A 115343-nucleotide genomic window follows, 5' to 3' on the forward strand; every position below is an offset into this window, starting at 1 on the left:
GCTGGCAGGCGGCGATGGAGCGCTGCAGGCGATCGAGCAGCAGGCGGCGGTTGGGCAGGCCCGTCAAGGCGTCAAAGAAGGCCAGGCGTTCGATCTCTTGTTCTGCTCGCTTTCGGTCCGTGATGTCGCGGCACACGCCCAGCACACCTGTCACGCGGCCATGCAGGTCGCGGATGGGGGTCTTGATGGTTTCGAACTGGCCCTGGTAGCCGTCTTCGGCAAAAGTGAGCGCCTCCTCGTACACCAGAGGCTGCCAAGCCTGCATGGCGCGTTGATCGTATTTGCGAAAGCGTTCGGCCTCAGATGGTGCGACCAGATCAAAATCGTTGCAGCCCACAATCTGCCGCTCTGGCCGGCCCGCAAAACGCTCAAACACGGGGTTTACAGACAGGTAGACACCCTCGGCATCCTTGAGGAACACCATGTCGGGCATGGCATTGACCACGCGTGCAAGGTGCGCCTTCTGGTGGGCCAGTTCCTGCTCGATGCGCTTGAGGTCAGTGAGGTCATAGGCGAACAGCACCACCGCAGGCACGCCCTGGTCCGTCACGGATTCGGGTGCAATGGTGGTATGGCGGTATTGGGCGCCATCGGGTCCATCGATGCGGTTTTCAAACACGGCTTTCTCGCCCGCGAACGCCTTGTCGAAGTGGGGCTGCATCCGCAGCATCACTTCGGGCGCCAGCACCTCCCGAAGCAGCTGCCCCTGCAACTGCGCAGGTTCGCGGTGCAGCCAGCGGGCCTGCTGTTCATTGACATACAGCACCCGCAGATCTCGGTCCAGGCGCACGACCCCGCCGGGCACCTGCCTCAGCATATTGGCCATCAGGGCTTCGTGGGCGTGGGCCGCTTCTTCGGCCAGGCGGTGGGCAGTGATGTCGGTCTGCACGCCATCCCACAGCACGCGCCCATCTTCCAGCAGGCGTGGCGACGAGCTCAGGTGCATCCAGCGCACCTGGCCATCGGTACGGCGCACGCGAAAAACGGCCTCCAGGCTGGTCATGGTCAGATAGGACTGCCGCTCGGCCTCGCGCAGCCGATCGATGTCTTCGGCCAGCACCTGGCGATACAACACCCGGAAGTCGTCCATGACTTCTTGCACCGTCACTCCGTTGAGCCGCTCGATGGCATCGCCCATGTGCACGAAATGCGAGCGACCATCCAGCTCCCGCACCACCTGGAACAACACGCTGTAGGGCAGGTTGCGCCCCAGCATCGACAGGCGCCCCTCACTCTCGCGCAAGCGACGTTCGGCCTCCTGCACACGGGCGAACGGCATGCGGATGCCCGCATTGAACACCGCCTGGTACAGCAGCGCATACGCCACCACCCGCAGCGCGTGTGCCAAAGGCCCGCCCACAGGCGAATGCCCACCCAGCAGGCCCACCGTCAACTCGCCCCCCAGGAAGGCCCCCGCCGCCCATGCAAACAACCGCTCGCGCCGACCCGGGCTGCGGTAGAGCCAGACAGCGGCGACGCCCAGCGCCACCACCAGCACGAACGCCAGGTACTGCCGCAACGCGCCGCCAGTCGCCGTGGCAAACCAGCCAGGCAAGGGCCCCATGGCCGAGCCCACCAGCAGCAGCGCCAGCGCACCAGACGCCGCCAGCCAAACCTTGGCCGGGCCTGGCATCATCAGCTTCGCGGCCGTGAGCAACAAGGTCACGACTTCGGCCACGCGCGCCCAGCTGCTGAGCCACAGCGAGATGTGGGCCGTGCCCGGGGGCAGGTGCACCGGTGTGGAATGCGCCAGCATGCCGTGCAGGAAATTGAACGCCGCAGCCACACCAAAACCCGCCACCAGCACGTTGGCCCGCGCCTGCTCGGACATTTCGAGCGTATGCAGGGACACCGACACCACCAGCAACCCCAGCAGCACCGCCACCAGCTCCATGAAGGGCTCCAGTCCGTGCTGGGAACCTGCCCCTTCCCCCAGCATCTGGGCCAGTGGCACGATGACCAGCGCCAACGCAGCCACCACCAGCACCACCGTGACGGCGGGCGCATCCGCCAGCGACGAACGCGCAGGCGGGGAGCGGTGGGGAGAAGGCAGGGGCGGCATGGACTCAAAGAACAATGGACGGCGCAAGCGGGTGGGGACTATTTCTACCGAGTTCTACATAGCGTCACAAGTGTATCGACGAGTAAGGCGCACGTGTATGGCACGCGGACCGGGTCTCGGCCCGCCTTTGCCTGCCCACTGTTTCGGCATGCCAAGCCTTTCTGCCCACTTTTTTACATTCGTGCCCGGCACCTGTGCTGGCAGCCCCATGCAAAACGGGGCCGAAGCCCCGTTGCCAACGATGGCGGTGCCCTGCCTGTGCACCGCGGGCGGGGGCACCCTCAGCCCTGCAACAACTGGCGCAGCACAAACGGCAGGATGCCACCCGCCTGGTAGTAGTCCACCTCGATCGGCGTGTCGATGCGCAGTGTGACGGTGACTTCCTGGCGCGAGCCGTCCGCGCGGCGGATGACGAGTTGCGCATCGCTTTGTGGTGTGAGCGCAGGGTCGGGCACCACATCGATCACCTCGTTGCCCGTGAGGCCCAATGTCTCCCACGATTCGCCCGCCTTGAACTGCAGCGGCAGCACACCCATGCCCACCAGGTTGGAGCGGTGGATGCGCTCAAAGCTGCGCGCCACCACGGCCTTGATGCCCAAGAGCTGCGTGCCCTTGGCGGCCCAGTCGCGGCTGGAGCCGGTGCCGTATTCCTCACCCGCAAAGATCACCGTGGGCGTCTTTTGCGCCATGTACTGCATGGCGGCATCGAAGATGAACATCTTCTCGCCCTGCAGCGCGCCTTCGTTCTGGAACACGGTCACCCCCCCCTCTTCGCGCGAGCCATCGGCCGTAGGCGGGATCATGAGGTTCTTGATGCGAACGTTGGCAAAGGTGCCGCGCACCATCACGTCGTGGTTGCCCCGGCGCGCGCCGTAGCTGTTGAAGTCGGCCTTCATCACGCCATGCTGCCGCAGCCACTGGCCGGCGGGCGAGCTTTCCTTGATGGAGCCTGCGGGCGAGATGTGGTCGGTGGTGATCGAATCGCCAAACAGCGCCATGATGCGCGCGCCGAGCACCGATGGAAGTTTGGCATCATTTTGGCCTCCATCGCTTGATGGGTCTGCGCTAGCAGCTCCTTTTTCAAGAGCAAATTGGGCAAAAAACGGTGGCTCGGCAATATAGGTGCTGGCGGGCCAGGTGTAGGCCGTGCCGCTCACGCCCAAAATCTTCTCCCACAGCTTGCCGGGGTCGGTGGCAACCTTGGCGTAGTTCTCGCGGAAGGCCTTGCCGTTCATGGCGAACTTGAGCAGGGCGTGGACTTCGTCGCTGGTGGGCCAGATGTCGCCCAGGTAGATGTCCTTGCCGCCCTTGCCCTTGCCGACCGGCTCGGTCATCAGGTCCTTGAGCACCGTGCCCGCGATGGCATAGGCCACCACCAGCGGCGGGCTGGCCAGGAAGTTGGCCTTGAGGTTGGGGTGGATGCGCGCCTCGAAATTGCGGTTGCCCGACAGCACGGCCGCGCAGATCAGGTCGTTGCTGGTGATGGCCTCGTTCAGCTCGGGCGTGAGGTCGCCCGCATTGCCGATGCAGGTGGTGCAGCCGTAGCCCGCCAGTGCAAAGCCCAGCTTTTCCAGGTAGGGCAGCAGGCCCGTCTGCGTGAGGTATTCGGTGACGATGCGCGAGCCGGGCGCGAGCGATGTCTTGATGTGCGGCTGCACCTTGAGCCCGGCCTCCACCGCCTTCTTGGCCAGCAGGCCGGCGGCCAGCAGCACGCTGGGGTTGCTGGTGTTGGTGCAGCTGGTGATGGCGGCAATCAGCACGTCACCATTGCCCACCGTGGGGTCGGCACCTTTGGTGGGCATGACGGCCGTGGCGTCGGCGTGGGCTGTGGCCAAAGCGGGCTTGTTGCTCTCCATCTCGGCCAGGGAGCGCGGTGCACCGGCAGGAGCGGGCTTGTCCTTGGGCGCTGCGCGCTGCACCACGTCCTGGCCCCGGTGAATATGGTGGCGGGTGTGCAGCAGTTCGGCCGGGCGGTTGAAGCCATTTTGTGCATTGGGCTTGCTGAACAGGTCGGCAAACTGGCTGCTGACCTTGCCCAGCTCGATGCGGTCCTGCGGGCGCTTGGGGCCTGCCAGGCTGGGGGTGACGCTGCCGAGGTCGAGTTTGACGACCTGCGAATAGTCCACCTCGCCCGCCAGCGGCACGCCGAACAGGCCTTGGGCCTTGAAGTAGGCCTCAAACGCTTCGATCTCGCCCTTGGTGCGGCCCGTGCCCTGGAAGTAGTCGATGGTCTTCTCGTCCACCGGGAAGAAGCCCATGGTGGCGCCGTACTCGGGTGCCATGTTGCCAATGGTGGCCCGGTCGGGCAGCGCCAGGGTGCGGGTGCCCTCACCAAAAAACTCGACGAACTTGCCCACCACCTTGTGCTGGCGCAGCAGCTCGGTCACGGTGAGCACCAGGTCGGTGGCCGTCACGCCTTCGCGCAGCTGGCCGGTCATCTCAAAGCCCACCACATCGGGGGTGAGGAAGTACACCGGCTGGCCCAGCATGGCGGCCTCGGCCTCGATGCCGCCCACGCCCCAGCCCACCACGCCAATGCCGTTGATCATGGTGGTGTGGCTGTCGGTACCCACCAGGGTGTCGGGGTAGTAAACGTTGTCCTTGCGCTTGTGCACGCCACGCGCCAGGTATTCGAGGTTGACCTGGTGCACGATGCCGAAGCCCGGGGGCACCACGCCAAAGGTGTCAAAGGCCTGCATGCCCCACTTCATGAACTCGTAGCGCTCGCGGTTGCGCTGGAATTCAAGCTTCATGTTCAGGTCGAGCGAATTCTTCTTGCCGTAGTGGTCGACCATGATCGAGTGGTCCACCACCAGGTCCACGGGCACCAGCGGCTCGATCTTCTTGGCGTTCTTGCCCAGCTTCACGGCCACGCTGCGCATGGCGGCCAGGTCGGCCAGCAGCGGCACGCCGGTAAAGTCCTGCAGCACCACGCGCGAGACCACGAACGGGATCTCGTCCTTGCGGTCTGCATTGGGCGCCCAATGGGCCAACTCCTTGACATGCTCGGCCGTCACCTTGCGGCCATCGCAGTTGCGCAGCACCGATTCGAGCACGATGCGGATCGATACGGGCAAGCGGCGGATCTGGGGGAACTGTTTGGCCAACGCGGGCAGCGAGTAGAACTGGCCTTCTTTGCCAGACGCTGTCTTGAAACTCTTGAGGGTGTTGGCAAACGCGTGGCGGGCGGGCTTGGGCGACAACTTGCGTGATACGGCCATGGCGAACTCCTGTGAAAGGCAACAAGGCCTATTCTGGCAGTCCTGCATGACGGTGCAATCGTGGGGCTATGCGAGCCCGGCCCCAGGCCCCTGCGGCGTGGTCGGTCGGGGTGTCCGATCCACGCCGCTAGTGTCCGATATCTGCATCAAAAATGGCCCTGGCGCTTGATGAACAAGCGCATAAAGCTATTTTTTCAGGAGCAAAAGCGATACCTATCAAGCCACAGCCCACGTTGGCAGGCGGCGCACCCCCATCCACTGCAGTTCTGCCAGCATGGCCACCGACACCACATGCACCAACAGATAGGCCTGGCCCAGCAAGGTGGGCGTGAGCGTGGAGCCCAGCAGCAGCGCCAGGCTGGCCAGCGCCCAGGCAAAGTTGCCCACGATCAGCACCCACAGCCAGCCTCGGGGCATGGGCTCGGACCGCGCAATCGCAATGGCCAAGGCGGCGTAGCCCAGCAGCATGGCGCCCGTCACCTGCAGCAGCCCGGGCGGCAGGCCCAGCCACTCGGCCAGGGGCGCTGTCAGCAACAGGTGCAGGGCGCCGAGCAGAACCCCCGTGGAGGCATCGAACCAGACCACGGCACGCAGGAATCGGGGGGAGGACATCAGCTTGAACATGGAAAGCTCCTTGGTTGAGGAAGAAAGAAGGCTCCATCGTTCCCGCCCTGGCGCACCGCGTCGATGACCTGCCAGGTAATGGCCCGTGCGCAGTTTGCGCCTAGGATGGCAGCCATGACCTCCACCGCCCCTTCATCGCACCGCTCCCCGCGCCATCCCTTGCCGCACCGCGTGGCACCGGCGGGGCCCACCTCGTTTGGCGACCACCTGCGCACCTGGCGCCAGCAGCGGCACCTGAGCCAGCTGGAGCTGGCCGACGAGGCGGACATCTCCACGCGCCATGTGAGCTTCATGGAAACCGGCCGCACCAACCCCAGCCGCGACATGGTGCTGCGCCTGTGCGAACGCCTGGCCATCCCGCTGCGTGAGCGCAACGCCCTGCTGGTGGCCGCCGGCTACGCCCCCATGTACCGCGAACGCGCGCTGGACGACCCTGCGCTGGCCGCGGCGCGCCAAGCGGTGGAACTGGTGCTCAAGGGCCACGAACCCTGCCCCGCCATTGCCCTCGACCGCTGCTGGAACGTGGTGGCCACCAACCGCGCCGCGCTGGCCCTGCTGTCTGCCCACGTCAGTCCAGAACTGCTGGCGCCCCCCGTCAACGTGTTCCGGCTGAGCCTGCACCCCCAGGGGCTGGCGCCGCGCATCGCGAATCTGGCGCAGTGGCGGGCGCACCTGTTTGAACGCCTGCGCCAGCAGATACAGGCCACGGCCGACCCCGCACTGATCGCACTGCAGGCGGAACTGCAGCAATACCCCGCCCCGGCTGAATCCGATGCCCTGGTATTGGCGGGTGAAATGCTGGGTGTGGTAATGCCGTTCTGTTTTGAGAGCGTGCACGGAATGCTCTCGCTCATCAGCACCACCACGATATTCGGAACGCCGGTGGATGTGACCCTGCAGGAACTGGCCGTGGAGTCATTCTTTCCGGCCGACGATTTCACGGCGCAGGTATTGCGCAAGATCGCCCACGAAAACACTCAGAGTGCAGAAGGCTGAGCACAATCCCATGCGCTGCCGAAGTGCATGCATTGCCCACCGCGCAAAACCAAGGGTTGCACATGCCGGACAACGGATTCCTTAAAGCGCCCTACAGTACCGATAAATCCCGGGACTGCACATGAACCCACCGCGCAGGCCCTCGTCGCCCCCTTGCATGCAACCTGTGCAGCAAATGAGGCCGTTCGGCTTTCTATCTTTTCGTCTCGCCTCGCCCCAATAGCCAGGCAATAAAAAACCCGCAGAAGCGGGTTTTTTGAGGGTACGGGGCGAAAGCGCTTAAATCACAAATTTTTCGCGGTTTTCGTTTTGAATCCACTTGGGCGCCTTGCCACGGCCCGTCCAGGTTTCACCAGTGGCGGGATTGCGGTACTTGGGAGCCACCTTGGTGCCCGCCGTGGAACTGCGCCCCGTCTTGCCAGCCGCCTTACCAGCAGGGAACACGTCCTGGGCGGTCAGACCATATTCGGCCACCAGTGAGCGGACCTGAGACACAGCGTCCGACAGTTCCCGGCGCCGGGCTTCGCTGATTTGTTGCTCAAGGGCTTCGCGCTGCTTCAACAGTTCTTTGTAGCTGGTCATGGTGTCTGGATTTTAGATAAGGGTGAAAGACAGCCGAATTATAAGAATAATGTGCCGTTTTTGTGCAAGCGCTTTCAGCATTTCATTCAAAATTCTTTGCATTAACCCCAAGGCACCATATTGATGCAGGGTTTCTGTCTGGCTGGGTACCCGGGTATTGATGCTTGCTTCAGGCAGCAGGGGTTCCGCCTTCTGGCTGGGCCAATACCTTGTCGATGCGCTTGCCGTCCAGTGCCAGCACTTCAAATATCCAATCCGCGCACCCGATGCGCTCGCCCACTTCGGGCAAATGCCCCGTTTCAGCCATCAAAAGGCCCGCCAGCGTGTTATAGCGGCCCCGGTCCTCGCCGGGTAAATCGCGAATATCCAGGCGCGCCTTGAGTTCCGTCACCGGCATCAGGCCGTCCAGCAGCCAACCCCCGTCGTCACGCTGCAAGGCCCAGGCGTCGGCGTCAGCCCCGGGCTGCAATTCACCGGTAATGGCTTCCAGTAAATCGCGCGGGGTCATGATGCCCTGCACCACTCCATATTCATCCACCACAAACACCATGCGCCCGGAGCGCGCCCGAAACTGCTCCAGCAGCTCCATGCCACTGAGGGTCTCAGGCAGAAACGCGGCTGCCTGCGCATGCTGGTCCAGGGTGCCTTCTGCCTCGGCGCCCAGTTCCAGCAAGCGCGCCACGCTGAGGAGGCCCACCACATCATCCAGCGACCCGCGGCACACGGGGTACCAGGAATGCGCCCCGTGCACCCCGCCACTGCCCGCATTGCGCAGCCCCTCGGCCACCGAAAGACTGGCATCCAGCCAGCGAACGTCGGTGCGCGGCACCATGAGCGAGGTCAGGGGCCGGTCATCCAGGCGGAACACGTTTTTCACCATCTGGTGCTCATGGTGTTCGATCACCCCCGCATCGCGCCCTTCTTCCAGGCTGGCCACGATCTCCTCTTCCGTCACCGAACGCCCCGCCTGGTTGTCCACCCGCAGCAGGGTGAGTACGCCCTGGGTCGAGAGCGAGAGCAAGCGCACGAACGGCCTTGCCACCCTGGCCACCCACGTCATGGGGCGCGCCACCAACCGGGCCACGGGCTCGGGATAGAGCTGGCCAATGCGCTTGGGCACCAGTTCGCCAAACACGATGGTGACAAAGGTGATGAGGGTGACCACCAGCGCCGTCGCCGTGATGCTGGCGGCGCGGTCCGGCATGCCCATCAGCTGCAGCCAGAAACCCAGGTCATCGCTGAACGCGGCCTCGCCGATGATGCCGTTGAGCATACCGATGGACGTGATGCCCACCTGCACGGAGGAGAGGAACTGCGTGGGGTTGTCGAGCAGCGCCAGAGAAGCCTGCGCCCCTTTGTCCCCTGCCTCGGCCATGGTGACCAGGCGCGACTTGCGGCTCGACGCCAGGGCAAGCTCGGACATTGCAAACACGCCGTTGAGCAGGGTCAGCAGCGCGATCAGCAGAAAATCCATGCTTCACTCAATAAGATCACCATGGCACTTTACTGTATCGGCGACATCCAGGGCTGCGACGCCGCACTGGGCCGCCTGCTGGACACCATCGGCTTTTCTGCTAGCCGCGACACGGTCTACCTGCTGGGCGACCTCGTGAACCGGGGCCCCGACTCGGCCGCCGTGCTGCGCCGCTGCATGCGCCATGGCGACACCATCCGATGCCTGCTGGGCAACCACGACCTGCACCTGCTGGCCGCCGCACACGGCGCGCGCAAGCCCTCGCGGCGCGACACGCTGGGCACCGTGCTGGAGGCCCCCGACCGCGATGCCCTGCTCGGCTGGGTGCGACAGCAGACCCTGGCCCGCGCCCACACGCATGCCGGGCAGACGCTGCTCATGGTGCATGCGGGAGTGCTACCCGCCTGGTCTGCCGCAGATACCCTCGCGTATGCAGATGAAGTGCACGCGGTATTGCGCAGCCCCGGCCTACCCGATTTTCTGCAAGCGATGTACGGCAACACTCCCGACCACTGGAGCGACGACCTGACCGGCGTGGATCGCCTGCGGGTGATCGTGAACGCGCTCACCCGGCTGCGCTTTTGCTCGGCCGACGGCGTGATGGATTTTGAAAGCACCGAAAGCGCCAGCGCCGCGCCACCGGGCCTCCTGCCCTGGTTCGACGTGCCGGGGCGGAGCACAGCCGGCACGTTGATGGCCTTCGGTCACTGGTCCACGCTGGGCTGGCTCAACCGCAGCGATCTGCTGGGGCTGGACACGGGCTGCGTGTGGGGCGGCTGCCTGAGCGCCGTGCGCTTTGGCGCGACGCTTGCGGAACGGGAGCTGCTGCAGGTGCACTGCGAGCAGGCCCAGGCCCCGGGCTGACCTGCAGCAGACTCAAGACGGCACAGGCTCCAGCAGGGCCGACATGGCGGCGGACTGCCAGACTCCACCGTCCTGCCCCGCGATCAGCACCGCCAGCTCCGGCATGCGCTGCGCCAGTGCCCTGCCCGCCTGTGGGCCCTGCACCATCAGCGAGGCGCCCAGGCCGTTGACGGCCGCGACATCCCGCGCCACCAGGCTCACGCCATGCACGCCCGATGCCGGGCGGCCGGTGCGCGGATTGAGCACATGGTGCTGGCGCTGGCCTTCGTGGAAGAAATAACGCTCATAGTCGCCCGACGAAGCCACCACGCTGGCGCCCGCCACGGCCACCACACCCAGCAGACGCTCGGGAGACCGTGGGTCGCGCAGCCCCACACGCCAGGGTCGGCCTTGCCACAGACCTTGGGTCAGCACATCGCCACCGCCATTGATCATGGCGTTCTCGACACCCTCGGAGCGCAACATGTTCATGCCAGCTTCGAGGATCGGTAGTTTGGCGATGCCGCCCAGGTCCAGCGCCATGCCCTGGCGGGCCAGGAAGGCAGTGCCTGCTGCCACATCCAGCACCAGGCCGCGCGCATCCACCAGCGGCAGTTGCCGCGCGATCTCGCTGGCCCCGGGCACCACCTTTTCGCCAGGCCCAAAGTTCCAGGACTTGAAAGCCCCCACGGTCACATCAAAGGCCCCACGGCTTGTTGCCGACGCACGCTGCGCGCTCTGCAGCACCGCCATGACCTCGGCCGGAACCCTCACCGGCGTCACGCCCGCAGCCAGGTTGATGCGACTGACCACGCTGCGGGGCTGGTAGCGGCTCATGAGCGCTTCCAGCCTCTGCATCTCTGCATAGGCCCGGTCCATGGCGCGGCGCAGCTGCGGGCCGTCAACGCCCTCCGCCGCCATATCCACCTGCGTGCCCATCAGGGGACGCGAGCTGCGTTCAGACACCACCCGTGCGCCCGCTGACGCGCCAACACCCCAGACCGCACCACCCAGCAAGGGCAACGCCATCACCATGCGACGGCGCGACAGACCGTGGGGGGGCAGAGAAGCTTGCTGCATGGCGCCTCCGCTCAGAGCGACTTGTCGGCCATGTAATCCACGGCGGCCTTGACCTCGGCGTCGGTCAGGTTGGCAGAGCCCCCCTTGGCGGGCATCATGCCCTTGGCCCCGGTAAAGCCCTCGATCGCGTGCTTGTACATCGTGTCCTTGCCCTGGGCAATGCGCGGGCCCCAGTCGGCCTTGTCGCCCGGCTTGGGGGCACCGGCCACGCCAGCGGCATGGCACATGGCGCAGGTCTTGCCAAACACGCTCTTGCCCAGTTCATTTTCTGCGGCAGCCGGAGCGGCGGGGGCCGTTGCGGGCGCTGGGGCCGTCACCGCAGCGGGTGCAGCAGCCGGTGTGGGCTCCGACTTCTTGTCGCCACAACCGGCCAGCAGTGCGGCCAAGATCGCTACGGCGACCATCACGGTTTTCTTTTGCATCGCATACATCCTGTTCTTGGGGGTTAACAAATATCTGAGAGGGCCTGCGACTGCGCGCGAAATACGGAGAAATGCGTCCAGGACCTGGCCTGGAGAAACCCTAGGGGCACTGCACAGGCACTGCTTCAGACCGGTGCATTGACTGTAGGTGCAAGAGGCACTTTTGGGCAGATGCGGCCCCCTCCAAAGCATGATCCAGATCAAATTGATTCATATTACGTGAATCTATTATCCATGCCATGCAAAACCATCACACCCTGCGAACACTGCGCCTTTGGGTGCTGGCGTGGTTTGTGATGGCGCTGGGTGCAGCGGTGGCTTCGCCGCTGGTAGCGCCACGGGGCATGGAGCTGGTCTGCTCCGGCTCTGGCAACGGTGGTGTCCGGCTGGTGGTGAAGACCGCCGAAGGCCTGGTGGCGGCAGATGCCATCGGCCTCGATTGCCCTTTGTGCCTGGCAGCCGACACGCCACCCACCACCCCGCTCGCAGCAACCACCACTGCCGCAGCCCCCACCTTCCAGCCCCGTTTTCACACACCACTTTCAGCACGCACAGAGGTGGCGCTCAGCCCCCCTGCACGCGCACCACCCCTTTTCAACTGAGCGATCCCAAAGAGGAAAACCATGACCGAGAGAAAAGACAGTTCCCTTCCCACTGCTGGCCTGGGCCGACGCAGTTTCATCAACACGGCCGCCCTGGTCGGGCTGACCGCAGGCGTCGCCGCCTGCAACGAAAAGCCCAGCGCCGCCACACCAGCAGCCCCAGCACCGGCAGCCCCTGCGGCCGGCCATTCCGGCACGGGCGCCAACCCGCACCTCAAGCCCGGCGAGCTGGACACCTACTACGGCCTCTGGAGCGGTGGCCACACGGGCGACATGCGCGTGCTGGGCCTGCCGTCGGGCCGCGAGATCACACGCATCCCCTGCTTTGTGCCCGACGCACTGGTGGGCTGGGGCATCACCAACGAATCCAAGGCCATCATGGGCACCAAGCCCGATGGCAGCCTGAAGTACACGGTGGCCGACACCCACCACACCCATGCCTCGTACAAGGACGGCAACTACGACGGCCGCTACGCCTGGATCAACGACAAGATCAACAGCCGCATCGCGCGCATCCGCCTCGACTATTTCATCTGCGACAAGATCACCGAACTGCCCAACGTGCAGGGCTTCCACGGCATCTTCCCGGACAAGGCCGACCCGGTGGACCCCGCCATCAACTACACCACGCGCGTGTTCTGCGGCGGTGAATTCGCCATTCCCCTGCCCAACACGGGCACGGAAGACTCGGGCAAATACCGTTCGATGTTCAGCTGCGTCGATGCAGAAACGATGGAAGTGCGCTGGCAGGTGCTGATCGACGGCAACTGCGACCTGGTCGCCACGTCGTACGACGGCAAGCTGGCCGCCACCAACCAGTACAACGTGGAGATGGGCGCGAAGTACGAGGACATGATGTCCGCCGAACGCGATGCCTGCCTGTTCTTCAACGTGGGCCGCATCGAGGCCGCCGTGAAGGCTGGCAAGTTCAAGACCATCGGCACCAGCAAGGTGCCCGTGGTGGACGGCACGCACGAAGCCAACAAGGACCCCAAGACGGCCCTCACCGCCTATGTGTCGGTGCCCAAGAACCCGCACGGCGTGAACGCCAGCCCCGATGGCAAGTACTTCATCTGCGCCGGCAAGCTGTCGCCCACCGGCACGGTGATCGAGCTGGCCAAGGTGCTCGACTACTTCGACGGCAAGCTTGAAAAGCTGGACTCCGCCATCGTGGCCGAAGTGGAGCTGGGCCTGGGCCCGCTGCACACCGCGTTCGACGGCCGTGGTAACGCCTACACCACCCTCTTCCTGGACAGCCAGGTCGTGAAGTGGAACGTGGAGGCCGCCATCAAGTTCCACGCGGGCGACAAGACCGCCAAGTACGTGGTGGACCGCCTGGACGTGCAATACCAGCCGGGCCACTTGAACGCCTCGCAGTCCGAGACCAAGGCCGCCGACGGCAAGTTCCTGGCCGTGGGCTGCAAGTTCTCCAAGGACCGTTTCCTGCCCGTGGGCCCGCTGCACCCCGAGAACGAACAGCTCATCGACATCTCGGGCGAGAAGATGGTGCTGATGGCCGATCACCCCGTGCGCGGCGAGCCCCATGACTTCATCATCTTCAAGCGCGACCTGGTGCGCCCCAAGCAGGTCTACACGCTCGACGAGTTCCCGCTGGCGGTCAAGGACCCCAAGGAGTCCGGCGTGTTCCGCAGCGGCAAGAAGGTCACGGTGAAGATGACTTCGCAAGCCCCGGCTTTCAGCCTGCGCGAGTTCAAGCTCAAGAAGGGTGACGAGGTCACGCTGATCCTGACCAACCTGGACAAGATCGAAGACTTGACCCACGGCTTCGCGATCCCGAACTACAACGTGAACTTCATCGTGAACCCGCTGGAGACCAAGTCGGTGAGCTTCGTGGCCGACAAGCCCGGTGTGTTCTGGTGCTACTGCACGCACTTCTGCCATGCGCTGCATTTGGAAATGCGCACTCGGATGATCGTGGAGGGGTGATAGGGCGATCCCCCTGAGGCGCTGCGCGCCTTCCCCCTTCTCTCGGCTTCGCCGGGAAGGGGGACGATGCACTCGCTGCGGGGCGGCCCTTGCTCTGCATCCCTGGCCTGGGGCGCGCCAGTTGTCACGTTTGTGTCCCATTTCGAATCATATTGGCCGCTAGTGCTTGAAGAATATGCGCCGGCAGCTATCAAAAAGATAGTTCCATGATTTCCCTCCGTCGGCAGTTCGCCACGCTTCTTCTGGTCTTGTTGGCAGCACTTTGGCTGGCGCCGCGCGCGCATGCTGCGGCAGGCGCCTACGAGGCCGAACTGCCTGCGGAACTCTCTACCGCGCGCGACATGTGCGCGCTGGTGCCGTGCAAGGACGTGTTTCCCGGCGCCAGCCATTTCTCTGAACGCAAGGGCCAGCCGCCCTACGTAGAGGCTTACGACAACGACAGCGCGCAAAAGAAGCTGCTGGGCTACGTGATGCTCTCCACCGACATCACGGACACCCCTGCCTACTCGGGCAAGCCCGTGGTCACGCTGATCGGCATGGACACGCAGGGCCGCTTTGTCGGCGTGAAGGTGCTCAAGCATTCCGAGCCCATCCTGCTGCTGGGCATTCCCGAATCCGCGCTGCTGAAATTCAACGCCCAGTACCTGGGCAAGTCGGTGGCCGACAAGATCGAGGTGGGCCAGTCGCGCCCCGATGAAAACGTGCTGGGCCTCGACGCCATCTCGGGCGCGACCGTCACCGTCATCGCGCAGAACCAGGTCATGATGGCCTCAGGCTCGGCCGTGGCGCGGCAGGTGGGCATCCTCGCGCCCACGGTGCGTGAACCGGCCCGCTATGCCGAAACCGGCAAACGCCTGAGCTGGGCCGAACTGGTGCAACAAGGCACCGTACAGCGCCTGCGGGTGCTGCCCGAACAGGTGGGACTGGACAAAGGCCCCGACCCGTTCATCGAGCTGTGGTTTGGCGACCTGAACCACCCCGACATTGGCAAGAGCCTGCTGGGCGACAACGGCTGGAACAACCTGCGCCTACAGCTCAAGGAGGGCGAACACGCCTTCTTCATCGTCCGCACCGGCGGCAAGGAATCGTTCAAGGGCTCGGGCTTCGTGCGCGGCGGCATCTACGACCGCGTGCAGGTGCGCCAAGGCGCGGATTCGTTCACCTTCCGCGACCTGGACGCGCTCAACCTGTACGGCATCGAGGCCGCAGGCGCACCCAGCTACAACGAATCGGTCATCTTCATCATCCGATCAAGTGCGTTCTCGGCGGCCTATCCGTGGAAGCTGAGCTTTCTGGGCAACCGCGTGGACCGGGCCACGGGCACACGCAGCTTCACCAGCTTTGACACGCCCTACTGGCTGCCCGCCGCCATGCTGCAAGGCGGGCGCCCCACCATCAACGAGCCCGACGCCCCCTGGGTGCGCGTGTGGAAGTCGCGCGCGGTCGAGATCGCACTGTTCGCACTGCTGCTGGTCGCCGTGAGCGTGGTCTACGCCCTGCGCGAAAAGCTCACCCGCCTGTCCACCCACAAGAACAAGTGGCCCGTCAACGCCTTCAAGTACAGCTTCTGGACACTCAGCATCGGCTGGATCGGTTTTGGCGCCATGGCGCAGCCCTCCATCACGCAGGTGCTGACCTGGTTCCATTCGCTGCTGTTCCAGTGGACCTGGTCGCTGTTCCTGTCCGACCCGTTCATCTTCCTGTTCTGGATCTTCATCATCGTCACCGTCTTCCTGTTCGGGCGCGGGTTGTTCTGCGGCTGGATGTGCCCGTTTGGCTCGCTGCAGGAGGGCATCTACAAGATCGCGCGCGCGGTGGGCCTCAAGCGGTTCCAGACCCAGCTGCCGCAGAAGTGGCACGACCGGCTCAAGTGGGTCAAGTACGCGGTGTTCTTCGGGTTGCTGGTGGTTTCGATGTTCTCGATGGGACTGGCTGAGAAGCTGGCCGAGGTGGAGCCGTTCAAGACCACCTTCCTCGTCGGTGTGCTGAACCGCGCCTGGCCCTACAGCCTGTTTGTGGCGGCCATCCTGGGCGTTTCGATCTTCATCGAGCGGCCCTATTGCAAATACATCTGCCCACTGGGCGCCTCGCTGGCCATGCCCAGCACGTTCCGCTGGTTTGGCCTCAAGCGCAAGCAGGACTGCAACAGCTGCAAGGCCTGCGCCGTGGGCTGCGGTGCACAGGCCATCGACGCCGATGGCCGCATCGACCACCGCGAATGCCTGCACTGCCTGGACTGCATGATTCTCTACACCGACACCAAGGGCTGCCCGCCCCTGGCCAAGGAACGCAAGCGCCGCGAGAAAGATGGTCTGGAAATCACGCCCATCGGCAAGAACGGCTATTTCATCCCGATCCACCCTGCCACGGTGCAGGACCAGATCTCAGCCAAGGCCGCCCAGGGGCCCGACCCACGCATGCCCACAACGCCTGCACACCCCGCCCACAAGGCTGGAAGCCAAGGCCTGCGCTGGATCGGGCTGGAGCTGGTGGACCACCTGTGGCCCTGGAGCCGCGAAGGCTGGGCCTCGCGGCGCGCGCTGCAGATCGCGGGCTTCTCGCTCGCCGTGGCCGCCAGCGTGGCCTGGGTGATGACAGCCCTGGGCACGTTGTCTTCGGGCGCCATCATCGGCTGGTGGTTTGGCTGGAGCGTGTACGAGGTGCTGATCCGCCTGTCGGGCAAGCGCTATGTGAAGGACGGCCCGTGGTGGCGCGACCAGTACCGCCGGGCGGGCGTGATGGACATGCTGAGCTATGTGGGCTTCAAGAACCTGCTGATCGGCGCAGCACTCTTCCTGGCCATCAAGGCCGTGGTGGGACTGGCGTGATGAAGTCCCCCCTTGCACTCGCTGCGGTTGCCACGGCCCTGGCACTGTGGACCGCGCTTCCTGCCGCAGCTGCCACCGTGCAGGTTCGCCCGGGGCAGGACCTGCAGGCCGCCATCACGGCCGCCGCGCCGGGCGACACGGTGGAGGTGCAGCGGGGCTTTTACCGCGTGAACCTGCGCATCGACAAGGCCCTGACCCTGCGCGGCATCGACCGCCCCACGCTCAGCGGCAGCCAGGCGGGCGACACCATCCGCGTCACCGCGCCCGACGTGGTGATCGAAGGCCTGATCGTGCGCGACTCGGGCACCAGCCTCAAGGACCAGAACGCGGGCATCTACATCTTCCCTGGCGCGCACCGCGCCGTGGTCCGCCACAACGACCTCACCTATAACCTGTTCGGCCTGTGGATCGAGAAGGCCAACGACGTGCAGGTGCTGCACAACACCATCACCGGCCTGCGCGACGTGGGCTCGTCGCAGCGTGGCAACGGGGTGCAGCTGTACAACACCACGGGCGCGCGCATCGAGGGCAATCAGATCAGCTTTGTGCGCGACGCGCTGTATGTGGATGTATCGCACCACGCCGTGTTCCGGGGCAACCGACTGCACCACAGCCGCTACGGCACGCACTACATGAACTCCTACTACAACCTGTGGGAGGACAACGACACCTACTACAACCGGGGCGGCCTGGCACTGATGGAGGTGCGCGACCAGGTGGTGCGCAACAACCGCGCGTGGGGCAACAGCGACCACGGCATCATGCTGCGCACCATGCAGGACTCGGTGATCGAGAACAACGTGGTGGCCGAGAACAACCGGGGCTTCTTCATCTACGACGTGGAGTACGTCACCCTGCGCGGCAACCTCGTCACACGCAACACCGTGGGCGTGCACCTGTCCGCAGGCTCCACCCGCAACAAGGTTGAAGGCAACGACTTCATCGGCAACCGCGAGCAGGTGCGCTATGTGGGCGCCCGCGACGAGCGCTGGGGCACCGAAGGCGGCAACCACTGGAGCAACTACCTGGGCTGGGACCGCGACGGCAACGGCATGGGCGACGTGCCATACGAGGCCAACGACATGGTGGACCGCCTGACCTGGCGCCACCCCGCCATCAAGCTGCTGCTGGCCAGCCCTGCCGTGCAGGCACTGCGCCTGGTGGGCCAGCAGTTTCCGGTGCTGCGCGTGCCCACCGTGGTGGACCCCAAGCCCCGCATGCAACCGAACCAACCCCAACGGAATTTTCAGCGTGACACGCAACCCTCCCCCCATTGACCTGAGCGAGCCCCCCGCCATCGAGGTGCGGGGCGCGCACAAGCACTACGGCGCACTGCACGCCGTGGACGGCATCGACCTGCGCATCGCGCGCGGCGAGATCTTTGGCCTCATCGGCCACAACGGCGCGGGCAAGAGCACGCTGTTCAAGATGATCCTGGGCCTCACGCCCGCCACCTCGGGCGAGATCCGGGTGGGCGGCGCCACGGTGCAGGGCCGCGACTTTCGTGCCGCCCGCCGCCACCTGGGCTACCTGCCCGAGAACGTGGTGCTCTACGACAACCTGAACGGGCTGGAAACGCTGCGTTTCTTCGCCCGCCTCAAGGGTGCGCCCCTCACGCAATGCCCCGCGCTGCTGGAACGCGTGGGCCTGGCCCACGCGGGCAACCGCGCCGTGCGCGAATACTCCAAGGGCATGCGCCAGCGCCTGGGGTTTGCACAGGCCCTGCTGGGCGAGCCCCAGGTGCTGCTGCTCGACGAGCCCACCAACGGCCTGGACCCGCAGGCCATCCGCGACTTCTACGCCACGCTGCGCGAGCTGCAAGCGGGTGGCGTGACCATCGTCATCACCTCGCACATCCTGGCCGAACTGCAGGAGCGCGTGGACCGCTTGGCCATCCTGGCCTCCGGCAAGCTGCAGGCCCTGGGCAGCGTGCAGGCACTGCGCGAGCAGGCGCACATGCCGCTGACCATCCACCTCACGCTGGCTGCGGCCGACCGGCCTGCCGCGCTGGGGCTGCTCTCTGCAGTGCCCGGCGTCACCGGGACGGAAACGCCGGAAGGCCTGCATGTGGACTGCCCGCGCGGCAGCAAGATGGCCGTGCTGGGTGCGCTGGCACCGCTGGGCACCGCGCTGCAGGACCTGCAGATCCAGGAACCCTCGCTTGAGGATGTGTACTTCGACCTGCGCAAGGGCTAGCCATGGAATTCCAACAAATCTTCACCATCGCGGGCAAAGAGTTCCGCGACCGCATGCGCAACCGCTGGGTGCTGGCTGTGGCGCTCGTGTTCACCGTGTTCTCGCTGGCCATCGCCTACTTTGGCGGCGCACAGCAGGGCACGGTGGGTTTTCGCTCCATCGAATTCACCATCGCCAGCCTGGTCAGCCTGGTGATCTACCTGATCCCGCTGATCGCGCTGCTGCTGGGCTTTGACGCCATCGTGGGCGAGCGCGAGCGCGGCTCGCTCGATCTGCTGCTGTCATTGCCCATCACGCGGCTGGAGCTGCTGCTGGGCAAGTACCTGGGGCTGGCGGCGGCGCTTACGCTCTCGACGCTGGCGGGGTTCGGGCTGGTGGCAGTGCTGCTGGTCCGGCAGTTCAGCGGGGCTGCGCTGTTCCACTACGGCGGCTTCATGCTCAGCTCGGTGCTGCTGGGGCTGGCGTTCCTGAGCATGGCGGTGCTGCTCTCAGTGCTCACACACGAGCGCACACGCGCCTCGGGCCTGGCGATTGCCGCCTGGTTCTTTTTTGTGCTGGTGTTTGACCTGCTGCTGCTAGGCGCCCTGGTGGCCACGGGCGGCAGCTACGGCGGCGAGGCCATGGCCTACCTGCTGCTGCTCAACCCGGCCGACGTTTTCCGCATCCTCAACGTGTTCTCGCTCGACGACGTGCGTACCCTGTACGGCCTGACCAGCATCGTGCCCCCTGCCCTGGCCAAGCCATGGCTGATGGGCGCGGTGATGGCGGGCTGGATCGTGGTGCCCCTGGGCCTGGCGAGCTGGAGATTCAAGCCATGACGAAAAAATCCCACAACCAATACCAATGCGCCTGCGCCACACGGCGCCAACTGCTGGGCTGGGCGGCCCTCACATCGCTGGGCACGCTCACGGGCCTCACGGGCTTGACCGGCTGCAGCCAGGCGGACAACAGCGCGCAGTCCCTGAAACCCGTGGAGATCGACCGCACCACCAGCTGCGAACTCGACGGCATGCTACTGGCCGACTACCCCGGCCCCAAGGCGCAGGTGCATTTCGCGGGGCAGGACAAGCCCTCGTTCTTTTGCGACACGGTGGAACTGTTCAGCACCCTGCTGGCCGGCGAACAGGTCCGCGCCGTGCAGGCCGTGTACGTGCAGGACATGGGCCAGGCCGACTGGAATGCACCACAGGGCCACTGGATTGACGGCAAGACCGCCCTCTACGTGGTGGGCGGCAAGCGCCACGGCTCCATGGGCCCCACCATCGGCAGCTTTGCGCAAGAGGCCGACGCGAAGAAGTTCGCCGCCGAATACGGCGGCAAGGTGCTGCGCTTTGCCGAGATCACGCCCGCCATGGTGGACCTGAGCGGCGGGGCACTGCACGACACGCGGATGTAAGCCGCCCATGCCCGCACTGATGCCCCGCCCACACGCTACCACCCGGCGCACCGCGCTCGCAGCCCTGCTGCTGGGCTCGGCAGGCCTGGTGGCATGGCAATGGCCCCAGCACACCCCGCCCCGCCCCTCCGGCAACGCGGCCCTGGAGGGGATTGGCGACGATGTGTGTGTGGTGGCGCCACCCACGCCCTACGACCCTGCGCTGGGCCAGCCCCTGGCCGCTGCGCGCGAGGTGCCCGCCGACGCGCGCTGCCCGGTGTGTGGCATGTACCCGGCACGCGCACGGGCGTGGGCGGCGCAGGTCATTTTTGCGGACGGGGACGCCTACTTTTTCGACTCGCCGCTCAGCCTCATGCTGTACCTGGGCAACGTGGCTCACTACACGCGGGGCCGCACGGCCGAAGCCATCGTGGCCCGGTATGTGACCGATACCGGTACGGGTGGTTGGCTGAACGCGCAGGAGGCGGTGTATGTGACAGGGTCTTCGGCCATGGGGCCGATGCGGGCGGGCAACCTGCCCGCCTTTGCCGATGCGGAGGCTGCGCAGCGGTTTGCGCAGCAGCGTGGGGGCCGGTCCGTGCCCTTCGGCGCCATCGACGCCCCCTTGCTGCGCGGGCTGGCCCCGACCCTCCGGGCCGACCACCGTCGGCATTCAGGCTGAGGGTGATTCAATTGCTACCAAAAATATAGCTATCAGCGCTTATCCATCAAGCGCTACAGGCCTGAAAAGGCCTGATTTTGACTATTGCACCGAGGTTTCTGGCTGGGCGGCCTTGAACAGTGCGGCCACCTTGCGCTTGGGTTTGATGTTGGCGGAGATGCTGCTGCGTTGTGCAGACTTGGCAGCCTCCCAGGCAGGCGCTGCATCTGCAGCGGAGCTGGCCTCATACGGTTTCTCAAAGAAGGGATCGCGCGAGGCAACGGCCGGGCGGAAGCCACGGTGCTGTTCACGCGGCTCGCGGGATTCGCGGCCACCACGGTGTTCGCGTTCACGTTCGCGGCGCGGGGCCGCCGAGATGGCATCGCGTCCATCGCCCGTCTCGCCGGCTTCGCGCCAGGCGCGGCGGCCGTCGTTGATGCGGCCACGGGGCTGGTCTTCTTCGTATTCGATGGCTTCGAGTTCGATCTTCTTCTTGATCAGCTTCTCGATGTCGGCCACCAGGCGGGCATCGCTGCCCGACACCAGCGTGACCGCCAGGCCCGACGCGCCCGCACGGCCCGTGCGGCCGATGCGGTGCACGTAGTCTTCGGCGTTGAACGGCACGTCGAAGTTGAACACGGCCGGAACGTCCTTGATGTCGAGGCCACGCGCGGCCACATCGGTACACACCAGCAGATCGACCTCGCCGCTCTTGAAGGCCTCGAGCGCCTTCAGGCGCTCGTCCTGGCTCTTGTCGCCATGCAGCGCGGTGGTCTTGAGACCCTCACGCTCCAGGCTGCGCGCCAGGCGTGCACAACCGAGCTTGCTGTTCACGAAGATGAACGCCTGCTTCAGACCCCGGGTCTTGAGCACCTGGTGGATGGCACGGCGCTTGTCGTCATCGTTGGCGCTGTAGAAGCGCTGCTCCACCGTGGAGGCCGTTTCGTTCGGGCGGGCCACCTCGATGGTGATGGGGTTTTGCAGGTAGCTGCTGGCCAGGCGCTTGATCTCGGGCGAGAACGTGGCGCTGAACAGAAGCGTGGTGCGCTGCTTAGGCAGGTAGCTCAGGATGCGCTGCAGGTCCGGCAGGAAACCGATGTCTAGCATGCGGTCGGCCTCGTCGAGCACCACGTACTCGACCTGGTTGAGCACCGCGTTCTTGGCTTCGATGTGGTCCAGCAACCGGCCTGGTGTGGCCACCAGCACTTCAACGCCTTTTTTCAGCTCGATGGTCTGGGGCTTCATGTCCATGCCGCCAAACACCACGGTGCTGCGCAGCTTGGTGTACTTGGCGTACAGCGCGATCTGCTGGGCGACCTGGTCGGCCAGCTCCCGCGTGGGCAACAGCACCAGGGCACGCACGGGGTGGCGGGCCGGGGATGTGGAGCTGCTTTCGTGCTTGAGCAGGCGTTGCAGCAGAGGCAGCGAGAAAGCCGCCGTCTTGCCGGTGCCCGTCTGGGCTGCGCCCATCACGTCTTGCCCTGTGAGCACCACCGGAATGGCCTGCTCCTGGATGGGCGTCATGGACTCGTAGCCCATTTCGGCTACGGCGCGCGCGAGCGGTTCAGCCAGCGATAGATTGGAAAAGGAACTTGTCATTTAGCCCTCTATTGTCGCACCGGTGGCCCAAAAAGCGATTTTTTGCAGTTTGGGCGTGGTACATGGCGCGTCTTTTTGACCAACACACTTCCACCAGGAACTATTATTTTTATAGCTATCAGCGCTTACCCATCAATCTCCAGGGGCAATTTTTATGCAAAGCTTACTCCAGCACAGCCCGCAATTGACGTGTGGTCACGGCCAGGCGCCTCGCCCCGATCTGGGCGAGGTTATTCATCACCGTGAGCGCCGCCTCGGGGTATTGCCGGGCCCAGGCATCAAAGTGCGCCCGCGACAGGCGGACCAGGTGCGCAGACCCCCGTTCAGAACCCGCACAGGCGCTGCGCGCAGCGCCGTTGAGGAAGGCCATCTCGCCAAACGCCATGCCCGGCCCGACCGTGGCCAGGCGCAGCCCCTTGTCGGGCGGCCACTGGGTCACCAGCGTGACGTGGCCCGACTTCACCACCAGCAGGTCGTGGTCGGTGTCACCCGCCCGGAACACCACCCCGTGGGGCGGCACGGCCAGGGGTTCCAGCACGGCCATCAGGGCCTCGGCCGCCGCCCGGGGCACGCCCTCGCCAATCTCACCGAGCAGATCCCTTTCTGGCCGGGCGGGGCGTTGCTCAATGGGGCGCTGCGAGAGGATGCCGGCCTCGGCCCACTCCAAGGCACGGTCCAGGTCGGCAAAGGCGCGCACGTGGTCGCCCGCATGCTCGGCGGCCATCGGGTCGAGCGCCGCCACGGCAGCAGCAATGCCCTGCTGGCCCAGGTCGCGCACCAGCGCTCGCAACTGCGCCAATGCCGTGCTGTCCCAGGCGGGCACGCGGCCCGCATCCAGAATCACCCAGCGGTGGCGCGGCTGCAGCAGCAAACGCACCTGCTCGGCCAGATGGGCCGCCACGCCGAACGACATCACGCCCTGCAGCTCAAACACCGCCACCTGGTTCATGCGCGGCACCAGCCAGGTGTCCGACCCCGCCCGGCGCAGCCGGCGTGAGCGCAGTTCGCCATCCAGCCGCACATGGCGCAGCACCTTGGCGGCGGAGTCGTGCAGCAACACAAAGGTGGCCACCACCAGACCCGCCACCAGAGCCCCCACGCCGCCCATCACGGCAAACACCAGCGCCACCAGCCAGCTCTGCGCCCAGGTCACCCGCGAGCGTTGCGCGTAGCGCAGCGACCACATGAGGCCCGGTACCTGCATGAGCCCTGCCAGCACCAGCCCACCCGCCAGGCAGGCCATGGGCACCCAGTGCAGCCACCAGGCGCCCGTGACCGCCACGCCGAGCATGATGCCGGCATGCCAGCGCGGTGCATCGCGAGACGGGCCCGCCTGCGCCAGCACGATGCGCGAGCGCGATGCACTGGTGGATGCGGGAATCATCCCCGCCAGCCCGCACAACACGCCCAGCAGGCTCTCGCGGCGCAAGGTCAGGTTGGCGTTGCTGCGCAGGCCATGGTCCAGCTCCAGTTCCTGGTTGAAAACCAGAATCTCAAGGCTGTTGACCAGCGCCATCAACAGCGCCAGCACCACCAGGTCCGACCCGTGCTGCTGCGCCAGTGCCATCCAGGGAACGCCCGTCCAGTCCGGCCACAGCGGGCCGGCAAACTGGCTGGGCTGCGCGGCGGCAGCGAACACATCCCCCAGCCCACCACCCCACAGCCCCGCCACCGCCACGGCCAGCGCCACCAGGACCACGGCCGACAGCAGCCCCGGCATCCGGGGCCAACGCCAGCGCAGCCCCCAGGCCAGCCCCACCACGGCCACCGCCGCCAGCAGGTGCCAGCCGGTGCGGGCGTCCCACAGGGCGTCGGGCCCCGCACCGAAGCCGTTGCGCACCTGCCCCACCACCATCGACAACCCCACCCCGGCCGCAAAGCCATGCGTGACCGAAACGGGCAGGAACCGCGCCACCGAGGCCAGCCGCAGCACACCCAGCAGCCACTGGAAAACAAACGCCAGCGCCACCGTGGCCCCGCTCACGGCCAGCACCTGGCGCGCACTCAGGCCCAGCGCAGGGGCCGCACCATGGGCGGTGGCCAGCACGGCCGCAAACAGCAGCGCCACCACGGTCGTGGGCGCGTAGACGACACCCGCACGCGGCACCACCAGCGTCAGCAACAGGCCCGGCAAGGCCGCCGACCACAACGCCAGCGCGGCAAGGGAATGCTCGCCCGCCAGGGGCGCAAAGGCCAGCAGGCCCAGGCCCACCGCGTGGGGCACCGTGACCGCCGCAGCCGACCATGCGGCGGCCATGCCCGGCGACCGGAGAGGCTGCAGGGACTCAGCAGGGGACATCTCAGTTCTCCATAGCGCCGTAGGTCACCCAAACTCCACAAAACCGGCGCGGCCCATGCCCGGGCAGCCGCGCAAGGGCCGCCCCGCCGCGCTGGCTGCGTCCCCCTGCCCGCAACGCGCAGCGTTGCGAGAGCGGGGGGAAGCCGCGAAGCGGCTCAGGGGGGTGTTTCAAAGACTCCGCGCTGCGAAGGTGTCGCAGGCTTTGACGCTGCCGTTCTGCAGGCCGTTGTTGAACCAGCGCTGCCGCTGTGCGCTGGTGCCGTGGGTAAAGCTTTCGGGCACCACTGCCCCGCCGCTGGACCGCTGCAGGGCGTCGTCGCCGATCTTGGCCGCCGCGTTCATGGCCTCTTCCACATCACCCTGCTCCAGGATCTTGCGCGCGTTCTGCGCATGGTGCGCCCACACCCCGGCAAAGCAATCCGCCTGCAGTTCCAGCCGCACCGAGAGCGCGTTGTATTCCGCCTTGCCCACACGGCCGCGCATCTGTTCCACCTTGCCGCTGATGCCCAGCTGGTTTTGCACATGGTGACCCACCTCATGGGCAATCACATAGGCCTGGGCAAAGTCGCCCGGCGCCCCCAGGCGGTTCTTGAGGGTTTCATAAAAGCCCAGGTCGATGTAGACCTTCTGGTCCGCCGGGCAGTAGAACGGGCCCATCGCCGCCTGCCCGGTGCCACAGGCCGTGGGCGTGGCGCCACGAAACAACACCAGGCGCGGCTCCTGGTAGGTGCCACCGCCCTGGCGGAACACGGCCTGCCACACATCTTCGGTATCGGCCAGCACGGTCGAGACAAAGCGGGCCATGGTGTCGTCGGCCGGCGGGCGCTGGGCCGGCCCTTGCGACTGCACCTGTGCGGGCGGCCCCCCACCGCTGAGCAGCCCCAAGATCGTGAGCGGATTGATGCCCAGCACCCATCCACCCACCAGGGCGATGACGATGGTGCCGATGCCAATGTTGCGCCCCCCGAAAACAGGCGAACCGCCGCCACCACTGCGCCGGTCTTCCACATTGTCCGATTCGCGATTGCCTTCCCATTTCATACTGTGTCTCCAGCGCCCTCGCAGTGTGGAGGGCATGGCCGCCATGTTACGCGGCACGGGAACCTGGTGGGCCGTTTACGATGGCCCGCCTGCCCGTGCCCGCAGGCGGATTTGGATTTGCACAATGGACCCCAACCTCGGCCGCCCCATGCTCCACGACGCCTCCCACTACACCCCCACCGGCGACAAGGTGATCCTGCTCACGGGCTTCAACCCCTTTGGCGGCGACGCCCTGAACCCCAGCTGGCTGGTCGCCGAGGCGCTGGACGGGCAACGCATCGCTGGCCACCGCGTGGTGGCGGCGCAACTGCCGACCGTCTTTGGCGAATCGCTGCATCAGCTGCGGGCATTGGCCATTGCCCACCGGCCCGTGCTGACCGTCTGCCTGGGCCAGGCTGGTGGGCGCAGTGCGCTGTCGCTGGAGAGGGTGGGCATCAATATCAATGACGCCCGCATTCCCGACAATGTAGGTGCCCAGCCCATCGACACGCCGGTGGTGCCCGGCGGGCCTGCCGCCTACTTTGCGAGCCTGCCCCTCAAAGCCATGCTGCGTGCCGTGCAGCAAGCTGGTGTGCCCTGCGAGGTATCGCAAACAGCGGGCACCTTTGTCTGCAACCATGTGCTGTACGGGCTGATGCAGATGTTGCAGGCGCACGGTGTGGGCCCGGCGGGCGCCCGTGGCGGGTTTGTGCACGTGCCCTGGCTGCCCGGGCAAGGCACGCCCCATCTGGCGCTGCGGGACATGGTGCGCGGCATCCACGCCGCCCTGTGGGCCGCTGTGCTCCACCAGAGCGACATAGCCCTCGGGGCAGGTGCTACGCACTGAATACACCGCCCGGCACCCGGGGCTTGCCCGCTCCCCACGCCCCGCCACCGCTGTGTAAAGTCGGCGAATGCCTATCACCCCTTCTTCACAGGCCCCGGGTGCGCTGAACGCTGCAGCCACTGCGGCGTGTCTGCCGTGGGATGCGCTGGCCGACGAGATCGCAACTTTGCTGCTGGACACCACGGTCTCGGTGCCTGCCCGCACAGTGCTGCCGCTGCCCCAGGGGGGCAACCTGTTTGTCATGCCCGCCAACGACAGCCGTGTGGCCATGGCCAAGCTCATCACGCTGACCCCTGCCAACACGGGCACCGGCCGCCCCGCGATCCAGGGCGATGTCGTGGTGTTTGACGTTGCCACGGGCGAACGCCGCCTGGTACTGGACGGTCCCACCATCACCGCACGGCGCACGGCGGCTGCGTCGCTGCTGGCCGCGCGGCATCTTGCGCGGGATCGGCAGGGCCCGCTGCTCATCGTGGGTGCCGGCGTGCAGGGCCTGGCCCACCTGGAGGCCTTTGTTCTGGGCCTGGGGGTGCGCGACGTGTGGGTGGCCTCGCGCGGCGCAGCCGGCGCCGAGGCCCTGGTCCGGCGGGCCCACGCGCTGGGCGTCCAGGCACGCACGGTGGCAGATGCCGACGCCGCCCTGCCACATTGCCCGCTGATCGCTGTGTGCACCCCGGCGCACAGCGTGGTGCTGAGCGCCCCGCCACGGCCGGACGCCTTTGTGGCAGCGGTGGGGGCCTTCACCCCGGCCATGGCGGAACTGGCGCCCGCCTTCTGCCGCCATGTGGCAGCGCACGGGCATATCGTGGTGGACAGTGAAGATGCGCGCCACGAGGCGGGCGATCTGCTGCAGGCGGGTCTCGACGTGGGAACGCTGCCCACGCTGCGGGATGTTCTGCAGGGCGAGCGTGCCCCGCCCGCTGGGCCGGTGCTGTTCAAAAGCTGCGGCTGGGCAGGCTGGGACTTGGCCGCCGCCCGCCTGGCGATGCGCCTGGGCATGGGCGCCGCGCCGCCCGGGCAACCCGCCCCACCCCCACAGGCCACACCATGAGCCCGCTCCGGTTCTCGGACCACAGCCTGCGCTCGCAGATCGCGCTGGTGTTCGGCACGTTGGTGGTTGGCCTCGCGGTACTGCTGTCGCTTGCCTTTGGCGAACTGCTCAAGCTGCGCATCGAACGCGATGCCGGGTCCGCCCTGCAGGTGATTGCCGAGAACGCGGGCAAGCTGCTGGCCAACGGCCTGCTGGAGCGCAGCCGCGAGGCCGAGGTTCTGGCCGCCGCCGAGGCCGTCTGGACCAAAGGGCTCGACAGCCCCGAAGCCCACCACATGCTGGCGCGCAGCCAGGCCACCCAGCCCCACAGCGTGTGGATCGGCGTGGCCGATGCCCAGGGCATAGTGCGCACTGCCACGGGCGGCCTGCTGGTGGGCCAGAGCGTTGCAGAGCGCCCTTGGTTCAGGGAAGGCCTGCAAAAACTGCATGTGGGGGATATCCACCCAGCCAAGCTGCTGGAGCAGCTACTGGCCCCGCCACCTTCGGGCGAGCCCTACCGTTTCGTCGACTTTGCAGCGCCCATCCGCCTGGGCCCGACCACCATTGGCGTGGTGGGGATCCATGGCAGCTGGGAATGGACCCGGGAGGTCATGGAGAGCCTGACTCCACCGCGCACCGACGACCAGGCCGTGGAACTGTTCGTCTTTGACCACAAGGATGCGCTGATCTACGCGCCCGATGGCAAGACCCGGGCCCTGCAGGAAGCTGGGCAGCGCCTGCCGGTCGAGCTGGGCAGACCGCCAACTGCCGACCGCACCGCGAGCCCGGCCACCGTGGCGCGGTGGATGGACGGTCGCAGCTACCTCACAGCCACCGTCGCGCTGCAGGCACGCAACAGCGCCAGCGACCTCGGGTGGCGCATTGTTGCCCGCGAGCCCGTGGAACTCGCTTTCGCCGAGGCCCACCGCACCGTGCGCACCGCGCTGGTCATCGGACTGACTGCCGCACTCCTGGCCTCGGTGCTGGCGTGGCTGGCGGCACGCCGCCTGAGCGAAGACCTGTACGCACTGGCAGATGCCGCCAGCGCCGTGGAAGCCGACAAGCCCGGCACCCGCATTCCCCAGGCGCACAGCAGCCGCGAAGTGCGCAAACTGTCCAGGGCACTGGGCCGCATGACACACCGGCTTCTGGCATCCCACGAAGCCATGGAGGAAAAAGTGCGCCTGCGCACGCTGGAACTGGAGGCCGCCAACCGCGCGTTGGACCTGCAGGCCCGCACCGATGCACTGACCGGCCTGCTCAACCGCCGTGGTTTCGAAACGCAGATGGCCTTTGCCCTGGCGCTGGCACGGCGCAGCAGCAGGCCTTTGAGCCTGATCACGGTCGATGTGGACCACTTCAAGCGCGTGAACGACACCTATGGCCACGAAGCCGGGGACGAGGTGCTGCGCCGGCTGGCCCGCACGCTGGAGATGCGGCTGCGCAACTCGGACGTGGTCGCACGGCTGGGGGGAGAAGAATTTGTGGCCCTGTTGCCCGACACCGACCTCGTGGGCGCCCAGGCCATCGCGCAGGCGCTGGTCGAAGCCATGGCCGAACAGCTCGACCCCGTGGTGGGACGCATTACCGTGAGCGCTGGTGTGGCCAGCATGCGCGGCCTGCAAGACAGCAGCATGGACATCCTTCGCCGGGGCGATGCGGCACTCTACGAGGCCAAGGGCCAGGGCCGCAACAGGGTCTGTGTGGAGGCGTGACCGCAGTCCGTGAACGGCGGTCAGCGCACACCAGGGCCAGCGGCGTGCAGGAGCCGCGCCAAGAACCTGTTCTAAACCTCGCTGATCTCGGCCACCACGGCACAGCCCTGGGGCGCCGCAGCGTCAAAATAGGCTTGCAGTCGCAAAGCCAGCGCATTCAGGCTGTCGTCCTGCACGGCCCGCGCCACGGCCAGCTGTTCGAGCGCGTAGGGCCGGTGTCCCAGCATCATGGCGGTGTTCACGCAGTGGCCCGTGGCGGCCATCTTGAGGATGAAGGCGTTGAGCAGCTCACAGGGCCAATAGTGGGCGTGGGACATGGCGGCGGGATGCAATGCGCCGTGGGCCGAAGCCGGGTCGCCTGTAGCCTCCCCAGGGGCATGTAGAGGAAACGCAGCACCCCGGGCCTTGGCGGGTGCAGTCATCGCAGCAAAGGTCAGCATGGTGGACTCCGTGGCCACCGGAACCCCCGGTGGCATGACACCATGCTAAGAACCTTACCTGCGCTTGCATTTCAGCCAACGGGCTGAGGCGCTGTAGGACGCAGCCGGGCCAGCGCTCACGCCTTGGGCAAGGTGACGCCCACCTGGCCCTGGTATTTGCCACCCCGGTCGCGGTAGCTGACCTCGCACACGTCGTCCTTGTCGCTCTCGAAAAACAGCACCTGGGCACAACCCTCGCCCGCGTAGATGCGGGCCGGCAGCGGCGTGGTGTTGGAGAACTCCAGCGTCACATAGCCTTCCCATTCGGGCTCGAACGGGGTGACGTTGACGATGATGCCGCAACGGGCATAGGTACTCTTGCCCAGGCAGATGGTGAGCACATTGCGCGGAATGCGGAAGTACTCCATCGTGCGGGCCAGTGCAAAGCTGTTGGGCGGGATGATGCAGCTGTCGCCCTCGAAATCCACAAAGCTCTTTTCATCGAAATTCTTCGGGTCCACCACCGTGCTGTGGATGTTGGTGAACACCTTGAATTCGGGCGCGCAGCGGATGTCGTAGCCGTAGCTGCTGGTGCCATAGCTGATGATCTTCTTGCCCTCGGCCTCGCGCACCTGGCCGGGCTCGAAGGGCTCGATCATTCCGTGCTCGGCCGCCATGCGGCGGATCCATTTGTCGCTCTTGATGCTCATAGCAGAACTCCCTGCGCTGTGGCCCAGGCGGTTGGAAACCACCGGGCGCTATTAAATACGTAGCTGGTAGCGCTTGATGATCAAGCGCTGGAGCCGTATTTTGCTTGAGAAATCACGGTTTGCTCCACCACACGGTCATCCCCCAGCACGATCAGCGCAAACAAAAGCTCATCAAGGCTGCGCGCTTGGCCAGTCTTGCGCGCCAGCAGGGGCGTCGCCTGCGGGTTCAGCACCAGAAAATCCGCCTCGCAGCCGGGCTGCAGGTTGCCCACCACCCCGGCCAGGCCCAGCGCCTTGGCCGCCCCCGCCGTGTGTTGCCACCACAGCTGCTGGGGCGACAGGCTCAGGCCCTGCTTGCTCTGCCCTTCGCGCCCCACGTAGTACGCCGCCAGCATGGTGTGGAACGGGCTGAAGCTGGTGCCGCCGCCCACATCACTCGCCAGCCCGTAGCCAAAGCCCACGCGGTCAGCACCCGCGTAGTCAAAAAAGCCGCTGCCCAGGAACAGGTTGCTGGTGGGGCTGACGGCGGCCACCGCGCCGGTGTCGCGCATCAGGGCGCGGTCGTCATCATCGAAGTGGATGCAATGCGCGTACACCGCCCGGTTGCGCATCAGGCCAAAGTCGTCATACACACCCAGATAGCTGCGCGAGGCGGGAAACAGCTCGCGAGCCCATCGGATCTCGTCGAGGTTCTCTGCCACGTGCGACTGAACCCACACATCGGGGTAGCGCGCCGCCAGCTCGCCCGCTCCGCGCAGCTGCACAGGCGTGCTGGTGGGCGCAAAACGCGGCGTGATCGCATAGCCCAGGCGGTCCACGCCATGCCAGCGCTGGATCAGCGCTTCGGTATCGATGAGGCTTTGTTCGGTGTCGTCGCGCACACCGTCGGGCGAGTGGCGGTCCTGCAGCACCTTACCGGTGATCAGGCGCATCTGCTGGCGCTGAGCCTCGCCAAACAGCGCATCCACCGACGTGGGGTGCGAGGTGGCAAACGCCAGCGCCGTCGTCACGCCATTGCGCAGCAGCTCGGCCAGGAAGAACGTGGCCACCTGCTCGCTGTAGCCGGATTCGACAAACCGCGACTCATGGGGAAAGGTGTAGTTCTCCAGCCAGGGCAAGAGGCCGTCGGCGGGCGAACCGATCACATCGGTCTGGGGAAAGTGGATGTGCATGTCCACAAACCCCGGCGCCAGAATGCGGCCGGGAAGCTGCGTAACGGGTTGGCCTGCATACTGCGAGCCCAGTGCCTGCCACGAACCTGCCGCCAGCACCCGCTGGCGGCCCTGGGCATCCGGGCCTGTGGCCAGCAAACCATCTTCGTCATACAGGGCGCGGCCATCGTCGGCAAAGCGCAAAAGGGCGGAACGGTATACAGGCATGGGCGCTAGCTTAGCGGGGGCCACGGGCTACAGGCATACGCCCGGGCAGATAAATACTATGGCAGCGCCACGGCAGTCCAGCACCCGGAGGCAACGCCAAGCCAGCCCTCAACGCGCCAACTTGCCCACCACCCCCTCCACCAGCCAGTTCATCTGCAGGATCTGCGCATCGGCCAGCGCTTGGCCGGCGGCAATCACCTCGTGCCCTTCGTTGTCCCGCACCGCGGCCTTGCCCGCGCGGAACGGCTGCAGCTTGCCCGCGCCAATGGCCTTCTGCGCCGCCAGCACCTCCCGCTGCACGGCCAGGGGCATCTTGCTGCCAAAGTCACCCACGCGCACCATACCCTCCCGCACACCACCCCAGAGGTTGGCGCTCTTCCAGGTGCCGTTTTGCACCGCGCGCGCACGTTCGGTGTAGTAGCCGCCCCACTGGTGCGTCACGGCCACGATCTGGGCATCCGGCCCGGTGCGGCGCATGTCCGAGTGGTAGGCCACGGCCATTTTTCCCCGCTCCTGTGCGGCCGCCATCACGGCCGTAGAGCCGGTGTGGAACGCGATCACGTCCACATCCTGGTTGAAAAGCGCCATGGCCGCATCGCGCTCCTTGGGTGGGTCGAACCACACGTTGAGCCACACCACTTTGACGGTGGCCTGCGGGTTGACCGAGCGCATGCCCAGCGTGAACGCGTTGATGCCCTGCAGCACTTCAGGGATGGGAAAGCCCGCCACGAAACCAGCCACGCCGGTCTTGCTCATGCGCCCTGCGGCAATACCGGCCAGATAGCGGCCCTCGTAGTACCGCGCGTTGGCCGTGGCCACGTTGGGCGCGGTCTTGTAGCCCGTGATGGACTCGAATTTCACATTCGGATAGTCCTGCGCCACCTTGAGCGTGGGCTCCATGTAGCCAAAGCTGGGCGTGAAGATGATCTGGTGGCCAGTAGCAGCCAGGTCGCGGATCACGCGCTCGGCATCGGCGCCCTCGGCCACGTTCTCGACAAAGGTGGTTTTGACGTCTTTGCCCAGGGCTGCCTCCACGGCCTTGCGGCCATCGTCGTGCTGCTTCGTCCAGCCCGCCTCGGTGATGGGCGAAACATAGACGAAACCGGCCTTGACGGGCCCGGTGCCGGGCGCTGCGGCCGTTGGCTGGGAGAAAGCGGTGGGGGTGGAAACGGCGCCGAACAGCGCACTCACACAGACCGCACGCAGTGCGGTGGCGAGGTTTTTATACATGGTAGTCCTCTACATGGTCCCGATGGCAGAAAAAGCAAAAGGCTGCCGGGACAGCAGCCTTTGCAAGGGCAATATTGTACTCAGTGGGTCTGCGCCAGCGCTGGCGCGGTGCTCAGTGCAGTCGCAGCGTGTTCGATGGCGCGCCCAGGCGGAAGGCTCCGACCACGTCGGCCAGGCGCGACGCCTGGTCCTTGAGGCTCTCGGCAGCGGCCGTGGACTCCTCCACCAGCGCGGCGTTCTGCTGCGTCATCTGGTCCAGCTGCGCCACTGCCACGTTCACCTGGCCAATGCCCAAGCTTTGCTCCGAGGCGGCCGCGCTGATTTCGCCAATGATGTCGGTCACGCGGCGCACGGAGCTGACGATCTCACCCATGGTGGTCCCGGCGTTCTGCACCAGCGCAGCGCCCGATTCGACCTTTTCCACCGACACACCGATAAGCGTCTTGATCTCCTTGGCGGCGTTGGCCGATCGTTGGGCCAGCGAGCGCACCTCGTTGGCCACCACGGCAAAACCACGCCCCTGCTCCCCCGCACGGGCCGCTTCCACCGCAGCATTGAGCGCCAGGATATTGGTCTGGAAGGCGATGCCGTCGATAGTGCCGATGATGTCGGCGATCTTCTTGCTGCTGGAATTGATCTCGTCCATGGTGGTCACCACCTGGGCCACCACCTCGCCACCGCGCTGCGCCACCTGCGCGGCCGACACCGCCAGCTGGTTGGCCTGCACGGCGGAATCCGCGCTCTGGCGCACGGTGCTGGTCAGTTCCTCCATCGAACTGGCGGTCTCCTGCAGGCTGCTGGCCGTCTGCTCGGTGCGCGCGCTCAGGTCCTGGTTGCCCATGGCGATTTGCGTACTGGCCGTGGAAATGCTGTCCACCACACCCCGCACCTGCTGCAGCGAGCGGTGCAGCGCGCTGCGCATGACATCCAACGCGCGCAACAGGTGACCTGTCTCGTCGTTGGCGTAGCTGGTCTGGGGCGCACCGGTCAGGTCCATGTCGGCAATGGCTTCGGCAATCGCCTCGGCCTGGCGCAACGGGCGAGTGATGCTGGTGGTCAGCAGCCAAGCCAGCAGGGCGCCCAGCAGCAGCGAAACACCGGTGCAGATCTGCAGCAGCAAGGTGGTCTGGGCACGCAGTTCTTCGCTGCGCTTGCCAGCTGCATCCAGCTCGACACGCTGGCCGTCCACCATTTGCTGCACACCGGCCAGGTAGCTGCGCGAAGTGGGTTCAAACCGCTCGGTAAAGACCTTGTTGGCGCTCTCTGCATCGCCGGCCTGCTTGAGCTTGCTCACCTCTTCCCGGGCAGCGAGATAGTCCTTGCGCAGCTCACCCACCTTGGCGAACAACTGCTTCTTTTCCGCGCTGTCCATCTTGGACTCGATGAACTTCTGGAGTTCGTTGGTGTCGCGGATCGACGCTGCCGTGGCAGGGGCGAAATACGGAATCAGGCTGGCATCACTGCTCTTGGCAATGGCGGCTGCGCGCTGCACGCCGGACGTGGTGTGGCGCAGCCAGTCAGAGCCAGCGCGCTCGGTCTTGATGTTGTCGTCGACCATGGCACTGATCTCTTTGCCCAATTGGCCCAACTTGACCACGGCCACCACGCTGCTCGCAAAGAACAGCGCCAGGATCAGGCCAAGCACGAGGGTCAGGCGCTTGCCAATGGAAAATCGACTGAGAAACATGGAACGACTCCGAAAACGGGTGAGGGCAGCCATCGCGCAGGGCGATGGTGCAAAAGACAGGGGGGCTGTGGCGAAGACTTGCCTCAGGGGCAACGGCCCTAGGCTATTCGAATGAATACTTATTATTTTAAGGGTTTACCCGAAATCTCGGACAACCCGGCAGCGACGGCAGCCCCAAGCCATCGCGCTCACCCATGAAGAGCAACACCCTCAACGTAGCCGGGCTAAGGGCTCACCGCGCCCACCGCCAGCGCCGCAGCGCGGCCCGCTCAATAGTCGTGTTCCACACACCGCTCAAAGGTTTCCTTGAGCTTGTGTTCCCAGATCCGCTTGTCGGCATTGCCCGCAAAACTCGCCTCGAAGCTGTTGAACGCCAGTTGGTAGGCATGCTTCGCAGTGAGGCCCGTGGCGGCGAACACCTGGGTGAAGTTCTCGTTGAGGTAGCCGCCAAAGTAGGCGGGGTCGTCCGAGTTGACCGTGGCTGCCAGCCCTGCATCCAGCAGCTTGCCCAGATTGTGGTCTGCCAGATTGGGAAACACGCACAGCTTCTGGTTGGACAAGGGGCACACGGTGAGTGCGATGCGATCCTGCGCCAGCCGCTGCATCAGGGCGGCGTCATGCACCGCCTGAACCCCGTGGTCGATGCGCTCCACCTTGAGGACATCCAGCGCGCTCCAGATGTAGGCAGGAGGGCCCTCCTCGCCCGCATGCGCCACCAGATGCAGGCCCAGCTCGCGGCAGCGCGCAAACACGCGGGCAAACTTTTCGGGCGGGTGGCCCAACTCACTCGAATCCAGCCCCACGCCAACGATCTTGTCGAGCAGCGGTTGTGCCTGCTCCAGGGTTTCGAAGGCAGACTCCTCACTGAGGTGGCGCAGGAAACACAGGATCAGCGTGGCACTGATGCCCAGTTCCCTGCGTGCATCTTCACAAGCCCGGTACAGGCCGTTGATGACCGTCTCCATGGCAACGCCGCGTGCGGTGTGGGTCTGCGGGTCGAAGAAAATTTCGGCATGCAGCACGTTGTCGCGCGCCGCGCGCCCCAGGTAGGCGCGCGCCATGTCATAAAAGTCCTGCTCGTGCAGCAGCACGCTGGCACCGGCGTAGTAGATGTCCAGAAAACTCTGCAGGTTGGTGAACGCGTAGGCGCTGCGCAAGTCTTCCACGCTGGCATAGGGCAACACCAGCTCGTTGCGCTGTGCCAGGGCAAAGATCAGCTCGGGCTCCAGCGAGCCCTCGATATGGATGTGCAGCTCGGCCTTGGGCATGGCGCGCAGCAGACCGGGCAGGCGCTCGGCAGAAATGGGGGGCACTTTAAACATCAGCAGACTCCAAAGGTGATGCCGCTTTGGCGCAAAAAACGGCGGTAGGCAGATGATGCCTTGTCGGCAGCGGTATGCAACTCCGCGCGCAGGTCCAGCGGCAGGCACTGCGGCATCTGCGACTCCAGCACGGGTTGGTCCTGCGTGAAGATGGTGTGCTGAAAGGCCTGCAGCTTTTCGTCGGGCGAATCGAAATCTGCCACGGCCAGGCGAAACCACACGCGGCTGCGCACCGGCGTCACCGGACAGATGAACAGCGCAATGGACTCGCGCCAGCCATCCACCGCCGTGGTGCCTGCCTCTGGCACCTTGGTCAGCACAGCCGCATAGGGCGCCGTGACTTCGTAGGTGTACTCCACCTGCGCCGGGGCGGTCGAATGCAGATTGGACTGGGGCTGCCAAGCCTTGCAGCCGGTGGCCAGCAGGCCCGTGGGCGTTGGCTCCACGCGGTAGTCGTCGATGGCGGTGGCTTCACGGCTGCCCAGCCAGCCTTCGTGCACAAAGCCAAAGTGCGACATGTCCAGAAAGTTCTCGATGATGCGCGGTGCACTGGCCGCCACGTCGTAGGGTCCGCAGTTGAGCTTGCGCAGGCGCGCGTCGTCTTCGGCCGCAAATACGGGCAACGCCGTCCTCGCCCCATCCATGCACACCCATACCAGGCCATAGGCCTCACGGGCTACAAAAGCCCGAGCGCAATGCGCAGGCGGAGGCACAAACGTGGGCAATGCGGGCACCTGGGTGCATCGCCCTCCGGCCACAAACTGCCAGCCATGGTACGGGCACTCCAACCGGCCGTCCGGCGTCACGCGGCCCAGCGACAGCCGGGCACCCCGGTGCGGGCACTGGTCGGCAAATGCCTGCACCACGCCCGCAGCATCCCGCCACACCACCACCGGTTGCTCCAGCAACTGCACGGCGACGGGTGTCTGCGCCACATCGCCCACCAAAGCCACCGGATGCCACAGGCTCGGTTCGAGCATCTATCGGCTCCTCGAAAAAGAAAGCACACCCATGAAAAAAGGGCCACCCGCAGGCGGCCCTCTCCGTTCCAACCAGCCCGCAGGCCGGTTGGTTGATTTACTTCTTGTCGCCGCCAGGGATCTTGCCTTCCACGCCCTTGACGTAGAAGTTCACGCCCCCCAGGAACTTGTCATCGGCCACTGCGTCCTTTTCCAGCACGGGCTTGCCGTCCTGGCCCACGATGGGGCCCTTCCAGATCTGGAACGAGCCATCGGCCAGGCCCTTCTTGATGGATTCGACCTTGGCCTTGGTGTCGGCAGGCACGTCTTCGGCGATGGAGACGATGTCAATCGCACCTTCCTTCACACCCCACCAGCTTTGGCCCGTGGCCCACTTGCCTTCCAGTGCGTCCTTGGTAGCCTTGACGTAGTAGGGGCCCCAATTGATGATGGCCGATGCCAGGTGGGCCTTGGGGCCGTAGGCAGTCATGTCCGAATCCCAGCCGAAGGCGCGCTTGCCCTTCTCTTGCGCCGTCTTCAGCACGGCGGGGGAGTCGGTGTTCTGGAAGAGCACGTCGGCGCCGCCGTTGATCAGCGAGGTGGCCGCTTCGGTTTCCTTCGGTGGGCTGAACCATTCGTTCACCCACACCACCTTGGTCTTGATCTTGGGGTTGACCGACTGCGCACCCAGCGTGAAGCTGTTGATGTTACGGATCACTTCAGGGATTGGCACCGAGCCGACCACGCCCAGCGTGTTGGACTTGGTCATGGCGCCGGCGATCACACCGGCCATGTAGGCGCCTTCGTAGGTGCGGCTGTCATAGGTGCGCATGTTTTCGGCGGTCTTGTAGCCGGTGGCATGCTCGAACTTCACGCCCTTGTTGTCTTCCGCGACCTTGAGCATCGACTCCATGTAGCCGAAGGTGGTGCCGAAGATCAGCTTGTTTCCCTGGCCCGCCAGGTCGCGCAGCACGCGCTCGGCGTCGGCCGATTCGGGCACGCTTTCGACGAAGCTCGTGACGACCTTGTCGCCAAATTCCTTCTCGATGGCCTTGCGGCCGTTGTCGTGGGCGAACGACCAGCCACCGTCACCCACGGGGCCGACATAGGCAAAAGCGATCTTCAGTGGCTCGGGCTTGGGCGCCGGGGCTTCCACCACGGGGGCCGGTGCAGGCGCAGGGGCGGGTGCCGGTTCTTCCTTCTTGCCACAGCCCACGAGGGCGGCTGCGGCCACAGCGGACAGCGCTGCCACCTTGAGCATGGAGCGTTTCTGCAGATCAGTCATGTCGGTTTCCTTATTGAAGAGGTAAGACTTGCAAAGGTTGCGGGACGAAAACATTAATTATGGGGCGATCTACCGCTGGGTAACCAGCATTTGTGGCGGCGGCCTTCCATTTCAGCTGCCCGGATAAAACGGCTTGCCCAGCGAGGCAGGCATGTTGATGCGGATCCACGCCGGATTGCGCGAGATCAGCGCCAGCACCACGATGGTGGCCACATACGGCAGCATGCTCAGCAACTGGCTGGCCACCTGCACGCCCGTGGCCTGCAAGTGGAACTGCAGCATGGTCACGCCGCCAAACAGGTAGGCACCAAGCAACACCCGTGCCGGGCGCCAGGTGGCAAAGGTGGTGAGCGCCAGCGCAATCCAGCCGCGCCCGGCCACCATGCCCTCGACCCACAGCGGGGTGTAGACGGTGGAGATGTACGCCCCCGCCAGCCCGCACAAGGCACCGCCCACCACCACGGCCGCCAGCCGGATGCGCCGCACCGGGTAGCCCAGCGCATGGGCGGACTCGGGCGACTCGCCCACCGAGCGCAGCACGAGACCGGCGCGCGAGCGGTACAAGAACCAGATGAGCCCCGCCACCAGCAGCATGGTGATGTACACCAGGGGATGCTGCTGGAACAGCGCAGGGCCGAGCAGCGGCACATCGCCCAGCACGGGAATCGCGTACTTGGGCAGCTCCGGCAGCTTGGCCTGCACATAGCTGATGCCTGCAAACGCCGAGAAGCCCACCCCGAACAGACTGAGCGCCAGCCCCGTGGCGTACTGGTTGGTGTTGAGCCAGATCACGAGCACGCCAAAGATGGCGGCAAGAATCGCCCCGGCTGCCATGCCCGCCGCAAACCCGAGCCAGGTGTTGCCGGTGTGCACCACGGTGGCGAAACCCGCAATGGCCGCGCAAAGCATCATGCCCTCGGCACCGAGGTTGACGATGCCTGCCTTCTCATTGATCAGGAGGCCCAGGGCCGCAATGGCCAACACGGTGCCTGCGCTGAGCGTGGCGCCGATGAGCAGTGCATAAGACTCCATCAGACACCTCCTTTCTTGCTGCCGACCCAGCGCACGCGGTAGGCAATCAACGTGTCGCACGCCAGCAGCGTGAACAGCAGCAAACCCTGGAACACACCCGTGAGCGACTTGGGCAACCCCATGCGCGACTGCGCCAGCTCGCCGCCGATGTAGAACATGCTCATGAGGATGGCCGAAAGAATCATGCCGACCGGGTGCAGCCGCCCCACAAAGGCGACGATGATGGCTGCAAAGCCGTAGCCTGCCGGCACGTAGGGCGTGAGCTGGCCAATCGGCCCTGCCACCTCCAGTGCGCCTGCCAGGCCTGCCGCGCCACCGGATATCAACAGTGCCGTCCACAACGCCTTGCGCGACGAGAAACCGGCATACCGCGCCGCCGCCGGGGCCAGGCCGCCCACCTGCTGGGCAAAGCCCGCACGGGTGCGAAACAGAAACACCCACAGCGCCGCCGCGCCAGCCAACGCCAGCAAAAGGCCGATGGACACCCGCGAGCCCTGCATCAGGCGCGGGATCTGCGTCACTTTTTCGAAGGTCTTGGTCTGCGGAAAGTTGTAGCCCATGGGGTCTTTCCACGGGCCATAGACCAGGTAGCCCAGCACCAGCGTGGCCACATAGACCAACATCAGGCTCACCAGGATTTCATTGGCGTTGAACTTGTCGCGCAGCAGCGCCGTGAGCCCTGCCCAGACCATGCCGCCCAGCACGCCGGCGAGCAGGATGGCGGGCACGATCCAGGGGCCGGTGGTCTTGTCGGCCAACAGGGCCATGCCCCCCGCAGTGACCGCGCCGATCACAAACTGGCCCTCGGCGCCGATGTTCCACACATTGGAGCGAAAACAGACCGCCAGCCCCAGTGCAATGAGTAGCAGCGGCGTGGCCTTGACCATGAGTTCACCGATGGCATACGGCGTCCTGACCGGCTCCCAAAAGAACACCTGCAGCCCGCGCACCGGGTCCTTGCCCAGCGCCACGAACAAGGCCACACCAATCAGCACGGTGACCGCCAGCGCCAGCAGCGGCGAGCCATAGGTCCACCAGCCAGAAGCCTGGGGACGGGGTTCCAGCTTAAGCATGCTGCGCCTCCCCGGCCTGCGCCTGTTGTTGATGCTGCTGGGCCAGGTGGGCCTGCACATCGGCATGCCACAGGCCGCTCATCCATTCGCCTATGCGTTCCACCGTGGCGTCCGCGCGTGCCACCTGCGGCGACAGGCGCCCCTTGGCCACCACATGCAGCCGGTCGCAGATTTCAAACAATTCGTCCAGCTCCTCACTGACCACCAGCACCGCGCAGCCCGCATCGCGCAATGCCAGGATCGATCCGCGAATCTGCGCGGCAGCGCCCACGTCCACGCCCCAGGTGGGTTGCGAGACGATGAGCAGTTTCGGGTTGGCGTCGATCTCGCGCCCCACGATGAACTTTTGCAGGTTGCCCCCCGACAGCGACTTGGCCGCTGCATGGGGGCCACCGGCCTTGACGTTGAAGCGCTGGATGATGGCCTCGGCATGTTTTTGCAACGCCCCCACCATGATCCAACCGCTGCCGCTGACCGAATTGGTGCGCGTGAGCAGCAGGTTGTGCGCCAGGCCCATGGTGGGCACGGCACCGCGCCCCAGGCGCTCTTCGGGCACAAAATGCAAGCCCAGCGCCCGGCGCTGGTTGGGTGCCATGCGGCCTGCGTTCTGGCCCGAGACCTGGATGCTGGTCGGCTCAGCGCGCTGATCTTCGCCCGACAGGGCATAGAGCAACTCTTTCTGGCCATTGCCCGAGACACCGGCAATGCCCACTACTTCGCCCGCCTTCACCTCGAACTGCAGGTCGATCAAGTCCACCCCGAACTGGTCGGCGCGCGGCAGCGACAGGCCCTGCACGCGCAGCACCGTGGCGCCAGTCTGTACGGCACGGTGCTCCAGCGCGGGCGGCTCGGCGCCGATCATCAGGCGCGACAAGGACGCATTCGATTCTTCCGCCGGGTTGCACACACCCGTCACCTTGCCGCCGCGCAGGACGGTGCAGGCGGTGCACAGCGCGCGGATCTCGTGCAGCTTGTGGCTGATGTAGAGGATGCTGCAGCCCTCGCTGGCCAGCTTGCGCAACACCACAAATAGCTTTTCGACCGCCTGGGGCGTGAGCACCGACGTGGGCTCGTCCAGGATCAGCACCTTGGGGTTGGTGAGCAGCGCGCGGATGATTTCCACACGCTGCATTTCGCCCACGCTCAGCGTGTGCACGGGGCGCAACGGGTCAATGTCGAGGCCGTATTCAGCCGCCTTGGCGGTGATGCGCTGCGTGACCTCGGCCAGCGTCAGGCTCTTGTCCAGGCCCAGCCAGACGTTCTCGGCCACGGTGAGCGTGTCGAACAAACTGAAGTGCTGGAACACCATGGCAATGCCCAGCGCCCGCGCCTCCTGCGGGTTGCGCACCTGCACGGCCTGGCCGTTGAAGAACACGCTGCCTTCGTCGGGCTTGACCGAGCCGTAGATGATCTTCATCAGCGTGGACTTGCCCGCGCCGTTCTCGCCCAGCACGGCGTGGATCTCGCCGGGCAGCACCGTGAGCGACACACCACTGTTGGCCACCACGGCCGGGTAGCGCTTGGTAATGCCCGTCAGCTGCAACCGGGGTGGTGGCGCCCCCGGAGCGGGAGAAGTAGGAGGTGAACTCATGCGGGGATTGTCTCTCAGTTTTACAACTTGTTATAAGAATGAAAACACCTTCTTGCGCTTGTTCAGCATGCGTCAGCAGCTATTCTTTTCGTAGCGAAGCAGCCACATTCTTCACACAGTCGCGCAGCCAGGCCGCCGCCGCCGAGTGGTGCGTGCGCGCATGCCAGAGCTGGTAGTACATGAGCCGGGGAAACGGCACCGGGCACGGCAGGATGGCCAGGGGCAGCTGGTCCACATACCGCTCGCAGTACTGGCGGCCCGTGGTCAGCACAAGCAAGCTCGATGCCACGATGCTGGGGATGAGGCTGAAATGCGCGCAGCGCGCCGTGATGTGGCGCTGCATGCCCAGACTGTCCAGGTGGGCGTCGATCACCCCGCGAGCACCGGGGTGGGTGGGGGTGGGGGCAATGTGCTCGGCCGCCAGCCAGCTTTCCACGTCCCAGCCGCGCCGCACGGCGGGGTGGTCCTTGCCGACCAGGCACACCACCTCGTCGCCAAACAGGCGGCCCATGTGCAGGTCGTCCGGCGGCTGGGGCCAGTTGCCGATGACCACATCCACCTCGCCCTGCGCCAGGTGCGCGTGGTAGTGCGTGTCGGCCGACAGGGGCAGGATCTCGATGGGGCACAAAGGGGCCTCGACCTTGAGGCGTGCCACCAGCTGGGGCAGGAAGAGCGGGTCCAGATAGTCGCTGGCGGCCACGCGGAAGGTGCGGGTAGAGGTGCGGGGGTCGAACCCGCGCGCATCCGAGAACAGCGCCTCGGCCGATCGCAGGATGGCACCGGCGGGCTCCACCATGCGCAGCGCGGCATCGGTGGGCATCATGCTGGCGCCCGAGCGCACCAGCAGCGGGTCGCCCGCCAGGTCGCGCAGGCGCTTGAGCGCAGCCGACACCGCCGGCTGGTGCATGCCCAGGCGGACGGCGGCCCTCGATACGCTGCGTTCAGTGAGCACGGTGTGCAAGACCCTTATGAGATGGAGGTCTATCTTGTCGAAAAGGGCGTGGTCTCTCATAGCAGTGCGTGCATTGATGTCATAAGCTTGTACTTATGCTGGCGGCCATTGGGCGCCCTACCCTCTGATGAACACGACTTGCGCAAAACAGGGCTCAGGCAAGCCGCATCGCTCCAAGGCAATGCAGCCGTTGCATCCCGATGTGCGTAAGTCCTCATGAATTGATAGCAATCGAAGAAGCGGCCTCCGTCATGACCACCCAAACCTTGCAATTCCTGCGCCGCGGCCAGCCCGTGGCGCTGGGCAATGTACCACCCGACCGCACGCTGCTGGAGGTGCTGCGCGAAGACCTGGGCCACACCGGCACCAAGGAAGGCTGCGGCGAAGGCGACTGCGGCGCCTGCACCGTGGTGCTGGGCGAGGCGCGGGACGGCAAGGTGCACTACAGCGCGGTGAACAGCTGCATCCGGCTGGCACATTCGGTCCACGGCATGGCGCTGTGGACGGTGGAGGACTTGGCGGAAGACCCGCTGATCCAGCCGGTGGGCGATGCAGCCCCCGCTGCTAGGCAATCCATCACCTTGCATCCCGCTCAGGAAGCGATGGTCCAGTGCCATGGATCCCAATGCGGCTTCTGCACCCCCGGTTTCGTCATGAGCCTCTTTGGCATGTACCAGAAGCATGTCCGCCAAGGCCAGCCCATCACCCGCGAACTGGCGCAGGAAGAACTCTCCGGCAACCTGTGCCGCTGCACTGGCTACCGCCCCATCCTGGACGCCGCGCAGCACATGGCCGCCCTGCCCGCGATGGTGGTGAACGAACCTGTTTTGCTACAAAAATTGGAGCTGCTCGCGCTTCACCATCCAGTGCCAGAGGCCAATTCTTCTTATATTTCGCCCACCACGCTCACCGATCTACTGGCCGCGCGGGCGGAACACCCTGCGGCGCAGGTGGTGGCAGGTTGCACCGACGTGGGCCTGTGGGTGACCAAGCAACACAAGCAATACGAAAGCATCCTGGACGTGACCCGCGTGGCCGAGCTGCGGCAGGTTCAGCAGGACGCGCACCACATCACCCTCGGCGCCGCCGTCACCCTGACCGACGCCTTTGCGGCACTGACGGCCCAGTGGCCGCAGCTGCACACCTTTGCCACGCGCTTTGCGGGCCTGCCCGTGCGCAACTCGGGCACGCTGGGGGGCAATGTGGCCAACGGCTCGCCCATAGGCGACTCGATGCCGCTCTTGATCGCCCTGCGCGCCCAGGTGGTGCTGGCCAGCGTGCGCGGCGAACGCGCCATGGCGCTGGAAGACCTGTACACCGGCTACCGGCAAAACGTGATGGCGCCGGACGAACTGCTGGCGCGCATCGTGGTGCCCAGGCCGGGGGTCACGGAAGTGCTTCGGGCTTACAAGATTTCCAAGCGCTTCGACGACGATATTTCTGCCGTCTGCCTTGTCATCAACCTCGATATCGAAGCCGACGTGGTGCGCCGCGCCAGTATCGGCGCGGGTGGCGTGGCCGCCACCCCGGCCCGCGCCCGCCAGACCGAAGCCGCGCTGACCGGCCAGCCGTGGAACGCCGACACCATTGCCCGCGCCGCGCAAGCGCTGCAGGGCGAGTTCAACCCCATCTCGGACATGCGTGCCAGCGGTGCCTACCGCCGCACGGTGCTGGCCAGCCTGCTGCAGCGCTTCTGGCTGGAGAGCCAGGGCGAAGAGGCGGTGAGCGTAGAGAACTTCCGCCTGGAGGAAGCCGTATGAACCAGCGCGAAACCTTGCCCGGCGGCCTGCCCGTGAGCCGCGATGCCGTGGACAGCCCCGTGGCTGCTGCCGCCGATGCCCACGCCGCCGAACCCCTGGCAGCCCCGCAGCCCAGCGCACCTGCCAGCACCCGCGCCATGGGCCAGTCGCACGTCCACGAAAGCGCCCGCGCCCAGGTAGCCGGTGCGGCCCACTACATCGACGACCTGCCGGAGGTGAAGGGCACGTTGTACGCCGCGCCCATCCTCTCCACCGTGGCCCACGGCACCTTGAACGGCGTCGACGCCAGTGCCGCCCTGGCCCTGCCCGGCGTGCGCGGCGTGGTGCTGGCGGCAGACGTGCCCGGCGACAAGCTGCTCGCCGCCTTTGCGCACGACGAGCCCGTGTTTGCGCACGACACCGTGCAGCACATCGGACAGGTGATCGGCCTGGTGGTGGCCGATTCGGTGATGCAGGCGCGCCGCGCCGTGCGCGCCGTGCAGCTCGACATCACCCCACTGCCCGCAGTGCTCTCTGTGCACGACGCGCTGAAGGCCAAGAGCTACGTGCTGCCCCCCGTGTTCGTGCGCCGGGGCGACGCCACCACGGGCCTTGCCCAATCGGCGCACCGCCTGCAGGGCGCGTTCGAGGTGGGCGGGCAAGAACACTTCTATCTGGAAGGCCAGATCGCCTACGCACTGCCACTGGAGCAAAAGCAGTGGTGGATCTATTCCAGCACCCAGCACCCCGGCGAAGTGCAGCACTGGGTGGCGCACGCCTTGGGGCTGGACAACCACGCTGTGCGCGTGGAATGCCGGCGCATGGGCGGCGGCTTTGGCGGCAAGGAGACCCAGGCTGGCCACCTGGCCGTGTGGGCCGCCGTGGCCGCCAACAAGTTCGGCCGCGCCGTCAAGCTGCGGCTGGACCGCGATGAAGACTTCATGGTCACCGGCAAACGCCATCCCTTCGCGTACGAGTACGACGTGGGTTTTGACGACACCGGCCGCATCACGGGCCTCAAGCTCCAGATGGCGGCCAACTGCGGCTTCAGCGCGGATCTGTCGGGCCCCGTGGCCGACCGCGCCGTGTTCCACAGCGACAACGCCTACTACCTCAGCGATGTGGAAATCGCCTCGTACCGCTGCAAGACCAACACGCAGAGCCACACCGCGTTCCGGGGCTTTGGCGGGCCACAGGGCGTGATCGTGATCGAGGCCATCCTGGGCGACATCGCCCGCGCGCTGGGCCGCGATGCGCAGGACGTGCGTTTGGCCAACCTGTACGGCAAGGATGCATCCGACGGACGCAATGTGACGCACTACCAGATGACGGTGGAGGACAACATCCTGCATGCGCTGATGCCCCAGCTGGAACGCAACGCCGACTACCGCCAGCGCCAGGCCCGAATCGCCGCGTGGAACGCGCAGCAGCCCGTGCTCAAACGCGGGCTGGCCATCACGCCCGTCAAGTTCGGCATCAGCTTCACCGCCACGCTGTTCAACCAGGCCGGCGCGCTGGTGCATGTGTACACCGACGGCAGCGTGCAGGTGAACCACGGCGGCACCGAAATGGGCCAGGGCCTGCACACCAAGGTGGCGCAGATCGTGGCCGACGAGCTGGGCGTGCCGCTCTCCCGCGTGCTCGTCACCGCCAGCGACACCAGCAAGGTGCCCAACGCCAGCGCCACCGCAGCATCGAGCGGCACCGACCTGAACGGCCGTGCCGCGCAGTTCGCCGCGCGCCATGTGCGCGACAACCTGGCGGCCTATGTCTGCGGGCTCGATGGCTGCGGCGCGGGTGCGATTCAGTTCGCGGGCGGACAGGTGATTTCGCCCAAAAAAGTGCGGCAGTTCGACGATGTGGTGAAAGAGGCCTACGCCAACCGCATCCAGCTGTGGAGCGACGGTTTCTACCGCACGCCCAAGATCCACTACGACAAAGCCACGCTCACGGGCCGGCCGTTTTACTACTTTGCCTATGGTGCGGCGTGTTCCGAGGTGGTCATCGACACGCTCACCGGCGAAAGCCGCGTGACCCGCGTGGACATCCTGCACGACGTGGGGCACAGCATCAACCCGGCCATCGACATCGGTCAGATCGAAGGCGGTTTTATCCAAGGCATGGGCTGGCTGACCACCGAGCAGCTGGTGTGGAACGACAAGGGCACCCTGACAACGCACGCACCGAGCACCTACAAGATCCCGGCGACGGGGGACATCCCCCAACACTTCAAGGTGGAACTGTGGCCCGAGGCCAACCGGGAGGACAACGTGGGCGGCAGCAAGGCGGTGGGCGAACCACCGTTCATGTTGGCGATCGGCGTGTATGAGGCCCTGCGCAATGCCGTGGCGGCGGGGCGCTTGGGTGCGGATGCGGCGGCGCCGGTGGTGTTGACGGCGCCGGCGACTGCGGAGAATGTGCTGAAGGCCTTGGGTCGTTTGGAAAATTGAGCCTTTTCAGGCCCTGTCGCTTATTGGGAAAGCGCCATTAGCTATATTTTTTGCAGCAACCAAAGTCTCTGGCTGAAGTGACGGAGCCTGGGATTTGCCCCAGCGCCCGCCATCCCGCCAGGCACGCCATTCACTACAAAAACAATAGCTACCAACGCATATCCAACAAGCGCCAGCGGCAAAAAACTCCTCAAGCAGGCCCCAGCGCCATGCGCCCTGAAGCCGTGGCCTGGCTCGCATGGCGTGTCTCCACCCGGTTGCGCCCTGCGCGCTTGGCGTCGTAGCACGCCATGTCGGCCGCATACAGCACCGAGGGCACGTCCTGCAGACTCGCATCGAGCACCACAAGCCCGATGCTCACCCCCAGCGTGAAGCTGCGCCCCTGGTACGACGGCTCCCAGGCCTGGACCGACGCGCGCAATTGCTCGGCCACGGCCTGGCCGCGTGCCAGCGCGCAGCCGGGCAGCACCACCGCAAACTCGTCGCCGCCCAGCCGCGCGGCCCAGCCGATCTGGCGCACCTGGGATTCGAGCAAGCGGGCCACGTGGCGCAGCACATCGTCGCCGGCGTCATGGCCGGCGATGTCATTGACCACGGTGAAATGGTCCAGGTCCAGAAACAGCACCACGCCGTCCCCGGCAATTTCGCTGCTCTGTGCATCCGGCGCACGCGGGCGCGCCGAGCGTTCGGCCAGCAGCAGGCCCAAGCGCTCGTCAAAGGCATTGCGGTTGTAGAGCCGCGTCAGCGCATCGTGCGTGCGCTCCCACGCCTGCTGCATCTGCGCCTCGCGCGCTGCGGTGATGTCCTCCAGGATCCAGACGGTGCCGCCCTCCATCTCGTCGCGCCGGACGCCACGGCCCTGCACACGGGCCCACACGGGCGAGCCGTCCTTGCGCATGAAGCAGACATCGCCATCGAAGACGCCATGTGCGGCAAACTCGGCCTGCACACGCTCGCCGATGCGGTCGTATTCGGCATCGTTGGCATACAGGGCGCGGGCGGGGTGGCCTTGCAACTCGCCCTCGGTGTAGCCCAGCATCAGGCAGGCCTGGCGGCTCACCACCTCCAGAATGCCATGGCGCGAGATGACGATGCCCACGGAGGCGCTGTCCAGCACGGCCTGGAACTGCCCATCCAGCGTGGCCTTGTGCTGTTGCTGCAGGCTGCCCTGCTGCACCATGCCCTGGAACATGCGCACCAGTTCGCCCACCTCGCCGCCCGCACGTGGCCAGGCGATGTGGTCCTGCAGCGGGCCAGGCCGGGCGCCACGCCGCAGCATCTGGCGGGCACTGTGGGTGAGCTGTGCCAACGGCTGCGCCATCCAGGCCATGAGCACGGCCACGAGCAGCATGCACAGCGCCATGCTGGCAGCAGCCAGCCACCAGGCTTCACGTTGCGCTCCCTGCAGCGGCGCCAGCAGCGCCTGCGAGGGGCTGACCCGCGCCACGATCCACTGCGGCAGCGGCATGCCCGCCATGCTGACGATGTGCTGGGCCTCCAGATGGGTCGTCCCCCGCCCCACCACGGGCTGTGCCTGGTCCAGCCAGCGGCTGTAAACGGGCGCAAGCCCTGCCTCATCGCTCACCTTGCCCATGATGCGTGCCGGGTCCGAATGCGACAGGATGGTGCCGTCGCGCGTGAAAACGAGGAGCCGCGAATCATCGCGCGCCGGCAGCGTCATGGACGGCGGCAACAGCCCCTGCGACTGCAGGCGCAACGCACCGGCCACCACGCCCAGCACGGTGCCATCTTCGCGGTGCAGTGGCATGGTGAACATCACACGTGCATCGCTGGTGCGCCCTGCGATCAGTTCGGACACCAGCGGCTTGCCGTCGATGAGGGTGCGGCGCAACGCATCGCGCTCGGCCGGGTCCAGGTTGGAGGCCTTGTCCAGTCGCCCCCCGCGCAGGTTCAACCGCAGTTCGCCGTTGTCGCGGGCCACCTGCATCGCATCAAAGAATTGCACGGCGGGCAGGCCCTGCTGCAGCAGCCATTCCAGGGTGGAGGGAGATTCGAGCATGCCCGGCGTGATGCCAGCGGCCACGGTGCGCAGCACCTTCTGGCTCTGTTCGATCTTGCTGGCGAGCAGGCGGGCGACAACCTCCACCTCATCCGTCTGCTGGCTGACGACGCGCCGCATGGCCTCCTGCCCCGAAGCGCGCGTGACCAACCACGCCGACACCGCCCCGGACAACCCCACGGCCAGCACCGCCACCAGCACCAGCCGCAGCACCAACGCCCCAGGCATCCACCAGCCCGGTGCGTCCTGTGGCGGCACGGGGTGGGTCGGGGGCGTCATGGACACTCCGCGCGGGGGGCGCCAAGCGGGCGCAATAAGGTGGCGTTGGGCATGGGGACAGGTCAAACCGGACAGGTCCCAACAAATATACGCAGCCCCTGCAGCCCGGGGCTTGGGTGGAACCCTCAGTGAAACCCAAGGACAAACCCTGACAAGGAAGCCCCCCTGAGCCGCTGCGCGGCTTCCCCCGGAGGGGGACGCACCCAGTGGCCTGGCAAAGCCAGTTCCACGGGTGCGCTGACGGACAGCGCGCCAGTAGCGAGGGCGGTGCGCGCTATTTTTCGCGCGGCGTCGAAGCCATCCACGCTGGGTTCAGTTCAGCAACCGGCCATGGACTGCAGCGCCCGGGGCTGGGGCAGGTTCAGGACGTTGCCCGTCCCGTGGATGAGGCCCAGCTCCCGCAGATGGCGCAGCACGCGCGAGAAGGTCTCGGGGGCGATGCCGAGTTGCGCCGCAATCAGGCGCTTGCGCTGGTGCAGCGTGACCTGCATGGTGCCGCTGTGGTCGGGCTCGGCATGTTTGAGCAGCCACTGCGCGCAGCGCGATTCGGCATCCTGCGCAAGGCGGCTCACCGCCAGCTCGGACTGCTGGCGGTAACCCTGCGCCATGTCGAGCAACAGGCCCCGGGCACCCGCCGGCATTTCTGCGAGGCTGCGGCGAAACTCCTCAATCGGCAGGCGGCGCACCTGCACGCGGGTGTCGGCCACCATGTCCACTGGCAGCGGCATGCCCATCAGGGCCGACGCGGCGTCCAGCCAGAACGGCCCTTCCACGGCCCCCAATTGGTGGCGCAGGTAGCCATCGTCCAGCACGCCGCGCAGCACGCGGCCACTTTCCAGGTGCAGCACGGATGTCAGCACCTCGTTGCGCCTGCGCAGCACTTCACCGGCGGCAAGGACCTCGGTTTCGGCGGGCAGTGAGAAATAGGTAGAGGGCAGCATGGAACGGACTGTGCCGCGCCCCGGCACGCCGGGCATTGAGCAAGATCAAACCGCGCCCTCGCGGCAGCGCCGCACCGCCCGGGGATTGCGCCAACGCACAGAAAGCCGCGGGAGCGCCCTCTTCACCCCCCAACCCGGCAAAAGGATGGAGCAGCCATTCGAAACAGTGTGTAACCAGGTTGTCACACCCCGCCGGTATGGTGGACACCTTGCCCAGAGACCACCGACCCACCGTGACGCACAACCCCCCTTGGAGCCGACTGGAGGCCATGATGGCCTTGCTGTCCCCGGCTGCGCGCCATGGCACGGGGCCCCTGGCACAACTCATGCGCGCAGGGGGATTGCACTGCGTTTTTCAGCCTCTCGCCGATCTGCGCGAAGGCAGTGTGTACGCCCATGAAGCCCTGATCCGGGGACCGCAGGGCACCCCTTTGCATACCCCCGATGCCTTGCTGGAGCTGGCCCGGAGCGAACACATCCTGCAGGACTTCGAGCTGCTGTGCGTGTTCACCGCCCTGCAGCAGTGGGGGGAGCAGGAGGCGCCAGGCCGCGTGTTCGTGAATATCAGCGCCGACGCGCTGGTGCACGGCGTGGCCCTGGTGGGCGCACCGATGCTGGGGGAGACGGTGCGCAGCTTTGGCGTGAGCGCCCGCATGCTGGTGCTGGAGATCACCGAACACGAACGCGTGACCGACATGCCCCAGCTGCGCCAGGCCATCAAGGCCGTGCACGCCTGCGGCGCGCGGCTGGCGCTGGACGACTTTGGCGACGGCCGCTCCAGCCTGCGACTGTGGTCCGAGGTCAAGCCCGACTTCGTGAAGATCGACAAGTATTTCATCCGCGACATCAGCAACCAGCCCGAGAACCTGCAGATGCTGCAGGCGATCAAGGGCATCGCCCATGTGTTTGGCACCAAGCTGATTGCCGAAGGCATCGAGACACGCGACGACCTGCGCGCACTGCGCGACCTGGACGTTCCTTACGGCCAGGGATGGCTGCTGGGCCGCCCGGCCAGGGCGCCGCGCGAGGCCGTCGATGGCCCCGCGCTGGACGTGATGCAGGATCGCCGCGTGGCCGTGCTGCCCTACCTGGGCCAGACGGCACGCCCCGGCATTCTGCGCAGCCTGCTGGTGGTGCAGGCCCCCACGGCATCGCCCGCCACCAGCAACGATGCGGTGGCCGCGATCTTCCACCAGCACACCGACCTGCATGCGCTGGCCGTGGTGGACGGCACGCGCCCCGTGGCACTCATCAACCGCCAGCAGTTCATGAACCACTACGCCACGCTATACTTCCGCGAAGTGCATGGCCGCAAATCGTGCCTGGCATTCGCCAACCAGGCGCCGCGGGTGGTGGAGCTGGACTGCGACGTGGACCAGCTGGTGGGCATCCTCACCTCGCAGGACCAGCGCTACCTGAGCGACGGCTACATCGTGACCGACAACGGCCGCTACCTGGGCCTGGGCACGGGCGACCAGCTGGTGCGCGCCGTGACCGAAACCCGCATCGAAGCCGCGCGGCACGCCAACCCGCTGACCTTTCTGCCCGGCAACATCCCCATCAGCCTGCACATGCAGCGCCTGCTGGAAAGCGGCACCGAGTTTGTGGCCTGCTATGCCGACCTGAACAACTTCAAGCCCTTCAATGACCACTACGGTTACTGGCGCGGCGACCAGATGATCCGCCTGGTGGCGCGCCTTGCCACGGCCCACTGCGACGCGCGCCGCGACTTCGTGGGCCATGTGGGTGGGGACGATTTCATGCTGATCTTTCAGAGCAGCAACTGGCTGCAGCGCTGCAAGAACATCGTGGACGAGTTCGCACGCGAGGCCGTCACGCTGTTTGACGACGGCGCCCGGCTGGCGGGCGGCATCCACGCAGAAGACCGGCATGGCGTGCGGCGGTTCTTTCCGTGCACCACGTTAGCCATTGGTGCCGTGCGCATCACGCCCGGGCGCTTCCGGCACGCCGAAGAAGTGGCCAACCTGGCCGCCGTGGCCAAACACGAGGCCAAACTGGCCGCCACCGGTGTGGTGCTGCACGGCGGCTTCACCGAATCCAGCCTGGGCGCGCTGGCCGCCACGCGGGCGCTGCAGGATGTGTTGGCGGCGTAGTTTCCGTCGGGTGTAGGGACTGGGCGATTCACGCTGCAAGCCAGTTCGCCTCGACCTCTAGCGCGCCTATGAGCGCCGCCACATCGGTTCATTGGCTCTTTGCGCGGCTCAAGCGGGAGTCTTGGTCACTCTGCCTTTCAATCTCGCAGGCTATAGTTTGCCCGGCTGAGGCGTGCCGTATTTCGCGGAGTTTCTTTATCTGAGTACCTTCCGCAATCCCAGGCTGCAAGCCACTTCCATAAGAAATCCGTGTCCAGAAGACCCCGCACTGCCCAGCTTGTTTCGCTAGGTTTGCAGGATGCATCACGTTAGACCTCCATGCGACCCATCCTGAATTCCGCAAGAGCCATCGCGCTTGTGAGCGTCCTCGCAATACTCGTCGCCTGTACCACTGCCGAGCCAGCAGGTGAGTTCAGCACAGCCCTCGGAAAGCCGGTTCGATCCGAGAAAGTCCACGAGGTAGATCTGGCAAGCGTACTCCCACTGGACTGGAGTGAATTGTTCACCTTTGGCCCGAACTCAACCCGCGAGAGCAACTGCAGGGCGTTGCAACTTGGCTGGCTCAAGTGCCGCATGACACTGCCTGCCGAAGTGACTGAAGGCGAATTCGTCCTGGTATTCCGATCAAACTCCACAGTCGTGCACGTGGAGCACCATCGGAGGTGGAATGGCGACTTCAGCTCACGGACCAGTCCGCGACCCCAACCAATACTGCGTTCAGCTGCAAAGTTCTCTGTCAGTCTGGTGTCCAACCGGGCGCCAGAGGGTGAGCAGTGGTACCAACTTGAGCATCAGGCCCATGACTGAGCACCAGCAATGACGAGGCCTAAGCCTCATGCCAAACGCTAGGCGCCACAAAAGAACTCGCGCCACATCTCCCTCTGCACCACCCATGAACGAAGCCGAAATCGCTGCAGGCCTGCCAAGTACACCGCACTATCAGTACGCGCAGCGCGTTGGAAGCCACCTTTTCCTTGCGGGCCAGGTGCCGCAAGCCTCCGATGGCTCGATCGTGGCGCCCGGAGATCCGTGCGCCCAGGCATCGCAGTGCCTGGCGAATTTGAGCAAGGTCCTGGCTGTTCACAGGTTTGCCATACCAGACATTCGCCGCCTTGTTGTCTACGTCGTCGGCGAACAGGCCGACCTTTCAGCCGCCTGGGGTGCCGTGGCCGAGTACTTTGGCGGGCAAGTGCCTCCGGCAACGCTCTTGGGTGTCGCCCGCCTGGGATACCCGGGGCAGGTGGTGGAGATCGACGCCACCGTCGTCAAGGGCTAGGAGTCTGCACGGCTTCGCTTGAGCGCAGAGTGACGCTGCACTCCGCAACCCTCAAGGCCCCGTGGGCGCCCCTGCCTCGAACCAGTGCTTGACCAGCGCACGCTCGGCATCCGTCATGCCCGTGGCGTTGTTCATGGGCATGAGCTTTTGTACCACCACCTGCTGGTAGACGGCCTGGGCATGCTGCTGGGCCAGCGCGGGCGAATCAAGCCGCAGGTTCTTCATCTGCACCTGCTCGCCATGGCACATGTAGCAGCGCTGCTCCAGCACAGCCTGCACCGATTTGAAGTCAATTTGGCCGCCTGCGCCCGCTGTTCCTGCCCCGGTAGCTCCTGAAACAGGAGCAACACCGGCAGCTGGTGCGGGGGTGGCCACGGCTGCAACAGCGGCGACGGGTGCCGGGCGCATCCAGGCGATGGCGCCCACGATCACCGCCACGCCCACCAGCGCATAGGGCAGCGGGTTGCCGTTGCGGCCCAGCTTGTAGCCGTGGCGCATCACGAAGAACTGGCGAATGGCCGCACCCGCGAACATCATCAGGATCAGCACCAGCCAATTCTGCGGATGGCTCCAGGTGAAGCTGTAGTGGTTGCTGAGCATCGCAAACAGCACGGGCAGCGTGAAGTAGGTGTTGTGCACGCTGCGCTGCTTGCCGCGTTTGCCGTGGATGGGGTCCACGGGCTCGCCGGCCTTGATCTGTGCAATCACCGTGCGCTGGCCGGGGATGATCCAGAAGAACACGTTGGCGCTCATGGCGGTGGCGATCATCGCGCCCACCAGCAAGAAGGCCGCGCGCCCCGCAAACCAATGGCAGGCCAGCCACGAGGCGATGCACACCAGCACCAGCACCAGCGCGCCCACGATAGCGTCGCCGTTTTTCTTCTGTCCAAAAATGCGGCAGATCGCGTCGTAGAGCAGCCAGAACACGACGAAGAACGCGAGCGCCACCGCGATGGCTGTGGCGGGCGCCCAGTCCATGCGCGACTTGTCGATGAGGTAGGTGCTGGCGCTGTAGAGGTACGACACGGTGAACAACGCGAAGCCACTGATCCAGGTGCTGTAGCTCTCCCAGAAGAACCAGTGCAGTTGGCCGGGCAGCTTGGGCGGCGAGACGGCGAACTTGACCGGATGGTAGAACCCGCCGCCGTGCACGGCCCAGAGCTCGCCGCTCACGCCTTGTTTCTTCAAGTCTTCGTCCTCGGGCGACGTGAGGCTGCTGTCCAGAAAGACGAAGTAGAACGACGAGCCAATCCAGGCGATGGCGGTGATGACGTGGACCCAGCGCAAAAGCAGGTTGGCCCAGTCGAGAAAGTAGCTTTCCATATCTCAACCTTGGCAGCGCGGGCGCGCTGCATTGAACGTGTTTGCGATCCCCTGCGAGATCGCAAACACGTTCTTACAACCTGCTCACCACTGCGGGCGCTCTGAGCAGAAATTGAGGTCGCGCACCTTGGCCAGAAAGAACGTTTCTGGACGGGGCACCGCTGCGACCCATGAATCGTTGAAAAGTGTATGCAGGATTTGTTCCAGATTCCAGCCCCGATCTTGGGAAGAAAGGGCCGGAATTACCCTCGGTCTCCCTCCTTCAGTGTCTGGAGCAGCTGCGCCGCCACCGCCACGGCGATCACGTCAGGCTCCTTGCCTTCAATGCCGGGGATGCCGATGGGGCAAGTGACCTGCGCCAGCTCGTCCGGTGCAAAGCCGCGCCCATGCAAGCGGTTGGAAAAAGTCGCCCACTTGGTCTTGCTGCCAATCAACCCGATGAAAGGCAGGTCGGCCTGCTCGCGCTGGCGGCGCAGGCAGACAGCCACCACGTCCAGGTCTTCCGCGTGGCTGAAACTCATGATCAGCACGCGGCTGCCGGGGGCCAGGCGGGGCACGGCCAACTGCACCGGGTCGGAATGTTCGCAGACCACGCCTTGGGGCGCCGGGCTCGGGAAGATGCCGTCCCGGCTGTCGATCCAGGTCAGCGCAAAGGGCAAGGGCGCCAGCACCCGCGCCAGCGCATGGCCCACATGGCCACCACCAAACAGCGCCACGGGGTGTTGGCGCGGGGTCAGCCGCGCGCGCAAACCAGCGGCGGGGGCCAGGTCGGCCGCCGTGAGGCGCTCAAACCCCAGGTGCACCACACCGCCGCAGCACTGCCCCAGTGCCGGGCCCAGCGCAAAACGCATCGGCGACCGGACCTGCGCCGGGCCCGACCCACCACCCAGGCGGCGGCGGGCCTCGGCAATGGCCTGCAGCTCCAGATGGCCACCGCCAATGGTGCCCACAATGCGGTCCGCGAACACCGCCATCCACGCGCCGGGTTCACGCGGGGCCGAGCCTTCGGTAGACTCCACCCTTACCAGACAGGCAGGGGCGGCTGCAAGGCCGTCCAGCAGTAAAAGTACATCAGTCAATCCAGATCCTTCACGCCATCAAGGGTCGTCCGCCCTGCGGGGCCTCGTTCCAGTCCACAGAAGCCACCATGCCGCCCACCCCCACCGAGCGCTCTTCCAGCCACCGCAGCCACTGGCTGCTTGCCGGACTCATGGCCGCCGTTGCGGCGCTGGTGGCGGCCTGCAAGTCTGCCCCCGAGCCCCCGGCCCATGTGCAGGACAGCACCATGCCCAGCACGGAACCCCCAAGCGTCAAGGGGCCTGTGTCCGCCACCGCAGGCTCGGCCCGCGCGTCTGCAGCCAGCACCGCACGCGCCTACCGGCAGGATGCCGCCACCCACCTGTACGGCCTGAACGCGCAGCGCGTGTTCAAAGGCAAGCTGCCGCCCATGCTGTATGCCATCGGCGTGCTGGAGGTCGATATCGATCGCACCGGCAAGGTCACGCGCCTGCGCTGGATGCGTGCCCCGCGCCATGCGCCCGAGGTGGTGGCCGAAATCGAGCGCACCGTGCGCGCTGCAGCGCCCTTCCCGGCGCCCACGCGCATGGGCAAGGTCACCTACACCGACACTTGGCTGTGGGACAAAAGCGGGCATTTTCAGCTCGACACGCTCACCGAAGGGCAGCTTTAAGTACATCCCCCTGAGACGCTTCGCGCCCTACGAGCCGCGGTAGGTCGAATAGCTCCAAGGGCTCACCAGCAACGGCACGTGGTAGTGCTGGTCGGCATGCGCAATGCCGAAGTCCAGGCTCACCTGGTTCAGAAAATTGGGCTCGGGCAGTTGCACGCCCAGGGCCTTGAAGTAGCCCGCCACATCAAAACGCAGCCGGTAGGTGCCGGTGCGCAGGCTGGCGTTGTCGAATAGCGGCGCATCGGTGCGGCCGTCGTGGTTCAACACCAGGCGCTTGATCAGCGTAGCGCTGTCACCCTCAGTGGAGTACAGCGTCACCTCCATGCCGGCGGCGGGGCAGCCGTTCATGGTGTCGAGAACGTGGGTGCTCAATCCCATAGGGAATCTCCTGAAACGGGTTTACAGCCGATCGGCGAGGATTGCCAGACCACAGCGTGTAGACCAAAAGTGTATACACTTTTCGCCATTCCAACGTATCATGCCACCATGGAATCTTCATCCACCAGTGCCATTGTCGACGCGTTGACGCGTGCCATCGTAGAGCACCGCCTGCAGCCGGGCACCAAGCTGGCCGAGCAGAAACTGGCCGACCACTTCGGCGTGTCGCGCACGCTGGTGCGCCAGGCGCTGTTCCAGCTCGCGCAGAACCGCCTCGTCACGCTGGAGCCCGCGCGCGGCGCTTTTGTCTCCACGCCTTCCGTCGAAGAAGCCCGCCAGGTGTTTGCCGTGCGCCGCATGCTCGAAACCGAGATGACGCGTGCCTTTGTGCAAACCGTGACCCCCGCCAAGATCAAGGCCCTGCGCGCCCATGTGGCCAGCGAGAAGGCCGCCATGGGCACGGCCGACGCGAGCAGCCGCACCGAGCTGCTGGGCGACTTCCATGTGCGCATGGCCGAACTCATGGGCAACGAGGTGCTGGCGCAGATGCTGGGCGACCTGATCTCGCGCTGCGCGCTCATCACGCTGATGTACCAGTCGGCCAGCGCCGCCGAGCATTCCCACGAGGAGCATGGCGACATCGTGGCCGCCCTGGCCGCGCGCGACGAGGCCCTGGCCGTCTCACTCATGCAGGCCCACCTGGAGCATGTGGAAGCCAGCCTGACCTTCGACCGTAAGCGCCCGGCCAGCGACCTGGCCGCCGCGCTCAGCGCGTGACATCCCCGTCCGTGACATGACCCCTTGAATCCCCGATGCCCATGATCTACGACTCCACCCAGCCCTACCCCCGCGACCTTATCGGCTACGGCAAGACCCCGCCCCACGCGCAGTGGCCGGGCGGCGCGCGCATTGCCGTGCAGTTCGTACTCAACTACGAAGAAGGCGGCGAGAACGCCGTGCTGCATGGCGATGCGGGCAGCGAGCAGTTCCTGTCCGAAATGTTCAACCCCGCGAGCTACCCCGAGCGGCACATGAGCATGGAAGGCATCTACGAGTACGGCTCGCGGGCCGGCGTGTGGCGCATCCTGCGCGAGTTCGAAAAGCGCAAGCTGCCGCTCACCGTGTTTGGCGTGTCGAGCGCGCTGCAGCGCCACCCCGAGCTCACCCAGGCCTTCGTGCAGCTGGACCACGAGATCGCCTGCCACGGCCTCAAGTGGATCCACTACCAGCACGTGCCCGAAGAGGTCGAGCGCGCCCACATGGCCGAGGCGATGGAGATCATCCAGCGCATGACCGGCCCCCGAGGAAGCTCGGAAGGCCATGTGCATGGCCTGGGCTGGTACACCGGCCGCGACAGCCCCAACACCCGCCGCCTGGTGGCCGACTTTGGCGGCTTCGAATACGACAGCGACTACTACGGCGACGACTTGCCGTTCTGGATGGACGTGAAAAAGAGCAATGGAGCCACCGTGCCCCAACTCATCGTTCCCTACACGCTCGATTGCAACGACATGCGCTTCGCGCTGCCGCAGGGCTATTCGCACGCCGACCCGTTCTATCAGTACATGAAAGACACCTTCGACGCGCTGTACGCCGAAGGCGACCCGGCGGGCGACAACGCGCCCAAGATGATGAGCATCGGCATGCACTGTCGCCTGCTGGGCCGCCCTGGCCGCATCACAGCGCTGCAGCGTTTCCTGGACCATATCCAGCAGCACAGCGACGTGTGGGTGTGCCGCCGCATCGACATCGCGCGCCACTGGAAACAGGCGCACCCCTACCCTTCACAGAAAGCAGGCTGAGCATGGCCCTGACCCTGGAACAACTCAACGCCGCCAGCCCTGCCGAGGCCCTGCAGCTGCTGGACGGCCTGTACGAGCACTCGCCCTGGATCGCCGAGCAGGCGCTGGCCCGGCGCCCCTTTCGCTCGCAGGCCCACCTGCAGCATGCGCTGGCCCAGGTGGTGCGCTCGGCGGGCCAGGACGCGCAGCTCGGGCTGATCCGCGCCCACCCCGAACTGGCGGGCAAGGCCATGGTGGCGAAGAATCTCACGGCCGAATCCACCAACGAGCAGAGCAAGGCGGGCCTCACGCAGTGCACGCCCGAGGAGTTCGCACGCATCCAGGCGCTCAACACCGCATACAACGAGCGCTTCGGCTTCCCGTTCATCCTGGCGGTGCGCGGGCCGCGCGGCACGGGCCTGCCCAAGCAGGAGATCATCGACACCTTTGCGCGGCGCCTGGACAACCACCCCGAGTTTGAGCTAGCCGAGGCCCTGCGCAACATCCACCGCATCGCCGAGATCCGCCTGAACGACAAGTTCGGCGCCGAGCCCGTGCTGGGCAACGACGTGTGGGACTGGCAGGAAAAGCTCGCCGAACACTCCGACCCCGGCTTTGCCGAAAAAGGCCAGCTCACCGTCACCTACCTCACCGACGCGCACCGCGCCTGCGCCCAGCGCATCAGCCACTGGATGCGCGACTGCGGCTTTGACGAGGTGGAGATCGACGCCGTGGGCAACGTAGTGGGCCGCTACCACCCCGCCACGGAAGGCGCGCGTTACCTCATGACCGGCAGCCACTACGACACTGTGCGCAACGGCGGCAAGTACGACGGCCGACTGGGCATTTTTGTGCCCATGGCCTGCGTGCGCGAGTTGCACCGCGCCGGCAAGCGTCTGCCCTTCGGCATCGAGGTGGTGGGCTTTGCCGAAGAAGAAGGCCAGCGCTACAAGGCTACCTTCCTCGGCTCGGGCGCGCTCATTGGCGACTTCAACCCCGCCTGGCTCGACCAGAAGGACGTGGACGGCGTGACCATGCGCGCGGCCATGCAGCACGCGGGCCTTTGCATCGACGACATCCCCAAGCTTCAGCGCGACCCCGCGCAGTACCTGGGCTTCATCGAGGTGCACATCGAGCAGGGCCCGGTGCTCAACGAGCTGGACCTGCCCCTGGGCGTGGTCACCTCCATCAACGGCAGCGTGCGGTTTCTGTGCGAGATGATTGGCACGGCCAGCCACGCGGGCACCACCCCCATGGACCGCCGCCGCGACGCAGCCGTGGCCGTGGCGGAACTGGCGCTGTACGTGGAGCAGCGTGCGGCGCAGGACGGCGATTCGGTGGGCACCATCGGCCAGCTGCAGGTGCCCGCAGGCTCCATCAACGTAGTGCCCGGCCGCTGCCAATTCAGCCTCGACCTGCGCGCGCCCACCGACGCCCAGCGCGACGCGCTGGTGAGCGACGTGAAGGAGCAGCTCGCCAAGATCGCCGCCCGCCGCGGCCTGCGCTACACGCTGGAAGAATCCATGCGCGCCGCCGCCGCGCCCAGCGCGCCCGCCTGGCAACACCACTGGGAGCGTGCTGTGGATACGCTGGGCGTGCCCGTGTTCCGCATGCCCAGCGGCGCGGGACACGACGCGATGAAGCTGCACGAAATCATGCCCCAGGCCATGCTCTTCGTGCGCGGCCTGAACTCGGGCATCAGCCACAACCCGCTCGAATCCACCACCAACAACGACATGCAGCTGGCCGTGGACGCCTTCACCCAAGTGCTGCGCCAACTTGCAGAGGAACAACAACCATGACCACCCCCCACCACTACGCCGCGCTGGACGCCTGGATCGACCAGCACTTTGACGAGGAAGTGCGCTTTTTGCAGGCACTGGTGCGCGTGCCCACTGACACGCCACCCGGCAACAACGCGCCCCACGCCGAGCGCACCGCCGAGCTGCTGAAGGACTTTGGCTACGAGGCCGAGAAACATGCCGTGCCCACCGCCGACGTGTTGGCCTACGGCATGGAGTCCATTACCAACCTCATCGTGCGCAGGCCGTACGGGGACGGCGGCAAGACCATTGCCCTGAACGCCCACGGCGATGTGGTGCCGCCCGGCGAAGGCTGGACGCACGACCCCTATGGTGCAGAGATTGTGGACGGCGCCATGTACGGCCGCGCCACCGCCGTGAGCAAGAGTGACTTTGCAAGCTTCACCTTTGCGGTGCGGGCGCTGGAGGCCGTCGCCAAGCCCGCGCAGGGCGCTGTGGAACTGCATTTCACCTACGACGAGGAGTTTGGCGGCGAACTGGGCCCCGGCTGGCTGCTGCAAAAGGGGCTAACCAAGCCCGACCTGATGATCGCTGCCGGCTTCAGCTACGAAGTGGTCACCGCCCACAACGGCTGCCTGCAGATGGAGGTGACCGTGCACGGCAAGATGGCCCACGCCGCCGTGCCCCACACCGGCGTGGACGCACTGCAGGGCGCGGTGCACATCCTGAACGCGCTGTATGCGCAGAACGACGAGTACAAGAAGGTCACCTCCAACGTGGCGGGCATCAAGCACCCGTACCTGAACGTCGGCCGCATCGAGGGCGGCACCAACACCAACGTCGTGCCCGGCAAGGTCATGTTCAAGCTCGACCGCCGCATGATCCCCGAAGAGAACCCGGTGGAGGTGGAAGCCGCCATTCGTCGCATCATCGAGCAGGCGGCGGGCGAGCGCGACGGCATCCGCGTGGAGATCAAGCGCCTGCTGCTGGCCAACGCTATGACGCCGCTGGCCGGCAACCAGCCCCTGGTGGACGCCATCCAGAAGCATGCGCAGGCCGTGATCGGTGAGCCCGTGCCCACCGTGGGCACGCCGCTGTACACCGACGTGCGCCTGTATGTGGAGCGCGGCATCCCCGGCGTGATCTACGGCGCGGGCCCGCGCACCGTGCTCGAATCGCACGCCAAACGTGCCGACGAGCGTCTGCAACTCGAAGACCTGCGCCGCGCCACCAAAGTGATCGCGCGCTCGCTGAGCGACCTGCTCGCCTGATGCGGTCTCGCGCTCAGGCGCTGCGCCGTGCCCGCTGCGCCTGGGCCAGCCGCGAAAGCCGCTGCACCAGGGCCGGGTACTGCGATTCGGACGTATTGCCGTAGCCCAGCACCAGGCCGTTGTCTTCGGGCTGTGCGCGCAGGGCAAAGCGTGACAGCGGCGCGGGGGCCATGTCGTAGGCGCGGGCCGCGTCGGCAATCGCCTGGTCGGGGTATTCGGGCGGCAGGCGCACCGTGAGGTGCATGCCGCTGTCGCCCCCCAACACCCCATGTGGCACAGCCAGGTGCTGTGCCAATGCGTCGCGCAACAGCGCCTGTCGGCTGCGGTACAGGCGCCGCATGCGGCCCAGGTGCCGGCTGAACTGCCCGCTCTCGATGAACTCCGCCAGCGCCAGCTGCTCGTGGCGGTGTCCGCCGCGCAGCGTCTCCCTGAGCAGTGGTGCGGCCACGGCCGCCAGGGCCTGTGGCAGCACCACAAACCCGAGCCGCAACGATGGGAACAGCGTCTTGCTGAACGTGCCCACGTACATCACCGGCGCTTCAGGCACCAGGCCCTGCATGGCACCGATCAACTCGCCCGCATGGCGAAATTCACTGTCGTAGTCATCCTCGATGATCCAGGCGCCACAGGCCTGCGCCTGGCGGATCAGCGCCAGCCTGCGGGCCACGGGCAGCACCCCGCCCGTGGGGTACTGGTGCGACGGCGTGGTGTAGATGAGCCGGGGCGGCGCTGCCGTCTAGGCATCGGCAGGCACCACCAGGCCAGCACCATCGACCCGCAAAGGCGCCACCCGCAGGTCCCCACACTGGAACGCCGTCTGCGCCCCCCGGTAGCCCGGGTCCTCCACCCAGGCCGTGTCACCCGGGTTGGCCACCAGCCGCACACACAGGTTCAGCGCCTCCTGCGCACCTTCGGTGATGACCACCTGCCCCTCCTCGCAGCGCACCCCGCGCGCCACCGCAAGGTGCCGCATGATGGCGCCCCGCAAGGCGGCTTCGCCCGCCGGATTGCCATAGCCCAGGGCCGACACGCCGGACGCCTTGAAGGCGCGGTCAAAACAGCTCTTCCAGGCACTCAGGGGGAACCGCGCCAGCGCCGGCACGCCCGGCCTGAAAGCCAGGGTCTCGGCCGCATCGGCAAAGCGGCTGACCACCCGCGTGCCGCGCTCGGACAGGCGCGGCGGCACAGCGCGTGCGGGGTCCGTATGGCCTCGGGCACGGCTGCGGTCCAGCGCGGACACCTTGGTGCCCCGGCGGCTCAGCTCGATGTAGCCCTCGGCCCCCAGCTGCTCATAGACCGCTGTCACGCTGTTGCGCGAAACGCCCAGGTCCGTCGCCAGATCCCGCGACCCCGGCAGGCGGCAGCCCGAGGGGAAGCGCCCATCCAGGATGGCATTGCGGATGCGGGCCAGGAGCTGGCGCTGCAGCGAGTCGCCCTGCCGGTCGCGTACCAGCGGGGCTTCCAGCAGGACATGGCGGACGGGGTCGATGGCAGGGAGGCGTTGGATCATGGTGGCCTGTGAAAAGCCACCAGATAGCAACCCCGGTGGCACCATCAGATTGTGCACGAGTGGATCTTTTGAATGGTCCACAAGAATCCTAAAGTCACACGCTCGATCTCTCTCTTGCCCCTTCGACCGCGCAATTCCATGTCCACCTTCATGAATGATTTCGCCCAGCCCATCGGCGCTCCCGTGCCCGGCTGTACACCCCGCCCCCAACCCGCCGGCGTCACCCTGGTGGGCCGCCACTGCCGGCTGGAGCCGCTGCGGGTTGACCGCCACGCGGCCGACCTGGACACGGCCTACCGGCTCGCGCCAGACCCGCGCGCCTGGACCTACATGTTCATCGGCCCATTCGACACGCCCGAGGACTACCACCGCTATGCACAGAGCGCCGCACAGAGCACCGACCCGCGCCACTTCGCCGTGGTGGACCGGGCCACAGGCAAGGCCGTGGGCACGCTGGCGCTGATGCGCATCGACCCCACCCACGGCGTGATCGAGGTGGGCAACGTGATGTTCTCACCCCTGCTCCAGCAAACCCCCGCCTCCACCGAGGCGCAGTTCCTACTCATGGCCTATGTGTTCGACACACTGGGCTACCGCCGCTACGAGTGGAAGTGCGACAGCCTCAACGCCCCTTCGCGGCGCACGGCCGCGCGCCTGGGTTTCCAGTTCGAGGGCGTCTTCCGCCAGGCCGTGGTCTACAAGGGCCGCAACCGCGACACCGCCTGGTTTTCCATCATCGACACCGAATGGCCCGGTTTGCGGCAGGCGTTCGAGGCCTGGCTGTCGGACGACAACCAGGATGCACAGGGGCGCCAGCGGCGCTCGCTGACCCAGGTGCGCGAATCACTGGGCCCAGGGGCTTCGCAACCACCGCGCTGAAGGCATCGAGAAGTGCGGCCCCGTGCAGCATTCTTCTGCACAGAAAGCGGGAATGACGGGCATGCACAGGCTGCATACTCAATCGGCATAACCCGCCGCCCGCACCCAACGCGGGCCCACCCTACACTTACCCCGGGGCGCCCCTCGCGGGGTCCACCCGCCCTCCCCTTCCTACAGAGCAAAAACCATCTCAGGAGCATCACCCATGAACATCCGACACACGCTGCTGGCCTCCAGCCTGGCGCTGGCGCTGGCCAGCCTCACGGCCTGCGGCAGCACACCTACCACGGCAGCGGCGCCCGCGCCGGCCGTACAGCAAACCGCATCGGCCCAGGCCGCCAGCGCCGCGTATGACTTCGACATGGATGTGTTCCACCCCGTGGTGGCGCGCAACGGCATGGTCGCCACCGAGCAGGAACTGGCCTCGCAGATCGGCCTCGACATCCTCAAGGCCGGTGGCAACGCGGTGGATGCAGCCGTGGGCATTGGCTTTGCGCTGGCCGTGGCCCTGCCCAATGCAGGCAACCTGGGTGGTGGCGGGTTCATGGTGGTACACGATGCCAAGACCGGCAAGAGCGTGGCCCTGGACTTCCGCGAAGTGGCGCCCGTCAAGGCCACGCGTGACATGTACCTCGACGCCAAGGGCAACGTGGTGGACGGCAAGTCGCTGTACACCCACTACGCCGTGGGCGTGCCCGGCACCGTGGCCGGCATGGAGCATGCGCTCAAGACCTGGGGCACCCTGCCGCTGTCGCGCGTGATCGCACCCGCCATCGAACTGGCAGACAAGGGTTTCCCGGTCAGCGAGACGCTGGCCAAGATCCTGCAGCAGGAAAAGAAGAACATGGGCAAATGGCCCGCCACCCAGGCCATCTTCTGGAAGAACGGCGAACCCTTGAAGGTGGGCGACCCGCTGGTGCAGAAAGACCTGGCCCAGTCCATGCGCCTGATCGGCCAGCAAGGCGCCAAGGCTTTCTACGAAGGCGAGATCGCCCAGAAGATCGCCGCCGAGATGGCACCGCACGTGGGCGCCATCAGCCTGCAGGACCTGCGCGAATACAATGTGGCCGAGCGCGTGCCTACACGTGGCACCTACCGTGGCTATGAGATCGTGACCATGCCGCCACCCTCCTCCGGCGGCCCGCACCTGGTGCAGATCCTGAACATGCTGGAGCCCCTGCCCCTGGCCCAGTGGGGCCCCAACAGCGCGCAGACCATCCACTACATGGCCGAGAGCATGAAGCTCGCGTACGCCGACCGCGCCGAGTACCTGGGCGACCCGGACTTCGTGAAGATCCCCCTGAAGGGCCTGACCTCCAAGCGCTACGCCGAGTCCCTGGCCAAGGGCATCGACGCCAACACCGCACGCAGCGGCAAGAGCATCAAGCCCGGCCAGCCACAGCCGTATGAGAGCGACCAGACCACGCACTACTCGGTGGTGGACAAGGCCGGCAACGCCGTGGCCGTGACGTACACGCTGAACACCAACTTCGGCAGCGGCATCGTCGCCAAGGGCACGGGCATCCTGCTCAACAACGAGATGGACGACTTCTCGGCCAAACCCGGCGTGGCCAACGCCTACGGTCTGGTTGGCGGCGACGCCAACGCCGTAGCCGCCAAGAAGCGTCCCCTGTCGTCCATGACACCCACCCTGGTGCTGAAGGACGGCAAGCCCACCCTGGTCACGGGCAGCCCCGGCGGCGCGCGCATCATCACCACGGTGCTGCAAACGGTGGTCAACACCATCGACTTCGGCATGAACCCCGCCGAAGCCGCTGCCGCACCCCGCGTGCACCACCAGTGGACGCCCGACGAGTTGCGCGTGGAAAAGGGCCTCTCGCCCGACACCCTGGCCCTGCTCAAGCAACGCGGCCACAACATCGCCGTGAAGCCCTCAATGGGCCGCACGCAGACCATCCAGATCCGGGGTGGCGCGCTGTATGGGTACTCAGACCCGCGCAACCCGGATGGGAAGACGCTGGGGTATTGATTGCTACTTATTTGATAGCTTTTAGCGCTTGATAGATAAGCGTTAGAAGCCCATCAAACCCAAAATCCCGCTCGCCGAAAGGCCAGCGGGATTTTTCACGCCCGTCTGCGTCAGGCTGGCGCTGCCTGCCCGATCTCGAAATTAGCCATCTTCTCCAGCGCCCGCACCATCGCTGAGTGGTCCCAGCCCTGCCCGCCATGCGCCACGCAAGCATTGAACAGCTCCTGTGCCATCGCCGTGTTCGGCAGCGGCACGCCCAGCGCCCGCGCGCTCGACAGCGCAAGATTCAGATCCTTCTGGTGCAGTCCGATGCGAAAGCCGGGCTCGAACGTGCGCTGGATCATGCGTTCGGCATGCACCTCCAGGATCTTGGACGAGGCGAAACCGCCCAGCAGCGCCTGGCGCACGCGGGCCGGGTCGGCGCCCGCGCGGGCGGCGAAGAGCAGCGCCTCGGCCACGGCCTCGATGTTCAGGGCGACGATGATCTGGTTGGCCACCTTGGCGGTCTGGCCGTCGCCGTTGCCGCCCACCAGGGTGATGTTCTTGCCCAGGCGTTCGAACAAGGGCCTGATGCGCTCGAACACCGCCTCGGGGCCACCGACCATGATGGACAGCGTGGCGTTCTTCGCGCCCAGTTCGCCGCCCGAAACGGGGGCGTCCAGGTACTGCGCGCCCAGGGCCTCGATGCGCGCCGCAAAGTCCTTGGTGGCCACGGGCGAAATGGAACTCATGTCCACCACCACCTTGCCCACGTTGCCTTTGAGGCCCTGGGCCACACCGTCGGCGCCGAACAGCACCTTCTCCACATCGGGCGTGTCGGGCAGCATCAGGAAGACGATGTCGGCCCGCTCGGCCACACCGCGCGCGGTGGTGCACTGCGTGGCGCTGCTCTCGGCAATCTGTGGCGCCACACGGCCCCGGGTGTGCACATACAGCTGGTGGCCCGCAGCGATGAGGTGGCCGCACATGGGCGCGCCCATGATGCCCAGGCCGATGAAACCGAGTTTGAGGGGGGTGTCGGTCATGTTCTTGTTCTCCTTGTGTGGTGGTGATTCGTCGATCCGTGGGTTGTGGCTCATGCGGTCAGCGCCGTGCGCCACCCCAGGCCAATTTCCGTGGTGCGTGCAGGCCGGTACTCGCAACCCACCCAGCCGTCGTATCCGATGCGGTCCAGGTGCGCGAACAGGTAGCGGTAGTTGATCTCGCCCGTGCCCGGCTCGTTGCGACCGGGGTTGTCGGCCAGCTGCACGTGGCCGATGCGTTCCAGGTGCTTTTGCAGCGTGGCCGCGATTTCGCCTTCGGTGCGCTGCGCGTGGTAGATGTCGTACTGCACATAGGCGTTGCTGGCATCCACTTCGTCCAGGATGGCCAGCGCCTGGTCCGTGCGGGTCAGGTAGAAGCCCGGGATATCGAAGGGGTTGATGGGCTCGATCAGCAGGCGCAGGCCGGCCGCCCTCAGCTCCGTGGCCGCGAAGCGCAGGTTCTCGACCAGGGTACGGCGCAGTACTGCAGCACCCACCCCTGCGGGTGTCTTGCCCGCCAGGCAGTTGAGCTGCGGCACGCCCAGCGCCTGGGCGTAGATGATGGCCCGGGCCACACCGGCGCGAAACTCCACAATGCGTGCCGGGTCGCAAGCAATGCCGCGCTCGCCAGCGGCCCAGTCGCCTGCGGGCAGGTTGTGCAGCACGATCTGCAGCTGGTGTTTGTCGATGCGCGCGCGGATGTCCTCCGCTGCAAACTCGTAGGGAAAGAGGAATTCCACGGCCTCGAAGCCGGTGCGCGCGGCGCGCTCGAAGCGGTCGAGAAAGGGAACCTCGGTGAACAGCATGCTGAGGTTGGCGGCAAAACGGGGCATGAAAAGTCTCCGGTAACACGAGGGGAAAATGCGGCTCGCCTCAGTCCAGCAGGGCCAGGGCAGTGGGTGCGTCGGTGGGCTGCGTCGCCAGTTCCTCGAACTCGACGATGCTGTCGATCTCGGTGCCCATGGCGATGTTGGTCACACGCTCCAGGATCACCTCGATGACCACGGGCGTTGCGTGCTCGGCCATCCAGGCCTCGGCCTGGGCGAGGGCGGGCGCAAACTCCTCGGGCCGGTGCACGCGGATGGCCTTGCAGCCCAGGCCTTCGACGACCTTCACGTGGTCCACGCCGTAGCCACGCGCCACCTCGCCCTCGGCCATGTTCACGTTGTCGAACGCGAGCTGCACGCAGTAGTCGATGCTGAACGTGCGCTGCGCCTGGCGGATCAGGCCCAGGTAGCTGTTGTTGACCAGCACGTGGATGTAGGGCAGCTTGAACTGCGCGCCCACGGCCAGCTCTTCGATCATGAACTGGAAGTCGTAGTCGCCCGACAGCGCCACGATTTTGCGGGCCGGGTCGGCCACGCGCACGCCCAGGGCGGCGGGCACCGTCCAGCCCAGCGGGCCGGCCTGGCCGCAGTTGATCCAGTGGCGCGGCTGGTACACGTGCAAGAACTGCGCGCCTGCGATCTGCGACAGGCCGATGGTGGAGACATAGCAAACGTCCTTGCCCAGCGCGCGGTTCATGCACTGGTACACACGCTGCGGCTTCATGGGCACGCTGTCGAAGTGGGTCTTGCGCAGGTAGTCCACGCTGTGCTTGCGGCCCTGGCACTCGGCCGCCCAGGCGCTGCGGTCGCGCAGCTGGCCCACGGCTTTCCATTCACGCGCCACCTCCACAAAGAGCTTGAGCGCAGCGCCCGCATCGGAGACGATGCCAAAGTCGGGCGCAAACACGCGGCCGATCTGCGTGGGTTCGATGTCCACGTGCACGAACTTGCGGCCCTTGGTGTAGACATCGACCGAGCCCGTGTGCCGGTTGGCCCAGCGGTTGCCGATGCCCAGCACGAAGTCGCTGGCGAGCAGCGTGGCATTGCCATAGCGCTGGCTGGTCTGCAGGCCACACATGCCGACCATGAGCGGATGGTCGTCGGGGATGCTGCCCCAGCCCATGAGTGTGGGGATCACCGGCACGCCCAGCACCTCGGCCAACTGCACCAGCAGGTCCGACGCATCGGCATTGATGATGCCGCCACCCGCGACGATCAGCGGGCGCTCGGCGGCATTCAACATGCTCAGTGCCTTCTCGATCTGGGCGCGCGTAGCGGCGGGCTTGTAGGGCACCAGGGGTTCGTAGGTGTCGGGGTCGAACTCGATCTCGGCCAGTTGCACGTCGATGGGCAGATCGATCAGCACCGGCCCGGGCCGGCCCGAGCGCATGAGGTGGAACGCCTGCTGGAACACCTGCGGCACCTGCGCGGGCTCCAGCACGGTGGTGGCCCACTTGGTCACGCTCTTGGCGATGCTGGCAATGTCCACGGCCTGGAAGTCCTCCTTGTGCAGGCGGGCGCGCGGCGCCTGGCCGGTGATGCACAGGATGGGGATGGAGTCCGCACTGGCCGAGTACAGGCCGGTGATCATGTCGGTGCCTGCGGGGCCGCTGGTGCCGATGCACACGCCGATGTTCCCAGCCACGGCACGCGTGTAGCCCTCGGCCATGTGGCTGGCCCCCTCCACATGGCGCGCCAGGATGTGGCCGATGCCGCCATGTGCCTTGAGCGCCGCATACAGCGGGTTGATGGCAGCGCCGGGCACGCCGAACGCGACGCTCACGCCCTCTTTCTCCATCACCTTCACGGCGGCCTCGATGGCCTTCATTCTTGGCATTGCACATCTCCTTCGGTTGGGGGTCAGTTGATGTGGCAACTCTAGGCAAGCACCCGCTGTGGTGGAAGGTAGCGACAGACCATAAAATTTATTCCACACAGGAATAAGCTGCAGCACACAAGCGCTGCACCATGCGCTGCAAGGAGGCAAAAACGATGGACCGACTCGACGCCATGGAAATGTTCGTGCGCGTGGTGGAGACCGGCAGCTTCACCAAGGTGGCCCGCGAGTTCGCCACCACGCAGCCCACGGTGACCAAGCAGGTCGCCGCTATGGAGTCACACCTGAAGGTGCGGCTGCTCAACCGCAACACGCGCGGCGTGAGCCTGACCGAGCCCGGCGCGCTGTACTACGAGAAGTGCAAGGCCATCGTGACCGACGTGGCCGACGCCGAGAGCGTGGTGCGCGTGCGCCAGACGCAGGTGCAGGGCCAGCTGCGGGTGGGCAGCTCGGTGGCGTTCGGGCGGCGCGTGGTGGTGCCGCTGGCGCTGGAGTTCATGGCGCAGAACCCGCTGGTGCAGCTGGACCTGAGCTTCGAGGACCGCTACACCGACCTGGTGGCCCACGGCATCGACGTGGCGATCCGCCTGGGCAAGCTCGCCGACTCGGCCCTGGGTGCACGCACGCTGGGCATGAACCCCTGGGTACTGGTGGCCTCGCCCACGTACCTGCGGCGCCACGGCACACCGCGCCGGCCGTCGGACCTGAAGGACCACGCCACGCTGATCTACAGCAGCGTGCAGGGCAACGACCTGTGGCGGCTGCGCAATGCGAGCGGCGAGGCCGTGTCGGTGCCCGTCACGGGGCGGCTGCGGTCCAACAACCTCTCGGCATTGCTGGCAGCGGCGCGCGCGCACATGGGCATTGCGGCGCTGCCGCACTACGTGGCGGTGGAATCGCTGGCGGCAGGGCGCGTGGTGGAGGTGCTCAAGACCTGCCGCCTGCCCGAGCAGGAGATCCATGCGGTATACCCGTCACCGCGGCTGGTGCCGCAGAAGGTGCAGGCGTTCGTCGCGTTTTTGCAGGGGCGGTTTGGCAAGGACTGGGTGGCTGCGTTGCCGCGTGAGGGGGCAGCTAGGAAGTGAGGGAGGGGTTAGAGATGGCGAGGGTTCACCCTGATGGGAGACTCCCTCTCCCCGGCCCTCTCCCGCGAGGGGAGAGGGGGTGAAGGCCGAGACGCCGATGGTGGTTCTGTGGTCTTGACCGAATAAAGCCGTCTTGCGGCAGCCTTCGAACATGGCGGCAGGCGCAGCCGTTGCAAACCTCCCGGCCGTCGTGGCGCCCATCAATCTCCCTCTCCCCTTGCGGGAGAGGGCTGGGGAGAGGGGTAATGCTCAGGCACAGCGCCAGCCAAAACTCTGGACCTTATCGCCCTGCAGCCCAGGCGCAGCCAGCGCCAGCCGCTACAAAATCAGGATCGCCCGGAAGTCGTTGACGTTGGTGTGCGTGGGCCCGGTGACGACTAGGTCGCCCAGCGCATCGAAGTAGCCATAGGCATCGTTGCGGTCCAGGTGGTCCGCGATGGACAATCCCTGCGCCGCAGCGCGCGCCAGGGTGTCGGGTGCCAACCGGGCACCGGCGTTGTCTTCCACGCCGTCGATGCCGTCGGTATCGGCCGCCAGCGCCCACACGCCCAACTGGCCTTGCAGCGCCTGCGCGAGCCCCATGCAGAACTCGCCCGCCCGGCCGCCCCGGCCCTTGGCAGCGCCGGGTGCGCGCGGGCGGATGGTGACGGTGGTCTCTCCACCCGAGAGGATCACGCAGGGCCGCGAAAACGGCTGGCCGTGCCGCGCCACAGCGCGGGCCAGCGCAGCGTGCACCTTGCCCACCTCGCGCGATTCGCCTTCGATCTCGTCGGAGAGGATGTAGGCTGGCACACCCGCCGCCCGCGCGGCCTCTGCCGCTGCCTCCAGCGACTGCTGGGGCGTGGCCGTCATGTGCACGGCGTGGCCTGCGAAGACGGCGTCGCCGGGCTTGGGGGTTTCGAAGTCACCCGCCTCCAGCGCGGCGCGCACGCTGGCGGGGATGTCGATGTGATAACGCGCCAGGATGGCCAGCGCGTCGGCGCAGGTGGTGGCGTCGGGCACGGTGGGGCCGCTGGCAATGACCGAGGGGTCGTCGCCCGGCACGTCGCTGATGGTAAGCGTGACCACGCGCGCAGGGGCACAGGCCGCCGCCAGCCTCCCGCCCTTGATGCGCGAGAGATGCTTGCGCACGCAGTTCATTTCGTCGATGGCTGCGCCGCTCTCCAGCAGCGCCTTGTTGATGCGCTGCTTGTCTTCGAGCGTGAGGCCATCTGCCGGCAGCGTGAGCAGGGCGGAGCCGCCGCCCGAGATCAGGCACAGCACCAGGTCGTTTTCGGTAAGGCCCTGCGTCAGCGCCAGGATGCGCTGCGCGGCGGCCAAGCCGGCCGCATCGGGCACGGGGTGCGCGGCTTCGACCACCTCGATGCGCTGCGGGTAGCCCTCGGGCCGGGGCGGCAGTCCCAGGAACGCCGCCTCACGCGGCGGCGTGTGGTGGTAGCGCGTGACGACCAGGCCCGACAGCGGCGCATCAACCGGCCACAGCGCCTCCACCGCCTGCGCCATGGCGCCCCCGGCCTTGCCCGCACCCAGCACCAGGGTGCGGCCTCCGCTCTCACGGCTGGGCGGCGCGGGCAGAAAGGCGGCGGTGTTGTGCAGCGGCAGCGCACGGCGCACGGCCACCCGGTACAGGTATTCGAGGAACTCGGCGGGCTGGAAGACGGGATCGGGCACGTTGTCGTTGTTGGTCATGGTGGTCTCCGCGGGCGATTGTGGAGCAGTAACTCCAAGGTAACCGCGCGTGAAAGTCAAAAGTGCTTCAACCACCACCGCGCCGGCGGGCCCCCAACGGCAGGGCCCAACACGGGATAACCCCATGTTCTGGCTTGCAACACTTGTCTACAGTTCTTGTATGCAAGATTGATCACAGTGCCACCGTCTCCTTTTTTTCGTCAAAGGGTTCCCATGCTCCGCTTCCTCAACTCCTTGTTCGGCCGGGTGATCCTGGCCCTGATTGCCGGCGTGGCCGTCGGGCTGTTCTGGCCCGACACAGCCGTACAGCTCAAGCCTCTGGGCGACGGCTTCATCAAGCTCATCAAGATGCTGATTCCGCTCATCGTCTTTTGCGTGGTGGTGCATGGCATTGCCGGCACGGGTGACTTGAAGCGTGTGGGCCGGGTGGGCATCAAGTCGCTGATCTACTTCGAGGTGGTCACGTCCATCGCGCTGGTGTTGGGTCTGGCGCTTGCGTTCTGGTTCGAGCCGGGCGTGGGCATGAACGTGGACCCGAGTGCGCTGGACCCCAAGGCCATGGGCGCCTACGCGGAAAACGCCAGCAAACTCACGGGTGGCGGCTTCAGCGACTTTTTGCTCAAGCTCATCCCCACCACGGCCGTGAGCGCATTCGCCAATGGCGACGTGCTGCAGGTGCTGCTGTTCTCCATCATCTTTGGCTGCGCGCTGGCGCTGCTGGGCGAGCGCGGTGCGCGGGTCACCAGTCTGATCGAAGACCTGTCGCACGTGCTCTTCAAGACCATGGGCCTGATCATCAAGCTGGCGCCGCTGGGCGTGCTGGGTGCCATCGCGTTCACGGTGGGCAAGTACGGCATCGGCTCGCTCAAGCAACTGGGCATGCTGGTGGTGCTGTTCTATGCGGCGGTGTTCCTGTTCGTGGTGGTGGTGCTGGGCCTGATCATGCGGGTCTCGGGCTTCAGCCTGTTCAAGCTGCTGCGCTATCTGCGCGAGGAGCTGGCCGTGGTGTTCGCCACCACCTCGTCGGACAGCGTGCTGCCCCAGATCATGGCCAAGCTCAAGCACATGGGCATTCGCGATTCAACCGTGGGCCTGGTGATCCCCACGGGCTACTCGTTCAACCTGGACGCGTTCTCGATCTACATCACGCTGGCGGCCGTGTTCATCGCCCAGGCCACCAACACGCCGATCTCCATGGCCGACCTGCTGACCATCCTGGCGATCTCGCTGGTCACGTCCAAGGGCGCGCACGGCGTGCCGGGCTCCGCCATCGTGGTGCTGGCGGCCACGCTGCATGCCATTCCGGCCATCCCGGCCATCGGGCTGGTGCTGGTGCTGTCGGTGGACTGGTTCATGGGCATTGCCCGCGCGCTGGGCAACCTGATCGGCAACTGCGTGGCCACTGTGGCCATCGCCGCGTGGGAAGGCGATATCGACCGCGAGCGCGCCCACGCCGTGCTGGACGGCCAGGCCGTGCCGCCGCAGCAGCAGTGACCGCATGCGACAAGCCAAGTCATAACAACCCACAAGACCACGGCCAACGCCATGCCCCCTTCATCCGCTCTGACACGCCGCCGTGCCATCGCAGGCGCTGCGGGCCTGTGCGCCCTTCCCTTCGGCTGGGGCCTCGCCGCCGCCCAGGGCAAAGGCGAACCCGACCAGCTGGACCGCATCCTGCGCAGCCGGGTGCTGCGCGTGGCAGTGCCGCAAGAGTTTCCGCCGTTCGGCTTCACGCGCAACGGCGTGGTCGATGGCTTTGACATTGCGGTGGCGCGCATGCTGGCCAGCGACCTGCGGGTGTCGCTCAAGATCCTGCCCGTGGCCAGCGGCGACCGCCTGGCCGCCCTGCTCGAAGACCGGGTGGACCTGATCATCGCCAGCCTGGGCAAGACCGCGGAGCGCGAGCGCGAGATCGATTTCTCCACCGCTTACGCACCGACCTACATGGGCATCTTCAGTGACTCCGGCGCGGGCCCGGCGGACCTCGCCGCGCTCAAGGGCCGCCGTGTGGGCGTGGTGCGCGGCAGCCTGGAAGAGACCGAGTTCAAGGCCCAGGCACCGCACGCCACAGCCGTGGCATTCGACAGCTCGGCCCCCATGCTTGATGCGTACGTGCGCCGCAGCATCGACGCCTTTGCGGCGGGCAACGTGGTGGCTGAATCCATCCCGGATACCGCCCTGCGCAAGCGCATCCAACGGGTGGCCGTGCTGCGGCAAAGCCCCTGCCACATCGGCGTGCGCAAGCACGAGCCTCGCCTGCTGGCGCGGGTCGATGCCTTTCTGGCCCAGGCCCGGTCATCGCAAGCGCTCATGGTCAACGCCATGCACTGGTTCAAACACAGCCTGTCGCCAGAGATGTTCCGCGATGGCAAGGGCTGAGCAGGCGCTCCACACGCCGCGCGGTCCCCGCCCTCCCCCGCCTGCAGGCGCGTTCCCCGCCACCGGCACGAGAACCCTCCCACCATGATGACTTCGCTCCGCACCCGCATCCTGCTCATCACCACGGCGGCGGTCACTGCCGCCCTCGCACTGACGGGCGCCGCCACCTACGCCATTGTGCGGTCGGCAACCCTGCAGACCATCGAGGACAACCTCGCGGCCATCGCCTCGGGCAACGCGCTGGCCATCGAAAAATGGGTGTCGAGCAAATCCCTGGCCGTGCAGGCAGCCGCTGCCGCCGTGGAGCATGGCGACCCGCAGGGCATCGTCCTGCACATGAACAAGGCCAATGGCTTTCCCGTTACCACGGTGGGCTGGCAGGACAAGCGCTGGGTATCGAGCAGCCCCACCACACCACCCACCTATGACCCCACGGCGCGCCCCTGGTACCAAAGCGCGGTGAAGGCCGGCAAGCTGCTGGTCACCAAGCCCTACGGCGACGCGTCCACGGGCGAGCCTTTTGTGTCGTTCGCCGCGCCCATCCTGCGCGACGGAGCGGCACAAGGCGCTGTGAGCGGTGCGGTTCCGCTCAAGGGCGTGCAGGACGTGGTGGCCGCAGTGCACCCCACGCCCAGCAGCCTGGGCTTCGTGGTGGACAAGGACGGGCTGGTGCTGGCGCACCCCGATGCGCAGCGCATGCTCAAACCCGCCGCCGAGCTCTCGCCCGCGCTCACTCCCGCCGTGCTCGCAGCGCTGCCCGTTGCCACCCACGCGCTGGAGGCCACACTGGCAGGCTCTGCCAAGCTGCTGCGCGCACTGCCCGTGGCAGGCACCGACTGGTACCTGGTCGTCGCGCTGGACAAGGCCGAGGCCACCGCCGGCCTGGCGGGCGTGCTGCGCACCTCGGCCATCGCCATCGTGTTGCTGGCGCTGGCCGCTGCGGGTGTCAGCGCACTGCTCACGGCGCAGTCCTTCCGCCGGCTGTCGCAGGTGCGCGATGCGATGGACGAGATCGGCTCGGGCAGCGGCGACCTGACGCACCGGTTGCCCGTCACCGGGCACGACGAGGTGGCGCAGATCGCGTCCTCGTTCAACGCCTTCGTGGACAAGATCAGCACCGTGCTGCAGGACGTGCGCCAGGGCGTCGAATCCATGAAAACGGCCACCGACGAGATCAAGGCTGGCAACCACGACCTGTCCCACCGCACCGAGACATCGGCCAGCAACCTGCAGGAAACCTCTGCCTCGCTGTCGCAGCTCACAGCCACCGTGCAGCAGTCTGCAAATGCCGCAGCGCAGGCCGCACAACTGGCCCGCGCGGCCAGCGCCACCGCCACCCGGGGCGGCGAGGTGGTGGCGGATGCCGCGAGCACCATGGACGAGATTTCCAGCGCCTCGGCACGCATCGGGGAGATCATCGGCGTGATCGACTCCATCGCCTTCCAGACCAACATCCTGGCACTGAACGCAGCCGTGGAGGCTGCCCGTGCGGGGGAGAACGGCCGGGGCTTCGCGGTGGTGGCCAGCGAGGTGCGCAGCCTGGCGCACCGCAGCGCCACGGCCGCCCGGGAGGTGCGGGCGCTCATAGACGCCTCGGGCGCCAGCGTGGCCACGGGCACCCAGCGCGTGCGCGCGGTTGGCGAGACCATGAACGAGATCGTGCACGGCATCCAGCGCGTGGCGCAGATCGTGGGGGAAATCAATGGCTCCATGACCGAGCAAAGTGCCGGCATCGGCCAGATCAACCAGGCCGTGGCCGAGATGGACCGCGCCACGCAGCAAAATGCAGCGTTGGTTGAAGAGTCCACCGCCGCATCGGGCGTGCTCAACGACCAGGCCCACCACCTCGCACGCACCGTCGCCGGCTTCCAGCTGGAGGCCTCGCGTGCGCCCATCCACGCTGGCTTGCCAGCCCTGCCCCGCTGACACAATCGACCCCATGAGCCTGAGCCAGACCCAGATCGCCCAACAGGTGGTGGAATCCATCCTTGCGCAGAAGCTCGCCCCCGGCGAACGCCTGGGCGAGCAGGAATTGGCCGACCTCTTCGGCGTAAGCCGCACGCTGGTGCGCGAGGCGCTGATGCAGCTGCAGGCACGCGGCTTTGTCGAAGTGCGCTCGCGCCGGGGCTGGTACGTGGTGGAACCGTCGGTGGACGACGCGCGCGATGCCTTCTCGGCACGGCGCATCATCGAATCGGGCATCCTGGCCGACGCAGGCAAGCCGCTACAGACAGTGACCCGCCGCCTGCGTGCGCACATTGCCGATGAGCAGCAGGCCATCGAAGGCGCCGACGCGGCCACACGCGCCTTCCTGCTGGCGGATTTCCATGTCTGCCTGGCGGAGGCGATGGGCCACCGCAGCCTCAGTGACATCCTGCGCGACCTCACGGCGCGCACCACGCTGGCGGCCTCGCTGTACCAGTCGCAGCACGCGGCCAGCCAGTCCTGCGCCGAACACGCCGCCATCGTGGAGGCCCTGGAGGCCGGCGACACCGTGCTGGCCCGCGAACGCATGCTGGCCCACATCGGCCATGTGGAAGGCGCACTGAACTCCGGCCAGCCGCTGGTGCGGGACCGGCTGCGTGAGTCCCTGGCACCGCTGACCGGCCAACGCGCCAAGGCAGCATCCACGCACCGGGGCTAGGTCCAGCCGCAGGCGCTGCGCGCCCCTGCCCCCAACGCCCCCAGTAGCCCACGTTTTGGGGCAGCGGTTTGCGGCTGCCCGTTCTAAGGGTTTACCGGGATAAGCGCGTCCTGTCATTTTGTATACGATTTTTGTATGGACTGTTGTGCACCATTTCGCACCAGTCCCCATCTCGTATTCACACCGATCCACCCGAAGGACACGCCATGAACCCACCCGTACACCCCGTGGACGAACACCTGCCCCTGGGGCGACTTACGGCGCTGGGCCTTCAGCATGTGCTGGTGATGTACGCCGGCGCGGTGGCCGTGCCACTCATCGTGGGGCGTGCGCTCAACCTCACACCCGACCAGGTGGCCAAGCTGATCTCTGCCGACCTGTTCGTCTGTGGGCTGGTCACGCTGATCCAGGCACTGGGGGCGTCGCGCTGGTTCGGTATCCAGCTGCCCGTGATGATGGGTGTGACCTTTGCCTCGGTGGCCCCGATGATCTCGATGGCACAAAGCACGGGAGGCACGGCCGGAGCCGGACTGATCTTTGGATCGGTGATCGGGGCGGGCGTCATCTCCATCCTGATCGCGCCACTGGTGAGCCGCATGCTGCGGTTTTTTCCGCCCGTGGTCACCGGCACCATCATTGCGGTCATCGGCATCAGTCTGATGCGCGTAGGCATCAACTGGATCTTTGGCAATCCAGTGGGCCCCACGGCGCCCAATGTGGTGAACCCCGAGCACATCAAGTGGCTCAGCGAGATGCAGTCCGTCGCCGGGGCACCCGGCTCGTCCCTGCCCCCCGTGCCCAAGGGCTTTGCGGTAGTGCCCACGGTGCCCAACCCCAAATACGCCGACCTGACTGGCGTGGGCATCTCGGGTCTGGTGCTGCTGTCCATCCTGCTGATCGCCAAGTTTGCCAAGGGCTTCATCGCCAACATCTCGGTGCTGCTGGGTATCGTCATTGGTGCGGTGGTGGCCGTGGCGCTGGGCATGATGAACTTCGACAAGGTGGCCAAGGCGCAGTGGTTTGACCTGGTGCTGCCGTTCGAGATCGCCGGCCCCGTGTTCGACCCCATCCTGATCCTGACCATGACGCTGGTGATGATCGTGGTGATGATCGAATCCACCGGCATGTTCCTGGCCCTGGGCGAGATGACCGACCGCAAGGTGGACCAGGCCGCTCTGACGCGCGGCCTGCGCACGGATGGCCTGGGCACGCTGCTGGGCGGAATCTTCAACACTTTTCCGTACACCAGCTTCTCGCAGAACGTGGGACTGGTGGCCGTCACCGGCGTCAAGAGCCGCTTTGTCTGCGTGACCGGCGGCGTGATCCTGATCGTGCTGGGCGTGCTGCCCAAGATGGCGGCGCTGGTCGAATCGCTGCCCACCATGGTGCTGGGTGGCGCCGGGCTGGTGATGTTCGGCATGGTGGCGGCCACCGGCATCCGCATCCTGGGCGGGGTGGATTTCAAGCACAACCGCTTCAACGCCATGATCGTGGCCGTGTCGATCGGCGTGGGCATGATCCCGCTCATCGCGCCAAACTTCCGCCAGTGGATGCCGCATGCCATCCACCCCCTGATCGAATCCGGTATCCTGCTGGCCTCGATCGCGGCCGTGGCCCTGAACGTTTTCTTCAATGGCGCCAGCCGCGACACCTCCGCCGCTGTGAACGCCGCACGCCAGGCCGACGCCCACTAGCGTCCCGCCTGCCCGCTGCCCGGAAAATGCTCACCATCCAAGAACTGGCCACAGCCTGCTGGCCCCACCCCCTGACCGCACCGGCTGCCAGGGGGTTTTGGATTCATGCGGCATACGCATAAACCTGCATGCCAGCCACCCACGCCATCGGGTACCCTTGTTTTGCATTCCGCCGAGGACTTCCAGGATTTCCGTATGACACAGAACATTTCCGCCGCCGAACAGGCCCTGCGCGACGCTGCGCGCGAATACCACCGCAACCCCACCCGGGGCAAGATTTCGGTCACCCCCACCAAGCCCCTGTCCAACCAGCGCGACCTGTCGCTGGCCTACTCGCCGGGCGTGGCCTACCCTTGCCTCGACATCGCGGCCGACCCGTCCAAGGCGTTTGACTACACCTCGCGCGGCAACCTGGTGGCGGTGATCACGAACGGCACGGCCGTGCTGGGCCTGGGCGACATCGGCCCCCTGGCCAGCAAGCCGGTGATGGAGGGCAAAGGCTGCCTGTTCAAGAAGTTTGCAGGCGTGGACGTGTTCGACATCGAACTGGACGAGCGCGACCCCGACAAGCTCATCGAGATCATTGCGGCGCTCGAGCCCACGCTGGGCGGCATCAACCTCGAAGACATCAAGGCGCCCGAGTGTTTCTACATCGAGCAAGAGCTGAGCAAGCGCATGAACATCCCGGTGTTCCATGACGACCAGCACGGCACGGCCATCATCTCCAGCGCAGCGCTGCTCAACGGCCTGGAGCTGGTGGACAAGGAGATTGGCGCGGTCAAGATCGCGGTCTCGGGCGCTGGCGCTGCTGCCATTGCCTGCGTGAACGTGATGGTGGGCCTGGGCGTGAAGGTAGAGAACATCTTCATGTGCGACTCCAAGGGCGTGATCTACCAAGGCCGCCCCGGTGGCTACGACGAGTCCAAGGCGCGCTATGCCCAGAAGACCGACGCGCGCACGCTGGCCGATGCGGTGGATGGCGCCGATGTGTTCCTGGGCTGCTCGGCTCCGGGCGTGCTCACCGCCGAGATGGTCAAGACCATGGCACCGAAGCCCATCATCCTGGCGCTGGCCAACCCCGAACCCGAGATTCGCCCCGAACTCGCCAAGGCCATCCGCCCCGACTGCATCATTGCCACGGGCCGCTCGGACTACCCCAACCAGGTCAACAACGTCCTGTGCTTCCCCTACATCTTCCGGGGTGCACTCGACTGCGGCGCCACCAAGATCACCGAAGCGATGAAGCTGGCCTGCGTGCGCCAGATTGCCGACCTGGCCAAGGCCGACATCAGCGAAGAAGTGGCCAGCGCCTACGCGGGCAAGGAACTCACCTTTGGCCCCGACTACCTCATCCCCACACCGTTCGACTCGCGCCTGATCCTCAAGATCGCGCCCGCCGTGGCCAAGGCGGCGGCGGAGTCCGGCGTGGCCACGCGCCCCATCACCGACATGGAGGCCTACAAGGAAACGCTGTCGCGCTTCGTCTACCAGACCGGCATGCTGATGCGCCCCGTGATCAACGCGGCCAAGGCCCTGCCTGACGCGCAAAAGCGCGTGGCCTACGCCGACGGCGAGGACGAGCGTGCCCTGCGCGCCGCACAGATGGCCATCGACGACAAGATCGCCCAGCCCATCCTCATTGGCCGCCCCGCCGTGATCGCCGCCCGCATTGCCAAGGCCGGCCTGCGCATGCAGCTGGGCAAGGATGTGGAGGTGTGCAACCCCGAGGACGACCCCCGTTTCCGCCAGTACTGGGAGCACTACCACCAGCTCATGAAGCGCAACGGCGCCACGCCCGAAGTGGCCAAGGCGGCCGTGCGCCGCTCCAACACCATCATCGCCTCGCTGATGGTCAAGCTGGGCGATGCGGACGCCATGATCTGCGGCCTGGTGGGCACGTACGAGACACACCTGGAGCGCATCCACAGCATCATCGGCCGCCAGGAGGGCGTGAACGACTATGCCGCGCTCAACGCGCTGATGACCAATCGGGGCACGCTCTTCATTGCCGACACCTACGTGAACGAAGACCCCACCGCCCAGCAGCTGGCCGACATCGCCTGGATGTCCGTGCAGGAGGTTCAGCGTTTTGGCTTGCCACCCAAGGTGGCGTTCCTGTCGCATTCGAGCTATGGCTCGTCCAAGCGCGCATCGGCCAAGAAGATGCGGTTGGCCCGCGACCTGTTCGTGGCCGCCCACCCCGACATCGAATGCGATGGCGAGCTGCACGGCGATGCCGCGCTGGAGCCGAACATCCGCAATGCCTACATGGCGGACTCGACCCTGACGGACTCGGCCAACCTGCTGATCTGCCCCAACCTGGATGCCGCCAACATCCTCTACAACGTGCTCAAGACCACCACCAGCGGTGGCGTGACCGTGGGCCCCATCCTGATGGGCGCCGCCGCCACGGCCTACATCCTGACCCCGGCCGCCACTGTGCGCCGGGTGCTCAACATGACGGCGCTGGCCGTGGCCAGCGCGGCCGCACGCCCCAAATAAGGGCACACCGAAGGGCCTGCGGAGCCCTTCACCCCCAGGGCATAGCCCCTGGGCGGTGCAAACCGGCGGACGCTTGCACCATGTGGGGAAACCCTGCATGCCCGCATGCACCACTTCAGGGAACAATGGCTGCATGCCTGGTTGCGCTACCGCGAAATCAGGCATCGATTTTGCTGAGTCCATGGCTATCCAGCCGTGTTGACGGCACCTTCCCCAGCCCTTCCCCGACAGGAGCCCCCCATGAAAAAACGATCGTTCCTGCAATCCGCCGCACTGCTGGCCGCTGCCAGCACGTTCTCGCTGGCGCAAGCGCAAACGCTCACCCCTATCAAGTTCCAGCTCGACTGGCGTTTTGAAGGCCCTGCTGCGCTGTTCCTGCAGCCGGTGGCCAAGGGCTATTTCAAGGCCGCCGGGCTGGATGTGACGGTGGATGCGGGCAACGGCTCGGGCGGCGCGGTGCAGCGCGTGGCCTCAGGCACCTACGACATCGGCTTTGCCGACCTGGCCGCTGTGATGGAGTTCCACGCCAACAACCCTGACGCGCAGAACAAGCCCGTGGCGGTGATGATGGTCTACAACAACACACCCGCCTCGGTCATGGCGCTCAAGAAGAGCGGCATCACCAAACCCGCCGACCTGGCCGGCAAGAAGCTGGGAGCCCCCGTGTTCGACGCTGGCCGCCGCGCGTTCCCCATCTTCCAGAAGGCCAACGGCATCGGCGCTGTGCAGTGGACCGCCATGGACCCACCGCTGCGCGAAACCATGCTGGTGCGCGGTGACGTGGACGCCATCACCGGCTTCACCTTCACCTCGCTGCTGAACCTGGAAGCCCGCGGCGCCAAGGCGGCCGACGTGGTGGTGCTGCCCTATGCCGACTTTGGCGTGAAGCTGTATGGCAACGTGATCATCGCCAGCCCCAAGCTCATCAAGGAGAACCCGGCCGCCGTCAAGGCCTTCCTCTCGGCCTTCACCAAGGGCGCCAAAGAGGTCATCGCCAACCCGGCAGCCGCCATCGAACACGTAAAGGCGCGCGACGGCATCGTGAACGTGCCGCTCGAAACCCGCCGCCTGCAACTGGCCATCGACACCGTCATCAACAGCCCCGATGCACGCGCCGAAGGTTTTGGCCAGGCCAAACCCGGCCGCCTGTCGCTGATGGCCTCCCAGGTGTCGGACGCGTTCAACACTAAGACGCGCGTGAACGCCGACGATGTGTGGAACGCCAGCTTTCTGCCCAGCGCGGCCGAGTTGAACATCCTGCCGAAGAAGTAAACAAGCAAGCAAGTTCGTCAAGCACTGCCTGTTTACTATCAATTTAATAGCTTCTTGCGCTTACCCATCAAGCGCTAGCGGCCATTTTCATTAAAAATCTTCTACCCATGCAGGCTGCCGACTCCTATTTTGTGGACTTCCGTGATGTCTGGCTCGCCTACAACGACGAGCTGCGCGCGAAGAACCAGTTTGCGGTGGAGGCCATCGACCTGCAGGTGCGGCAGGGCGAGTTCATCGCCATCGTCGGCCCCTCGGGTTGCGGCAAGTCCACCTTCATGAAACTGGCCACGGGGCTGAAGATGCCTTCGATGGGCAAGATCCTCATCGACGGCCAGCCCGTGACGGGGCCGCTCAAGGTCTCAGGCATGGCGTTTCAGGCGCCCTCGCTGCTGCCCTGGCGCACCACGGTGGACAACGTGCTGCTGCCGCTGGAGATCGTCGAGCCCTACCGCAGCCACTTCAAGCAAAAGCGCAAGGAGTACGAAGAGCGTGCCCGCAAGCTGCTCCAGAAGGTGGGCCTGGGCGGCTACGAAGACAAGTTCCCCTGGCAGCTGTCGGGGGGCATGCAGCAGCGTGCCAGCATCTGCCGCGCGCTGATCCACGAGCCCAAGATGCTGCTGCTCGACGAGCCCTTTGGCGCGCTCGATGCGTTCACGCGCGAGGAGCTGTGGTGCATCCTGCGCGACCTGTGGGCCGAGCAGAAATTCAACGTGATCCTGGTCACCCACGACCTGCGCGAGTCGGTCTTCCTGGCCGACACGGTGTATGTGATGAGCAAGAGCCCGGGCCGTTTTGTGGTGAAGAAGGAGATCGATCTGCCCCGTCCGCGCGACCTGGAAATCACCTACACCAAAGAGTTCACCGACATCGTGCACGAGCTGCGCGGCCACATCGGTGCGCTGCGCCAAAGCGGCGCGCCCATCGCCCAATAGACGCCGACCGCGTTCATCACCACCATGCACAAGAAAACCGTAGAACGCTGGTCGCCCTGGATCCTGCTGGTCGCGATCATCCTGCTGTGGCAGATCATCTGCTCGGCCTTCAATGTCTCTGAATTCATTTTCCCCAGCCCCTGGGCCATCGGCACGCAGCTGGTCGAGTTCGGGGGCGTGATCGCCGCCCACGCCTGGCGCACCTACTGGGTCACCATGGCGGGCTTTGGCATCGCCATCGTGGTGGGCGTGCTGCTGGGTTTTGTGATCGGCAGCTCACGCCTGGCCTATGCCGCCGTGTACCCGCTGATGACGGCCTTCAACGCGCTGCCCAAGGCGGCCTTCGTGCCCATCCTGGTGGTCTGGTTCGGCATTGGCGTGGGGCCGGCCATCCTCACGGCGTTTCTCATCAGCTTCTTCCCCATCATGGTCAACATCGCCACGGGGCTGGCCACCCTGGAGCCCGAGCTGGAAGACGTGTTGCGCGTGCTGGGCGCCAAGCGCTGGGACGTGCTGACCAAGGTCGGCCTGCCGCGCTCCATGCCGTACTTCTACGGCTCGCTCAAGGTGGCGATCACGCTCGCCTTTGTGGGCACGACAGTGTCGGAGATGACCGCCGCGAACGAAGGCATTGGCTACCTGCTCATCAGCGCAGGCTCGTCCATGCAGATGGGCCTGGCGTTTGCGGGGCTGATAGTGGTGGGTGCGATGGCGATGGCCATGTACGAACTGTTCAGCGCCATCGAGAAGCGCACCACCGGATGGGCGCACCGGGGGTCGCAAGGGGAGTGAAGCCCTCGGCGGACACCCAGGGCGCGCGGTACCCGCACACCCAGCCGCCGTGACAGCACACGGCCGTTGACCGGCCTGCGACCGGCTGCTCAGGGGAAGGACCGCCGCGAAGGGAATTCGCCATCCGACTCCCACAGTCCGGGCCGTGACCGTACACGCACGGTCCAGCCCCGCTTTCCGTGGACATAGCTGCGATAGCTGGTCGTGAACTTCCCGTCCCGGGGCTCGCTGCGGACCGCCAGAAGCTGGTCTACCGCTCCCACCCGCACTTTCTTCCACGCCGCTTTGCCCGTCTGGGCCAGTACGATGGGCTGCAGGTGGCCATCCGCAGCGCGGGCCTGCGCGTAGGTCAGTCGGTTTCCTTCGACCTGGACCAGCTTGGTCTGCGGTCCACTGTAGCTGCCCACAGGTGCCGTCAGATCCACCGTCACCAGAACAGTGGGGCTGCGCACGCCACGCAAAAGAGCGGAGTCCAGCTTGGCCAGAGGCGCCTCCAGCGTCATGCTGTCCAGCAATTCGCCGTTGCAACCTTGCAGCTGCAACACAGCCGGCGCGCCGGTGGCCTGCTCGCCGCTGGCCCAAAAACGGGCCAGTTCACGGGGGGTGACCCGCTTGTCAAGCACCAGCTTGACGCTCTGGCAACCCACAGCGGCCTGATCTCCAGCGTGCACCAGTGTGTGGGCCGCAACGAGCAAAGCCACAAGCCCCAGGCGCTTCATGACCGAGGCACCTCGATACCCGCAATGACGCCCTCGCTGGCCGCCACCACAGGCACCAGCACGTCGATCTGCGGGTTGACGTCCTTGTCCCGGCAGACGCCCGCTTTCTCCCACTCCCCGAGATCGTTTGGCGACGTTGTCGATCTTGAGCGGCGAGTCGCGCACGTTGCCCGGATTGCTGGCGCGCCCGGCCAGCGAGCCACCGCCTCGACCCAGCCGGCATACGCCACGAACCGGCGCCATTGCGCCCACGCCTTGGTGGCCGCCTGGTTGACAGCCAGGATGGTGGCTTGGCTCAGCTGGCCGCCGGCGATGATGGTGCCGTGGATGACAGCGACGACAGGTTTGGCCATGTTGGATGGTGATGGAAGGCAGCCCGAAAAAGGACGTGGCAGTGTAGGTAACGGCGATACCGTGGCTTGTGACAATTTGTTCAAGCATGCCGATAAGCACGGTGTAGGCGCGCTGAAACGGAATGGCGCAGGGGTGAATGAAGCACTGGCGCACCGGCTCTACCGTTCTGCGGCCTAAGTACCGCCTACCGATTATCTGCAAATGATTTATTGCTCCACTTTCAGGAGCATTTGACACTACCAGTACCCGGGCCTCCCCCTGCCGCTACACTCGCCGCCTCCGTTGACAACAGGATCCTGCACATGCGGTTGGACATCTTCTTGCGGCCTTGGGCGCTTCTGGGTTGCGCAGGCCTTGCGGCGTGCGGTGGCACGCACCCCACCCAGCCCGCGGCGACCGCACCGGCCACCACGACCGCTGTGGCACCCGCAGGCGGCCCCATCAAGGTGGGCATCGCCTTGGGCGGCGGCGCAGCCAAGGGTTTTGCACACATCGGTGTGATCAAGATGCTGGAAGCCAATGGCTTCGCGCCCGCCGTCGTCTCCGGCACCAGCGCAGGCAGCGTGGTTGGCGCGCTGTACGCTAGCGGCATGAATGCCTTCGAGATGCAGGAAAAGGCCGTGGCGCTGGACGAAGCCAAGATCCGCGACCTGCAGCTCTCGTCCGGCGGCCTGGTGCTGGGCCAGAAGCTGGAAGACTATGTGAACGAGCAGGTGCGCCGCAAGCCGCTGGAGCAGATGGCAAAGCCCTTCGTGGTGGTGGCCACCCGGCTGGAAGACGGCGAGCGCACCGTGTTCGCACGCGGCAACACGGGGCAGGCGGTGCGTGCATCGAGCAGCGTGCCCGGCGTGTTCCAGCCCGTCTCCATTGGCAAGTACCACTTTGTCGACGGCGGCATCGTGAGCCCCGTACCTGTGGACGCCGCGCGCCAGCTGGGTGCCGACATCGTGATTGCCGTGGACATCTCCAACAAGGCCCGGGGCCAGACGCCGGGCAACATGCTGGGCGCGCTGAACCAGTCGATTGCCATCATGGGTCAGAAGCTGGGCGAGGCAGAACTGGCGCGCGCCGACGTGGTCATCCGCCCCAAAGTGCTGGACATCGGCCCGGCCGATTTCAGCCAGCGCGCCAGCGCCATCGTGGAAGGCGAAAAGGCGGCCCTGGCCGTGATGCCGCAGATCCGCGAACGCATTGCGCAACTGCAGGCCGAACGCGCCCGCGCCGCACAACTGACCCAGCAGAAGGCGCAAGAGGCGGAGCACAAGGCGTGTTTGGACAACCGCTCACGCCTGCAGCGGTTGGCTGGCATGGCGGGAATGGGCGAGGGGTGCCCTGCGCCAGCCACCAGATAGGCCAGGACGGCTTGGCGAAGCGAAGTGACGTGAAGCGCACGGCGCAGCGCCAGGCTTTCGACTTCCACCGCTTGGCGGAAACGGCTGCTGCGACTGCTGCGGGCTCAGCCCGCAAGCCTGAAGTTCAGGCGGCGCCCCATAAAAGCATGCATGCATGTCACACAATGTTCTTGGCATGCCCCATGCATGCGGCTGGGCACAACACCCCACAGCCCGGAGACACTCCATGCCTGCCCTCATGCCAGCCGCGCCCCCTCAGCCCGATGCCCCCTCGGCCATTGCCGCCAACGACGGCATCTACCTGCGCCAGGCGATCGCATGGTCGTGCCGGGCCCGCGCGCGCGGCAACCCGCCGTTTGGTGCGGTGGTGATCAGCGCGCAGGGCGAGCTGCTGTCCGAGGCGTATTGCAACACCGTCGAGACGGGGGACTGCACCGGCCACGCCGAGACCAATGCCGTGCGCCAGATCAGCTCGCGTGTGGACCGCGACACGCTGGCCCAGGCCACGCTCTACACGTCGGCCGAGCCCTGTGTGATGTGTGCGGGCGCCATCTTCTGGTCGGGCATCGGCCGTGTGGTGTTTGGTATCGACGCGGCGCGCCTGCGAGCCATGCAGGGCACGCGCGCCCAACGGGACGATACGGCTGCAGCGGCCCTTTCGGGGCGCGACGTGCTGGCGGCATCGCCCCGCTTCATCGAATGCATCGGCCCCGCCCTGGTGGCCGAAGCCAGCGCACCGCACGTGGGGTTCTGGTCGTCCTGAGCGGGCAGGCGTTGCCAATTTTCAAGTGATTTTGGCCGCTACCGCTTATCTGCAGGGCATAATTAGCTACTTATTTAATAGCAAACCACCCAAACCATGCCTTGGCACGCGCGCCTGCAGCTGAACTACTCGGTAGAAAACGCCCGCACCGTCGCGCGCTACGAGCACAACGGGCCACTGCGCATTCTGCAAAGCCTGTACCCGGAGGGCGATGCGGTGTGCCACAACGTGCTGGTGCACCCACCCGGTGGCCTGGTGGGTGGCGACACGCTGGACATCACCGCCACCGTGGGCCCGGGCGCCCATGGCCTGGTCACCACCCCTGGTGCCACACGCTTTTACCGATCCACCGGCCCGCTGGCGCTGCAGCGCAGCCACCTCACGCTCGCCGAAGGTGCGCGGCTGGAATGGTTGCCACTGGAGGCGCTTTGCTACAACGCCTGCAATGCCGAGAACCACCTCACGCTGAACCTTGCGCCAGGCGCCGAATGCATGGGCTGGGACGTGACGGCCCTGGGCCTGCCCCACGCCGACCAGCCCTTTGAAACTGGCCGGTTCGTGCAGCACCTCGAAGTGCCCGGCCTGTGGCTGGAGCGCGGCGCCATCCACGCTGCCGACCACCGGCTGATGCACAGCCCGCTGGGACTGGCCGGGCAGCGCTGTGTGGCCAGCCTGTTTTTTGCGGCGGGCGCACCGCTGGACCGGGCGCGGCGCGACACCGCGCTGGACACCGCCCGCGCCGTGATGGACACCTATGCACTCAAGGCGACCGCAGGGGCCACCAGCCCCAATGCGCAGATGGTCGTGGTCCGCGTGCTGGCGCCGCAGGTGGAGCCAGCGATGCAGTTGCTCAAAGCCGTGAGAACGGCATGGCGGCAGGCGCTGTGGGAACTGGCTGGCGAGGCGCCACGGATTTGGGCGATGTAGCGCAAGAGCTCAGGCGCTTTGCAGCCCATCCTTTCGACACAGACCTGCAGGAAGACGGAAGTGCCGTCTCCATACCCTTCAGAGGGCCTCCAAGCGCCTCCTCATCCCGGACGCATCGCCAAGCCCCGTCATCACGCAAACGGAGTACCAGGATACCCCGCAGCCCAGCGCTGCTGCCAACCCGCGACCCACTCCAGAACCTGGTCTGCCGACATAGGCCGTGCAATGAAGTAGCCCTGGGCCAGGTCGCATCCCGTATCTTTCAAGAATTCCCAGTCGGCGGCGTCTTCCACACCTTCCGCCACCACCTCCATGCCCAGTTCCTTGGCAAGGCCCAGGCTGGCATAAAAAATGGCCCGCAAGGTTTCGTTGTGGTGGGCCCCATGGACAAAACTCCGGTCAATCTTGAGTTGGTCAAACGGCACATCGCGCAACTGCACCAGCGATGAATGGCCCGTCCCGAAATCGTCTATCGAAAGCTTGAACCGACGCAAGCGCAGGCGCGTCAGGATCTCCAGGGGCGCCCGCAAGTCCTTCATCAACTGGCTTTCCGTCACCTCCAGAACAATGGACTGTGGTGCGACCCCGGCAGCGGCGGCTGCAGACGTGATCTGCTCGGGGAATTCCAGTGCATGCAGGTTGTCCATGGACACATTGACGGCCACCTTGATCTTCAAGCCTTGAAGCGCCCATGAGGCGCTGTCTCGCAGCGCCTGCGCCAATACCACCTGGGTGAGCGCGTCGATCAAGCCGTGGGCTTCGGCCATGCCGATGAACTGGTCTGGAAACACCAATCCGTCCTGCGGATGGCGCCACCGCACCAGGGTCTCCACGCCCACCACAGCGCCGGTGGAGACCGAGACTTTGGGCTGGTAGTAGTTGACCAGTTCTCCCGCCTCGATGCCCTGGGCCAGGCGCTCGACGGCATAGCCCTTGCTTTGCAGGGGTTGGGTCACCCCTGCCGACGGCACCCATCTCTCGACCAGTTGGTGCAACGCCTGCGGCGACACCGGTTTTTGCAGGCTGCCCAGCACTTCAATGTGATGGGCCTGCACCAGCGTACGGGCCGACTGCAGGGTGCGCTCGTCCTCACCGCTGACCAGAATCAGGCTGCCCGCATACCCGTGTTCCACCAACTTGCGCACGAACTCGATGCCATCCATGCCGGGCATATTCAGGTCGCACAGGATGATTTGGGGTGCAAGCGCGGCATCGTCCACCCGCTCCAGTGCGGTTTGACCGTTGTCGCAAGTCGCGACACGGGTGAAACCCAGATTCATCAGCAACCGAGCCAGCAGCTTGAGCATGAAGGGCTCGTCATCGAGCACCAGGATGTGGATATCCGACTTGGCGCTCATGGTGCACCGTCCTGCCTGTCATTGGACAAAAGCTCGGCCAGGTGCCGATCAACGGCGGCCATCTCCAGCTTGAAGTGCTCAAACGCCAGCGCCAGCGCGTCGATTTGACCGGCCGCGCCAACCTGCTCCATGTCCGCACACAGGTCGCCCAGCGCCATGGCCCCCACCGAGCGTGCGGCTGACTTGAGCTTGTGCACTGCGGCCACGGTCTTGGCCGCGCTGCCAGCGCAGTAGGCTTGGCTTACCTCCTGCGCAATGCGCGCAGCACTGCTGCGAAAGGTCTGAAGGAACTCGCGGATGAGCTGTGGGTCGTCTCCCACCAGGCTGCGCAGGATCTGGATGTCCACCGGCCCTGTGGGCGGGGATTGCATATCGCTGGTCACCACCTCCACGCCGTGCACAGCGGACGCAGGCTTGGGCAACCAGCGCTCCAGCAAGTCCTGCAGCTCCGACAGTGGAGCGGGCTTGCTCATGTAGTCGTCCATGCCCGCATCCTTGCAACGCTGGGCTTCGGTCTTGAGTGCATTGGCGGTCAATGCGAGGATGCGCACCGGGGGTTCCACCGCTTTCCCGGCACGGACGAGGGCATTGGCACGCTCTTGCTCCTCGGCGCGTATGACGGAGGCGAGCTGGTAGCCATCCATGCCGGGCATGTGAAGATCGGTCACGATCAGGGCATAGTCACCGCTGCGCCAGCGGATCAGCGCCTGCAGCCCATCGCCCGTCAGGTCTGCGGTCAGCCCCAGCAACGACAGCTGTTGCATGATGACCTTCTGGTTGATGTCGTTGTCCTCCACCACCAGGATCAGGCGACGCTGGCGCCGCGCTTCTTCGCGCGACAGCGCTATCGGCACGGCCGCGTAGCGCGCAGGCGCCAGAGCGTTCTGTTCGTCCTGGTACGGAACACGGCCCGCCGCGACGGCCACCGCACGCAGCAGCGCGCTGCGGGTCAGCACGTTGCCGTCCACCGAGACGCTGTCTGCGTCGAACTGTTGCGGATAGCGGTGGGGCCCGTGGCCTATGACCACAAAATGGGGCGCCAGACCCGGGTTGGCGCGCGCGATGGCGCGCAGGCTGTCCAGCGAGGGGGGCTTGTCGGCTTCGGTATTGACCACCCAGACCCAGGGGCCGGGCGCTAGGCTAGGCGCCAGTTGACCGGCCGCGTCCAGATTCACCACCTGCTGGGTTTGCGCCCCGGCATTGGCCAGATACGTCGCCAAGTCGCCGGTGCGGGTCTTGCCATTGCCAATGATGAGGCAGGACAGGCCTGCCACCAACGATGGTGCAGGTTGCGCTTCGCCGCCCGCCGGAGAAACACAGGTAAAAGGCAGGCGCAGGGTGAAAGTGGAGCCAGCACCCGGCGCACTGGCCACGGAGATGCTGCCCCCCATGCGCTGCGCCAGATTGCCGGAAATGACCAGGCCCAACCCCGTGCCGCCAAAGCGCCGGGTCGTGGATACGTCGGCCTGGGTAAAGGCCGTGAACAGCGTGGCCAGCGTGGCTTCCCCCATGCCGATACCGTTGTCGATGACCTGGAATTCGAGCGTGACGCTCTGGGGCTGTTGCTGCACCAGCACCGCGCGCACCTCCACCCGCCCGGCAGTGCGTCCACCCGCGGAAAACTTGATGGCGTTGTTGACCAGATTGATCAGTATCTGGCGCAGGCGCAAGGCGTCGCCCAGCACGGTGGGGGGAATCTCGGGATCGGTAAAAAGCGTCAGCTCCACGCCCTGCTTTTCGGCCAGGCGGTTGAGCATGGCACAGACTTTTTCGACCACCTCCCCCACGGCCATGGGCTCGCTCTCCACATCAAGATGGCCCGCCTCGATCTTGGAGAAATCAAGAATGTCTTCAATGATGCTCAAGAGCGAAAACGCGGACTCCCGGATCAGGTCCACCATGGCAACCTGCGGGCTCTTCAGGCTGGAGCGCGCAAGCACGTCGATCATGCCAATGACGCCGTTCATGGGCGTTCGGATTTCGTGGCTCATGGCCGCCAGAAAGTTGGACTTGGCCTGGGCAGCCGCATTTGCTTCGTTGCGCGCCTGTTCCAGTTCTGCACTGCGCTGGCGTTCACGCACATTGGCGTTGGCCAGATCGCCGTACAGACGGCTGTTTTCCAGCAGCAAGACAACCAGCACAAAAGACGATGCCAGCAGCCCATAGACGCGCCCGCCATAGAAGCCCAGGTCGAAACGCGCGCCGTTCAATACCGACGCGAGGGCAATGTCCAGTAACCATGCCACCAGCGTCACCATCAGCCACAGGTCCAACACACTGCGGGCCTTGCGCCACAGGTACAGCAGCGCCGCCAGCGACAAGGCCCACGTGCAGAAAGCCACCAGAAGCTTGCCCGAATCGTCCTGGTTACCGCGCATCAGCAGCGGCAGGGCATCGTGGCCGACCGTGGTCAGCAGCACCAGCGCGGTCGCCAGCGCCATGGCGCCCACAATGGCCAAAACAATGGCGCGGTGCGCTGACCCTGCTGCCCGCGCCTGGCGGGTCGCATCGTGGGCCGCAGGCTCCTTCAACCAGACATAGGCGACGACAAACAGTGGAAAGCCGCCATGCCATAGAAAGTACAGCCAGGCGGTGGTTTGCGGCCCCGCGCCCAATACGCCGGTGGGGGCAAAAAGCCCGGGAAAGCTCAGTGCATGTGCCACCGCCATGCATGCACAGAAGAGGTAGCCAGTCCCCAGCACCAGCAGTGCACGGGATCGCAGGAAGCTGTATTGCCCGAGCAGCAGAACGGCCGTGATCAGATCATTGGTAACCAGCGCAGTCTGGTAAATCGGAATGAATGCGCTGACTTGCGGCAAGGCCACGCGCGCGAAAGGCGCAGCCGCCACAAAGATCAGGAAGGACGCACACAGCGCTATGCACGCCATGCGCCGGTGGCGTGTGTCAGCCGCCAGCGTGGACAAGAATTCCGAGCGGTTGTTGCCGGAAGAATTACCCAAAGAATGCGTGGTTTCCAACGCAGCCCCCTCCCTCTGCCATCGTTTCCGACGCCGCAGGTGCCTCTGAGTGGGCATTGGCAGGCGCCGTGTGGGTTCATCCCATCGTACGAAATCAGCTTAGTGCAACTACCGGATGGGGGCAAGGGAAATCGATGCAGCGGCAATGGTCATGCGTTACCCCGTCAATGAAGCCGAAAGCACCTGCAGACTCAGAAATCACGCACGGTCGGCGCAGCACCCGTGGCAGCAGCCATTGCCCTGAAACCTTCTAGGGTCCTTCCGTCCGAGACGGACTCGCTAGCGCTTTTGGCACAGCGCCTCGCCGCGGCTGACCACGCCCCGGCCGCTGAGCCAGGCAGCCACATCCTTGGCCCCCGCACAATTCGCCCAGGCCAGCAGGGAGATGTTTTTCTTGTCCAGCCGGTGGACGTCGAGTGGGGTCTTGGCGTTCATCACCTCCAGCTTCTCGACGCTGTTCTCTATGACGGCCCGGATAAACGGCGGCCGGCCATCGGAATTCGGATCGTTAGGGTCCGCCCCAAAATCGAGAAGCGCTTTCACCGTTGCGACATCGCCGAAGAAGATCGCCATCTCCAGGGGGTTCAGGGGATTGCAGCCCGGGCAATCAGGGCGCACGTTGGCGTTGTTGTGCCGGCTGAGCATCTCCACCACCATCTGCGCTTGCGGGGGGTGGTCCTCCATCCCCACGGTCAGGTACATCAGCAATGGCGTGTCCTGCCGTTGCCCTGCGTACTTGGGGTAGGGGTAGTTGACGTTCAGGGGCAAACCCCGCTGGAGCAAGCCCTTGAACCCTTCAGGGCACCTCCGTGCAAAAACACCGAGGTTGGTTTCGGAAAACTCCTGGTTGTCAAATACCCCCTGCACCCTGGCGCCTTGCGCCACCAGAGAGTCAATCTCTTTCCAGCGCGCGGGATCGCTGGAGCACTGGGCCAGCAGTTTGCCGAGCACCAGCGTCGTTTGGTCGGCAAGAAGACGGGCCTGGGCCGGGTTTGCCTTTGCAGCGGCCACGGCGGCATCCAGGAGCAAGGGGTAGATGCCGGATGCGGCAGCGGGGTTCATGCGGGCCCTGGCCAACCAGCCGCGTTGGGCCGGGCTGGCCCCGGCATGGAGCATGCGCCGTACACCTTCGATGCCATTGGTATCAATCAAGGTCGTCATCACGCCATCGTCGTTGGCAGCACTGGGCCCAGCCTCAGCCAGCAAGTAGTCGAAGGTTTCCGCGGGAATGCGCGGGGTACTGAACTGCAAGAGCTGAAGTGCGACGCTCTGCGACGAACGGGGCGGTGAGCGGCGCAGAAGGCCTCTCCGGTTCAATGTCCTCAGCGCCGCAACCCCCAGGTCCGGAGGAATCAGAATCACTTCCTTCAAGAGGTAGATCCGCTGGTGGAGGTCATGTTCGCTGCCTTCCCCATCATCGAGCCGGGGCAGGATGTCTTTGGCAAACAGCCCATTGAACTCGTCCTGGAAAGGAATTTTTTCGCCCCGCGTGCCCTGGTTGCTGGCCAGCAAGCTTTGCGACGCCGAGCTCCAGGAGGCCTTTCCATCGGCATTGCGGGGGACTTGCCCGGCGCGCAGCAAGGCGGAAATCTTCGTGAGGGTGTCGCCTCTCGGTGCATCCAGTGCAGCGCTCAGGTGCGTGCTCAGGCTCATCAGATCGTTCAGGTATTGCCCGCAGACAAATCTCGTTTGGGCTTTGGTGTCCAGCCGGTGAAACCAGTTCTTCTGCCCGGATGGCAGGGCGTCGAAGGCCGCCTGGCCCATGTCGGGCGCAATTTGCCCCGGGCAAGTGGCCGAAACCGGAACCTCACGGCCGCTGACCGCTGCTGCGGGCGCAGGGGGCACCGGGGGCGACACACCCACGCGGGCCACCGGGAACAAGTCGGTGGCCCCCATGGCAAACCCGCTGGCCTCGTAGTACAGATAGCCGCTCAGGACCTTTCTAGAGACAGTTGATTTCTCGGTGGCGCTGCTGACGGCGTATTCATGGCCGACCGGAAGCTGGAGCAACACACCACCGTCCATCCCCAGACCGCACAGCGGCGCTGAACGGTCCTCAGGGTCCACGTCCATGACCCTGCGCACTTGATCCGGCGGCAATACCGGGCCTTCAAAAAACCTCGTGCTCCATTGGCCGTTGTCGTCCTTGTGCCGTGTGTGGATACGGCCGTTGGATCTCTCCACACGCAGCACGGCGGTGCCGTTTTCTTCGAGGGCATAGTCACCCAGCAAAGTCTCGGCGCAGTCAAGGGCTGCTGCCGCTTGGGAAAACACAGAGAACCAACAAAAAAACAGGATCTGGAGAATAGTGGACTGTTGCATTCGATAACGTGGCGGCGGAAAGGCCGCCGCTCTGAGGTCACAGGGTGATGCGGGGGAAAAACGTGGTGAATGGCAAGACCCGGGCGGGCGTTCTGCATGCAGCCACTGCGTTGCTGGAGAGCCCCTGTCGAGGCAAAGGCAGTGGGAGCAGCCACACCAAAGCCGATGCGTACGATACGCCACCGGTGTCACTCTCCAGGGGAACTGACGTCGTGGGCTCCTTGCCTGCGTTTACGCGGGGGTTGCGGCAAATAGGGCTTTGCCCGCTTGCCAGTGATTCCCCCGTACTGCGAGCATAGAAGACCCATCAGAAGTCCACGGACACGGACAAAAGGAAAGTGCGCGGTGCCGCGTAGGTGACCACCTGGAAGGCGGGGACAGAATCCCAGTAGCGCCGGTTCGCCACGTTTTCAACGCTGCCGCGCAAGACCACCTGGCGCTCTCCGATCTTTGTCGCATAACGCGCTCCAAGGTCAAAGCGCGTCCACCCGGGCAATCGGATGGTGTTGTTTACCGTCAGCGGCTGAGACGAAGAATGGATGACGCGGCCGGTTGCCGTAAGGCCCGGGACACCTGGAATGTCCCATTCGCTGCCAAGTTTGACCACCCATTCCGGCGCTCCTGCGGCCTGCTTGCCATCGTTGGCACCGCCCTGAGTCTTGTTGAGCCTGGCCTGGGTCCAGGTCACGCCGCCGAGCAACCGCAGGTGGGGCAGCACTTCGCCGAAGGTCTGCACCTCGAAACCCCGGTTGCGCTGCTCGCCATCGATGGCATATCGGTTGTGGGCATCAAGGAGGCCGCTGGGCCGGCGGATCTGGAAGGCGCTCAAAGTCGTCGCGACCTTTCCCCCATCCACCTTCACCCCCACTTCCCCTTGCTTGGAGACAAACGGGGGAAAGACCTCGTTGGCATTGACCGCATTGATCGGCGCCGTACCCCCCTGGGAGAGCGCCTCGACGTAGTTGGCATAAAGTGCGAGCTGGTCGGTCTGCTTGAACACCACGGCAGCGGCGGGCGTGGTCTTGCTGCGTTCATAACGCGACTCGAAAACGCCTGTTGCGTAGTGGAAGGCTTCCGCACGGATTTTTTGTCGGCGCAGCCCCAGGGTAAACCGCAAGCGGTCATTCAGCAGGGACAGCGTGTCGGTCAGCGCCAGGCTGTCCATCAGCGTTTCTGAAGCCTGCACACGGGGCTGATTGAGCAGGTCCGAACCTGGTGAGGGCGCTGCAACGGGGTTGTACAAATTCGAGTCGAAGCTGTGATGGATCGTCGGCTGGCTTTCCTTGATGTCGGAATTGACGTGGGTTCCCGCCACCACAAGCTGGTGCTTTACCGGCCCTGTAGCGAAACGCCAGCGCAGGCTGGCATCCGCACTTTTGCGTTGGGTCTGTGAATCCAAACCATAGGTGGTGGCATTGAGGCTGCCTTTTGCATCGGTCAGGATGGAATAGGCCTCAATCACTTTCCGCTGCGAGGTGGAGCTGCCGTAGGCCACACTGGCAGTGACGTTGTCAGACACGTCGAACTCGCCGCGCAGCACGCCAAAGTGGTGTTTCTTATCCTGGTAGGTCCAGGCAGGCCAGACATTGGTGCTGCCCGAGGGGGCTGCGGGCAAAACCGGCGAGGTCACGAAGAAGTTGCTCCTGGCTCCATCGACACGTTGTGCACTGTTGCCAAAGTCGGCGCTCAAGCGCGTGCGCTCCCCACGAAAATCAAGCCCCACCGCCAGATTGCGCACGCGCTCCGACTCATGGTCGGCGGCGGTATCGCCATCCCGGTAGGCCGCATTGACCCGGATGCCGACCTCATTGTCTGGGCCGAAGCGCCGTCCAAGATCCAGGTGACTGCCCAGGTTGCCATCGCCAACATAGCTTGTCGTAACGCGCGTCAACGGCGTGTCGCTCGCACGCTTGGGCACCAGGTTGATCGCGCCGCCGGGCGTTCCTCGGGGCGCGCTGCCATTCAGAAGTGTGCTGGGGCCCTTGAGTACTTCCACGCGCTCGATACCTTCGAGCAAATTGCCTTCGGCGCTTGAAATTCCATACAGCCCGTCAAAACCGATCTCCTCGCGGTGGATGGAGAAGCCGCGAATGTAGAAGTTGTCGAAAGCGCGCGGCGCGGCTGCCTGGGCCGACGGATCGTTGGCCAGAACATCCACGATGCTGCGGGCCTGCTGATTCTCCACCAGCTCGGAGGTGTAAGCGGTCATGCTGAAGGGCGCGTCCATGAAGTCCGTGTTCCCCAGCAGGCCGAGGCGCCCTCCACGCGCGACCTGTTGGCCTGCATACAGCTTTGGAAGATCGCCTGGCGCATCCGCACTGGCAGTGACCGTAACGGACGGCAGCGTCGAGCCGCGCATTTCTCCAGGCACCGGTTTGACGACGACTGCACTACCGTCGATTTCAGCGGTCAACCCGCTACCTGCCAGCATCCGGTCCAGTGCTTGCCGCGCGGTGAGCTTACCGGAGAGCGCTGGCGCTGACTTCCCTGCCACCAGATCGGGACGCACCATCAGCTGCAGCTTGGCCTGGCGTGCCAGTTCATTGAGTGCGGTGCCGAGGGGCTGTGCCGCCAACTCGATATTGAACGCCGTACCCATGGGCGATGCCGCCGCCGATTGAGCATGGCCGACAGAAGTCCCCAAAGAGACGATCGCCAAGGCAACAGCCAAGGCCAAGGGCGCGGGGTGAAAGCGCGGGTGCAGCATGGAATAGATCTCCAAAACAGTAGCTGAAAACAAGAATCACTACCAATGAAGACGCGCCACATTCAAAACGCTTGAGGTCCATGTGCAAGGTTTTTGAATATTTTTCGGCCCCTTTCGGCCCCGTTGAGAACGGGGTTCTCCCGTCCTGCGCGCAGACGGCGCTACCGACGAAGTTTTGGGTCTTCAGTGGGCTGCAAGCACTTCGGTCACGCCGTCATGGATTTCCAGGCGCACCGGCAACACCTGGGGCAGCGCCTTGGTGAAGGCCCCCAACTGGCGCAAATCAAAACTGCCGTGAACCTGCATCGCGCCCACAGCCGGATCGTTTACCACCAGCCGCGTGGACCCGTAGCGCTCGAACTCGGCCAGGGCCTGGATCAATGGCGTGCGCTCGAAGTTCACCCGGCCCTCGCGCCACAACATTGCGCCAGCCGCTGCCTGCTGCGTGATTTGCCCAATGCGACCCGCTGCATCGGCGTGGATGGCTTGCCCCGCAGCCAATTCCACGGCGCCGGTGGGGCCGACCGATTTCCCACTGTGCGGATGTGCCCCAGCTTGCGCGGCCTCCACCCGCACCCGCCCCTCTTCCACCGCCACGCTGGCGCCGCCGAGACTCAGCCCCGTCTCCGTATTGCGCACCACGAAGCGTGTGCCGACCACACTGACGCGCAGCGGCCCGGCCAGCACATCGAATGGACGGCGGGCATCTGCTTGGACATTGAACAGGGCCTGTCCCTCAGGCAGGCGCACTTCGCGCCGCTCCCGATACAGCGTGACTTCTGCACGGGTCGCGGTGTCGAGGCTGAGCCTGCTGCCGTCGGGCAGTTGCACATCGAGCTGCTGGCCACGGGCGGTCACGTAGGTTTTGGTAAATACCGGCTGTTGCTGCCAATGGTCCCAACCGAGCCAGACGCCGCCCATCACGGCAAAGGCGACACCACCTGCAGCAATCTGGGGCACCCAACGCCCGATGCCGAAAAGCCAGGCACTTCGGCCAGGGGCCATGGGGCGGGCGACGGGACGAGAGGGCTGGGTGGCTTGGGGGCGCGTGTGCGGAGTGCTCGGACCGTCAGCGAAGTTGCCTTCCTCTGCCGTCAGGCCAGCCTTCAGCCGGACGATACCTTCGGAGGGAAGTCTATCCAGCCGGTCCCACACCCCGTCAAGCCTGTCAAAGCTGTCCTGATGCAAAGGATCTCGGGCCAGCCACTCCTGAAACTCTGCTTCTTCGTCAACCGTCAGTCCGTCCTGTCGGCGCACTTGCCAGCTCGCAGCTTCAACATCCAGCAGATTCTGACCGGACGAGAAGTCCGCGAACTCTCGCGCATCCACATCGGCACCAACGGGTGCCGGAGAAGGCGATGAGCTGAGATGCGCTGGGCTGGGCGGGTTCATGTCGTGAGAGCACTTAGGGGTGTAGACGCACGAAAGTTGAAAGACTGGAGGTCACAGCGTGTAAAGCCATTCCTATTTTTTTCTCTCAACAGACGGGGATTGCGGAGGTACACCGTTCAAACGGTCTTCACAGGCCTTGCACGCCAGTACGCCACGAACGATGTGCTGCGCCACCATGTTTTTGGAGATACCCATGTGGTCGGCCACCTCTTGATGGGACAGGCCCTCGAAACGGTTGAGGACAAAGGCTTCGCGGCAACGTGGCGGCAGCGACTCTATGGCTGCGACGATGGCAAGTGCATGCTGCTCCTGCGCGTAGATCGCATCAGGCTCAAGGTGGCGCGGCGCGGTCGGCTGCTCCCATTCCGCCAGGTCGTCGATGTCCTCGTGCTGGCGAACCAAAAAGCGCCGATGCTGGTCGATCATCAAGCGCCGCGCTGTCTGATGCAGCAGGGCACGCGGCTCGTGAATCGTTTGCCCCGACTGCTGCACGGCCAGCACACGCGCGTAACTCTCTTGCACGACATCGGCCGCCGCATCCCGGTCCCTGACCGTGCGGGAACAGAAGTTCAGCAGTTCCCGGTAGTAACGCTCAAGCACAGATCAACCCAAGCCACGGAAGGCGATTCCTCTGGGCTGGATGTGGTCGCAACTTGGTGGGAGTTAACTTACGGATGCACTGCATATAAGAATCATTCTCATTATTGCAGATTTCTCGGCTTCTATCCGTACGACCCGAGTCCTACGCTGACGGGGATGTTGAACCTCTCAAAGCATGCGTTCGAGGAACCAACGCTGCAGGTTGAGAGAGCAGCAACGGGCAGGCGATCAACCCTGTTTGTGCAGAGGCAGCCACAGGGTGAACGCCGAGCCTTGTGCGCCTGCCTCTTCAGCACGGCTCCAGGAGCAATGTGCGCCCAGTGCCAGCGCGCGGCTGTGCACGTTGGCCAGGCCCCGGCGGGCGGGTGCCAGTGCTTGCGGCGCGGGCGGTGTGAACGGGCGGCCGTTGTCTCGCACGCGCACCTGCACGCCGGGCGTGTGGTCGTTGCGGGTGCCGGCGCCATCCGGCGAAGGCCGGGGTGCTTCGGCGGTGCTCAGCGTGATCTCCGTTGCGCCGCTGTGCTTGAGGATGTTGGTGAGTACCTCCTGCAGGATGCGCAGCACATGCAGGGCGCTTTGCGCGTCCAGCCAAGGCAGCGGCGGCAGGTCGTCCACCTGCCAGTGCATGACCAGACCCGCCCCCTCCAGCCGCAATCCCAGCCGGTAGCGCAGGCCTGCGAGCAACACCAGCAGGTCCGCGTCCACGGGCTCCAGCGAGTCGATGGAGATCTTCAGATCGTCGATGCATTCCCGCAGCACCTGCGCCACGTCCACAGGTGTCGCCGGCGCGGTCTCCACCAGCCGCAGTGCGCTCATCAGCGACGATCCCACGCCATCGTGCATCTCCCTCATCAGGCGCTGGCGCTCGTGCAGCAGCGTTTGTTCGCGCTCGGCAACCCGCAGCAGCTCGTGCGTTTCTCGCAACTGCTGCTCCTGTGCGGCCAGGCGCTCGGCCTGCACCGCATTGGCCCGCTCGGCGCCGCCCAGGGCGCGCTGGTAGCGTGTGAACGCAACCCACATGAACATCGTGAAAACCCCCATGTAGGCATAGGGCGTGAGGTAGACGTGTTCGATGCTGATGAGGTAGCGCTGCATCGCCAGGTCATGAAAAGCCAGCGGAAACGACAGCGCCACTGCACTCCCCAGCAGCACGCTGGGCCACGATCGATCAGACCACGCGCCCCACAGTGCCACACACAGCACCACCATCCCTGGCGGAAACAGCGCCAGGCGCAGCAGCGGCAGCATTGCCTCGTGTCGCACGTTCCACAGGGGCAGTGCCGCCAGCGCCACCACACCACAATAGGTCAGCAGCACCCGCGCCAGCCGGGGATAGCGCAGGCCCTGCATCAACCGCAGCAGCAAGAAGGAGCACACCGACGATCCGAGTGAGCCCGCCAGCGTGAGCCACGAGAACCAGGCATCGGGCACATCAAAGCCCTCCGTATCCACCAAATAGAACAGCGTGGCCAGCAGGTGCCCCACCGACAGGAGAAAGAACAGCAGATAGCCCCTTTCACCCCGGCCGCGCAACCCCAGCCACACCGCCAGCGCCAGCACACCCAGCACCAGATAGGCCCCGCGCAGGTACGCCACCAGCTCGGTCTGCAGCAGCCTGCGCAGCCGCCACCCTGGCCAGAGCGCCTCGGCCGGCCCCGCCCACACCGTGGACAGGGCCCCACCCACGCCCGGCAGGTTGGCCATGCGCACGTGCACCTCCAGCGCAGCGCCGGGCGCGGCATGGCCCGCCAAGTCCGCCCAAACTGGGCGATTGAAGCTGTTCCATACGCGGCTGCCGTGCGTCTGCCAGACCAGGCGTCCATTGGCATACACCGCCACCGTGCCCACTGTCTGCCAGCGCGGGATATACAGGCGCGAGCCCTGCGGCGTGGCCGCCAGCGCCTCGGCCGGCACCCGCAGGCGATACCACCACACCTCGGGGGGCGCATCGGCCTGCGCGGCTGTCGAAACCGTGCTGCGCGCGCGGGCATGTGGCAGATCCACCGTGCTCCACGGCGTGGCGCTCGAAAGCACTGCATCGGGTGATTCGTGCAGCGAGGGTGGCGGCGCCCAGCCCCCGCTGGTGGAACCCCAAGCCTCTGCCTGCATCAGGTGTGCGGGGGGCGGTACGTCTGCCAGCGCCACGCCCCAGGCGGCGGCCCCGGCCAGCAACAGCCGCAGCGCCAGGCGCGCGAGCTCAAGCCACATCGATCCACCCTTTGCGCGCCGCAGCGCTCACCGCCTCGGCCTGGGTCGTCACCTGCAGCTTGGCGTACACGCGCCGCACAAAAGTACGCACCGTGTGGCGCGATACCCCCATCGCCCGCGCCACCTCGTCCAGCGTGTAGCCGCGTGCCACCATCCGCAGCAGCTCGGCCTCGCGCGCCGACGGCCCCACCTCCGTGATCTCCGCCGCCTCGGCCAAACCCGGCTCCGGACCCACTGGCGATTTGGCGGCCACGGATGACTGCGCTCGGCGCAGCAGCAGCTTGCGCGCCACCATCGGATTGATGGGGCTGCCCCCCGCATGCAGGCTGCGCACTTCGTCCACCACCGCGCTGGGTGGCAGATCCTTGAGCAGGTAGCCCATCGCCCCGGCTTCGATGGCACCCAGAACGTGCACCTCATCGCCAAAGATCGTGCTCACCATCGCTGCGGCGCGGGGCCAGCGCACGCGCAGCACAGCCAACACGTCAAGCCCGCTACCGTCGGGCAGCCCCAGGTCCAACAACAGCACGTCCAGCGGTGCATCGTCCGCCTGCAACGCCGCCAGTGCCTCGGCGCGGCTGGCTGCCACCCACTGCAGATGCATGTCGGGGGCGCCTTGCAAGGCATGCGCCATCGCGTTGCGGCAGACGAAGTCGTCCTCCACCACCGCCACGCGGACGGCCGGGGGCGCAGGGGCCGCATCGGGCGCCAAAGGGAATGTGCGGGACGGTGAAACCATGGGTTGATGCTGCCACAGGCCTTGATCAAAAGCGGGGAGCCCGGCGAGGCTCCGGCGCCCAGCAGGTCGGCAACACCCACAGGCACGGCAGAAAGAGGCGGGTCATGGATGGTTCTTCGGTGGATCAGGGGTGATCAGTTTTTGCATCAAAACAGCCGCCAGCGCTTATTTACAAAGCGCAGATAGCTATTATTTTTGTAGCACTCATGCGAAGCATACCCATGCTGCCACCACGCGAGCCCGTTGTCATGTCGCCCAAAAGGGGGACATACAAAACGATGCCCATCCGGTAACTTTTAGTCCGGCAAAGGCAAGGACCTCTGCACCACGAAGCTGCAAAAACACAGTTGCCAGCACCTGCCTACCTAGAAAAAGCCAGTGCGGCTTCTTCTCGAACGCACATCGGAGCGAGGGATACATGATTCAAACGAAGAAGGCCGCGACGCGGTCTGGCACGATGCTGCGCCAATGTGCCCGGCAAGGGAGCAACGCGGCCGGGCGTGCGTCTCGGGCGATTCGGTGGGTTGCGTTCGCCGGGGTAGTGCTCTTGCTGCAGGCTTGCGGGCAAACCACCCAATCATCGTGGATTGAGGCACCGCTCGTCGCCGACGCCTACAGCAACGATTCCGACTACTTCCCTTACGAGCCCAAGCTCCTCGTGAACAGTGACGCGAATGCGCAATTGAAGTTTTCCTATGCCACCCTGCCCAATGGTGTATTGAGCAAGCTTCTCGTCGATGAGGCCAACACAAGGGTCACCGTTGATGAGGAAAGCTACACGCTGGATGCCGGCAAGGTCGCGAGCGCCCGCCTCGTGTTGTACGTGGACAAGGTGATAACACCCGGCTACCTCAGGATAGTCAGCGCTCACCAGACGGGCACCGATTGCTTCGGGCGCGAAGACTTGGCGCCCGCCTGTGGCCATCTCGTTGACAGCACCAATGGAGGGGCCGCCACCAACGCGGACAACCCTGCACAGCCCCTGCGCATCACCGATCCGGGCTTCTACAGCTTCGACGTCACCAAGCTGGTGAAACACAGGCTGGCCAACGGTGTCGAATCGATGGTGGTTGTGGCCCCCTTCCTTGACCCTGGCACTGCAACAGGCAGTTTCGAGTTTGCGAGCAAGGAACAGCAAACAGGGCAGGCCCACGTACTGCACCAGCCGCAGTTGCTGATCACGCTCAGCGACGTGGCCGGCATTACCACCAACGCCCCCGCCGCGACCAGCGTGCGCCAGTCGTCGACCGATCCAGCGGTCGCCACACAGAATTTTTCGCGGGACGAGAATCTGTGGATGAACGGCGCCTCCGGCAACCGCGCCTATGCATTGATAGGACTTCCGCCGCCGCCCACGGGCCCGTTCTCGCTGCGTTTTGCGCTGAATCAGATGGGCTCGGTGGCGGGCAAGCAGACGATGGTGGTGTTCGTGAATGAGCGGGTGGCAGACCAGGCCACCGCGCAACCGGAAGCGCAGTTCTATAGAAGGCGCAAATTTAACGTGGTCGGCCAGGTGGTGAACTCTTGGGATGACGGTTGGGCCGACCCGCCGGGCTCCGCCTTGATCGCCAATGTGCCACTGGACCGTGGCGCACAGAACCAGACCTTGTTCATCGACATGGGGTCGCACTATGTCACCACACTGGCAGATGCCTACACGGCCAACCGCACGCAAGATCTCGCGGTGGCCGCATCGACGAATCTGCAGGTGCCGGTGACGCTGGACAGCGATGACAACACAAAGACCGGGCGCGTTCCGAGATTCGTCACCGTGTTCAAACCGGATGCGGGAGATTTGTGGGAGAGCCCCTTCAACTTCGACCGTGGGGACAGCGTGCACACCCACAACTACTGCCTTTACCGAGTAGACGATTCGTGCAACGCATCGTTGTCGATGCGCGCACGCCTGGGGCAGGCTTTCGCGCGCTCCGGAAACCCTATCATCATTGATCCGCGCGCCACAATTCCTGGGGGCGGCTACTTGCCGTATGTGACGCCCATCAATATCGCAGTGCCCACCACGGGCGCCAGCGTGGTCATGGTGACCGACCCCAATCCGGAAAACCAGGGTTTCGGAGGGGGCTTCGGCGGTACCGGCTACTTCATCCACGACGCCAAGGCCAACCGCATCGCGGGCCAGTACCAGGGCATCATCAGCATGCCGGGGCACAACCTGCGCGCCGTCATCCAGTTCGAAAACCTGCCGCTGCCTACGCCTTCGCTGAATGGACCGACGGCCATCAGCATGGCGCCCGGTGCCACATCCGTGGTGGTGTCGGCCGACGCGCCAACGCCGTTCCGGTTGAGCGTGGAAGACCCGGTCAATGCGAACATTGACGACACGACCCGGTGGATCATCACGAGCAGCAACCCGAACGACACGATGCCGGGTGAGATCCAGCAAAGCGATGGCAGCGCAGCTTTCGCAGTGACGTTTTTCGGGCCTGGCTCGCGCACGGTCACGGCAACCAGCAAGGGTGACAACACGATCACGGCGACGATGGGCGTTGTCGTCCAGCAGACCGCCTTGACCAGCCAGGTGATCACCTTCACTTCCACGCCCCCGGTGCTCCCCGCCGTGGGGGGCACGTACACCGTGACCGCCGCCGGTGGCGACTCGGGCAATCCGGTCGTGTTCACTATCGATGCAGCCTCGACGGCTGGTGCCTGCACGGTCACAGGCAGCGTGGTGACGTTTGCCGGCGCTGGCACCTGCACCATCAACGCCAACCAGGCGGGCAATGCGACCTACGCCGCTGCAGCCCAGGCGCAGCAGACATTCGTCATCCCCGTCACCTACACCGGCACCACCGTCCCCACGGGGGGTGCAGGCGGCACGGCCAGCGCGAGCTTCACAGGCGGGGGCGCGACTTGCCGGTTTGACCATTCCGCCACCGGCTTCATGGCCGCCAGCGCCCTACCACCGGGCCGGGTGGCGCCGCAGGGCGCTTTCCGCTTCAAGCTGGTGGACTGCACCCCCGGTGCCACGGTCCGTATCACCACCACCTGGCCACAACCGGTCGCCGGTTTCACCAAGTACGGCAAGGCCAGCAGCGGCGCCTCCAGCGCCAGCTTCTTCGCCCCCAAAAACCTCGCCATCAACGGCCACACCGTGAGTTTTGACTTGACCGACGGCCAGCTGGGTGACGACGATTGGGCGCCCAACGGCGTGATGGTGGACCCCGTGATGCCGCTGGCTGCTGCCGCTTTGGCCACGGCCATTCCCACGCTGAACGAATGGGTCCTGTTGCTGGCGACTGCTGCCCTGGCCGCCATGGCCCTGCCAGGCTTGCGCCGCCGCCAGGGCTGAACAGAGCCTGACGAAGCGTTCAACGGACAGACGCCAGAGCAGAAAGGAGACAAAGATGCGCCTCGTTGACGGCGATCGCGGTGTCCATCGCGTCTGCCCCTTTTTTGCCCATTGGCGAAAAGCGTTGGTCGGCAACTTGGACGGGTCACGCCCAGCGGGCGTTGCACACCAGGCTCACTCCAACATCGCGTCCGCCTGCGGAGCAACGCGTCATGGCTTGGGAAGATTTTGCCGCGCGGCTCGGTCTTCGAGGCGCTGTTGTTCCCGCATCAAGACCTTGCTCACTTTGCGCAGGTTCGCAATTTGCGCCTCGACCGCCGTGCGTTTCTCCGCCATCAAGCGGGCACCTTGCGCGCAATCGATGCTGCTGGCGCGCATCGCGTCCAGCACTTCACGGATCTCCAGCAGCGAAAAACCGAGCGACTGCAGCTGCTGAAGCAGGATTGCGTCCTTGACGGCGGACTCCGGATAGTCCCGGTAGTTGTTGGAGCTTCGGCATACGCCGACCAGAAGTCCCTCGCGTTCATAAAAGCGCAGCGCGTGGCGCCCCAGCCCGGTGCGGCTTTCCAGTTCGGCAATTCGCATGAAAATCCTCTTGACTGTAGACACAACTCTACAGATTAGCATGGCCTTTTTGAAGAAAGCACACCATGCACTTGCTTGCTGAAAAAACGGTCTATCTCCACCGGCCTGCGCGGGAGGTTTTTGCGTACGTGTCGAACATGGAGAAATTTGGAGAGTGGTTCCCCGGCGTTATCTCCATCGAATCACTCAACACACTCCCCCAAGGGCAGCTGGGGAAGGAGTACCTTGAAACCGTGTTCGTACCACTGCGGGGACGCCAGAAAATCACCCTGCAGGTGCGGGAAGTCAGGGGCCACCAGTTTTTTGCGACAGAGGGCCGGTTTCCACCACTCCTGCCGCGCATGGAGATCACGCTGAATGAAACCGCGGCGAATGCGTGCGAACTCACCTGGCGGATCTTCAGCAGAAACAGCAACCCCGTCGTCAGATACCTTTTGCTTCCGCTGGCCAGGCGGGTGATGGACAAGCGGGCAACCTTGGGCGTCGCTGCATTGAAGGGGCGGATGGAGGGGGCTGGTACGGCGCGTCGCTAGGGGGCGGGTACGCCACGGGGATCGGACAACCCAGGTGCGCACACCCGTAGCGTGGGACGTGTGGGGTGGACGGCGGATTCAACCGGTCGATGCCCCCCTACCCGACGCCATTGCCTACGGCCCTCAGACCCCGACAGCCGTTGGCACCTTCAACAGCCCATCGGCCTTGAACATCGCACGGATACCGCGCACAGCCTGGCGGATGCGGGCCTCGTTCTCGATGAGGGCGAAGCGCACGTACTCGTCTCCCTGGTCGCCGAAGCCGATGCCGGGCGATACACACACCTTGGCCTTGTCGAGCAGCTGGCGCGCGAACTCGAGCGAGCCCAGGGCGCGGTAGGGCTCGGGAATGCGGGCCCAGATGTACATGCTGGCCTTGGGGCAGTCCACGGCCCAGCCGGCTTCGGTGAGGCCTTTGTACAGCACGTCGCGGCGGCGCTGGTACTGGGCGGCTATGTCCTTCACACACTGCTGGTCGCCCTCGAGCGCGGCAATGGCTGCGACCTGCAGGGGGGTGAAGGTGCCGTAGTCGTGGTAGCTCTTGATGCGCGCGAGCGCGGCCACGAGGTCGGGGTTGCCGACCATGAAGCCCACGCGCCAGCCGGCCATGTTGTAGCTCTTGGAGAGGGTGAAGAACTCCACCGCCACGTCCTTGGCGCCGGGCACTTCCATGATGCTGGGGGCCCGGTAGCCGTCGTACACGATGTCGGCATAGGCCAGGTCGTGCACCACCAGAATGTCGTGCTTCTTGGCCAGGGCGATCACGCGCTCGAAGAACGACAGCTCCACGCATTGCGCGGTGGGGTTGCTGGGAAAGCCGAAGATCATCATCTTGGGCTTGGGGTAGCTGCCGCGGATGGCTTTTTCGAGCTCGGCAAAAAAGTCCACATCGGGCGCCACGGGCACGCTGCGGATGTCGGCACCGGCAATCACCGCGCCGTAGATGTGGATGGGGTAGCTCGGGTCGGGCACGAGCACGGTGTCGCCCCGGTCCAGCGTGGCCAGCATCAGGTGGGCCAGGCCTTCCTTGGAGCCGATGGTGACGATGGCCTCGGTATCGGGGTCGATGTCCACCGCGTACCGATCCTTGTACCAGTGGCTGATGGCGCGGCGCAGGCGCGGGATGCCTTTGCTGGCGCTGTAGCCATGGGTGTCGGGCCGCTGGGCCACTTCGGTGAGCTTGGCGACGATGTGCGGCGGCGTGGCCCCGTCGGGGTTGCCCATGCTCATGTCGATGATGTCCTCGCCCCGGCGGCGGGCGGCCAGCTTGAGCTCGGCCGTGATGTTGAAGACGTAGGGAGGGAGGCGATCGATGCGCGCAAAACGGCGCTTGCCCTGCGATGCAGACATGCGGTGTGACTTTCACGTAAGCGCCCGGAACCGTCCGAGCGACGTGGCTGGCAGAAAGGCCAGCCCGCAGCCAATGTAACGCACCATCACCGCACGTCACAAGCTCCACTTACTGCCCTGTAGCGCGAACTGCACACTCCGTCAGCATGTCTGGCCAACCACGACGGTAGCGCTTGGCTAGGTACGCCCCCGCGCTTTGCTGAGCAGCCGCCCAGCACCTTTACTACCAAGCAAAAGAAGTACACCAACCACCGCTTGCGCCCCCGTAGCCACCATGGATCCGAAATCGTCGGGCATGAGAGGAGGCATGCCCGCAAATGCCTCGTTGCTTGCGATCACCGCTGCATAAAGCCTGATGCGAGCCACCCAGAAGACCGCATCGAACAGCGCTGACGCAACGAAATAGAAGCCCAGCACGGACAGGGCAATTGCTTGCAGGTTGGCAGCTGTATCACTCTCGCTCTTGTCGGTAACCGTGTCGTCAACCAGCCAGTTAGCAACAGTACCGGGAAGCCAGATCAAGGCGAGTCCGATCAGCAATGGAACAAGGGAAGCAACCACTGCTGTCATCAGCGGAGACACATCGGCATCTTGGCCCGCTGCCACCACGAGGGTCACAATAGATTTCGGAACCGAGGTCAAGGTCGCAACGACTACGACCACGCCAGCGATGCGTAGCAACAAACGGGATAGAGAACGATGATCCATTGGAAACCTGTATTGAATAGACTGGCGATTTCGACCAACCAGTCTACCAAGTAGTCCTCTGGAATCAGTTACGCCTAGTCGCTTTCTCGCTGCCCAGCGACCACGCAAAAATAGCCACGCCCCCCAGGCCCAGCACCACGCCCACCCAGCCGGTGGACGTCCAGCCCATGCCTGCCGAGATCGCCACGCCACCCAGCCAGGCGCCGAGCGCGTTGGCGGCATTGAAGGCCGAGTGGTTGAGTGCAGCGGCCAGGGTCTGCGCGTCGCCCGCCACGTCCATCAGGCGGATCTGCAGCGCGGGGCCGATGGCCACCACGGTGCCCAAAAGGAACGTGGCCAGCGCGGCGCTGGCGGGGTGGTGCGCGGCGGGCACGAACAGCGCCATGACGACGATGGACCACAGCAGCACCTTGCCGATGGCGGGCATGAGCGCCTTGTCGGCCATGCGCGAGCCCACGATGTTGCCCGCCACCATGCCCAGGCCGAACAGCGACAGCACAAAGGGCATGAGTGCGGGTGGCATGCCTGCCACCTCCAGCAAGGTGGGCTTGATGTAGCTGAACACCGCAAACATGCCGCCAAAGCCGATGGCGCCAATGCCCAACGTGAACCACACCTGCTTGCGCGCCAGCGCGCCCAACTCGCGCAGCGGGCTGGCGCCGTGCGATGCAGGCATGACTGGCACCCACAGGCGCACCATGACCACGGCGGCCACGGCAATGAGCCCCACAAACACAAAGGCCGCGCGCCAGCCAAACGCCTCGCCCAGCGCGGCGGCTATGGGCACGCCCACCAGCGTGGCGGTAGTCAGCCCCAGCATGACCCAGCCCACGGCGCGTGCGCGGCGGCCGGGCGGCGCCAGAGCAGCAGCCACCAGCGCGGCCACGCCAAAGTAGGTGCCATGGGGAAGGCCGGTAAACAGCCGCATGGCAGTGAGCGAGCCATAGCCCGGCGCCAGGGCCGATGCGAAATTGCCCAGCGCATACACCACCATCAGCGCCATCAGCAACGCACGCCGCCCCCAATTGGCTGCCAGCACGGCCAGCACGGGCGCGCCCACCACCACGCCCAGTGCATAGGCGCTGATGACGTGGCCCGCCTGAGGAATGCTCACGCCGATGTCGCGCGCCACCTCGGGCAGCAGGCCCATGATGACGAACTCGCCCGTGCCGATGGAAAAGCCGCCCACCCCCAGGGCCAGCACGGCGCGCACCAGGGTGCGGTCGTCGGTGGGGGTGCGGTCGTCGGTGGGGGTGTGGGCGATGGACGTGGGGGACAGGGACGCGGTCATGGCAACAACAAAGGAGCGCTGCACCGGCAGGCGACAGTACGGCGCAGGAGGTCGACGGGGGTGAAGAAGAAACGTAGTTACAGGGGTAAACCCTATTTTTGTAACCATAGCATGCCCTGAGCGGCCCTGCTGGCGCGGGGGCATGGGTCACCTTCGTGAACAAACCGGACACGCAAGGCGGCTACGCTGGCACCCTATCCCCTTCCCCCTCAAGGACCGCAATGGCAACGACCCTGAGCACTGCAGAGACCATTGCCAGCACCGTCCAGGTGCTGGCGTTCGACATCTTTGGCACCGTGGTGGACTGGCACGGCAGCATCGTGCGCGAGATGCAGGCCCTGTACCCGGCCGTGGATGGCGACGCGTTTGCGCTGGCGTGGCGCAGCGGCTACCAGCCCGCCATGGCCCGCGTGATGCGCGGTGAGCGGCCATGGACCTTGGTGGACGACCTGCACCGCGGCATCCTTGACGAAATCCTGCCGCGCTTTGGCCTGGCGCACCTGCCCGAGGCCGAGCGCCACCATCTCAACCGCGTGTGGCACCGGCTGGACGCCTGGCCCGACAGCGTGGAGGGCCTCACGCGGCTCAAGACGCGCTTCACCATCACCACACTGTCCAACGGCAACATCGGCCTGTTGACCCACATGGCCAAACGCGCCGGCCTGCCCTGGGACTGTGTGCTGAGCGCCGAGGTGTTCCGCGCCTACAAGCCGGACCCTGACACGTACCTGGGCGTGGCCCGTGTGTTTGATGCGTCACCGTCCCAGGTGGCGCTGGTGGCCACCCACCACGACGACCTGGCCGCCGCGCGCGACTGCGGCCTGCGCACGGCCTACATCGAGCGCCCTCACGAGCTGGGCGCGGCCCGCCCCAAGGACGGAACGCCGCAGCCCGGCAACGACCTGCACGCCACCGACCTCATGGATCTGGCGCGGATGCTGGGCTGTTGAAGCAGGCCCGTCGCGCCGCTGAGCATCCTCGCGGCGGGCGAGGTTCAGTGCACCACCAGCAACTGCACAAACATCTGCACCTTGGCGTGGCATTCGGCGCTGATGGAGGTGAACTCCAGCCCCGCCACCCACTCGTCGCCTTCCTGCTTGAGCGTGATGACCCGCGCATACACATCGGCCACGCGGTAGTCCACCAAAGGCAGCTCAAACTCCAGCTTGATCTCGCTGTGGGGCTCCAGCGGCTCGATCAGCTCCACCAGCAAGCCGTGGTAGCCGATGTCGCGGATGGCGCCGTGCACGATGTGGGGCACCACGATCTTGTCCTGCATGCGCTGGCACAGGCAGGGCAGGCGCGCATCCACACGGTGGCTGCGGCGAAACTCCTGGCGCGGCACCTTGAGTTTTTGCGAAGGAATAGCGATCAGCTCGCGCAGGCTCACCGGCTGCGTGCGGCCTTTGACATAGACCTGCATCGGTGCGGACGCCGACACCAGGCCCCAGCACCGCTGGTAGGTCGCATCACTGATGAGCACCTGGCCACGCAGGCTCAGCGCCTCGATGCGCGAGGCCAGGTTGACCGCTTCGCCGATCACGGTGTATTCGGAATACACGTCGGAGCCAAAGCGCCCGGCCATCACCGTGCCTGTGTTCACGCCGATGCCCAGAAAGACCTCCGGCAGCCGCTCGCGCAGGTGCGCGAGGTTGAGCTCACGCATGGCGATCTGCATCTCCACGGCGCAGAGCAGCGCGCGGTCCACATCGTCGTCGCGGGCCACGGGCGCGCCAAACAGCACCATGATCGAATCGCCCATGAACTTGTCGATGCTGCCCTGGTACTTGAACACCACTTCGGAGAGCCGCGACAGGCAGCGGTTGAGCGCCGCAATCACCACCGCCGCGGGCTGCGACCCCGACAGCGCGGTGAACCCGCGCAGGTCGGCCAGCAGGATGGTGACCTCGCGCGGCGCCACGGCCAGGCCGTCGGTGGCCGCTCCATCCGGGCTCTCCATGCCATGCAGGATGGCCGCCATCTCGGCCTGCGCCGCTTCGGAAAGGGGCGTACCGGTCTCGCGCTCGATCAGCGCCTGCAGGCGGCGCACGGCATCGTGGTGGAATTCTTTGTGCATGGATGCAAGGGAGGTGGGGCGGCGGATTGTTCTGTGCAGGAGGGCATCGCCTGCCCTCCGCCACCCAGAATAGGCGGCGTCCCCCAGCCGGTCAACCGGTGAAAACACTCCGGGCCCCTGCCCCAACGCCGAAGAACCTGGGTGGTGCAGAAAATCCGATGTTTTTTGGCACCCAGCGCTTAACTAGAAATCGCCAACAGCTATTAAAATAGGAGCATCAGCAACCACCTAACCCCCGGTGCCAACCGCTCAGGCCAACGCCACGGTCTGGTCTATCACGCCAAACGGCCCGGGATGGCCCTGGTCGTCCAGCGCCACCATGCGCACCCGCTCGCCAAAGCGCAGGAAGGGCGTGTGCGGCGCGCCTTCGGCCAGGGCCTCGACCATGCGGCGCTCGGCCACGCAGGACGACCCCACATCCACCTCCGCGTTCGACACGGTGCCCGAGCCAATGAGGGTTCCGGCCGACAGCTTGCGCGTGCGGGCCGCATGCGCGATGAGCTGACCAAAGTGAAAGTGCATGGCGCCGCCGTGCGGGTGGCCAAACCACTCGCTGTTGCGCTGCGTCTGCAGCCGCAGGTGCACCCGGCCACCGCGCCAGGCCGGGCCCAGCTCGTCGGGGGTGACGGCCACGGGCGCAAAGGCGGTGGAGGGCTTGGCCTGCAGAAAACCAAATCCGCTTTTGGCCTCGCGCGGGCCAAAGGCGCGCAGGCTCCAGTCGTTGATGAGCACGATGAGGCGCACATGCTGCAGCGCATCTTCTGCGGTGACGCCCATGGGGGTTTCGTCCAGCACCACGCCAAACTCGCCCTCGAAATCGATCTGGTCGGCCTCGGACGGCAGGGGCACATCGTCGTGCGGGCCCAGAAAGTCGTCGGCTGCGCCCTGGTACATGAGTGGAATGGTCTCGAAGTCGGCCACGGGCGGCACCTTGAAAGCGCGCTCCATGAGGTGGCCGTGGTTCAGAAAGGCAGAGCCATCCAGCCACTGCCAGGTGCGTGGCAGCGGGGCTGAGCATTCACGGGCGTCGAAGGGCATGGAACCCAGGGCGGCGGGCGCATTGACCGTCCGGGACAGCGCCTGCAGCCCTCGCTCCACCGTGCCCCAGCGCTCCAGGGCATCGAGCAGTGTGGGCGCCACGGTGCACGCATCGATGCAGCGGCGGGCATCGGCCGACACCACCACCAGGCGGCCGTCACGCTGGCCATTGCGCAGGGTGGCGAGTTTCATGACAGCGCCCCTTGCGCCTGCTGCAGCGGCAGCACCGGGTCGAAGATCGCCACGGCCCGCGTCCAGCCCGCCGAGGCGCCGCGCACCTTGACCGGAAAGCACGAGATATAGAAGCCGCTGGCAGGCAGGGCTTCCAGGTTGTGCAGCTTTTCGAGGTGGCAGTAGCCGATGTCGCGCCCGGCCTTGTGGCCTTCCCAGATCAACGAGGCGTCACCACTCTCCGCATAGCGCTGCGCGGTGTAGGCGAACGGGGCGTCCCAGCTCCAGGCGTCGGTGCCCGTGAGGCGCACGCCGCGCTCCAACAGGTACATCGTGGCCTCGTAGCCCATGCCACAGCCTGCACGCGTGTAACCCGCCGAACCATAGGCGCTGCCGGCGCGGGTGTTGACAACCACGATCTCCAGTGGCTGCAGCGTGTGGCCGATGCGGGCCAGCTCGGCCCGCACATCGGCAGCCTGCACCACGTAGCCGTCGGGCAGGTGCCGAAAATCGAGCTTCACGCCGGGCTGAAAGCACCAGTTGAGGTCCACCTCGTCGATGGACAGCGCGCGCTGGCCGCCGTCCATGGTGGAGGCAAAGTGGTAGGGCGCGTCCAGGTGGGTGCCGTTGTGGGTGTTGAGCTGCACGTCCTCCACCGCCCAGGATTCGCCGTCAGGCAGGTCTTCCTTCTTGAGGCCTGGGAAGAACTGCGCCAGGTCG

87 protein-coding genes and 2 pseudogenes (1 of these 89 running past the window's edge) are annotated in these 115343 nt (G+C 65.7%); 40 read left to right on the forward strand and 49 right to left on the reverse strand.

Annotated elements, in window-relative coordinates; translation table 11 throughout:
• The 3 genes from IB243_RS12635 to IB243_RS12645 form a co-directional block, all read right to left on the reverse strand.
• On the reverse strand, positions 1-2062 hold a 2062-nt coding region (locus IB243_RS12635), incomplete at its 3' end, for a PAS domain-containing protein (protein WP_192427461.1).
• Between the two features lie 281 nt (positions 2063-2343).
• Positions 2344-5283: an aconitate hydratase gene (locus IB243_RS12640; RefSeq protein WP_192427463.1), complete on the reverse strand. Its 2940-nt coding sequence runs from the start codon at positions 5281-5283 to the stop codon at positions 2344-2346.
• 216 nt (positions 5284-5499) lie between these two features.
• A complete protein-coding gene (locus IB243_RS12645) occupies positions 5500-5907 on the reverse strand; it encodes a hypothetical protein (protein ID WP_192427465.1) in 408 nt (135 codons plus the stop codon).
• 114 nt (positions 5908-6021) lie between these two features.
• Between IB243_RS12645 and IB243_RS12650 the strand changes: the two genes are divergently transcribed.
• Positions 6022-6903: a helix-turn-helix domain-containing protein gene (locus tag IB243_RS12650; RefSeq protein ID WP_010461587.1), complete on the forward strand. Its 882-nt coding sequence runs from the start codon at positions 6022-6024 to the stop codon at positions 6901-6903.
• 279 nt (positions 6904-7182) lie between these two features.
• Here the strand turns inward: IB243_RS12650 and IB243_RS12655 are convergent, their stop codons facing one another.
• Positions 7183-7485, reverse strand: a complete 303-nt coding sequence (locus IB243_RS12655) for an H-NS histone family protein (RefSeq protein ID WP_010461589.1) — start codon at positions 7483-7485, stop codon at positions 7183-7185.
• A gap of 169 nt (positions 7486-7654) precedes the next feature.
• Entirely contained in the window at positions 7655-8959 is a 1305-nt protein-coding gene (locus IB243_RS12660; protein ID WP_192427467.1) for a hemolysin family protein, read from the reverse strand.
• Between the two features lie 21 nt (positions 8960-8980).
• Between IB243_RS12660 and IB243_RS12665 the strand changes: the two genes are divergently transcribed.
• On the forward strand, positions 8981-9823 hold the full coding sequence (locus IB243_RS12665; protein WP_192427469.1) for a symmetrical bis(5'-nucleosyl)-tetraphosphatase: 843 nt from the start codon (positions 8981-8983) through the stop codon (positions 9821-9823).
• A gap of 12 nt (positions 9824-9835) precedes the next feature.
• On the opposite strand, the gene IB243_RS12670 is transcribed toward IB243_RS12665, so the two are convergent.
• Positions 9836-10882 carry an FAD:protein FMN transferase gene (locus IB243_RS12670; RefSeq protein ID WP_225584942.1) on the reverse strand — a complete coding sequence of 349 codons (1047 nt, stop codon included), beginning with the start codon at positions 10880-10882 and terminating at the stop codon, positions 9836-9838.
• An 11-nt stretch (positions 10883-10893) separates the two neighbouring features.
• A complete protein-coding gene (locus IB243_RS12675; protein ID WP_029413842.1) occupies positions 10894-11304 on the reverse strand; it encodes a cytochrome c5 family protein in 411 nt (136 codons plus the stop codon).
• Positions 11305-11543: 239 nt separating this feature from the next.
• Here IB243_RS12675 and IB243_RS12680 point away from each other — a divergent pair, with 239 nt between their 5' ends.
• From IB243_RS12680 to IB243_RS12715, 8 genes are all read left to right on the forward strand, one after another.
• Positions 11544-11906, forward strand: a complete 363-nt coding sequence (locus tag IB243_RS12680; RefSeq protein WP_057272146.1) for a hypothetical protein — start codon at positions 11544-11546, stop codon at positions 11904-11906.
• A 21-nt stretch (positions 11907-11927) separates the two neighbouring features.
• On the forward strand, positions 11928-13853 hold the full coding sequence (gene nosZ / locus IB243_RS12685) for a TAT-dependent nitrous-oxide reductase (protein WP_192427471.1): 1926 nt from the start codon (positions 11928-11930) through the stop codon (positions 13851-13853).
• Between the two features lie 206 nt (positions 13854-14059).
• On the forward strand, positions 14060-16681 hold the full coding sequence (locus IB243_RS12690; protein WP_192427473.1) for a NosR/NirI family protein: 2622 nt from the start codon (positions 14060-14062) through the stop codon (positions 16679-16681).
• Positions 16681-17958 (forward strand): nitrous oxide reductase family maturation protein NosD, encoded by a 1278-nt coding sequence (locus IB243_RS12695; RefSeq protein WP_192427475.1) that lies wholly within the window; start codon positions 16681-16683, stop codon positions 17956-17958. The genes IB243_RS12690 and IB243_RS12695 overlap by 1 nt, the downstream gene beginning before the upstream one ends.
• The gene (locus IB243_RS12700; protein ID WP_010461612.1) at positions 17933-18877 is read left to right on the forward strand and encodes an ABC transporter ATP-binding protein; all 945 of its coding nucleotides are present in this window, start codon (positions 17933-17935) and stop codon (positions 18875-18877) included. The genes IB243_RS12695 and IB243_RS12700 overlap by 26 nt, the downstream gene beginning before the upstream one ends.
• Before the next feature lie 2 nt (positions 18878-18879).
• Positions 18880-19695 carry an ABC transporter permease gene (locus IB243_RS12705; RefSeq protein ID WP_192427477.1) on the forward strand — a complete coding sequence of 272 codons (816 nt, stop codon included), beginning with the start codon at positions 18880-18882 and terminating at the stop codon, positions 19693-19695.
• Positions 19692-20273 carry a nitrous oxide reductase accessory protein NosL gene (locus tag IB243_RS12710; protein ID WP_192427479.1) on the forward strand — a complete coding sequence of 194 codons (582 nt, stop codon included), beginning with the start codon at positions 19692-19694 and terminating at the stop codon, positions 20271-20273. The genes IB243_RS12705 and IB243_RS12710 overlap by 4 nt, the downstream gene beginning before the upstream one ends.
• 7 nt (positions 20274-20280) lie before the next feature.
• A complete protein-coding gene (locus tag IB243_RS12715) occupies positions 20281-20934 on the forward strand; it encodes a nitrous oxide reductase accessory protein NosL (protein ID WP_192427481.1) in 654 nt (217 codons plus the stop codon).
• Positions 20935-21015: 81 nt separating this feature from the next.
• On the opposite strand, the gene IB243_RS12720 is transcribed toward IB243_RS12715, so the two are convergent.
• The 3 genes from IB243_RS12720 to IB243_RS12730 all read right to left on the reverse strand — a co-directional run bounded on the left by IB243_RS12720 (position 21016) and on the right by IB243_RS12730 (position 25852).
• The gene (locus IB243_RS12720) at positions 21016-22512 is read right to left on the reverse strand and encodes a DEAD/DEAH box helicase (RefSeq protein ID WP_192427483.1); all 1497 of its coding nucleotides are present in this window, start codon (positions 22510-22512) and stop codon (positions 21016-21018) included.
• 163 nt (positions 22513-22675) lie between these two features.
• Positions 22676-24811: a SulP family inorganic anion transporter gene (locus IB243_RS12725; RefSeq protein WP_192427485.1), complete on the reverse strand. Its 2136-nt coding sequence runs from the start codon at positions 24809-24811 to the stop codon at positions 22676-22678.
• A gap of 168 nt (positions 24812-24979) precedes the next feature.
• Complete coding sequence (locus IB243_RS12730; protein WP_192427487.1) at positions 24980-25852, reverse strand: neutral zinc metallopeptidase; 873 nt, start codon at positions 25850-25852, stop codon at positions 24980-24982.
• A 124-nt stretch (positions 25853-25976) separates the two neighbouring features.
• On the opposite strand from IB243_RS12730, the gene pcp reads away from it, so the two are divergent.
• The 3 genes from pcp (at position 25977) to IB243_RS12745 (ending at position 29423) form a co-directional block, all read left to right on the forward strand.
• Positions 25977-26678 carry a pyroglutamyl-peptidase I gene (pcp, locus tag IB243_RS12735; RefSeq protein WP_225584943.1) on the forward strand — a complete coding sequence of 234 codons (702 nt, stop codon included), beginning with the start codon at positions 25977-25979 and terminating at the stop codon, positions 26676-26678.
• Positions 26679-26745: 67 nt separating this feature from the next.
• Positions 26746-27729, forward strand: a complete 984-nt coding sequence (locus IB243_RS12740; protein ID WP_192427489.1) for a delta(1)-pyrroline-2-carboxylate reductase family protein — start codon at positions 26746-26748, stop codon at positions 27727-27729.
• A complete protein-coding gene (locus IB243_RS12745; protein WP_192427490.1) occupies positions 27726-29423 on the forward strand; it encodes a diguanylate cyclase in 1698 nt (565 codons plus the stop codon). The genes IB243_RS12740 and IB243_RS12745 overlap by 4 nt, the downstream gene beginning before the upstream one ends.
• A gap of 71 nt (positions 29424-29494) precedes the next feature.
• On the opposite strand, the gene IB243_RS12750 is transcribed toward IB243_RS12745, so the two are convergent.
• The 12 genes from IB243_RS12750 to IB243_RS12805 all read right to left on the reverse strand — a co-directional run bounded on the left by IB243_RS12750 (position 29495) and on the right by IB243_RS12805 (position 43122).
• On the reverse strand, positions 29495-29863 hold the full coding sequence (locus IB243_RS12750) for a hypothetical protein (RefSeq protein WP_192427491.1): 369 nt from the start codon (positions 29861-29863) through the stop codon (positions 29495-29497).
• A 116-nt stretch (positions 29864-29979) separates the two neighbouring features.
• Positions 29980-30552: a dCTP deaminase gene (dcd, locus tag IB243_RS12755; RefSeq protein WP_010461637.1), complete on the reverse strand. Its 573-nt coding sequence runs from the start codon at positions 30550-30552 to the stop codon at positions 29980-29982.
• Positions 30553-30632: 80 nt separating this feature from the next.
• Entirely contained in the window at positions 30633-31931 is a 1299-nt protein-coding gene (guaD, locus tag IB243_RS12760; RefSeq protein ID WP_192427492.1) for a guanine deaminase, read from the reverse strand.
• Positions 31932-32039: 108 nt separating this feature from the next.
• Positions 32040-33161 carry a BMP family ABC transporter substrate-binding protein gene (locus IB243_RS12765; protein ID WP_192427493.1) on the reverse strand — a complete coding sequence of 374 codons (1122 nt, stop codon included), beginning with the start codon at positions 33159-33161 and terminating at the stop codon, positions 32040-32042.
• 112 nt (positions 33162-33273) lie between these two features.
• Positions 33274-34848 (reverse strand): methyl-accepting chemotaxis protein, encoded by a 1575-nt coding sequence (locus IB243_RS12770; RefSeq protein ID WP_010461645.1) that lies wholly within the window; start codon positions 34846-34848, stop codon positions 33274-33276.
• A 269-nt stretch (positions 34849-35117) separates the two neighbouring features.
• Positions 35118-36170 carry an adenosine deaminase gene (locus IB243_RS12775; protein ID WP_010461646.1) on the reverse strand — a complete coding sequence of 351 codons (1053 nt, stop codon included), beginning with the start codon at positions 36168-36170 and terminating at the stop codon, positions 35118-35120.
• Positions 36170-37150, reverse strand: coding sequence for an aromatic ring-hydroxylating dioxygenase subunit alpha (locus tag IB243_RS12780; protein ID WP_192427494.1), 981 nt, complete (start codon positions 37148-37150; stop codon positions 36170-36172). Before IB243_RS12780 ends, IB243_RS12775 begins: the two co-directional genes overlap by 1 nt.
• A 97-nt stretch (positions 37151-37247) precedes the next feature.
• Positions 37248-38414 carry a BMP family ABC transporter substrate-binding protein gene (locus IB243_RS12785; RefSeq protein WP_010461648.1) on the reverse strand — a complete coding sequence of 389 codons (1167 nt, stop codon included), beginning with the start codon at positions 38412-38414 and terminating at the stop codon, positions 37248-37250.
• A 111-nt stretch (positions 38415-38525) separates the two neighbouring features.
• Positions 38526-39446 (reverse strand): ABC transporter permease, encoded by a 921-nt coding sequence (locus tag IB243_RS12790; protein ID WP_057228637.1) that lies wholly within the window; start codon positions 39444-39446, stop codon positions 38526-38528.
• A complete protein-coding gene (locus IB243_RS12795) occupies positions 39446-40519 on the reverse strand; it encodes an ABC transporter permease (protein WP_010461650.1) in 1074 nt (357 codons plus the stop codon). Before IB243_RS12795 ends, IB243_RS12790 begins: the two co-directional genes overlap by 1 nt.
• Positions 40512-42110 (reverse strand): ABC transporter ATP-binding protein, encoded by a 1599-nt coding sequence (locus IB243_RS12800; protein WP_192427495.1) that lies wholly within the window; start codon positions 42108-42110, stop codon positions 40512-40514. Before IB243_RS12800 ends, IB243_RS12795 begins: the two co-directional genes overlap by 8 nt.
• Before the next feature lie 79 nt (positions 42111-42189).
• Complete coding sequence (locus tag IB243_RS12805) at positions 42190-43122, reverse strand: LysR family transcriptional regulator (protein ID WP_029413848.1); 933 nt, start codon at positions 43120-43122, stop codon at positions 42190-42192.
• Between the two features lie 191 nt (positions 43123-43313).
• Between IB243_RS12805 and xdhA the strand changes: the two genes are divergently transcribed.
• Positions 43314-44822, forward strand: coding sequence for a xanthine dehydrogenase small subunit (gene xdhA / locus IB243_RS12810; protein ID WP_192427497.1), 1509 nt, complete (start codon positions 43314-43316; stop codon positions 44820-44822).
• On the forward strand, positions 44819-47251 hold the full coding sequence (gene xdhB / locus IB243_RS12815) for a xanthine dehydrogenase molybdopterin binding subunit (RefSeq protein ID WP_192427499.1): 2433 nt from the start codon (positions 44819-44821) through the stop codon (positions 47249-47251). Before xdhA ends, xdhB begins: the two co-directional genes overlap by 4 nt.
• A 190-nt stretch (positions 47252-47441) precedes the next feature.
• Here the strand turns inward: xdhB and IB243_RS12820 are convergent, their stop codons facing one another.
• Positions 47442-49550, reverse strand: coding sequence for a diguanylate cyclase (locus IB243_RS12820; protein ID WP_057272161.1), 2109 nt, complete (start codon positions 49548-49550; stop codon positions 47442-47444).
• 317 nt (positions 49551-49867) lie between these two features.
• The gene (locus tag IB243_RS12825) at positions 49868-50491 is read right to left on the reverse strand and encodes a Crp/Fnr family transcriptional regulator (protein ID WP_010461669.1); all 624 of its coding nucleotides are present in this window, start codon (positions 50489-50491) and stop codon (positions 49868-49870) included.
• Positions 50492-50760: 269 nt separating this feature from the next.
• On the opposite strand from IB243_RS12825, the gene IB243_RS12830 reads away from it, so the two are divergent.
• Both IB243_RS12830 and IB243_RS12835 read left to right on the forward strand, forming a co-directional pair.
• A complete protein-coding gene (locus IB243_RS12830) occupies positions 50761-52605 on the forward strand; it encodes a phosphodiesterase (RefSeq protein ID WP_192428025.1) in 1845 nt (614 codons plus the stop codon).
• Between the two features lie 892 nt (positions 52606-53497).
• Positions 53498-53881, forward strand: a complete 384-nt coding sequence (locus tag IB243_RS12835) for a RidA family protein (RefSeq protein WP_192427501.1) — start codon at positions 53498-53500, stop codon at positions 53879-53881.
• Between the two features lie 51 nt (positions 53882-53932).
• Here IB243_RS12835 and IB243_RS12840 read toward each other — a convergent pair whose 3' ends face one another.
• Together IB243_RS12840 and xdhC are read right to left on the reverse strand one after the other, a co-directional pair.
• Positions 53933-55204 (reverse strand): urate hydroxylase PuuD, encoded by a 1272-nt coding sequence (locus IB243_RS12840; RefSeq protein WP_192427503.1) that lies wholly within the window; start codon positions 55202-55204, stop codon positions 53933-53935.
• Positions 55205-55446: 242 nt separating this feature from the next.
• Positions 55447-56283, reverse strand: a complete 837-nt coding sequence (gene xdhC, locus IB243_RS12845) for a xanthine dehydrogenase accessory protein XdhC (protein ID WP_192427505.1) — start codon at positions 56281-56283, stop codon at positions 55447-55449.
• Positions 56284-56414: 131 nt separating this feature from the next.
• Here xdhC and IB243_RS12850 point away from each other — a divergent pair, with 131 nt between their 5' ends.
• Positions 56415-56894, forward strand: a complete 480-nt coding sequence (locus IB243_RS12850) for an energy transducer TonB (RefSeq protein WP_192428027.1) — start codon at positions 56415-56417, stop codon at positions 56892-56894.
• A gap of 27 nt (positions 56895-56921) precedes the next feature.
• Here the strand turns inward: IB243_RS12850 and uraH are convergent, their stop codons facing one another.
• The gene (uraH, locus tag IB243_RS12855; protein WP_192427507.1) at positions 56922-57272 is read right to left on the reverse strand and encodes a hydroxyisourate hydrolase; all 351 of its coding nucleotides are present in this window, start codon (positions 57270-57272) and stop codon (positions 56922-56924) included.
• A 108-nt stretch (positions 57273-57380) separates the two neighbouring features.
• Between uraH and IB243_RS12860 the strand changes: the two genes are divergently transcribed.
• Genes IB243_RS12860 through IB243_RS12875 form a run of 4 tightly spaced genes read left to right on the forward strand, consistent with a single transcriptional unit; the run spans position 57381 to position 62087 of the window.
• On the forward strand, positions 57381-58049 hold the full coding sequence (locus IB243_RS12860) for a GntR family transcriptional regulator (protein WP_057228665.1): 669 nt from the start codon (positions 57381-57383) through the stop codon (positions 58047-58049).
• 41 nt (positions 58050-58090) lie between these two features.
• Positions 58091-59074 (forward strand): allantoinase PuuE, encoded by a 984-nt coding sequence (gene puuE / locus IB243_RS12865; RefSeq protein WP_192427509.1) that lies wholly within the window; start codon positions 58091-58093, stop codon positions 59072-59074.
• Between the two features lie 2 nt (positions 59075-59076).
• Positions 59077-60855, forward strand: a complete 1779-nt coding sequence (gene uraD, locus IB243_RS12870; RefSeq protein ID WP_192427511.1) for a 2-oxo-4-hydroxy-4-carboxy-5-ureidoimidazoline decarboxylase — start codon at positions 59077-59079, stop codon at positions 60853-60855.
• Positions 60852-62087, forward strand: coding sequence for an ArgE/DapE family deacylase (locus tag IB243_RS12875; RefSeq protein WP_192427513.1), 1236 nt, complete (start codon positions 60852-60854; stop codon positions 62085-62087). Before uraD ends, IB243_RS12875 begins: the two co-directional genes overlap by 4 nt.
• Before the next feature lie 13 nt (positions 62088-62100).
• On the opposite strand, the pseudogene IB243_RS12880 reads toward IB243_RS12875, so the two are convergent.
• Positions 62101-63597: pseudogene (locus tag IB243_RS12880) on the reverse strand (PLP-dependent aminotransferase family protein).
• Positions 63598-63735: 138 nt separating this feature from the next.
• On the opposite strand from IB243_RS12880, the pseudogene IB243_RS12885 reads away from it, so the two are divergent.
• Positions 63736-64443: pseudogene (locus tag IB243_RS12885) on the forward strand (GNAT family N-acetyltransferase); the annotation flags it as partial.
• A 238-nt stretch (positions 64444-64681) separates the two neighbouring features.
• Positions 64682-66466 (forward strand): gamma-glutamyltransferase, encoded by a 1785-nt coding sequence (gene ggt, locus IB243_RS12890; protein ID WP_192427517.1) that lies wholly within the window; start codon positions 64682-64684, stop codon positions 66464-66466.
• Between the two features lie 110 nt (positions 66467-66576).
• Here the strand turns inward: ggt and glxR are convergent, their stop codons facing one another.
• The 3 genes from glxR to gcl are packed head-to-tail and all read right to left on the reverse strand — an operon-like array spanning position 66577 to position 70152.
• On the reverse strand, positions 66577-67491 hold the full coding sequence (gene glxR / locus IB243_RS12895) for a 2-hydroxy-3-oxopropionate reductase (protein ID WP_192427519.1): 915 nt from the start codon (positions 67489-67491) through the stop codon (positions 66577-66579).
• A 50-nt stretch (positions 67492-67541) separates the two neighbouring features.
• Positions 67542-68321 (reverse strand): hydroxypyruvate isomerase, encoded by a 780-nt coding sequence (gene hyi, locus IB243_RS12900; protein ID WP_192427520.1) that lies wholly within the window; start codon positions 68319-68321, stop codon positions 67542-67544.
• Between the two features lie 40 nt (positions 68322-68361).
• Positions 68362-70152 carry a glyoxylate carboligase gene (gcl, locus tag IB243_RS12905; protein ID WP_192427521.1) on the reverse strand — a complete coding sequence of 597 codons (1791 nt, stop codon included), beginning with the start codon at positions 70150-70152 and terminating at the stop codon, positions 68362-68364.
• 155 nt (positions 70153-70307) lie between these two features.
• Between gcl and IB243_RS12910 the strand changes: the two genes are divergently transcribed.
• The gene (locus tag IB243_RS12910; RefSeq protein WP_192427522.1) at positions 70308-71237 is read left to right on the forward strand and encodes a LysR family transcriptional regulator; all 930 of its coding nucleotides are present in this window, start codon (positions 70308-70310) and stop codon (positions 71235-71237) included.
• 318 nt (positions 71238-71555) lie between these two features.
• On the opposite strand, the gene IB243_RS12915 is transcribed toward IB243_RS12910, so the two are convergent.
• Positions 71556-72926, reverse strand: coding sequence for a glycerate kinase (locus IB243_RS12915; protein ID WP_192427524.1), 1371 nt, complete (start codon positions 72924-72926; stop codon positions 71556-71558).
• Between the two features lie 213 nt (positions 72927-73139).
• Between IB243_RS12915 and IB243_RS12920 the strand changes: the two genes are divergently transcribed.
• From IB243_RS12920 to IB243_RS12960, 9 genes are all read left to right on the forward strand, one after another.
• On the forward strand, positions 73140-74420 hold the full coding sequence (locus IB243_RS12920) for a C4-dicarboxylate transporter DctA (protein WP_010461719.1): 1281 nt from the start codon (positions 73140-73142) through the stop codon (positions 74418-74420).
• Between the two features lie 51 nt (positions 74421-74471).
• On the forward strand, positions 74472-75305 hold the full coding sequence (locus IB243_RS12925) for a transporter substrate-binding domain-containing protein (RefSeq protein ID WP_192427526.1): 834 nt from the start codon (positions 74472-74474) through the stop codon (positions 75303-75305).
• An 84-nt stretch (positions 75306-75389) separates the two neighbouring features.
• Positions 75390-77231: a methyl-accepting chemotaxis protein gene (locus IB243_RS12930; RefSeq protein WP_192427527.1), complete on the forward strand. Its 1842-nt coding sequence runs from the start codon at positions 75390-75392 to the stop codon at positions 77229-77231.
• A 13-nt stretch (positions 77232-77244) separates the two neighbouring features.
• The gene (locus IB243_RS12935; protein WP_192427529.1) at positions 77245-77949 is read left to right on the forward strand and encodes a GntR family transcriptional regulator; all 705 of its coding nucleotides are present in this window, start codon (positions 77245-77247) and stop codon (positions 77947-77949) included.
• A gap of 206 nt (positions 77950-78155) precedes the next feature.
• On the forward strand, positions 78156-79643 hold the full coding sequence (locus IB243_RS12940; protein WP_192427531.1) for a nucleobase:cation symporter-2 family protein: 1488 nt from the start codon (positions 78156-78158) through the stop codon (positions 79641-79643).
• A 195-nt stretch (positions 79644-79838) separates the two neighbouring features.
• The gene (locus IB243_RS12945; RefSeq protein ID WP_192427533.1) at positions 79839-82145 is read left to right on the forward strand and encodes an NADP-dependent malic enzyme; all 2307 of its coding nucleotides are present in this window, start codon (positions 79839-79841) and stop codon (positions 82143-82145) included.
• A 240-nt stretch (positions 82146-82385) separates the two neighbouring features.
• On the forward strand, positions 82386-83417 hold the full coding sequence (locus IB243_RS12950; protein WP_192427535.1) for an ABC transporter substrate-binding protein: 1032 nt from the start codon (positions 82386-82388) through the stop codon (positions 83415-83417).
• Positions 83418-83524: 107 nt separating this feature from the next.
• Complete coding sequence (locus IB243_RS12955; RefSeq protein WP_010461726.1) at positions 83525-84349, forward strand: ABC transporter ATP-binding protein; 825 nt, start codon at positions 83525-83527, stop codon at positions 84347-84349.
• A gap of 24 nt (positions 84350-84373) precedes the next feature.
• Complete coding sequence (locus IB243_RS12960; RefSeq protein ID WP_192427537.1) at positions 84374-85141, forward strand: ABC transporter permease; 768 nt, start codon at positions 84374-84376, stop codon at positions 85139-85141.
• An 89-nt stretch (positions 85142-85230) separates the two neighbouring features.
• Here IB243_RS12960 and IB243_RS12965 read toward each other — a convergent pair whose 3' ends face one another.
• Together IB243_RS12965 and IB243_RS12970 are read right to left on the reverse strand one after the other, a co-directional pair.
• Positions 85231-85860, reverse strand: coding sequence for a hypothetical protein (locus IB243_RS12965; protein WP_192427539.1), 630 nt, complete (start codon positions 85858-85860; stop codon positions 85231-85233).
• Entirely contained in the window at positions 85857-86213 is a 357-nt protein-coding gene (locus IB243_RS12970; protein WP_192427541.1) for a hypothetical protein, read from the reverse strand. Before IB243_RS12970 ends, IB243_RS12965 begins: the two co-directional genes overlap by 4 nt.
• A gap of 303 nt (positions 86214-86516) precedes the next feature.
• Here IB243_RS12970 and IB243_RS12975 point away from each other — a divergent pair, with 303 nt between their 5' ends.
• The 3 genes from IB243_RS12975 (at position 86517) to IB243_RS12985 (ending at position 89256) form a co-directional block, all read left to right on the forward strand.
• Positions 86517-87566, forward strand: coding sequence for a patatin-like phospholipase family protein (locus tag IB243_RS12975; protein WP_192427543.1), 1050 nt, complete (start codon positions 86517-86519; stop codon positions 87564-87566).
• Between the two features lie 226 nt (positions 87567-87792).
• Positions 87793-88329 (forward strand): nucleoside deaminase, encoded by a 537-nt coding sequence (locus tag IB243_RS12980; protein ID WP_192427545.1) that lies wholly within the window; start codon positions 87793-87795, stop codon positions 88327-88329.
• A gap of 96 nt (positions 88330-88425) precedes the next feature.
• Positions 88426-89256, forward strand: a complete 831-nt coding sequence (locus IB243_RS12985; RefSeq protein WP_192427547.1) for an urease accessory protein UreD — start codon at positions 88426-88428, stop codon at positions 89254-89256.
• A gap of 131 nt (positions 89257-89387) precedes the next feature.
• On the opposite strand, the gene IB243_RS12990 is transcribed toward IB243_RS12985, so the two are convergent.
• From IB243_RS12990 to IB243_RS13025, 8 genes are all read right to left on the reverse strand, one after another.
• Positions 89388-90614 (reverse strand): EAL domain-containing protein, encoded by a 1227-nt coding sequence (locus tag IB243_RS12990; protein ID WP_192427549.1) that lies wholly within the window; start codon positions 90612-90614, stop codon positions 89388-89390.
• Positions 90611-93574, reverse strand: a complete 2964-nt coding sequence (locus IB243_RS12995) for an MASE4 domain-containing protein (protein WP_225584945.1) — start codon at positions 93572-93574, stop codon at positions 90611-90613. Before IB243_RS12995 ends, IB243_RS12990 begins: the two co-directional genes overlap by 4 nt.
• Before the next feature lie 297 nt (positions 93575-93871).
• Positions 93872-95866, reverse strand: a complete 1995-nt coding sequence (locus IB243_RS27435) for an ankyrin repeat domain-containing protein (protein ID WP_192427553.1) — start codon at positions 95864-95866, stop codon at positions 93872-93874.
• Positions 95867-96221: 355 nt separating this feature from the next.
• Positions 96222-98621 carry a TonB-dependent receptor gene (locus IB243_RS13005; protein WP_192427555.1) on the reverse strand — a complete coding sequence of 800 codons (2400 nt, stop codon included), beginning with the start codon at positions 98619-98621 and terminating at the stop codon, positions 96222-96224.
• A 183-nt stretch (positions 98622-98804) separates the two neighbouring features.
• Positions 98805-100013 (reverse strand): FecR domain-containing protein, encoded by a 1209-nt coding sequence (locus IB243_RS13010; protein ID WP_225584946.1) that lies wholly within the window; start codon positions 100011-100013, stop codon positions 98805-98807.
• 72 nt (positions 100014-100085) lie between these two features.
• On the reverse strand, positions 100086-100613 hold the full coding sequence (locus IB243_RS13015) for a sigma-70 family RNA polymerase sigma factor (protein WP_057272181.1): 528 nt from the start codon (positions 100611-100613) through the stop codon (positions 100086-100088).
• Between the two features lie 228 nt (positions 100614-100841).
• On the reverse strand, positions 100842-102821 hold the full coding sequence (locus IB243_RS13020; protein WP_192427557.1) for an ATP-binding protein: 1980 nt from the start codon (positions 102819-102821) through the stop codon (positions 100842-100844).
• Positions 102811-103560 (reverse strand): response regulator transcription factor, encoded by a 750-nt coding sequence (locus IB243_RS13025; RefSeq protein ID WP_050812494.1) that lies wholly within the window; start codon positions 103558-103560, stop codon positions 102811-102813. The genes IB243_RS13020 and IB243_RS13025 overlap by 11 nt, the downstream gene beginning before the upstream one ends.
• Positions 103561-103978: 418 nt before the next feature.
• On the opposite strand from IB243_RS13025, the gene IB243_RS13030 reads away from it, so the two are divergent.
• The gene (locus tag IB243_RS13030) at positions 103979-106870 is read left to right on the forward strand and encodes an IPTL-CTERM sorting domain-containing protein (RefSeq protein ID WP_225584947.1); all 2892 of its coding nucleotides are present in this window, start codon (positions 103979-103981) and stop codon (positions 106868-106870) included.
• Between the two features lie 210 nt (positions 106871-107080).
• On the opposite strand, the gene IB243_RS13035 is transcribed toward IB243_RS13030, so the two are convergent.
• Entirely contained in the window at positions 107081-107455 is a 375-nt protein-coding gene (locus tag IB243_RS13035; protein ID WP_192427561.1) for a MerR family transcriptional regulator, read from the reverse strand.
• A gap of 65 nt (positions 107456-107520) precedes the next feature.
• On the opposite strand from IB243_RS13035, the gene IB243_RS13040 reads away from it, so the two are divergent.
• Positions 107521-107988: an SRPBCC family protein gene (locus IB243_RS13040; RefSeq protein WP_192427563.1), complete on the forward strand. Its 468-nt coding sequence runs from the start codon at positions 107521-107523 to the stop codon at positions 107986-107988.
• A gap of 123 nt (positions 107989-108111) precedes the next feature.
• Here the strand turns inward: IB243_RS13040 and alaC are convergent, their stop codons facing one another.
• From alaC to IB243_RS13055, 3 genes are all read right to left on the reverse strand, one after another.
• Complete coding sequence (gene alaC / locus IB243_RS13045; protein ID WP_057228728.1) at positions 108112-109338, reverse strand: alanine transaminase; 1227 nt, start codon at positions 109336-109338, stop codon at positions 108112-108114.
• 177 nt (positions 109339-109515) lie between these two features.
• Positions 109516-110046, reverse strand: coding sequence for a hypothetical protein (locus tag IB243_RS13050; protein WP_192427565.1), 531 nt, complete (start codon positions 110044-110046; stop codon positions 109516-109518).
• 64 nt (positions 110047-110110) lie between these two features.
• Complete coding sequence (locus IB243_RS13055; RefSeq protein ID WP_192427567.1) at positions 110111-111337, reverse strand: MFS transporter; 1227 nt, start codon at positions 111335-111337, stop codon at positions 110111-110113.
• A gap of 221 nt (positions 111338-111558) precedes the next feature.
• Here IB243_RS13055 and IB243_RS13060 point away from each other — a divergent pair, with 221 nt between their 5' ends.
• Positions 111559-112287 carry a haloacid dehalogenase type II gene (locus IB243_RS13060; RefSeq protein ID WP_192427569.1) on the forward strand — a complete coding sequence of 243 codons (729 nt, stop codon included), beginning with the start codon at positions 111559-111561 and terminating at the stop codon, positions 112285-112287.
• Between the two features lie 44 nt (positions 112288-112331).
• Here the strand turns inward: IB243_RS13060 and IB243_RS13065 are convergent, their stop codons facing one another.
• The 3 genes from IB243_RS13065 to IB243_RS13075 form a co-directional block, all read right to left on the reverse strand.
• Entirely contained in the window at positions 112332-113414 is a 1083-nt protein-coding gene (locus tag IB243_RS13065; RefSeq protein WP_010461758.1) for an adenylate/guanylate cyclase domain-containing protein, read from the reverse strand.
• A 249-nt stretch (positions 113415-113663) separates the two neighbouring features.
• On the reverse strand, positions 113664-114644 hold the full coding sequence (locus IB243_RS13070; RefSeq protein WP_192427571.1) for a fumarylacetoacetate hydrolase family protein: 981 nt from the start codon (positions 114642-114644) through the stop codon (positions 113664-113666).
• Positions 114641-115343, reverse strand: the 3' portion of a protein-coding gene (locus tag IB243_RS13075; protein WP_192427574.1) for a cyclase family protein. 122 nt of this gene lie beyond the right edge of the window; only the last 703 of its 825 coding nucleotides appear in the window; its start codon lies off the right edge, out of view; the stop codon is at positions 114641-114643. The genes IB243_RS13070 and IB243_RS13075 overlap by 4 nt, the downstream gene beginning before the upstream one ends.

Origin of the sequence: Acidovorax sp. ACV01, from assembly GCF_014851495.1 — a bacterium.
Taxonomy (GTDB): Bacteria; Pseudomonadota; Gammaproteobacteria; order Burkholderiales; family Burkholderiaceae_C; genus Acidovorax; species Acidovorax radicis.

Bases quoted from the DNA above. Each gene is read 5' to 3' on its own strand.
- IB243_RS12785 (WP_010461648.1), bottom strand. From the start codon at position 38,414: ATGACTGATCTGCAGAAACGCTCCATGCTCAAGGTGGCAGCGCTGTCC.
- IB243_RS12875 (WP_192427513.1), top strand. From the start codon at position 60,852: ATGACCACCCCCCACCACTACGCCGCGCTGGACGCCTGGATCGACCAG.
- IB243_RS13070 (WP_192427571.1), bottom strand. From the start codon at position 114,644: ATGAAACTCGCCACCCTGCGCAATGGCCAGCGTGACGGCCGCCTGGTG.
- xdhB (WP_192427499.1), top strand. From the start codon at position 44,819: ATGAACCAGCGCGAAACCTTGCCCGGCGGCCTGCCCGTGAGCCGCGAT.
- uraH (WP_192427507.1), bottom strand. From the start codon at position 57,272: ATGGGATTGAGCACCCACGTTCTCGACACCATGAACGGCTGCCCCGCC.
- IB243_RS12725 (WP_192427485.1), bottom strand. From the start codon at position 24,811: ATGTCCCCTGCTGAGTCCCTGCAGCCTCTCCGGTCGCCGGGCATGGCC.
- IB243_RS12950 (WP_192427535.1), top strand. From the start codon at position 82,386: ATGAAAAAACGATCGTTCCTGCAATCCGCCGCACTGCTGGCCGCTGCC.
- pcp (WP_225584943.1), top strand. From the start codon at position 25,977: ATGGACCCCAACCTCGGCCGCCCCATGCTCCACGACGCCTCCCACTAC.
- IB243_RS12680 (WP_057272146.1), top strand. From the start codon at position 11,544: ATGCAAAACCATCACACCCTGCGAACACTGCGCCTTTGGGTGCTGGCG.
- IB243_RS12765 (WP_192427493.1), bottom strand. From the start codon at position 33,161: ATGTATAAAAACCTCGCCACCGCACTGCGTGCGGTCTGTGTGAGTGCG.
- IB243_RS12745 (WP_192427490.1), top strand. From the start codon at position 27,726: ATGAGCCCGCTCCGGTTCTCGGACCACAGCCTGCGCTCGCAGATCGCG.
- IB243_RS12830 (WP_192428025.1), top strand. From the start codon at position 50,761: ATGATGGCCTTGCTGTCCCCGGCTGCGCGCCATGGCACGGGGCCCCTG.
- IB243_RS13040 (WP_192427563.1), top strand. From the start codon at position 107,521: ATGCACTTGCTTGCTGAAAAAACGGTCTATCTCCACCGGCCTGCGCGG.
- IB243_RS12910 (WP_192427522.1), top strand. From the start codon at position 70,308: ATGGACCGACTCGACGCCATGGAAATGTTCGTGCGCGTGGTGGAGACC.
- IB243_RS12955 (WP_010461726.1), top strand. From the start codon at position 83,525: ATGCAGGCTGCCGACTCCTATTTTGTGGACTTCCGTGATGTCTGGCTC.
- IB243_RS12730 (WP_192427487.1), bottom strand. From the start codon at position 25,852: ATGAAATGGGAAGGCAATCGCGAATCGGACAATGTGGAAGACCGGCGC.
- IB243_RS13055 (WP_192427567.1), bottom strand. From the start codon at position 111,337: ATGACCGCGTCCCTGTCCCCCACGTCCATCGCCCACACCCCCACCGAC.
- guaD (WP_192427492.1), bottom strand. From the start codon at position 31,931: ATGCCTGTATACCGTTCCGCCCTTTTGCGCTTTGCCGACGATGGCCGC.
- IB243_RS12990 (WP_192427549.1), bottom strand. From the start codon at position 90,614: ATGAGCGCCAAGTCGGATATCCACATCCTGGTGCTCGATGACGAGCCC.
- IB243_RS12850 (WP_192428027.1), top strand. From the start codon at position 56,415: ATGGCCGCCGTTGCGGCGCTGGTGGCGGCCTGCAAGTCTGCCCCCGAG.
- IB243_RS12935 (WP_192427529.1), top strand. From the start codon at position 77,245: ATGAGCCTGAGCCAGACCCAGATCGCCCAACAGGTGGTGGAATCCATC.
- uraD (WP_192427511.1), top strand. From the start codon at position 59,077: ATGGCCCTGACCCTGGAACAACTCAACGCCGCCAGCCCTGCCGAGGCC.
- IB243_RS12715 (WP_192427481.1), top strand. From the start codon at position 20,281: ATGCCCGCACTGATGCCCCGCCCACACGCTACCACCCGGCGCACCGCG.
- IB243_RS12665 (WP_192427469.1), top strand. From the start codon at position 8,981: ATGGCACTTTACTGTATCGGCGACATCCAGGGCTGCGACGCCGCACTG.
- IB243_RS12805 (WP_029413848.1), bottom strand. From the start codon at position 43,122: ATGAGAGACCACGCCCTTTTCGACAAGATAGACCTCCATCTCATAAGG.
- IB243_RS12660 (WP_192427467.1), bottom strand. From the start codon at position 8,959: ATGGATTTTCTGCTGATCGCGCTGCTGACCCTGCTCAACGGCGTGTTT.
- IB243_RS12790 (WP_057228637.1), bottom strand. From the start codon at position 39,446: ATGGAGTCTTATGCACTGCTCATCGGCGCCACGCTCAGCGCAGGCACC.
- IB243_RS12925 (WP_192427526.1), top strand. From the start codon at position 74,472: ATGCCCCCTTCATCCGCTCTGACACGCCGCCGTGCCATCGCAGGCGCT.
- xdhA (WP_192427497.1), top strand. From the start codon at position 43,314: ATGACCACCCAAACCTTGCAATTCCTGCGCCGCGGCCAGCCCGTGGCG.
- gcl (WP_192427521.1), bottom strand. From the start codon at position 70,152: ATGCCAAGAATGAAGGCCATCGAGGCCGCCGTGAAGGTGATGGAGAAA.
- IB243_RS12775 (WP_010461646.1), bottom strand. From the start codon at position 36,170: ATGTTTAAAGTGCCCCCCATTTCTGCCGAGCGCCTGCCCGGTCTGCTG.
- IB243_RS12985 (WP_192427547.1), top strand. From the start codon at position 88,426: ATGCCTTGGCACGCGCGCCTGCAGCTGAACTACTCGGTAGAAAACGCC.
- IB243_RS12655 (WP_010461589.1), bottom strand. From the start codon at position 7,485: ATGACCAGCTACAAAGAACTGTTGAAGCAGCGCGAAGCCCTTGAGCAA.
- IB243_RS12695 (WP_192427475.1), top strand. From the start codon at position 16,681: ATGAAGTCCCCCCTTGCACTCGCTGCGGTTGCCACGGCCCTGGCACTG.
- hyi (WP_192427520.1), bottom strand. From the start codon at position 68,321: ATGCCCCGTTTTGCCGCCAACCTCAGCATGCTGTTCACCGAGGTTCCC.
- IB243_RS13050 (WP_192427565.1), bottom strand. From the start codon at position 110,046: ATGGATCATCGTTCTCTATCCCGTTTGTTGCTACGCATCGCTGGCGTG.
- IB243_RS12720 (WP_192427483.1), bottom strand. From the start codon at position 22,512: ATGACAAGTTCCTTTTCCAATCTATCGCTGGCTGAACCGCTCGCGCGC.
- IB243_RS12825 (WP_010461669.1), bottom strand. From the start codon at position 50,491: ATGCTGCCCTCTACCTATTTCTCACTGCCCGCCGAAACCGAGGTCCTT.
- IB243_RS13030 (WP_225584947.1), top strand. From the start codon at position 103,979: ATGATTCAAACGAAGAAGGCCGCGACGCGGTCTGGCACGATGCTGCGC.
- IB243_RS12710 (WP_192427479.1), top strand. From the start codon at position 19,692: ATGACGAAAAAATCCCACAACCAATACCAATGCGCCTGCGCCACACGG.
- IB243_RS12800 (WP_192427495.1), bottom strand. From the start codon at position 42,110: ATGAGTTCACCTCCTACTTCTCCCGCTCCGGGGGCGCCACCACCCCGG.
- alaC (WP_057228728.1), bottom strand. From the start codon at position 109,338: ATGTCTGCATCGCAGGGCAAGCGCCGTTTTGCGCGCATCGATCGCCTC.
- IB243_RS12820 (WP_057272161.1), bottom strand. From the start codon at position 49,550: ATGACGCCCCCGACCCACCCCGTGCCGCCACAGGACGCACCGGGCTGG.
- IB243_RS13005 (WP_192427555.1), bottom strand. From the start codon at position 98,621: ATGCTGCACCCGCGCTTTCACCCCGCGCCCTTGGCCTTGGCTGTTGCC.
- IB243_RS12945 (WP_192427533.1), top strand. From the start codon at position 79,839: ATGACACAGAACATTTCCGCCGCCGAACAGGCCCTGCGCGACGCTGCG.
- IB243_RS12750 (WP_192427491.1), bottom strand. From the start codon at position 29,863: ATGCTGACCTTTGCTGCGATGACTGCACCCGCCAAGGCCCGGGGTGCT.
- IB243_RS12930 (WP_192427527.1), top strand. From the start codon at position 75,390: ATGATGACTTCGCTCCGCACCCGCATCCTGCTCATCACCACGGCGGCG.
- IB243_RS12640 (WP_192427463.1), bottom strand. From the start codon at position 5,283: ATGGCCGTATCACGCAAGTTGTCGCCCAAGCCCGCCCGCCACGCGTTT.
- IB243_RS13020 (WP_192427557.1), bottom strand. From the start codon at position 102,821: ATGTGGCTTGAGCTCGCGCGCCTGGCGCTGCGGCTGTTGCTGGCCGGG.
- IB243_RS12780 (WP_192427494.1), bottom strand. From the start codon at position 37,150: ATGCTCGAACCGAGCCTGTGGCATCCGGTGGCTTTGGTGGGCGATGTG.
- IB243_RS13025 (WP_050812494.1), bottom strand. From the start codon at position 103,560: ATGGTTTCACCGTCCCGCACATTCCCTTTGGCGCCCGATGCGGCCCCT.
- IB243_RS12740 (WP_192427489.1), top strand. From the start codon at position 26,746: ATGCCTATCACCCCTTCTTCACAGGCCCCGGGTGCGCTGAACGCTGCA.
- IB243_RS12835 (WP_192427501.1), top strand. From the start codon at position 53,498: ATGAACGAAGCCGAAATCGCTGCAGGCCTGCCAAGTACACCGCACTAT.
- nosZ (WP_192427471.1), top strand. From the start codon at position 11,928: ATGACCGAGAGAAAAGACAGTTCCCTTCCCACTGCTGGCCTGGGCCGA.
- glxR (WP_192427519.1), bottom strand. From the start codon at position 67,491: ATGACCGACACCCCCCTCAAACTCGGTTTCATCGGCCTGGGCATCATG.
- IB243_RS12970 (WP_192427541.1), bottom strand. From the start codon at position 86,213: ATGGCCAAACCTGTCGTCGCTGTCATCCACGGCACCATCATCGCCGGC.
- puuE (WP_192427509.1), top strand. From the start codon at position 58,091: ATGATCTACGACTCCACCCAGCCCTACCCCCGCGACCTTATCGGCTAC.
- IB243_RS12940 (WP_192427531.1), top strand. From the start codon at position 78,156: ATGAACCCACCCGTACACCCCGTGGACGAACACCTGCCCCTGGGGCGA.
- IB243_RS12650 (WP_010461587.1), top strand. From the start codon at position 6,022: ATGACCTCCACCGCCCCTTCATCGCACCGCTCCCCGCGCCATCCCTTG.
- IB243_RS12705 (WP_192427477.1), top strand. From the start codon at position 18,880: ATGGAATTCCAACAAATCTTCACCATCGCGGGCAAAGAGTTCCGCGAC.
- IB243_RS12980 (WP_192427545.1), top strand. From the start codon at position 87,793: ATGCCTGCCCTCATGCCAGCCGCGCCCCCTCAGCCCGATGCCCCCTCG.
- IB243_RS12840 (WP_192427503.1), bottom strand. From the start codon at position 55,204: ATGGAAAGCTACTTTCTCGACTGGGCCAACCTGCTTTTGCGCTGGGTC.
- IB243_RS12860 (WP_057228665.1), top strand. From the start codon at position 57,381: ATGGAATCTTCATCCACCAGTGCCATTGTCGACGCGTTGACGCGTGCC.
- IB243_RS13010 (WP_225584946.1), bottom strand. From the start codon at position 100,013: ATGAACCCGCCCAGCCCAGCGCATCTCAGCTCATCGCCTTCTCCGGCA.
- dcd (WP_010461637.1), bottom strand. From the start codon at position 30,552: ATGAGCATCAAGAGCGACAAATGGATCCGCCGCATGGCGGCCGAGCAC.
- IB243_RS12965 (WP_192427539.1), bottom strand. From the start codon at position 85,860: ATGAAGCGCCTGGGGCTTGTGGCTTTGCTCGTTGCGGCCCACACACTG.
- IB243_RS12690 (WP_192427473.1), top strand. From the start codon at position 14,060: ATGATTTCCCTCCGTCGGCAGTTCGCCACGCTTCTTCTGGTCTTGTTG.
- IB243_RS12960 (WP_192427537.1), top strand. From the start codon at position 84,374: ATGCACAAGAAAACCGTAGAACGCTGGTCGCCCTGGATCCTGCTGGTC.
- IB243_RS12915 (WP_192427524.1), bottom strand. From the start codon at position 72,926: ATGACCAACAACGACAACGTGCCCGATCCCGTCTTCCAGCCCGCCGAG.
- IB243_RS12795 (WP_010461650.1), bottom strand. From the start codon at position 40,519: ATGCTTAAGCTGGAACCCCGTCCCCAGGCTTCTGGCTGGTGGACCTAT.
- IB243_RS12645 (WP_192427465.1), bottom strand. From the start codon at position 5,907: ATGTTCAAGCTGATGTCCTCCCCCCGATTCCTGCGTGCCGTGGTCTGG.
- IB243_RS12770 (WP_010461645.1), bottom strand. From the start codon at position 34,848: ATGTTTCTCAGTCGATTTTCCATTGGCAAGCGCCTGACCCTCGTGCTT.
- IB243_RS13060 (WP_192427569.1), top strand. From the start codon at position 111,559: ATGGCAACGACCCTGAGCACTGCAGAGACCATTGCCAGCACCGTCCAG.
- IB243_RS13065 (WP_010461758.1), bottom strand. From the start codon at position 113,414: ATGCACAAAGAATTCCACCACGATGCCGTGCGCCGCCTGCAGGCGCTG.
- ggt (WP_192427517.1), top strand. From the start codon at position 64,682: ATGAACATCCGACACACGCTGCTGGCCTCCAGCCTGGCGCTGGCGCTG.
- IB243_RS12920 (WP_010461719.1), top strand. From the start codon at position 73,140: ATGCTCCGCTTCCTCAACTCCTTGTTCGGCCGGGTGATCCTGGCCCTG.
- IB243_RS12975 (WP_192427543.1), top strand. From the start codon at position 86,517: ATGCGGTTGGACATCTTCTTGCGGCCTTGGGCGCTTCTGGGTTGCGCA.
- IB243_RS12675 (WP_029413842.1), bottom strand. From the start codon at position 11,304: ATGCAAAAGAAAACCGTGATGGTCGCCGTAGCGATCTTGGCCGCACTG.
- IB243_RS12670 (WP_225584942.1), bottom strand. From the start codon at position 10,882: ATGCAGCAAGCTTCTCTGCCCCCCCACGGTCTGTCGCGCCGTCGCATG.
- IB243_RS13035 (WP_192427561.1), bottom strand. From the start codon at position 107,455: ATGCGAATTGCCGAACTGGAAAGCCGCACCGGGCTGGGGCGCCACGCG.